We start from the raw sequence: 111,222 nt of genomic DNA, 5'->3' as shown, positions 1-111,222 counted from the left end.
TGGCGGCGCCCGACAGCTCCATCGTGATCCCGGGCGCGAGGAACGCGCCGAAGCTCTGTCCCGCCTCGCCGTCGAACCGGCAGGAGACCGTGTCGTCCGGGAGCCCCTCGCCGCCGTGCTCGGAGACGACGCGGTTCGAGAGCGTCGCGCCGACCGCGCGGTCGACGTTTCTGATGTCGCGGGTGAGCGCGACCGGCGCGCCGTCCTCGATGGCGGGCGCGGCCTCGTCGATGAGGTCCCAGTCGAGCAGGTCGTCGATGCCGTCGTGGGCCTGCTCGCGGACCTTCGTGCGGGCCTCGCCGGCGGGCTCGGCGATGACCGCCGAGAGGTCGAGGTGCTTCGCCTTCTCGTGGTCGGTCTCCCGCTGCGTGAGCAGCTCGGGGCGGCCGATGAACTCCTCGAGCTCGGTGTACCCCTGCTCGGCCATGATCTCCCGCAGCTCCTGGGCGATGAACGTCATGTAGTTGATGACGTGGTCCGGCTGGCCGGGGAACCGCTGCCGGAGGTCCTCGCGCTGGGTGGCGACGCCCACCGGGCAGGTGTTCTCGTGGCACTGCCGGGCCATCACGCAGCCCGACGTGACGAGCGACGCGGTCCCGAAGACGTACTCCTCGGCGCCGAGCGCGGCCGCGACCGCCACGTCGCGACCGGTCCGCAGGCCGCCGTCCGCGGAGACGCGAATCCGGTCGCGCAGGCCGGTGGCGCGGAGCATCTGGTTCGCCTCCGCGAGCCCCAGCTCCCACGGCAGGCCGGCGTTCTTGATCGAGGTCTTCGGTGACGCGCCGGTGCCGCCGTCGTGGCCGGAGACGTGGACGACGTCGGCGTTCGCCTTCGCGACCCCGGCCGCGATGGTGCCAATTCCCGCCTCCGAGACCAGCTTCACGTTGACGTCGGCCTCGGGGCTCGCGGCCTTCAGGTCGAAGATGAGCTGCTTGAGGTCTTCGATCGAGTAGATGTCGTGCTGGGGCGGCGGCGAGATGAGCCCGACGCCGGGGGTCGAACACCGCACGTGCGCGATCATCTCGTTGACCTTCTTCCCGGGGAGGTGGCCGCCCTCGCCGGGCTTCGACCCCTGCGCCATCTTGATCTGGAGCTCCTCCGCGCTCGCGAGGTACTCCGAGGTGACGCCGAAGCGCCCCGAGGCGACCTGCTTGACCGTACACTCCTTCTCGGTGTCGAACCGTTCCGGGGGCTCGCCGCCCTCGCCGGTGTTCGACTTCGCGCCGAGCCGGTTCATCGCGACCGCGTTGTTCTCGTGGGCCTCCGGCGAGATGCTCCCGAGGCTCATCGCGGCCGTCGAGAAGCGCTCGACGATCGACTCGACGGGCTCGACCTCCTCGACCGGGACCGGGTCGCGGTCGGAGTCGAACTCCAGGAGGCCGCGCAGCGACTGCAGCTCCTCGGTCTGGTCGTTCACCAGCTCGGCGAACTCGCGGTACTGCTCGTAGTCGCCGCCGCGGACCGCCTGCTGGAGCGTGCCGACCGTCTGGGGGTTCCAGCCGTGCTTCACGCCCGAGGAACGGTGCTCGTACTCGCCGATCGTCTCCAGTTCGGGGTCCGCGCCGAACGCCATCGCGTGGCGCGTGCGGAGGTCGTCTTCGATCTGTTCGACCCCGATTCCCTCGGTGCGGATCTCGGTCCCCTCGAAGTACTCGGCGACGAACTCGGAGTCGAGCCCGACCGCCTCGAAGATCTGGGCGCCCTGGTACGACTCCATCGTCGAGATGCCCATCTTCGCCATCGTCTTGAGGAGGCCGTCCTCCAGCGCGTGCCGGTACGCCGCGAGCGCCTCCTCCTCGTCGGCGCCGTCCGGGCCGGCGACCACGTCGGCGATGGACGCGTACGCGAGGTACGGATCGATCGCGTCCGCGCCGTAGCCGACGAGCGTCGCGATGTGGTGAACCTCGTGCGGCTCACCGGACTCGACGACGACGCCCGCGCGGTTGCGGAGCCCCTTGCGGACGAGGTGGTGGTGGACCGCGCCGGTCGCGAGCAGGCTCGGCACCGCGAGCCGGTCCGGACCGACCCCGCGGTCAGAGAGGACGACGGCGTCGGCGCCGTCCTCGATGGCCGCCGCGGCGTCCTCGCGGACCCGGGTGACGGCGTCGACGAGCGAGCCGTCGCGGTCGTAGGTGACGTCGACGGTCACGGAGGTGAACGAGGGGCCGTCGGCGGTTCCGTCGTCGCTTTCGCGGCGATCGCCCGGACTCCGCTCGCCCGGCCCGGGGAGGTCGCGGAGCGCCGCCGTCTCGGCGTCGGTCAGGACCGGCGTGTCGGCGACGATCTGCTCGGCGTGTTCGGGCGTCTCGTCGAGGAGGTTGCGCTGGTTGCCGATGCGCGTCTCCAGCGAGGTGACGAGCTCCTCGCGGATGTAGTCGATCGGCGGGTTCGACACCTGCGCGAACAGCTGCTTGAAGTAGGTGAAGAGGGGGCGGTCGACGTCGGCCAGCACGGACAGCGGCGTGTCGTCGCCCATCGAGCCGACCGGGTCCTTCCCGTCCTTCGCCATCGGTTCCACGAGGTGGTTCAGCGAGTCGGTCGTGTAGCCGAACGCGGCCTGGTGGGCGCGGACGGTGGGTTCCGCCTCGTCCGTCTCGCCGTCCGCCTCGTCCGTCTCGCCGTCCGCCTCGTCCGTCTCGCCGTCCGCCTCGTCCGTCTCGCCGTCCGCCTCGGCGACCTCGTCGGCGTCGACCCCGGCCGCGACGCCGTCCTCGTCGGTGAGCGCGTCGAGTTCGACCTGGCCGTCCTCGACCCACTCGCCGTACTTCTCGTCGGTGAGCTCCTCGAACACCTCGTCGTCGGGGACGATGCGGCCCGCCTCGGGGTCGGCGACGAAGATCTCGCCGGGCTGGAGCCGACCGCGGCGCCGCACGTCGGCGGGCTCGGTGGGGAGCGCGCCCACCTCGCTGCCGACGACGAGGCGGTCGTCCGTCGTCACCTCGTAGCGGCACGGGCGGAGCCCGTTGCGGTCCAAGACGCCGGCGACGCGCTCGCCGTCGAAGCCGATGACGAGGGCCGGACCGTCCCACGGCTCGACGAGCGAGGCGTGGTAGTCGTAGAAGTCGGCGCGGTCGTCGTCCATCAGGTCGTCGCCGCGGAACGCCTCCGGGATCAGCATCCGGAGCGCGTGCGGGAGGTCGCGGTCGGTCTGGAGCAGGAGTTCGAGCGCGTTGTCGACGCTCGCGGTGTCCGACTGGTTCGGGTCGTCGATCACCGGCTTGATCGTGTCGAGCTCGGCCCCGAACGCCGGGTGTTCGAGGTCGTTCTCGCGGGCCCGCATCCAGTTGACGTTCCCGCGGATCGTGTTGAACTCGCCGTTGTGGACGATGTTGCGGTACGGGTGCGCGAGGTGCCACGCGCCGAGCGTGTTCGTCGAGAACCGCGCGTGGACCAAGGCGACGTGGCTCGCGAACCGCTCGTCCGTCAGGTCCGGGTAGTAGCCGTCGAGCTGCGAGCCCTTCAGCAGGCCCTTGTAGACGACGCGCTGGCGGTCGAGCGAACAGACGTAGAAGCGGCCGGCGCCGTCGACGTCGGACACGGCGTTCTCGATCTCGCGACGGGCGGCGTACAGCGCGCGGTCGAACCCGAGCAGGTCGGGGTCGACGTCGTCGGACCGGTCCGCCTCGCTGGTGAACCGCTGGGCGAGCCCCGCGCCGTCCACGGGCGCGACGAACACCTGCGACACCTCGGGCTCCGAGTCGAGCGCCGTGGCGCCGAGGTCGCTGTTATCGGTGGGAACGGAGCGCCACGCGAGCACTTCCAGCCCGTAGACCGCGCACACCTCGGCGATGACGTCGTGTATCTCGGCCTGAACGCCCGGTTCGGGCGGCATGAACACGGAGCCGACCGCGTACTCCTCGGGGAGGTCGGCGTCGACGACCTCGCGGAAGAACTCGTCGGGGCGCGCGACCATGATCCCCGCGCCGTCGCCGGTGTTCTCCTCCGCGCCCGTCGTCCCGCGGTGTTCGAGATTCTCGAGCAGTTCGACCGCGTCCGTGACTGCCTCGTGCGACGGCGCGCCGTCGAGGTCGACGACTCCCCCGATGCCGCAGTTCGATCGGTCGTCCGTCGGCGCCGCGAGCCCCCCCTCCTGACCCGAGGACTCCGAGTCGCGTACGCCCCGGGTGGTACTACGTGACTTGGTCATACACTCGCGTACGAGTGAACAGTTAAAGGTATGACCCTGATAGGGGTAGGATCCATCGTACACACATTAGGGAATATAAGGTAATTATTCATCACGGGTGGTGACAAGATCACACACCACGGGATCGATCAGGAGTTCCCCGCTTCGGAGCCACAGATTGACGTGTTATCCCAGGATCTACCGTGTGCGTCTCACAGATCTCGATCTGAGTGGTAGAACGTCCAGTCGAGAGCTACCCTTCGAGGGGGACGAACGAGCCGTTGATGTCCCACTCGTGGATACAGTAGACGTTGCCGGGCTCGTCCGCGATCCGCCACCCGTCGGCCTCGTCGTCCCACCGCTCCTCGCGCCCGCACAGCTCGCACGTGCGCTCCTTCGGCGGTGTGATGGTCACGCTCATACCCGAGCGAACGGCACCGGCGAGCAAAAGGATACCGGCGATCGGTGGCGAGTGACCGCACGCGGTGACACCCGATCGGGCGGCGACTTCCGGATCGACCGCGCCATCGCGATCACGACCCGCGTCCACGACGCCGAGCGAGCAGCGACGCGCCCATCACCGCCGCGAGCGACGCGACGGCGTCGAAGCCGGGGAGGTCGTACGCGGTCGATCGGATCGGCGCCTCGTCGTACCCGAGGTCGCTCGCGTCGGCCTCGTCCGCGGACCGATCGCTCGCCGCGGACGGATCTCCCGGTTCGGCAGAGTCGGGAGACGCGGTTGACGTCCCGCCGTCGCCCTCACTCCCGGCGTCGTCGCCGGGCCGCCCGTCGGTCGGACGGGACCCGTCCGCCGCGGCACCGTTCGATCCGCGTTCCGGCCCGCCGGTACCGACGAGCTCCGGTGGCCCCGCAGACGGCGGGATCGCCGTGTCCCCCGGAGCGATCGTGATACCCATCCCCGGACGAGGCCCCGATCGGTCGGCGTCCGACGCGGGCGGCCCTTCGGGCAAACCCGAACCGCCCGCGTCGGTGACGTTACCGGTGCCGGCCGAGCCGGCGGGACCGACGGCCCCTCCGGATCCGCTCGGACCGCCGGTCGAACCGCCACCGGTCGAATCGCCGCTGGCGGCCGAACCGCCGCCGGCGATCGAACCGGAACCGTCCACCGCCCCGGGTGAGCCCGACACCTTCGAATCGGTGGACGAGCCCGCTTCGGTCGAGTCGTCGTCGGTCGCCGCGTCCGTACCCCCGTTCGTCGGATCGGCGGCGCCGTAGGTCAGATCAGTCGTCGCGCGGTGCCGGTCGTCGGCCGCGGTCCGACGCAGTCGGTCGTCGTCGACCCGGAACCCGGCCTCGAACGTCGCGCCGGGTTCGGGGAGCGTCTCGGTACCGAACGCGCGCTCGCCGTCGGCGACGAGGTACAGCCCCTCTCGGTCGAGGTGGACCGCGGATCCGTTCGGTGTTCGACCGAGCGCGTCGCCGTCGGTGGACTCGTTGCCGTCGTCCGTCTCCGTCGGCGCCACTCCGAACGAGAGGCCGTCGAGGCGGTCGAGGTCCGCACCTCGCTCCAGCGACGCGTTCGCGGCCGCCGGCAGGCCCGTCAGCCCGGTCGCGTTCACGGCGTACACGACGGTGTCGTTCGCGGTCGCGGTCGTCGCGGGCGTGAGCGTTCCGTCGGCGATCGCCCCTCTGACCGCGGTCGCGTTCCCGAAACCGCCGGGAGCGACCGCCCGAGTGGTGTACGCGGTCAAGTTGCCCGTCGAGCGAGGTTCAACGGTGACCGTCGCGGTGTCGTTGGCGACCTCGGTGCCGTGCTCCGACCGCAGCGTGAGGTCGTACGTCCCGGGCGAGAGCGGAGCGGTATCTCCAGTGACCGATTCGACGCCGATTCCGGACCCGGTCGTGACGAACTCCGATGGGGATTCGGGCGAGACGTACGTGTTGACCGTGACTGGTGTCGGACCCGTTTCGGTGGTTGTCAGTTCGAGTGTTGTAGTGGTATTATTTGATGATATCAAAGATATCGAAGAAGTGTCATATGTTGAATTAAGAACTAGATTAAGATGGTTGCCACTATACAATTTATTATGGATAATAGCACGTATAGTGGAAGCTTTATCTTCTAAAACTTCTATATACCGTGTTTTAGTGCTATTTGTATTCAGATCATGTACTTCTACCGAATATGTCTCGGGTTGAGAAACAGGAATATATTTACTGACATTGGAAGCGTTATTCAGCATGATTTCTTTCCGATATACTATATCTGAATTTGCCTTCGAGACATTAAGAACAGCAGTCCGATTGGTTCCATTCGCTCCGATATGAACCGGTATCTGAGATCCGTTTACCGTGTCAGCTGTTTCAAAATAAACGGATGAGTCAATCAACTGGAAGGTGATATTCACTGTTCCAGAATTAGAATTTAATGAGTAATAGCCGGGACTAAGACCTTCAGTGCTTACCGCATGAATAGTGTTTGAACCAGTAGAATCTATTCGTCTAACTGGACTTCCGTTAAGCTTTGAAATATTATACTCATCCTGCTGTTTCAACCGGATACCAATTTTTGAACCTTGATTAATTACATAATTACCTTCGTCAGAGACTATATTATCTACACGTACAGGAGAACTGAATCGGCTTTTGAACGAAATACTACTTGAGGTGGAGACAATACCACCAACTTCAATATTGTCAATGACTGGCTGAATATTTTGAGTAGAATAATTGGATGCGAGCATTGGATAAACATACAAAAATTCACCATCTATATCAAACGCCTCAGGGTAGTTTTTAAGAGACATATTTTTTGTATTATTGTTAGATAATTCAGTAGTTAGATATCCCTGCGAACTGGATATATTCGTGTTAAATTCGAACAAGAGAGTACCATTAGACCCCTTATCTACATCCGATCTGCCGTAATAAAATGGTCCGCCTACGAGTTGAGCAGGCACAGAGACATCAATTGTTGTTGAATCTAAAGCGTAGATCGCATTGAAACCGTGTTTGTCTGGTGAAGAGTGAAGACCGATTATTATCTTTGTTTCACCTTCAAGATCGGTACCTTTGAGTGATATATTTTCGCTAGATGTCTCTACAGTTTTGATTTTGTCTCCTAGAGTACCATCTTGTCTCGCCTCCCAAATTGTTACAGCAGTGTTTAGATTTTGATTGTTGTTAGTGGAGTAATCGTAGAAAACGGATTGTGTAGATTGATTATACGTGTCAGATTTAAAACTTATAGACTCAAATGAAGATATATTAAAATCAACTGATGCTTTCTTTCCTCCCTGTTCAGCAGTATATGAGATGACAGATTTTATTTTTGATCCTTCTTTATTATATTTACTAACATTTGTTGTGTCTATATTGTTAATATATAGATCAAATCGTCCAGAACTAGAAATTGCTGAAGCAGATACGACAACGGTCGCATTTGAAGTGTTCGGGTTTTCTATATACACCTCAGAGCTATTCGTTTTCTCATCAATGTCTACTCGATAGGATGTCGCATTACTATCTAACTCTGCTCCAGAGTCAACGATATCTCCAATATGAATCTCAACAGGCTCGTTAGAATCAAGAACTTCGATATTGGTGATTACTTGCTGTTGTTCGGATCCAATTTCAAGATCGCTCGCACTATCTACATCCCATAGTTGTCCGGAGGCTGCGAACGTTCCAGAAATAATTAGTAAAACAACAGCACCCACCACGACACAGATCACGATACCGGCCCACAGCCATCGAAGCGATCGCGTCTGGATCATAGCGAACGAGCCACGGATGCCAGAGCGATCGCTCTCGGGGCAGCGCGACGTCGGTAGTCGGCCCGGCCCCGCGAAGCGGCTCTTGTCACACCGCGGGATCTCTCACTCGGGTCGATCGCTTATAAATGGCTTACGGACGTGAAAGCTTCCGTTCGGAGAAATAATCGCAAGACTGCGGCACCGCATGAAGGTGTGATACAAGCTGGTTCACCGGAGTGAATCCGGAAAAGGACCGAGCGGAAGGGCGGGAACTGAGTGGTCGCCGAAGCCGGTCAGTGTTCGACTGCTTCCATCATCGCGAGCAGCTGTTCGGACTGATCGACCTGGACCGGATGGAGCCCCACCAGCGCGATCACGTCCTCGCTGTCCGCGTCGGCCGCTTGGTGTTGGACGGTCGCGAGATAGAGGAAGACGGGGATGTCCTCGACGGACCCGCTCTGCCCGTTCGAGCCTTCGACGTCGGCGCTGACCGTCGTCTCAAACTTCGAGACGGTCGTCTCCTTGCCGAGGATCGTCCGGGTCTGCTCGCCGCGCGACTCGATATCGTCCGTCTGGATGTCGGCGTTGCCGCCGCCGACGCCCTGCTGAGTGACCTGGTTGAGGAGCTGGCGGATGAGGTCCGCGCCCTCCACTCGGACGAGGGGATTGACCGACTGGCCGGCGACCGAGGCGTTCGGCGTGCTCGCCACGAACAGCGCCGACTGGGTCGTCGGGTTGACGTACCGGGCGATCCACGTCGTCGCCGTTACCCTCGCGTTCACGCCCGTGACGTTGAACTCGCGGTCGATGCTGAACGACTCCGGCTCCTGTCCGTTGTACTCGGAGTCGGCGTACGCGCTCTCAGGGACGCGCGCCGGTTCCGCGTCGAACTCGTAGCTCCCGTCCTGGCCGGCGCAGCCGGCGACCGCGACGGACGCCGAGGCGGCCACGGCTGCGAGCAGTCCACGTCGTTTCATGTGTTCTGGTAGGTCTACACAGTTCTTTAAGCCTATCGACGCGTCTATTAGTCGCGAGAACCCCGCAGCCGAAGGCACAAAGTTCACGTCGGGCCGCGCGCGACGTGAGGCAAATGGAACGTCGAGGACAAACCGGGCTGGTGGAAGCGCTCTTCTTAGACGTGGTTCGCCTCCACGAGACGTGGATGGAGGTGGTCTTCCCGCGGCAGCTCGACCCGAGCGCCGTCCTCGGGAAGTGGAAGCCCGAGACGACCGTCCAGTCGGTCGGCTACTACCTCTGGGCGGTGCTGGGCGCGCCGCTCGTCGCGGTCGCGTACCCGCTCCTGCTCGTCGGGTTCGCCACGCGCTACTACGCGGCGAAGCTCGACTCCGCGGTCACCCGCATCGGCGTCGCCGGCGCCGTGCTCGTCGCCGCCGTCGTCTGGGGGACGCTGACGGTGATCACGCACCTCCAACTCCCGTTCGACGCGGTGATCGCGGTCGGCGCCGCCAGCACGGTGGCGGTCGTCTCGGCCGCGCTCGCCGCCGGCTTCTCGAAGGTCGGCGGGCGGTTCGTCAGCGTCCTGCTCGCGTACCCGTTCGCGATGACGGCGCTGTTCTTACCGCCGGTCGTCGCCGCGCTCGTCACGCCGACGCTGGAGGAACTAATCTTACCGCCGAGCTACGAGCTGGCGCGGTGGATCCTCGACACGTTCCTCTCGGTGGGCGGGATCAACGAGGCGCTCCGCGGCGCGTTCGACCTGGAGACGTTCGGCGAGCAGTGGGGGCTCCCCGGGCTCGGCTACGTGCTGATGTGGATCGGCATCTCGGTGCCGCTCGGGTGGTTCCTCGGCCTGCTCGTCGCGCTGGCGAACCTGATCCGGCCGACCGACGACGCCTGATTCGGTCGGTTCACTCCTCGGAATCGTACTACTCTTCGGAATCGTACTACTCTTCGGAATCGTACTTCTCGCTGGCCGATTCGAACGCCGACGCCGAGCGCTCCGTCTCCCGCCGGCGCTCGCGTTCTGCGATCGCCTCGGGGGCCGGACTCGCGTCGTCGTCGATCCGAGCGATCGACTTGTGGACCTTCGCGTGACACCAGCGACAGAGGCCGACCGTGATCTCGTGAGCGTCGTCGCCGCCGTACGAGAGGTGATGCTCCTCCACGAGCGGCCGCGAGTCGTCGTGGGCCAGTCGCACGTCGTCCAGTCCGCACCGGGAGCAGGCCTTCGCGTCCGTCGTGGACCGATAGTGCGGGCACGCGTGCCACTCGCGGTCGGGGCCGACGTGACAGTCGTATCCGTCAACGCGTCGGGCGGCCGCGAACTCGGGGTCGTGTCCCGCGCGCGTGAGCGCGAAGCGGCACCGGCCGTCGTCGGTGAGGTGGTCGCAGACGCCGGCGACCGCGTACGGGTCGTCGACGCCGACGGGAGTCCCGTCGGGAGTGCGCTCCATACCGGCCGGTGGGGGCGGACTCACTTCAATTCGGTCGGCCGGAGCGGGGAGACGCGAGAGGTGCGGGTGGGGGGAGATGCGGGAGGCGCGGCCGGTTAGACGAGGCTGGCGCCGTCGAAGTCAGTGCGGCCGTAGTCGACGTCAAGCAGGCGGAGGAGGGTGGGCGCGACGTCGAGGAGGTCGGCGTCCTCGACCGTCGCGTCCGGGTGGTCGACGAACAGCGCGGCGTCGTCGAAGGCGTGCATCCCGGTCCGCGGGCCGTCGGGGTCGAACACCTCGTCGTGCGGGCGGAACCCGGACTTGAGGTCGAACCCGTCGTTCGGGAGGACGACGAGGTCGGGCGCGATGGCGGCGTGGTCGCCCCGGAACACCGTCTCGCGGTCGACGACGCGGTCGGCGACGGGGTTCCCGTCGGGGCCGGTCCACGACTCCAGCGCCTCGCGCAGCTCCGCGCGCCTCTCCTCGTACTCGGATTCGGGGACGACCCCGTCCGGCTCGCGCCCCTCGACGTTGAGGTAGAAGCGGCCCGGGACGAGCGAGTACGCGCGGGCGTCGTCGATGTCGGCGAGCGCGTCGTGGCCGTCGTCCTCGTAGGAGAGCCACCCCTCACGTTCGAGCCACTCGTTGCAGTAGACGTCGTGGCGCAGGCGCCGGAACCCGTGCGTCGATCCGACGACGAGCGTGACGTCGTCGGGGAGCGCCTCGCGGACCGTCCCGATGTGGTCGTCTAAGGCGGTGTGGAAGGAGAGCAGCTCCTCGCGGTACGTCCCGCCGTCCTCGTAGTCGCCCCATAGGAAGTGGTTGACGCGGTCGGGAGCGGTGAAGACGCCGACAAAGAGGTCCCAGTCGTCGCGCTCGACGTACCGCTCGAAGGCCGCGGCGCGGGCGTCGAGGGTCTCGCGGGCGTGTTCTAAGAACGCGGTCTTGTCTTCCTTGTGGCCGAGCTTCGCGTTGACCGAGAGGCGGTAGTCGCTGCCGGTGAGGTACTCGCGGAGCTCCTCGGGATGTGCGGCCGCGTCGAGGTCGGGCGAGAGGTAGCCCGAGACCATTCGCTGAACGGTCCGCTGGGGCGGGAACGTGACGGGGACGTTCATCACGGTCGCGTCGAACCCCGCGTCGGTCGCGCGGTCCCAGACCCGCGGGGCCTGGACGTCGCGGCCCATCGGCACGTACGTGTCGTAAGAGCCGACCTCGCGGTCCTGAAAGCCGTACACGCCCGTTTCTCCGGGATTTTTCCCGGTCGTGAGGCTCGGCCAGCACGCGCTCGACTCCGCCGGGACGATGCTGTCGATCCCGCCGCCCTCGCCGTCGTCCGCGATCGCCGACAGCGTCGGGAACGTCTCGGGGTTGTCGGCGACGAGCCGGTACGAGAGGCCGTCGATCCCGATGAACGCCACCCGCGGCGTCTCGCTCCCACGCAGCCGGTCGAAGAGGCCCATACACACCCATCCGCGGTCGAAGGCAAAAGGATTGACATCGGCGCGGCAGAGAGCGCGGGGACCGACCCGCGCTCGAAGACTCCCTCGGGGGGCTTTTTGTCCGTGACCCGCGGAGGGCCCGACATGGAGACCCGACGCGCGCTGCTCGTCGACGCGTTCGCCGCGGAGCCGCTGGCCGGGAACGCCGCCGGCGTCGTCCCGGACGCCGAGGGGCTGAGCGACGACCAGATGGCCGCGGTCGCCGCCGAACTGGGCGCCTCGGAGACGGCGTTCCTAACCGACGGCGACGGCGCGACCGGTGACGGCGATGACTCGGCCGGCGACGGCGCGGCCGACGACCGGCTCCGCTACTTCTCGCCGACCACGGAGGTCGACCTCTGCGGGCACGCCACGATCGCGACCTACGGCGCCCTGTTCGCCGAGGGTGCGATCGACGGCGGCGAGCGCGCTGTCCGCACGAACGTCGGCGACGTCACGGTCGCGGTCGACGACGACGGCACCGTCTGGATGCGACAGCAGGCGCCGAGCGTGGAGGTCGTCGACGTCGACCTCGACCGGGTCGCGGACGCCCTCGGGGTCGACCCCGCCGCGCTGCGCGACGTCGGCGCGGACCTCCCCGTCGCGGTCGCGTCGACCGGCCTTCCGTTCCTCGTCGTCCCCGTGAACTTCTTGGAGCGGCTCGGCGAGGCCGACCCGGACGACGACGCGGTCGAAGCGCTCTCCGACGAGTTCGACGTCGCGGGCGTCTACGCGTTCACCTTCGACGCGCTCGACGCGGACTCGACGCTCCACGGCCGGGCGTTCGTGCCGTCGCTCGGCATCCCCGAGGACCCGGTCACGGGCACCGCGAGCGGGGCGGTCGGCGGGTACCTCCGCCACGTCGACGCCTTCGACGGCGACGAGCCCGAGGAGCTCCGGTTCGAGCAGGGCCACTTCGTCGACCGGCCGGGTCACGTCCGCGTCCGCGTCGAGGCGGAGGGCGTCCGCGTCGGCGGGCGGGCGACGGTCGCGCTCGACGGGGAGATCCGGATCCCCGACGACGAGGACGACGAGATCATCGAGGCGTAAACCGCCTGTCCCGAACCGCCGACCGGGACGGTCCCGTCGCTCACGGCCGGACTCGCGGGCCGCGGACCGAACGTTTAGCATCGTTCGCGACGTACCGTGACTATGGAGTTCGACCTTCCACGCGCGGCAGCGATCCTCGTACTGATCGTCGCGGTCGGCGCCGGCGGCCTCATCGGCGCGGGGATGATGCCCCTCCAGACGACGCTGATGATGGTCGTCCCGTCGATGCTCGTCTTCGGCGCGCTCGCGTTCGCGCTCGGCGTGAAACACGGCGAGTTCCGGGCCGGACACGCCTGAGCCGACGCCGAAGGCGGGAGACGAGCGCCCGATCGCGAAGCGATAGCGGTTGTCGCCGCGACCGACCGGGAATCACGAGCCTTTTGAGACGGCGTGGCGAACCCGGAATCGTGCTGCCCGGGTCGCCACTCGTCGAACTGCTGTTGATCGCCGGCGGCGTCGCCCTCCTGTACGCCGGCGCCGAACTGCTCGTCGCGGGCGCGAGGGACCTCGCGCTCGCCGTCGGGCTGAAGGCGTCGACCGTCGGCGTCACCGTCGTGGCGTTCGCGACGACCGCCCCGGAGCTTTTCGTCTCCCTCCTCGGCGCCGTCACGGTGTCGACCGACATCGGGCTCGGCGCGATCGTCGGCTCGAACATCGCGAACATCGGGCTCGTGCTGGGCGTCTCCGCGCTGATCCGCCCGCTCGACGTCTCCGACACCGTCTTCCGCCGAGACGTGCCGTTCATGGTGCTGGCCGCGCTGCTGCTCGTCGGCCTCGGCTGGGACGGTCGGATCGGGCTCGTCGACGGCGCCGTGCTGCTCGCGGCGCTCGTCGCGTTCACCGCCGCGGTCCTGTGGCGCGTCCAGGAGAACCAGTCGGCGATCACCGACAGCGAGCGTGACGAGATGCCCGACGCGAAGCTCCGCGACGCCGCGATCGTCGTCGCCGGGATCGCCGCGCTCGTCCTCGGGTCGCGGTGGCTGATCGACGGCAGCGAGTCGCTTCTGGCGGCCGCCGGCTTCTCGGACATCTTCATCGGGCTCACCGTGCTGGCGCTCGGCACGTCGCTGCCCGAACTGGCCGCGAGCGTCGTGGCCGCGGTGCGCGGCGAGGCGGAGTTCAGCGTCGGCAACGTCGTCGGCTCGAACATCTACAACGTCCTCGCGGTCATCGGCATCGTCGCCGTGGTGACCCCCATCCGCGTCGCCCCGGGCGTCCGGGGCTTCGAGTTTCCCGCGCTGCTCGCGTTCACCGCCGCCATCGTCGGGGTGATGGCGTACCGCGAGCGGATCACCCGCGTCGACGGCGCGGCCCTCACCGTCGGGTACGGGATCTTCGTCTACCTGTTGCTCCCGTAGCGCGGGAGCCGTCCAGCGGACCGGAGCGGAGGCGTGACGGAACGCGAACCGACGGGTATTCGGTCGCGGACGGCGGAGCCGGTGTCGTGATAGCGATCGTCGTCAGCCGGGCCGACAGCGCCTCCGAACACATCGGCGAGCGGCTGCTGGAGGTCGGCGACTGGGAGACCCGGGAGGACGGCTCGCGGTCCGACGCCGACGGGGGCGGAACGTACTACCGGACCGACGGGGTCGAGCTCCGCGAGTTCGACGACCTCCACATCCACATGTCGGACCCGACCGCCGCGTTCGACTGCGACCCGGCCTTTATCGCGTTCGTCTCCCGGCATTCGGGCGAGACCGGCGAACTGCTCACCGCGCACGTCACCGGGAACTTCGGCGGCGCCGAGTACGGCGGCGAGCCGGAGTCGCTGGCGCGGGCCGCGCCCGGGGCCGAGAAGCGCGTCGTCGAGGCGCTCGCGCGGCACGCGCCGGAGGGGTACGAGGTCGGTATCGAATGCACGCACCACGGGCCGACCGACGTGTCGGTCCCCTCCCTGTTCGTCGAACTCGGCTCGGACGAGCCCCAGTGGGCGGACCCGGCGGCGGCCCGGGCGGTCGCGCGGGCGGTCCTCGACCTGCGGGGGACGGGCGCCGATCTGACCGATGATTCCGGCGGCCGTCCCCGCCACGTCGTCGGCTTCGGCGGCGGCCACTACGCGCCGCGGTTCACCCGGATCGTCCGCGAGACGGAGTGGGCGGTGGGGCACGTCGGCGCCGACTGGGCGCTCGCCGACCTCGGCGCACCCGACGCGAACCGCGACGTGATCGAGGCCGCCTTCGAACGGAGCCGGGCCGACCGCGCCGTGATCGACGGTGACCGTCCCGAACTCGCCGCGGTCGTCGAGGACCTCGGCCACCGGGTCGTGAGCGAGACATGGGTCCGCGAGGTCGGCGGCGCGCCGCTCCCGCTCGTCGAGCACCTGGAGGTCGAGATCGGTCCCGTCGACGAGGGGCTGCGGTTCGGCGCGGTCGAGCCGGAACTGGCCGGCGAGCAGCGCGGCGACGCCGACGCGATCGGCGACGCGGTCCGCGTCCGCGACCTCCCGGCGGACCTGCTCGCCCGGGCGCAGGGCCTCGACGCCGACGCGGCGCGGGAGGCGGTCGAGCGCGTCGCGATCGCGTTCGACACGGAGCAGGGCGGAACCCGCGCGACCGGGCGCGTCGCGTTCGCGACGGCCTCGGAGACGCCGGGGTACGCGGACCTCGTCGAGGGACTGGCGGAAGTGTTGGAAACGGGCTACGACGCGGTCGAGGTGGCGCCCGACCGGAACGCGGTCGTCGCCAGCGAGACGGCGTTCGACCCGGCGCTGGCGGCCGAGCGGGGCGTCCCGGAGGGACCGGCGTTCGGGCGGCTGGCCGACGGGGAGACCGTCGAGGTCGACGGGGAGACGGTCGGGCCGGAGGACGTGTCGCGGACGCGCACGGACCGGTTCCCGATCGACGCCGGCTCGCGCGACTGATTTATAAATAACGCCGCGATCGGCGGGCACGGTCGCGGCGCCCGTACTCACGGCGGTCGGCGGCGGACGCCGGTGATTTCGGCGTCCGACTCGCGTCAGACGAACGGGCAAAAATAAATACGTCCGGGTCGCAACCACACCATATAATGGACTCCATCGTTGAGGACGCCATCGACGAAGCCGAAGAGGCCCCCGCAGAGGACGCCGGGGGAGCCGGCGAGAGCGCCGCCGGAGGGAGCGCCGGCGCGCCGCCGCAGAGCGGGACGATGACCGACGACGAGCTACAGGACGTCCTCCAGGACCTCCAGACGAACATCACGGTCGTCGGCTGCGGGGGCGCCGGCGGCAACACGGTCAACCGGATGACCGAGGAGGGGATCCACGGCGCGAAGCTGGTCGCCGCCAACACCGACGTCCAGCACCTCGTCAACATCGAGGCCGACACGAAGATCCTCATGGGCCAGCAGAAGACGCAGGGGCGCGGCGCCGGCTCCCTCCCGCAGGTCGGCGAGGAGGCCGCCATCGAGTCCCAAGAGGAGATCCAAGACGCCATCGACGGCTCCGACATGGTGTTCGTCACCGCCGGGCTCGGCGGGGGCACGGGGACGGGCTCGGCGCCGGTCGTCGCGAAGGCCGCCCGCGAGTCGGGCGCGCTCACCATCGCCATCGTCACGACGCCGTTCACGGCCGAGGGCGAGGTCCGGCGGACGAACGCCGAGGCCGGCCTCGAACGGCTCCGCGACGTGAGCGACACGGTCATCGTCGTCCCCAACGACCGCCTGCTCGACGCGGTCGGGAAGCTCCCGGTCCGGCAGGCGTTCAAGGTGTCCGACGAGGTCCTGATGCGCTCGGTGAAGGGGATCACCGAGCTGATCACGATGCCGGGGCTCGTCAACCTCGACTTCGCCGACGTCCGCACGGTCATGGAGAAGGGCGGCGTCGCGATGATCGGCCTCGGCGAGTCCGACTCCGACTCGAAGGCGCAGGACTCGGTGAAGTCGGCGCTGCGCTCGCCGCTGCTCGACGTGGACATCTCGGGCGCGAACTCCGCGCTCGTGAACGTCACCGGCGGCACCGACATGTCCATCGAGGAGGCCGAGGGCGTCGTCGAGGAGATCTACGACCGGATCGACCCCGACGCGCGGATCATCTGGGGGACCTCCGTCGACGACGAGCTGGAGGGCGAGATGCGGACGATGATCGTCGTCACCGGCGTCGAGTCGCCGCAGATCTACGGCAGCAACGGCGAACCGCCGGAGGGCGGCGCGCCGAGCGACGTCGAAGACATCGACTACGTAGAGTAACGGGCGTCAGGCGACGGAGTCGATCGCCTCGGGCCACCGGGCGACCGCGACCGCCTGACCGTTCGGCTTAGGGGCGCGCATCAAAAGGTAAAAACCGTCTCGTCTCAAATCCTCGGCTAACATGGACGTTCCGTACGACCTCAACAGCTACATTCGGGTGCTGAAGCTGGCGAGCACGCCGAGCACCGACGAGTTCCTCCAGGTGTCGAAGATCGCCGGCGCCGGGATTCTGCTCATCGGGTTCATCGGGTTCCTGATCTTCGCGATCATGAGCTTGATCCCGGGGGTCGGCGCGTAATGCCGATCTACTCGGTCAAGACGACTGCGAGCCAGGAGCGCACCGTCGCCGACATGATCGCCGAGAAGGAGGCGCCGGAGATCCAGGCCGTCATCGCCCCCGACCAGCTCACGAGCTACGTGATGGTCGAGGCGACCGACGGGACCGCCTTCGGCCGGATCCTCGACGAGATCCCGCACGCCCGCGGCGTCATCCAGGGCGGCGACGGGCCCGCCGAGAGCCCCTTCTCCGAGGTCGAGCACTTCCTCTCGCCGACCCCGGACGTGGAGGGGATCGGCGAGGGCGACATCGTCGAGCTGATCGCCGGCCCGTTCAAGGGCGAGAAGGCGCGCGTCCAGCGGATCGACGAGGGGAAAGACCAGGTAACCGTCGAGCTGTACGAGGCGACCGTGCCGATTCCGGTGACGGTCCGCGGCGACCAGATCCGCGTGCTCGACAGCGAGGAGCGGTAGCGCCTTGTACTGAGCGAGCGGCGCGACGGGCAGCGGAGCCGCGGCGGACCGGTCCAGTGGTCTGACGCGGGGCCCGCACGCAACGACAAGGGCTTTATTCGACGACGACCGACCAGACGGATATGTTCGGCCACGGCGCGCCGGCGGTGTTGAGCGTGATCCCCGACACGTTCACGTTCGCGTGGATCGTCGCGATCCTCTTCGCGACGGCGTGGCTGCTCGACAGCCGCGGGCTGTCCGCGGGGCGGACGCTCGCGGCCGCGACGTGGGCGCTGTTCGGGCTGTTCTGGCTGTCGACGGTGCCGTACTTCGCGTTCGAACACCAGAGCTACGTCGAGTCGATCCTCGCGCTCGCCGGCTTCCCCGCCAGCGTGTACGCGGGGTACCTCCTGTACGACGGGCGGGCGTCGCTTTTCACCCTGACTCGGGCCATCGCGATTATGCTGTTCATCTACCTCCCGTTCGAGACGATCCCGGCGTTCACGTTCGCCGGGATCGCGGTGCCGGAGCCCCGTCGGGTCCTCATCGAGATCGTCGCGGCGCAGACCGGGGCCCTCATCGATCTCCTCGGGTACGCGCCGGAGGCGGTGACGAGCAGCGAGGGGTACGACGCGGCGTACTCGTGGACGCTCGACGACGGCCACACCGTCGTCATCCACATCGTGCTGGCGTGTACGGGGCTCGGAAGCATGGCCATCTTCGGCGGCCTCGTGGCCGCCGTCGAGGCGCCGCTCTCGCGGAAGCTCCGCGCGCTCGCGGTGTCGCTCCCGCTCATCTACGTCCTGAACCTCCTCCGGACGACGTTCATTTCGGTAGTGGCGGGCAACCAGTACATGCACTGGTACCCGGACCTGGTGTTGACGATGTTCGGCGCGACCGACCCGTACCGCGTCTCCTTCCTCATCTCGGACCGGATCATGAGCCAGCTGTTGGCGGTCGTGGCGCTCATCGCGATCACGTTCCTCGCGGTGCGCCAGCTGCCCGAGCTCGCGGTGATCTTGGAGGACGTCCTCTACCTCATCACCGGCGAGGAACACGACCTGACGGAGTCGCTCGACCTCCCGCGCGAGCCGACGAACCGGTAGCCCGGAATCCGGTCGCCGACACCGGCGGGCGACCGAGGCGGTCGTGTTCCCGAAAATATATAGCGCTATATAGCAAGCTATAGACGTTGGCGACGGGTACGAGCGACCATGACTGCGAGGACGCGAGACGGACCGCCGGGCTCCGGCCGCGGAGCCCGGCCGCGACGGGGTGGTCGCCGGTGCTGAGCGCGGTCGACCCGTTCGTCTACCTGGAGACGAACGTCGCCAAGCTGGTCCTCGCGACCGCGCTCGGCATGTTCCTCGGGCTGGAGCGCGAGTGGTCCCAGAAGTCGGCGGGGATCCGGACGTTCGCGCTCGTCAGCCTCGCGGCGGCCGTGTTCTCGCTGCTCGACGAGCCCGGGCTGCTCGTCGTCGGCGGGGTGTTGGTGGTCGCCAGCGCGGTCTTGCTCGCGGTCCGGAGCTTCGTCGAGCCCGACGTGGACGGGCTCTCGTTGACGACGTCGGCGTCGATGCTCGTCGCGTACGGGGTCGGCGTCCTCGTCGCGGAAGGACTCTTCATCGAGTCGGTGACGGTGGCGGTGCTGTCGTCGCTGCTGCTCGTGTTGAAGCGGGAGCTCCACGAGTTCGCGTGGGGGCTCTCCCGCGAGGAGGTGCGCAGCGCCGTGGAGTTCACCATCCTCGCGTTCGTCGTCTTCCCGCTCCTCCCCGCCGAGACGATCGACCCGTGGGGCGCGGTCCAGCCGCGGCTCGTCTGGTCGCTGGTGGTCGCGGTCAGCGCCATCGGCTTCGTCAACTACGTCCTCGTCAAGCGGTACCAGGGGCGCGGCTACGCGGTGACGGGCTTCTTCGGCGGGCTCGTCAACTCGACCGCGGTCGTCGCGGAGATGGCGAAGCGCGCGAAGGGGCGGGCGGACCTCCGCGAGATCGCGGTGGGGTCGATCCTCCTCGCGAACGCGGCGATGGCGTTCCGGAACGCCGCGGTGGTGGCCGTCTTCGTCCCGGAGGCGGCGCTCGTCGTCGGAGTGCCCCTCGGCGCGATCACGCTCGCGGGGATCGGCGTCGCGGTGTGGCGAAGCGACTGGCGGACGGCGATGGAGGCCGAGCTCACCTCTCCGTTCAGCCTCGGGAACGCGCTCACCTTCGGCGCGCTCTTCCTGCTCGTGCTGCTCGTCTCGGCGGTCGCCGAGGAGACGTTCGGCGCGGGCGGGTTCGTCGCCACCTCCTTCCTCGCCGGGCTGGTGTCGTCGGGGACCTCGACGACTACGGCCGTCTCGCTGCTCGGGACCGGTCAGATCGGCGTCGAGGCCGCGGTCGCGGGCGTGGTGGCCGGCACCGCCGCCAGCATCCTGATCAAGACCGCCTTCGCCGCGAGCATCGCGCGCGAACTGGTACGGCCGGTGTTCCTCTGGAACCTCCTGTTGATCGCCGTGGGCGTGATCGCCGGGCTACCGCTGTTAGTACTCTGATCGCTTTCGCCGCGGAGTCGGGCGGAGTCGACGGTCAAGCCGCTTTCAGGAGAGGTGTTCGGCGATGTCCGTCGACGACACCATCCCCACGTAGTCGTCGTCGACGACTGGGAGGTGTTTCACGCCGTACATCGTCATCATGGCGGCGACCTCCTGCATCATCAGGTCGGGCGTCACCGTCTCGACGTCCTCGGTCATCACGTCGCGGACCGCCGTCGCCTCTGGGTCGCGCCCGTCGGCGACCGCCCCGACGACGTCGCTCTGCGTGACGATACAGCCGCCGCCGGTCGTCACGACCAGCGCGCTGATCCCCTCGTCGCGCATCCGACGGGCGGCGTCCCGAACCGGCGCGTTCGCGCCGATCGTCTCCAGCGGGGTCGACATCACGTCCGCGACGCGTGTTCTGTCGTCGAGATCCATACCTCGCTGTGTGGTACCGTATCACATTACTCTTCCGGAACGCACAACGCGGGGCGGGCGCCGCGGTTCCGGTCGGTCACCGCGCCCTCGAAAGGTACGCTGTGAGGTCCGTCGTCGACACCATCCCGATCGGCCTGCCGTCGGCGTCGGTCACCGGGAGGTGGGTGTAGCCGTGCGCGGTCGGCTCCGCCAGTTCGGCGACGGTGTCGTCGCGGCCCACGGTGACGATGTCGGTCGTCATGAACGCCTCGACCGGTGTCCGGTCCTTCGGGTCGTTGTCGCGGACGAGCGCGACGAAGTCCGTCGCGGTGATCAGGCCCGCCAGCGTCCCGTCGGGCTCGACGACGAGGATCGAGCCGACGCCTGTCTCCCGCATTCGCTTCGCCGCGTCGGCCGCGGCGGCCCCGCGTTCGATCGTCGTGAGGTCGGTCGACATCAGCCGGTCGACGGGCACGTCGTTCATGCCGCCTGCCAACGCGCGGCACGATAATCAAACGTCCGGTCGGTCCGTGACCGCCGCGCGGGTCCGACCGCGAGGACTCACTCCTCGACGAGCGACTGGGGGGCGCCGGCGAGGCCGACGAGGGCGTCCGCCTCGACGTGGTGGAGGTCGCCGGGGATCACGAGCAGGTGGAGCGGGTCGCCGAACTCGCGGTCGGCGAGCGCGCTCAGTCGGTCGACCGCCACGACGGCGTCGGGGGAGCCGGCACGCGCGACGACGACCGCGAGCTCGTCGGCCCAGTTGTCGGCGAGCAGGCCCGCGGCGACGGCCGCGGTCATGTACTCCTCGTGGTCGGGATCGGGGCCGGTCGGTCCCGTTCCCACCTTGATGTCGAGGTAGACGACGGTGTGGAGCCCGCGCTCGCGGTTCGCCTCGATCGTCTCGACCACGCTCGCGGGCACGTCGTCGCCGCCGTGCGCGTACGGGAACGGCAGCGTCGTCGCCTTGCCGAACCGGTAGTTCTGGAGGCCGGTGAGGCTCGACGCCGCCGACTGGGCGGTGACCCCGTGGACCACCCGCGTGTCGATGCCGCGCTCCTCGGCGCGGAGGCGGAGGTCGGTGTGAGTGGTCGAGATCATCGTGTCGCCGGCGGTGAGGAACGCCGCGTCGCCGGACGCGGCCACGTCGAGGATCGGCTCCGGGTCCCGCTCGACGCCGTCGCGGTCGCGGACCTCGACGTCGACGCCGTGGTGCGCCTCCAGGTCGGCGACGTCGGCGCCGACGAGCCGACTGGTGTAGAACTCCGCGAAGACGCGGTCGGCCTCGCGCAGCGCCTCCCGCCCCTCGACGGTAACGGAGCGCTCGTCGTAGAGGCCGAGCCCGATGAACGTGAGCATGTCCGCGCTCGGCGCGCGGCGCAGTAAAAGGACGCGGAACCCCGGTCGGCGGTGTGGGATAGAGTGGCATCCTAATAGACCTTCATGATTGTCCCTTGGGATTCCATAGCAAGCCCTAAGAGGGAACCAACACAACTTCGGACCACGAGGCCCACTCGGGCTCACACACCACTATGACTGACGACGAACTCATCTGGCGGATATCGGGGGGATCCGGTGACGGGATCGCTTCGACCAGCCAGAACTTCGCGAAGGCCTTGATGCGATCGGGGCTCAACGTCTTCACGCATCGGCACTACCCGTCGCGGATCCGCGGCGGTCACACCTACACCGAGGTCCGCGCGTCGGCGGACCCCGTCGAATCCCGGGGCGACGGCTACAACTTCCTGCTCGCGCTGGGCGACTCGTTCGCCCGCAACCCGCAGGAGGAGGCCGTCTACGGCAACGAAGAGATCAAGCCGCTCTCGGAGAACTTAGACGAGCTCCGCGAGGGCGGGGTTATCGTCTACGACGAGGGACTCCTCGACGCCTCCGAGATCCCGAACTTCGACGAGCGCGTCGAGGAGAACGACTGGCACGTGTTCCCCCTCGACCTCCGCGGGCTCGCCCGCGACCAGGGGCGCGAGGTCATGCGGAACACCGCCGGCGTCGGCGCGACCTGCGCGCTGACCGGGATGGATCTCGACCACGTACAGGACCTCATGCGCGACGCGATGCCGGAGAAGATCCTCGAACCGAACCTCGAGATCCTCCAGATCGCGTACGACCAGGTCCGCGAGGAGTACGACGTGGACGCCCCGGACGTCTCGGTGCCGACGGGCGAACACGACGAGACCCAGCTGCTCATGTCCGGCTCGGACGCCATCTCCTACGGCGCCATCGACGAGGGCTGCCGGTTCATCGCCGGCTACCCGATGACGCCGTGGACCGAGGTGTTCACCATCATGACGCAGAACCTGCCGAAGCTCGGCGGGATCTCCGAGCAGGTGGAAGACGAGATCGCCGCGGCCGCGCTCGCGGTCGGCGCCTCGCACGCCGGCGTCAAGGCGATGTCCGGCTCCTCGGGCGGCGGGTTCGCGCTGATGTCCGAGCCGCTCGGGCTCGCGGAGATGACGGAGACGCCCGTCGTCCTCGTCGAGGCCATGCGCGCCGGCCCCTCGACCGGGATGCCGACGAAGCCGGAGCAGTCCGACCTCGAACACGTCCTCTACACCTCGCAGGGCGACTCCCAGCGCGTCGTGTTGGCGCCCGGGACCGTCGAGGAGGCGTACGAGCAGTCGCGGCTCGCCTTCCGGCTGGCCTACGAGTACCAGATCCCGTCGATCCTCCTGTACGACCAGAAGCTCGGCGGCGAGATGAAGAACGTCCCGAAGAGCCACTTCGACCGCGAGCCGAACCCGACGCTCGGGAAGACGCTCTCGGAGGACGCGCTGGCCGACGAGCCGCACTCGGCCGACGGGAAGTTCCACCGCTTCCAGCACGACGTGGAAGACGGCGTCTCCCCGCGGTCGATCCCCGGCCAGAAGGGCGGTCGCTTCCTCGCGACCGGCAACGAACACGACCCGACCGGGCACATCGCGGAGTCGCCCGACAACCGCGTCGCGCAGATCGACCGGCGGACCCAGAAGCTGGAGGCCATCCGCGACGACCTCGACGAGGAGGACACCGGTTCGTACGCCGGTCCCGAGGACGCCGAGTACGGCATCCTCACGTTCGGTAGCCAGCAGGGGACCGTCGAGGAGGCGGTCGGTCGCCTCAACGACGCCGGGATCTCGGTGAAGTCGTACGGCGTCTCCGACATGCTCCCGTTCCCGACCGAGCAGGTCGAGGCGTTCGTCGCGAGCGTCGACGAGGTCCTCGTCGTCGAGATGACGGCGTCCGGACAGTTCCGCGGGCTCGTCCAGAAGAACCTCGGCCGCTACGGCGAGAAGCTGTCGAGCCTGCTGAAGTACAACGGGAACCCGTTCGAGCCGGCGGAGATCGTCGACGGGTTCGAGGCCGCGGTCGTCGAGGGCGACGGCGACGCGTCCGGCCATCAGACCACCTTCGTCCCAGCCGCAGGTGACTAACCAATGAGCACGTTTTCAGCGATCGGAGAGGAGCGAGAGATCGACCGCGACGAGTACACCCCCGGCGTGGAGCCGCAGCCGACCTGGTGTCCGGGCTGCGGTGACTTCAGCGTCCTGAAGGCGCTCAAGCAGGCGTTGCCGGAGGTCGGGCGCACGCCCGAGGAGACGCTGCTCTGTACGGGGATCGGCTGTTCGGGCAAGCTGAACAGCTACCTCGACACGTACGGGTTCCACACGATCCACGGGCGCTCGCTGCCCGTGGCCCGCGCCGCGAAGCTCGCGAACCCCGACCTCGAAGTGATCGCCGCCGGCGGCGACGGCGACGGCTACGGGATCGGCGGGAACCACTTCGTCCACACGGCCCGGGAGAACCACGACATGACGTACATCGTGTTCAACAACGAGATCTTCGGGCTCACGAAGGGACAGACCTCCCCGACCAGCCCGAAGGGCCACAAGTCGAAGACGCAGCCCTCGGGCAGCGCCAAGGAGCCGATCAAGCCGCTCTCGATGTCGCTGAACGCCGGCGCGTCCTACGTCGCCCGGACGGCCGCGGTGAACCCGAACCAGGCGAAGGAGATCATCACCGAGGCGATCGAACACGACGGGTTCGCGCACGTCGACTTCCTCACCCAGTGTCCGACGTGGAACAAGGACGCGCGCCAGTACGTCCCGTACATCGACGTCAACGAGTCCGACGACTACGAGTTCGACAAGACGGACCGCGTCGAGGCCGCCGAGATGATGCGCGAGACCGAGGAGTCGCTGTACGAGGGCGAGGTCCTCACCGGCCGCTTCTACGTCGACGAGGAGCGCCCCTCCTACGGCGCCGAGAAGCAGGCCATCGGCGAGATGCCCGACGAGCCGCTCGCCGAGCGCTACTGGGACGACGACTACGAGTGGGAGCGCTCCCACGACATGTTCCTCGACAAACACGCCTGAGCGGGGCCGGCGGCCGTTCACGGCGCGGTGAGTTCGTTTTTTGATTCGCAAGGTATTTTTTCATTGGTGACAAACGTAGTGGTATGAGTACGGTATCGACGGAAGAACGGATCCTCTCCGTGTTAGAGGAGGACGCGCAGGCGTCCTGCGGGGAGATCGCCGAGCGGGCCGATGTCTCGAAGCCGACGGTGCGGAAGTACATCGACCGCCTCGAAGAGCGGGGCGTTATCGTCGGCTACTCCGCGGAGGTCGACCCGAAGAAGCTCTCGTCGCAGTCGATCGCGATGGTCGGCATGGACGTCGACTCGGGCCAGTACGTTGCGGCCACCCGCGAACTGAAGTCGCTCGACGAGGTACAGGCGCTGTACACCTCCTCCGGCGACCACATGCTGATGGCCGAGGTCCGCGCCGGCGACGGCGACGAGCTCGGCGACGTCATCTCCGAGAAGCTGCTCGGCGTCGACGGCGTCACCGCGGCGCACCCCTCCTTCCTCCAAGAGCGGCTGAAGTGACGCGGAGGGCGGTCCGGCCCCGTTCGTCGCCGCGTCCGCGTCAGGCGAGCGCCCGCGGGTCCGCGACGACGACCGACTCGTCGCCCGCCGGGCTCCGGCGGGTCCCGCGCCGCGCGAACCCGTGCGCGCTGAAGAACTCCTCAGCGCTGGGGCGGTCCGGCGGGACCGTCGCGCGGAGCGTCTCGATATCCCGGTCGGCGAGCGCGTTCCCCACGCGGGCGAGCAGCTCGTCCGCGACCCCCTCTCCCGCGCGGTTCGGGTGGACCCAAAGCGCCAGCAGCTCCGCCTCGGTGTCGTCCGGGTCCGGGTGCGCGATCGCGAGGCCCACGGGACCCTCCTCGTCGTGTTCCATCAGGAACGACCACTCCGCCTCGGCGGCGGCCTCGCGGACGCCGGCGGCGGACACGTCGAGCAGGGGCGCGCCGATGTCGTCGAACACCGTCTCCTCGCGGGCTCGCGACACCGCGGTCCGCAACGCCTCCGCGTCGTCGGGGCGAGCCGCCCGGACATACATGGTCGACCGTGAGTAAAGAACGCACCTATAGGTTTCGGCGTCGGCGCGACCCGCGGCCGGCGGCGGGGCGCGCGATCCGCTTCGTCGGCCGACCGAAGACCGGCGCGTCCCCCGACCGAGCCCCTACGCGACCGGCTCGACGCCGATCGTGACGGTCGTCTCCTCGACGTCCCACTCCTCGACGAGGCCGCCCTCGGCGTCGGCGGCGTCGCTCGGGTCGTCGAGCCACGCGTCGGCGCGCACCTCGCCGGCGATGAGGTCGGCGTGGTCGTCGACGAAGCCGGCGACGCGCCCGTCGTCGACCGCGACGCCGACGCGGATCCGCGCCTCGACGTCCAAGTCGAGCTCCTTGCGCATCTCCTGGATCCGGCGGATCACGTCGCGGGCGTACCCCTCGGACTCGATGTCGGGGGTCAGCGAGGTGTCGACGTAGACGGTGCCGCCCTCGAAGTCGGCGCCGGAGACGTTTGCCGGCGGCTCCGCGACGTACTCGACCATCTCGTCGTCGAGGTCGACGGGCTCGCCGTCAACGGTCACTTCGCCGCCCTCGACCGCAGCGCGGCTCGCGCCCTGGACCGCCTCCATCACCTTCTGCGCGTCGCCGCCGAAGGCGGGGCCGATGGCGGCCATCTGCGGCTCCGCGGTCTCGACGAGCTCGTCGAAGGCCTCGGTGACGACCACCTCGCGGGCGTTGACGCGGTCGGCGATCAGCTCCTCCAGCCGGTCGACCGCGGCCGCGACCGTCTCGTCGTCCGTCTCGACGACGACCCGCGGCACGGGCCAGCGGAGCTTCCGGCCGGCCTGCTGGCGCGCGTTCGCGGCCGCCTCCTCGACGTCGCGGAAGACCGCCACGTCGCGTTCGAGGTCGGGGTCGCGCAGGTCGGCGTCCGGCTCGGGGTACGACAGCGCGTGGACCGTCGTCGCCGCGCCGTCGAGCCGCTGGTACATCCGCTCGGAGAGGTACGGGGCGATCGGCGCGAGCAGCCGGATCACCTCGTCGAGGACGGTCGCGAGCGTCGCGTACGCGCCGCGCTTGGAGGCGGAGTCGGCCTCCTCCCACATGCGGTCGCGGACGGCCTTCACGTAGAACCGCGAGACGTCCTGCGTGACGAACTCGATGACGGCGTTGACCGCGTCGCTCACGCGGTAGTCGTCCCAGGCGTCGACGACCTCGGCCTCGACCGACTGGAGCCGGGAGAGCACCCACTCGTCGACGAGTTCCAGCTCGCCGTCGGAGAGGTCGGCGTCGGCGGGATCGTAGCCGTCGAGCTCCATGTACTCCAAGGGGAAGCGGAACACGTTCCAGAGGATGTTGAGCTTACCCTGTAGCTCGCCGAGCCCGTCCCACTCGAACGCGAGGTCGACCCCCTGCTGGTCGTGCGAGAGGAGGTAGGTGCGGAGCGGGTCGCGGCCGGCGCGCTCGATCGCCTCCTCCGGCGTGACGATGTTGCCGACCGACTTCGACATCTTCCGACCGTCCTCGTCGTTGGCGAAGCCGTGCATTAACACCTCCTCGTAGGGGATCTGATCGACCGCGGCGGTGCCCATCCCGAGCTGCGACCAGAACCAGCCGCGCGTCTGGTCGTGCGCCTCGATGATCAGGTCGGCGGGCCACAGCTCGTCGTGCGCGGCCTCGTCGCTCGGGTAGCCGAGCGTGCCCCACGTCGCGACGGAGGAGTCGAGCCACACGTCGAACACGTCCTCGACGCGCCGGTAGGTGGTGCCGTCCTCGACGATCGTGAGATCGTCGACGGAGGGGCGGTGGAGGTCGATCGACTCGGGGTCGACGTCCTCCTCGACGCGCTCGGCGAGCTCCTCGCGGGTGCCGATCACGATCATGTCCTCGTCGAGGTTCCCGGCCGCCGCGTCCTCGGGCACCCAGATCGGGATCGGGACGCCCCAGTAGCGCTGGCGGGAGACGTTCCAGTCGGGGGCGTCCTCGATGAAGTCGCGGAACCGGTTGTCCCGCGCCCACTTGGGGTGCCACTCGGAGTCCTCCATGTTGTCGAGGAGGTCCTCCTTCACGTCCGTGATCGAGATGAACCACTGGTCGGTGACCAGCTGGATGATCCCGGTGTCACAGCGCCAGCAGTGGCCGTAGCTGTGCTCGACGGTGCCGTGCGCGAGCATGTGGCCGTCGGCGACGAGGTCGTCGACGATGTCGTCGTTGGCGTCGCGCACGAACTGCCCGGCGTACTCGCCGGCCGCCTCGGTGAACTCGCCGTTCGGCGCGACCGGACAGAAGATGTCTAAGCCGAGTTCGGTGCCGCGCTCGAAGTCCTCCTCCCCGTGGCCCGGCGCGGAGTGGACGAGCCCGGTGCGGTCCGCCTCGACGTAGTCGGCGGCGTACACCTGTCCCGCACCCTCGAAGTCCGGGTACTCGGCGACGCGGTCGGCGAGCGGATGGTCGTACGACCAGCCGACCAGCTCGTCGCCGGTCAGCTCGGCCTCGACCTCGTACGCCTCGTAGCGGCCCTCCTGTAACACGTCCTCGACGCACTCCGCGGCGACGTAGATGAGCTCCTCCTCGCCGTCCTTCTCCGCGCGGACCGCGTTGTAGGTGAGCTCCTCGTCGACGGCGACGAAGGTGTTCGCGGGGATGGTCCACGGCGTCGTCGTCCAGACGACGAGGCTTCCCTCGCGGTTCGCGAGCGGGAACTTCACGTAGATGGAGGGGTCCTCCACGTCCTCGTACTCGACCTCGTTGTTGGCGAGCCCCGTCTCGCAGCGCGGGCACTGCGAGATGGAGCGTTTCCCCTGCTCGACGAGCCCGTTGTCGGCGACCTCGGAGAACGCCCACCAGGCGGCCTCCATGTACTCCGGCGAGATGGTCTCGTAGGGGTCCTCCCAGTCCATCCACACGCCGATGGACTTGAAGTCCTCGTCCATCGCCGCCCGGTTTTCGAGGGCGAACTCCTTGCACGTCTCGATGAACGACTCCATCCCGTACTCCTCGATGTCCCGCTTGTTCTCGAAGCCGAGCTCCTCCTCGACTTTCACCTCGATCGGGAGCCCGTGCATGTCGTAGCCGGGGCGGTCGGTGACGCGGTGGCCGGTCATCCGCTTGTGCCGGATGACGGCGTCCTTCAGCGTCTTGTTCCAGGCCGTCCCGAGGTGCATCTGCCCGGAGGTGTACGGCGGGCCGTCCACGAAGAAGAACGGCGGGTCGTCGGCGTGCGCCTCCTTCGCCGCCTCGTAGGCGTCGTGCTCGTCCCAGTACTCGTCGACCGCGGACTCGACGTCCGCGGGCGCGTACTGGTCGTCGATCTGCTCCATACGCGTTGGTCTGCGCGCGCGTATTTGAATACGGCGGAGTCGTGGGAACGGTTCAGCGGCTGCGGAGTCCCCGGAACGATTCAGCGGCTGCGGAGTCCCCGGAACGGTTCAGCGGCGGCGAAACGGGACAAGACACTTCCACCGGGAACCGAACGATCGGGGCATGGAAACGCCGCGAGTCGTGCGCGAGAATCTGGGGTACGCGCTCCTCGGCGGGCCGGTGCTGGCCGCCGTCTCGTTCGCAGTCGGCGCACAGTTCCTCGGCACCGCCGCGGGGGTCGCCGCCGCGGTCGCGACGTACGCGCTCGGGTGGGCGCTCTCGGCGCGGCGGTCCGCGTCGGCGCCGGAGCGGTCGCCGTCGGAGCGACCGGCGGCGGACGCGGACGACGAGCGCGAGCGCCGCGAGCGAGAGGCCGAGGCGGGGAAGGGGGGCTTCGGCGGGGGCGGCGGCGGGTAGCGGTCGCCGCCGCTTACCGCGGGTCCGCCGGCGTTTCCGGCGCCCCGTCCGCGAAGTAGTCCGCGAGCCGCTCTGCGGCCTCGGTCGCGCGCGGCGTCACCAGCGCGAAGCGGATCCACTCGTCGCGGGCGGTGCCGAACGCCTCGCCGGGCATGCCGGCGACGCCCGCCTCGTCGACCAGCCGCTTGACGTTCGCCATCGTGCCGGGGAACCCCTCGAAGCGCGCGAGGACGTAGAAGGCGCCCTCCGGGCGGCTGTACTCCGCGCCGGCCGCGTCGAGCGCGTCGGTGAACGCGTCGACGCGGTCGGCGAGCAGCTCCCGTGACTCGGCGTAGTACTCCGGCGGCGTCTCGGCGAGCGCGTGGTGTACCGCGTACTGCGAGGGGCGCGCGCCGGTGACGTTCACGAGCATGTGCCGGGTCTTGGCGTCGCCGACGTGCGCCTCGGGGAACACGCCGTAGCCGACGCGGAGCCCCGTTATCGCCATCGACTTCGAGAAGCCGCTGGTGACGATCACGCGGTCCGAATCGAGGGTGAGGGCGGACTCGAACGAGCCGGCGAGGTCGAACCGGTCGTACACCTCGTCGACGAGAACGAGGGCGTCGACCGCCTCGGCGATACCGACGACCTCCCGGACCGCGTCGAGGTCGTAGACGGCGCCGGTCGGGTTGTTCGGCGTGTTTAAGACTATCAGGGCGGTGTCCTCGCTCGCCGCCTCGCGGACCGCGTCGACGTCGAGGCTCCCGTCGCGGTCGGTCGGGACGAGCGTCGGCTCGCCGCCGAGCAGGTGGGTCTTCCCGGGGTAGTACGGGTACACCGGGTCCATCAACAGCGCCTCGTCGCCCGCCCCGCGGTCGAGCGCGCGCGCCATGGCGAGGTAGTTCGCCTCGCCGGTGCCGTTGGTGACGACCACGCGCTCGGGGTCGACGCCGCGGCGCTCGGCGATCGCCTCCCGGAGCTCGCGGAGCCCGTCGCTCGGGGGGTACTGGAAGTCGGCGGGCGGCAGGTCGGCGTACTCGCGGAGCGCCTCCCGGAGCGCGGCGGGCGGCTCCCAGTCGGGGTTGCCGCTCACCATGTCGATGACGTCGCCGTCGGCGGCCGCGGCGTACTGCATCACGTGGAAGAACTTCGGCTCCTCGTACTCCATACGGTCGGGTCGGGCGCGCCCGCCGTGGCTCTTTCGACCCGGGAGCGGCGGAGCGGCGGTGCGGACCGCGGCGGAGCGGCGGTGCGGACCGCGGCGGAGCGGGTCGTTGCGCCGTGGCCGAGGTGGACCGGGGGACGCCCGTCCCGCGATCGTCGCCGCGATCCGGTGGTTTGACCTATCGACGCGCGAAGCGAGCGGTATGAACAAACGCGGCCACGTCCTCAACGGCCTGCTGCTCGCCCTCGGGCTCGGGTTCATCGTGGAGCCCGGCCTCGACATGGCGACGGCGACCACCGTCGCCGAGATCACCGTCCCGGTCGTGCTTGGAGCGCTGTTCCCCGACGTCGACACCGCCTTCGGGCGCCACCGGAAGACGCTCCACAGCCTCCCCGTGCTGGCGGTCTTCCTCGCGTACCCGATCGTCTTCGGGAACCTCCAGTACGTGTGGATCGGCGTGTTGACCCACTACCTCCTCGACGTGGTCGGGAGCCGGCGCGGCATCGCGCTGTTCCACCCGCTCTCGGACAGGGAGTTCGGGCTGCCGAGCGGCGTGACGACGAGCAGCAAGTACGCCGACCTCGTCACCGTGATCATCACCGCGATCGAGCTGGCGGGCTTCTGGGCGATCCACACCTACGTCGTCAACCTCGATCTCGACCTCTCGGCTGCCTCGCAGGCCGCAGCGGGGTTGGGTTTATAAATAAATCGCGGCTGAGGCGGTCGTCCGGCGATCGGCGGCGTCGACGATAGCGTGGAAGGTTCAGTCGGTTGTTTATAAGTAAGCGACACCGGATCGGCGGCGCACAGTTTCGGATTTTCAGCCGTTCGTTTATAAATGAATGTCCGGGGGTCGACCGCAAGCACTCGCAAATTCCCAGCCGCTCGTTTATAAGTGATAGATAGTAGATCAGCCGCGGACACTGCCAAGGCCCCAGCCGCTTACTTATAAATAGCTGCTAACGGCTCGGCGGCGATCTCCTCCAAAGCCCCAGTCGCGAGGGCGGCGCACGCTCGCTGCGCTCCTCAGTCGGTCGCTCGTTTCACTCGCTCCCTCTCTGCGGTGCTTGCGTCGCCTGCGCCGCCCTCGCGACTGCCCCTTTGAGTCCCACCCCGCACCGCACGGCACGGCACCTCACGCCTCCCCAGCCTCGTCGCTCGCTTGGGGCTCCCTCCGGTCGCCCGCATCGCTCGCGACTCCCTCGCGCGGTGCTGACTCGCGGCCGCCTCCGGCGGCCGCTCGCAGGCACGCGCCACCGCAGTGTTTCCGTCGCCGTCCCGGTGGCTTTTCGTCGTCGCTCGCGTGTCCCGACCCATGACCGAGGAAGACGAGGCCGCGCCGTCGGTCGCGGTCGTCGGCGGCGGCGCGGTCGGCGTCACGGCGGCCGGCGACCTCGCGGCCCGGGGCGCCGACGTGACGCTGTTCGAGCGCGGGGAGCTGGCGGCCGAGAGCTCCGGGCGCGCGGCGGGGGTCCTCTACGACGCCTACGCCGAGGACGTCGACGCCGCGGTCGGCGCCCGCGCGCTGGAGCGGTTCCGCGCGTTCGACCGGTCGCTCCCCGGCTTCTCGTTTTCCGCGTGCCCGTACGTCATCGCGGTCCGGGAGGGCGACCCCGACGCCGACGCCGTCCCGGCGATGGTCGAGCGCATGCGCGGACACGGGTGCGAGGTGTCGGTCGTCGACCCCGACGCGCTCGGCGAGCGCTTCCCCGCGCTCCGGACCGACGACCTCGCCGTCGCGGCGGTCGCCGAGGGCGCGGGGTGGACCGACCCGCCGAGCTACGTCCGCGCGCTCGGCGAGCGGGCCGCTCGGGAGGGCGTCGCGGTCGAGACGGAGACGGCTGTCGCGCTCGGCCCGCGGACCGACGCGGGGCGCGAGATATCTGTCCGCGAGGCCGAAGCCGACGAGAACCGGGGGGCCGAAACGCGCGCGTTCGACGCGGTCGTCGTCGCCGCCGGGGCGCACACCCGGTCGCTGCTGGCGGACGCCGGCCTCTCGGTCCCGGTCGTCCCCTACCGCGTTCAGGCGCTCGTCGCCGGAGGGGCCTACGACGGCCCGATGGTCTACGACGCCACCGCGGACGCGTACTTCCGCCCGCACCCGGACGGACTGCTCGCGGGCGACGGCACGGAGCCCGTCCCGGCCGACCCAGACGACTACCGACGGGAGGCGGACGACTGGTTCCGCGAGGACGTCGTCGCCGTCCTCGGCGAGCGGCTCGTCGGCACCGAGCACGGCGACGGTCGCGCCGAGCGAATCGATCCCGACACGGACGTCTCGCGGGCGTGGGCCGGACTCTGTACCGCGACGCCCGACGGCGACCCGCTCGTGGGGCCGGTGGATGCGAGCGGGGAGGCCGGTCCCACCCTCTTCGTCGCCGCGGGCTGGCAGGGGCACGGGTTCATGCGCGCGCCGGCGATCGGCGAGACGGTCGCCGAGGGCGTGCTCGCGTCGCTCGCGGGCGTCGCGGTCGGGGATTCGGACTCCCCGTGGATCGGCGCGTTCGACCCGGAGCGGTTCGACGGCGACGAGGAGTTCGAGATCGCGGAGGGGATGTCGCTGTCGACCCGGACGGACGATATTTGAAAGGTAGTCGGCGCGGTCAGTCGTCCTCTTCGACCACGTCGACGTCGCTCGGCCCGCCGCGCTTGGGGATCTCGACGTGGAGCGTGCCGTTGCGCGTGAGCGTCGCGTTCGCGCCCTCGGGCGTCACGTCGGCGTCGCGCGGGAGGTCGACGCTGCCGGACAGCGAGACGCCGCGGCCCGGGAACACGAGGTCGTAGCCGTCGTAGAAGTCGCGGAAGCGTTCTAAGTTTACCTCGACGGTGCGGTCGAGGAAGGTCACGTCGACGTCCTCGCCGCGGACGCCGGGCGCGTCGAAGACGACGAGGTAGGCGTCGTCGCTCTCGAGGAGGTCGGACGAGAGCGGGCGGCGCTCCTGGACGCGGCCCCACCCGCGGCCGACGCGTTCGAGGGCGCTCCGGAGCGCGGACCGACCGGTCTCGACGAGTCCGCCCACGGCTCACACCTCGATTTCGACGAGGTCGCTCCCCCCGCAGTACGGACACGAGAGGTCCTCGACCGCGTGGTCGTCGGGCACGTCGTACGTGTAGTGGTTCTCGAACATGTCCAGCTCGCAGTCGTCGCTGACGCACTTGACCTCCATCGTCGATGGCATATACCGATCCGTTGTGCCGGCGAGGGCTTAAACGGCGTGGCGGCGGCGACGAGGTGGCGCGAAGCGCGCGGCGATCGGCGCCCCGCGCGACGGGCCGGTCAGAGCCCCGCGCCGCGCATGCGCTCCGGAACGACGGTCCGCTCCGCGAGCAACACGAGGAGGGTCCCGGACGCGACGCCGGCGGCGAACCCCGGACCGTACGGGAACAGCGCGGGTGCGAACGCGAGGGAAACGCCGAGCCAGACGACCGCGACGAGGATCGCGGCTCCCGCGGCGACGTACGCGAGCGTCTCGTACCGGTCCGACGGGAGCCGGTCCCGCGCGAGCCACGCGAGCGGTCCGACGAGCAGGGCGGTGCCGACCGCCCACGCGGCCGCGGCGCCCCACGGGCGCGGGTCGGCGGCGTAGAACTGGCCCGCGCCGACGGCGCAGACGAGGGCGACCGCGAGGTACTGTCCGAGCCGCTGTCGTCGAGCGGGCGTATTGGAGGACACGAGTCGCGGTTTCGAGCGATCCGGCATAAGCGATCGGGCCGGCGGGTTCCGTCGGTCCGTTCCGCCCCCGGCGGACTCCGCACGCTTTTCCCCTCTCGGCCGACTACGGAGGGTAACATGACCGATTCGCCCGCGTCGGCCCGGGGGTCGCTCCCGGCCGACCCGAACGACCTCGCCGTCACCGTCGTCGACGGGTACGTCGACGAGCCGGCCCACTTCGGCGTCCCGCCGTACCTCTCGACGTACCCCCGGTACACGGCCGGCGCGCTCGTCGACGCGGGCGTCCCGGAGTCGCAGATCACCTACCACACCATCGACGAGCTCCGCGAGGACCGGTCGAAACACGCCGACGTGGCGGACGCCGACCTCATGGTGTACGTCGGCGGGATGACGGTGCCCGGGAAGTACGTCGGCGGCACCCCCGCGGAGCCGGACGAGGTGCGCGAGCTCGGCTGGACCGCCGACGGCGTGACGCTGCTCGGCGGCCCGGTGCGCTTCGGGGTCGGCGAGGAGAACGCGGGCGCACAGGAGACGAAGCGCGACGACCTCGACTACGACTTCGTCGCGATGGGCGACGTCGAGGCCGCGGCCCACGACCTCGTCCGCGAGGGGTTGGAGGGGTACGGCAACCGGATGCGGACCAACGAGGAGGTCGACCGCTGGGCCCGGCAGGGGGCGTTCGTCGTCGAGCAGCACCCCAACCACCCGGACTACCTCATCTGCGAGATGGAGACCTCGCGCGGCTGCGCGTACCGCTGTTCGTTCTGTACGGAGCCGCTGTACGGCGACCCGGCGTTCCGCGCGGCGCGGTCGGTCGTCGACGAGGTCGACGCGCTCTCGGACCGCGGGGTCAGACACTTCCGGCTCGGGCGGCAGGCCGACATCCTCGCGTTCGGCGGCGACGGCGAGGCGCCGAACCCCGACGCGCTCCGGGAGCTGTACGGCGGGATCCGCGAGGTCGCGCCCGACCTCCGGACGCTCCACCTCGACAACATGAACCCGGTGACGATCACGGACTACCCCGAGGCCTCCCGCGAGGCGATCCGCGTCATCGCCGAGCACAACACGCCCGGCGACACGGCCGCGTTCGGTCTCGAATCGGCCGATCCGGTCGTTCAGGAGGAGAACAACCTGCTCGTCACCGCCGAGGAGTGTCTGGAGGCCGTCCGCGTCGTCAACGAGGAGGGCGGCTGGCGCCCGGGCGACGGCCCCGAGACGACGCCCGGCGACACCACCCGCGTCACCGGCCCCTCGACCGGCCCGGACGCCTCGCCGCGGCTCCCGAAGCTCCTCCCCGGGATCAACCTCGTCCACGGGCTCGCCGGCGAGCGCCCCGAGACGTACGAACACAACAAGGAGTTCCTCCAGACGGTGTACGACGAGGGGCTGATGCTCCGCCGGATCAACATCCGCCAGGTGATGGCGTTCGCGGGCACGGAGATGGCGGAGACGGGCGCCGACATCGCACAGGAGCACAAAGACCAGTTCCAGGCGTACAAGCGCGAGGTGCGCGAGACCATCGACAACCCCATGCTCGACCGCGTCGTCCCGCCGGGGACCGTCCTGCCCGACCTCCACCTCGAATACCATCAGGACGGGAAGACGTTCGGTCGCCAGCTGGGCACGTACGCGCTCCTCGTCGCGGTCCCCGGCGAGCGCGAGCTGGGGACCACGATCGACGTGGCGATCACCGACCACGGCTACCGCTCCGTGACCGGCGTCCCGTACCCGCTCGACGTCAACGCGGCCTCGATGGACGAGCTGACGGCGATCCCCGGGATCAACCGGAGCACGGCCGGCGACGTCGTGGTCGGCCGGCCGTACGACTCCGTCGACGCGGTCGACGCTGTCGCTCCGGGGACCGTCGACCTCTCGGCGTACGCCGTCGCCGGCGACACCGACGTGCCGATCCCGGGCCGCGAGCGCCCCGGCTCCGGTCCCGGTCCGGCCGCGCGGTCCTCGCTCGGACGCGGGGACTGATAGATGGTGGGCGACGACCCGACTTCGGCCGACGACGGCGACCCCGCGGTTGCCCGCGTCGAGGTCCCCGTCGACACGCGCGCCCCCGGCGGGACCACGAACGCGTACCTGCTCGACGGGCTCCTCGTCGACCCGGCGGCCCGGACGGACGCGCTCGACGCCGCGCTCGCGGCGCGCGGGTCGCTCCCGTCGGACGACGCTGGCCTCGGCCCCGCCAGCCCCGCCGACGCCCCTCCGATCGAGGCGATCGCGGTCACCCACGCCCACCAGGACCACGTCGGCGCGGTGGCCGACTACGCGGCGCTGACGGGCGCGACCGTCGTCGCCCGCGAGGGCCACGCGGACCGGTTCACCGAGGCGACCGGTGTCGCCCCCGACGAGACGGTCGCACCGGGGGAGACAGTCGCCAACACCGCGGTCCGCGTCGTCGACGCGCCGGGACACGCGCCGGACCACGTCGCGTTCGCGGCCGGCGGGCCGTCGACTGCGGTCCGCACCGTGCTATGCTGCGGCGACCTCGCCGTCGCGGATGGGAGCGTCGCGGTCGCGGCGCCCGAGGGCGACCTGTCCGCGTACCTCGCGAGCCTCGAACGCGTGCGCGACGCCGGCTACGACCGGCTCCTCCCCGGGCACGGGCCCGCGATCGACGACCCGGCGGCGACGTGCGACCGGCTGATCGAACACCGACTGGCCCGCGAGCGCGACGTGATCGCCGCGATAGACGGCGGCGCGGCCGACCTCGACGCGGTCGTCGACGGCGCCTACGAGAGGGACCTCTCCGGCGTGCGGGACCTCGCGCTGGCGACGGTCGCGGCCCACGTCGAGAAGCTGGTCGCGGAGGGTCGGATCGGCGAGGCGTGGCGCGCGCGGCTGGCCGACCGGGGGTTCGACTGACGACGCCGCGGTTCTCGCCGCCAGTCGAACCGCGCTACTGCTCCGCTCCGAGTTCGGCGACGACCTCGGACAGCGGCGTCTCGGTCACGTCGACGAAGCGGCCGCCGGCGGCGACGATCCCGCCGTCGGTCTCCGGGTCGTCGCCGACGTGGACGAGCCCGGTCGTCGACGTCCCGAGCGCCTCCGCCGCGGCCTCGAACGCGGAGGGGTGGGGCTTCCGCCAGCCGCAGCCGACGCTCGTCGTGACCGCGTCGAACTCGCCGCGGAGCCCGGCGCGGATCAGCGTCCGCGGGACGAGTTCGGGCACCGCGCAGTTCGAGAGCAGCCCGACCGGGCCGCGCTCGCCGGCGCCGCGGACCGCGTCGAGCGCGCCGTCGCGTCGGGTCACGTCCGGGTCGAACGCCGCGACCACGGCGTGCCTAGCGACGTTCTGGTCCGCGTCGACGCCGCGGGAGTCGAGCGCGCGAGCGACGTGCGCTGGGAGGGGGACCTCCGCGCCCGCCGGCGCCTCGACGTGCCGTTCCCCGTACGCGACGTGCCAGTCGTCGGGGACAGACACGTCGCGGGACTCCAGTTCGCGCGCGACCGCTTCCGCCGGGTCGGACGGGTACTCGACGTCGACGAGGGTCCCGAAGAGGTCGAAGGTGACTGCCACGATACCCCTGTTACGGGCAAACCCGGATTGAAGCTGTCGGTCGGTGCGACCGGCGTCGACGCCCGCGCGACGCCCCGGTCGCGGCCGCGCGCCGAGGTCAGAGGAACGAGCCGAAGTGGAGGGTGACGAGGCGGTAGAGGCCGGTCACCCACGCGCACAGCCACAGGAGCATGAACCCGGCGACGCCGGCGCGGAGCCGCTTGCGCCAGTGGCCCATGTCCTCGTGGATCTCGTCGATGTCGACGTCGGGGTCCTCGTAGGCGTCGGCGTTCCGCTTCGCCTGGAAGATCCGAACGATCCCGGTGAGCGCGAACGCGAGGAGCGCGTACGCCTGAACGCCGAAGAACGCGTGGAGGATCGCCATCCCGCTCACCTGGTCGAGGACGCGGGGGATCATCCAGGTGACGATGGGGACCGTCGTGAGCACCAGGCCGGCGAGGATGTACCGCAGGTGCCGCATCAGCACGTTCCACGTCACGGTCTCCGTGTCGATCATGATCCAGGCGCCGTACAGGAGGAAGGGGAGACTCGCCGTCACGGACATCCCGGCGAGCGCCGCGATGACCGACTCGTCGACCATACCGACGGTACGGGCTCCGGCGCGTAAAGCCCCGCGATCCGCGCCCGGCGAGGGGGTCCTCCCGGTGCGTCGTCCGGCGTTCCGCCGTGTCGCCGCGCTCTTCCGGCCCGCAGTCCCGCACTCCCGACCTGCCGTCCCGCGCCCCCGGCTCCCGGGCGCGGACGAAAACAGTTAGCGTCAGGAGCACGTAGCGTCGGTCGATGGAGGACACCTCGACGCGGTCGGAGTCGGAGTCGCCGCCGGAGGAGTCGGCCGATCCGGCGCCCGAGGGTCGGGACGAGCGCGGTTCGGCGGCCGGGGACGCCGATCCCGCAGCGGCCGACGCCGACGGGGCCCCGGAAGACGAGACCGACATCGAGGCCCTCCGCGAGCGGGTCGAGTCGGAGTACGACTTCGACGACTTCGGCCCGTCGGACATGGCGCAGATGAACGCGGAGGAGTGGGACGCCGCGTTCGACCCGGACACGTGGATCACCGGCGACCGACTCTTAGACCGCGTCGACGCCGAGCTGAAGTCCCGCATCGCGACCCGCGACGTGTTCGGCGTCTTGGAGCGCGTCCGCGAGGACGGCGAGGAGCGCATCCTCGTCTACTCCGACGAGGGGTACGCGATCATCCGCCCGACGGGCGAGGTGCGCGGCGAGGGAACGGTGCTTCGTGACATCGAGCCGGTCGTCGCGCTCGCGGCGATGGAGTCGTACGAGGTCCCCGAGCCGCCGGAGAACTGGTCGCTCCCGCACCCGGACAGCGTCCCGGAGGGCTCCGGCGAGTTCGGCAACCTCGTGGTGCAGGCCGTCGCCGCGGTCCAGGTGCTCGCCGGCGCGGCGCTCCTCGTCGCGAGCGCCGTGGCCGACCTCGGGACGATCGTCGCGCCGGCGATGGGCATCGTCTTCCTCCTGATCGGCGTCTTCCTGCTCGCGATGGTGGCGAACGCACGGCTCTCCGACCGGTTCCGCTCGGAGGAGTACCGGGACCGACTGCGCGCGCTCCGCGAGGCGAAACAGCGCCCCGAGTTCGTCCCCGTCGAGGACGGCGTCGCGGCCGACGAGGACGCCGACGCAACCGAGCGTGACCGAGAGGAGTAATCCGACGATTTCGACGGTTTCAGACCCCGAGACCTCCTCCACGTCGGCGGTTTCAGTCGGTGGGTTTAAGCGAACCCCGTCCCGAGTGAGCCTGTATGAAAAGGCGGGACTTCGTGCGGACGGCCGGCGGCGCGACCGCCGCCGTCGCGGCCTCCGCCGGGGCGACCGGAACGGTGGCTGCACAGGAGGTACAGCCCGACTGGCCCAGCGGGGCGGCCGACGGAAACGTCGGGTCGTACACCGACGCCCGCGGCCAGGACGAGGTGACCATCTCGGTCGGCGCCGGCAGCAACGGCCTCGCGTTCGACCCGACGCTGGTCTGGGTCGACGAGGGGACGACCATCGTCTGGGAGTGGACCGGTAACGGCGGTTCGCACAACGTCCAGACCGTCGAGGGCGGCGGCCCGGCCAGCCTCGACAGCGGTAACCCCGTCGGCGAGGAGGGGTACACCTACGAGTACGAGACGTCGAGCGAGGACGCCGGCATCACTCACTACCACTGCGTCCCCCACACCGCGGTCGGCATGCACGGCGGCATCGCCGTCGGCGAGGACGTCGCCACCGTCGAGGTCGGCGGGGGCGGCAACACCGGGTGGCCGGAGGACATCGCCAAGGTCGGCGTCCCCCTCCACGCTCACTGGGTCGGGATCTCCGCGATGCTCGGCATCGGGATGACGTTCGTGTTCACGTTCTACATGCTCAAGTACGGCGAGTCGGCCCACACGGGCCACGGAGGTGCCAGATGAGCTCCGGCGGCTCCTCGTACGGCGACATCCACCGGTACGAGCCGGCCCGCGAGAGCACCGCCGCCGCGATCGCGATCGTCCTCCTCACCGTCATCGAGGTCGTGTTCGTCGCCCTGTTCACCTACGGACTGATGTCCGCGTGGGCGTCGACGGAGGCGGGGAACATGTACGTCGGCGCGCTGTTGGCCTTCATCTTTATTGATCTTGCGTTCATTCTGCTCCTGTACCGGAAAGAGTTCCTTCCAGACGTGATGATTGTGAAGAAACGTCGGCGGAAGTGGGAAGACCTGTACGTCCGCGAAGAGGACAAGGAGGGCAAGGGAATCGACACGGGCGGCCTCGCGGAGACGGTGAAGCGCGCGGTGTACCCGTACTACAAGAAGTGATTCGACAATGAGTCTGAAAAAACAAGACGACATGGACCACAACGCGTGGCTCAAGAGTCAGGACCTCACGGCCATCGAGACGGCGTTCCTGACCACGCTCATCTGGCTGGACAAGCGGCTCCGCATCGTCGACTACCTCGAGCTGCTGGAGACGATGTACTACCGCGCGAACCTCCAGATGCCGAAGAGCCACACCGAGCAGTACGACCTCGACAACAAGTTCTGGTACTGGTACCCGCTGTACTCGCTCGGGTCCCTCTCCATCATCGCGTACCTGCTCGCGGCGGTGTCGGGCGCGCTGCTCGGGTTCTACTACGCCCCGTCGACCGCGGGCGCGGCGGCACAGGGCGACCCCACCGCCGCGTACGACTCGATGGTGATGATCATGAAAGACGTCCAGTTCGGCTTCATGCTCCGGTCGATCCACCGCTGGGCGGCGCAGTTCATGGTGGCGGCGGTGTTCCTCCACATGCTGCGGGTCTACTTCACCGGCGCGTACAAGGAGCCGCGCGAGGTCAACTGGATCCTCGGCGTCGTGCTCATCGCCCTGACGCTTTTGTTCGGCTTCTCCGGGTACGTCCTCCCGTGGAAGCAGCTGTCCTTCTGGGCGGCGCAGATCGGCGTCGAGCTGGCCCTCGCGACCCCCATCGTAGGCGAGTGGGCGGCCCAGCTGCTGTTCGGCGGCTTCACCCTCGGACAGGCGACGCTCGTGAGAATGTACATCCTGCACGTGTTCGTGTTGCCGTTCGTGGTCACCGCGCTCATCGCGATCCACGTCGGCATCGTCTGGGTGCAGGGCATCGCGGAGCCGCACTAATCCAATGACCGACGACACCACACCCACGACGGACGGAGGCACCGACGACGAGGCGCGCACCGACGGCGGTCCGCCGGCGACGGTCCCGCCGGACGACGAGACGCCGACCTGGTCCGAGCGGAAGGAGCGCAGCCAGGGGCTCGCACAGCTCACTTACCAGTACTTCGAGCGCTCCCGGCGCGAGGACGAGGACCTACGCGCCGAGTCGACGTACGTTGAGCGCGACGTGCTGGGTTTCCCGACGTGGCCCCACGAGACGATCCGCAACCTCGCGATCACCTCCTTTTTCCTCGGGACCATCCTGCTCGTGGCCTCGATCCTGCCGTCGCACTTCGGGGACCCGGCGAACCCCGGCTCCACGCCGGCGATCATCCTGCCCGACTGGTACCTCTACTGGTCGTTCGGCCTCCTGAAGCTCAGCCCGATCAACCCCGGGCTCGAGGTGTTGGGCGGGAACATCATCATGTCCAACGAGCTGTACGGGCTCGTGGCCCACGGGGCCATCTTCGGCGTCATCACGCTCGTCCCCTTCCTCAACAAGGGGAACGCGCGGCGCCCCGTCGAGGAGCCGGGCTGGGCCGCGCTCGGCGTGACCGGGGTCATCCTGGCGATCACGCTTGCGGTGCTGGCCATCCAGAACTTCTTCCCGGTGCCGACCGAGCTGCTGATGTCGCTCGTGTTCATGGTCCCGATCGCGGGCGGCGTCATCACCTACGCGGTGTTGAAGACGATGCGCGAAGGGTACATGTACGACCTCAACCGCCGGTACTACATGCTGCGGCCGCCGAAGTAGCGACCGACACAGTCCGCTGCGGTCCCGCTGCCAAAGCGCGGCCGGGCTCCCGCCCCCGCCGTTCCGACGCTCCGTATTCCCATGTCATCCTCAACAGACGGCGACGCCTCGCAGGCGTTCGACGAGACCGGCGATCCGATCGCGGCCGACGACGACGCCGACCCGCGTAACGAGCCGACGGGCCCGCGAGAGGGAGCGAGCGGCCGGGAGGTCGTCGTCCCCTTCCGGCTGTACAAGGCCGTGACCGTCTTCTCGACGCTCGCCGCGGTCGTCACCTACCTCGTCGGGTTCACGCTCATCGACGCCGCGACGCTTCAGATAAGCTTCGTCCGGGCGACAATCGTCTACCTGCTCGACAGCGCCGGGATCGTACCGCCGGAAGACGTCCTCGTGGCGGTGCTGGCGATCACCGGCGTCGGCTTCATCGTCCTCGGGACCGCCGTGTACGTGCTCGGGACCCGGTTCCGCGGACGAGGGATGGGAAAGTCTCAAGACGACTCCAGCGAAACGTGAGATAATGGCAGACGAGTTCATGAAGGGCTTCGCCCTGTTCACGATCGGCGGTCTCGGGTGGATCACCTTCGGCGGCTGGTACCGGACACCGTCGTACTACCAGGTGTCACAGCTCGTGAACCCGGCGGAGGGCGTGAACACGGCGTACGGCGAGGTCGGTCTGCTCGCGGGCGACGTGTTGTTCTGGCTGATGATCCTCGGCGCGCTGACGTTCTGGGTACTCATCCCCGCCAGCCGGCAGCTCCGTGACGCCCTCGACGACGGCGACGACGACGCGGCCGCGAACTGAACGTACCCCCCTCGTCTCCCTTTCTCCGTCCGTTCCGCCGTCCGAGAGCGGCGGCGACGGTCCTCGCCGACGAACCGAGAGCTTTTCACCGCCGCTCGCCCCAGCCTCGCGCATGAGTGAGCCGACGCGCCGCCTCGCGGTTCTGGGCGACGGCGACCCGGCGGCGGCGATCCGATCCGCGGTCGACGGCGCGGGCAACCGCCTCGTCGCCCGCGTCGAGGCGGACGCGGTCGTCGCCGTCGGGGACGCCGCCCTTCGGGAGGCGATGCGCGCGGCCGCGACCGAGGACGGTCGTTCGGGTCCGATCCTCCCGGTCGGGGACGGTCGTCACGCGGTCGAGCCGGACTTCGCGGCCGACCGCATCGCGGACGCCGACGACTGGCTCGGCGGGTCGACGACCGCGGTCGACGGGTTCGCCCGCGTCGCCCACCCGGTCTTGGCGGTCGACGGCGCCGGCGACGGCCGCCGCCGGGTCGCGGCCGCGGACGTCGCCTTCGTGACGGCGGAGCCGGCCCGGATCTCCGAGTACGGGATCGCGTTCCCCGGCGGGGAGTCGGTCTCGGTGCGCGCGGACGGCGTCGTGGTCGCGACGCCGCTCGGCAGCGACGGCTACGCGGCGGCGGCCGGCGGGCCCGCGGTGTCGCCCGGCGGCGGGCTCTCGGTCGTCCCCGTCTCGCCGTTCACGACCCGCCCCGACACGTGGGTCGCGAGCGGCGGCGTCCGGGTCACGGTCGAGCGCGAGGCGGAACCGGTCGCACTGGTCGTCGACGGCGACCGCCGCGGGACCGTCGAGCCGCACCGAGCGGTCAGCGTCGAGGTCGCGACGACGGTCGACCTCCTCTCGGCGACGGCGGAGTGAAGGGGGGACTCCCCCACGCCCCGCGGCGTCCGCGACCTCCTTGCGAGCGCGCCGATCGGAAACACTCTAATACGTCCTGAACGGAAATGGTGGATATGGACCCACTGCAGTTCCTCGTTCCCCTCGGCTGGCTGGCGGCCGCCGGGCCGGCGCTGCCGTACGCGATCTTCGTGATGACCGTCGCGAACCTCGCGACCCGGCACCTCGCGCACAGGCGACACGTCGATCAGGGAGAAGAGGCGGACAGCGTGGAGGCGTACACGCCGCACGTGTTCACCAACGTCGGGCTCGTCCTCCTGTCGTTCGTGTACATCCTCGTTGCGCCCGTGCGAGGGACGATCCTGTCGGTGCTCGTGCTGGCGATGTTCATCGCCGACTTCTTCGAGCTGGAGGCCCGCAACGTCGAGGCCCGCAACGACATGGAGATCGAGGCGCCGAAAAGCTCGATCGCCGCCTCGCTCGTCGTGTTGGTGTGGTCGTCGTACTTCGCGCTGTTCTTCCTCGTCGAAGGGATCTGGAACCAGTTCGTCGTCGCCTGAGTTCCGGCCCCGACCGCGGTTTCTTCGGCCGCTCGCCGTCCCTCAGAAGGTCCAGTCTCCGGTGAGCTTCATCCCCGTCGCCTTCCCCTCGGCTTCGAGCGCCGCGGCGATCTCCTCGGTGTCCCGGCGCGGGATCGACGCGTCCGCCGCGGCGAGGTCGACGACGAGTTCGGTGAGGAGGATCGCCTGTTCCCGGAGGTTCCGAGACTCCAGCTTGTCGAGCGTGTCCGCGTGGGTGTGGCCCCACCCCCGGCCGCGCCCCTCGGTCTCGCCGGAGACCATGTACCCCGGGATCCCCCGCTTCACGAACGGCCAGTGGTCGCTGTGGGGGACCAGCTCGCTCCCCGTCGCGACCGGGTGATCGAAGCGGTCGCTCACGCGCTCCGCGGCCGCCGCCAGCGCGTCGAAGTCGTGGTGGTCGAGCCGGAGCGTCCGGCCGTACACGTTGCTGTCGACGTTGACGACCGCGCGGACCGCGTCCCGGTCGGCCGCCTCGGCGGCCACCGACGACCCGACGAGACCGACCTCCTCGGCGCCGAACGCGGCGAACCGCACCTTCACGTCGAGTTCGTCCTCGCGCGCGGCGAGCGCCCGCGCGACCTCGACGATCGTCGCCGTGCCGGCCCCGTTGTCCATCGCGCCCTCCGCGAGGTCGTGGGCGTCGACGTGCGAGGAGACGATCAGGCGCTCGTCGGTGTCGGGGCCGAGCTCCGCGACCGCGTTCCCGCTCGTCGCGGTCGGCGTCTCGCAGTCGACCGCGACGGTCAGGTCGTCGCCCTCGTTCCGCCGCGAGAGCCGGGCGCCGGTCTCCTTCGAGACGCCGACCGCCGGAATCGCCCCGATCGGGTCGTCGGCGGTCCCGACGCTGCCGGTCGGCGGGAGCGTCCCCTCCACGTGGTTGGCGAAGACGAAGGCGGCCGCGCCCGCGTCGACCGCGCGGTAGTACTTCTCGCGGCGGTGGATGAACCGGTCGACCGAGTCGGGGGTGTCCGACGAGGCCATCACGACTTTTCCGTCGAGGTCGGCCTCGAAGTCCTCGGGGACGCCGTGTGCGAGGTCGACGAACTCGCCGGTCGCCTCGCCGCTGGGGCTGCGCGGCAGCGCGATACACTCGTTCGGGCCGACCGCGACGGGCTCGCCGGTCGCGGCGTCCCGGACCGCGCTGTCGCCGCGCTCCCAGCCCTGGATCTCGAACTCCTCGATCGCCGCGCTGCGCGCGCCCGCGTCGGCGAACGCGTCGCGCGTGAGCTCCAAGGCCTCGCGCTCGCCCGGCGAGCCGGCCATCCGGTCGCCGACGTCGACGAGGTCGAGGAGGTGGTTCCAGCCCGCGTCGCTCGTGAACGTCTCGCCGATCCACTCTGTCATGGGTGTGGGTGTCGCGGCCGCCGCTCAAGCGTTTCGGTGGCGGCGGGGGCGGCCGGAAGCGGGGGGCGGAGCCGACGGATTCGTCGAAGCGCTCAGACCGGGACGGCCGGAAGGAGGACCGTCGCGGCCTCGGCGGCCGCGAACGTCGAGTCGTACAGGTGGTTCAAGAGGAGGTAGGTGACGACCCCGAGGACGAGCGAGAGGATCCACGCGCTCGCGGCGATCCGCCCGACGCGTCGGTGCGGCGTCTCCGTCCGCAGCTCCCGCTCCGTGTGCGTGAGCCCGAGGACGATCGCGTAGAGGACGACGGGGACGGAGACCACGGAGAGAATGATGTGGATCGCGAGCATGATCAGGTACGCGGGATACACCGGGTCCCACAGCGGGACCCAGGCGTACGCCGAGTCCAACACGAACTCCTTGGTGCCGCCGCCGGCCACCTTCGGGAGGTACATCCCGAGGAACAGGAGGATGAGGCCGAACGAGGTCGTCATCGCGGCGGCGTGTTTCTTCACCTCGTCGTTGCGGATCCAGTACCAGCCGAGCGAGAGGGTGATCACGGTGACCGTGTTGACGGCGGCGATGGCGTGCGCGAGGAGGTTCACGGTCTCCTGCGTGAGCGTGGGGAACAGCGCCTGGAACTCCGGCACGAGGAACACGCCGCCGACGGCGCCGTAACCCACGAGCGTGAGGAGGACGGTTATCTCTGTGGCCCGCGCTTTGGCCCGCTCGCGAACGCTGGCGGTGGACATATCGGACGGAGGGAACGGAGCGATAAGTCGGCTTCGGGTGCTCCCGTCGGGCGGGACGGTTCGCCCCCGCCCGTCCCGAAAGCGTCGTCGCGACAGCGGCGTCGCGACTACCGCTCGATGACGCCCGTCGCGGTCGCGACCTCTACCGCGGCCTCCTCGTTGATCCCGCCCTGGAGGATGGTGTAGCGGTCGCGGATCTCGTGGGCGCTCGTCAGGGCGGCGATCAGCTCCGCGTCGTCGATCCCCAGCTCGCCCGCGGTCGTGGGGGCGTCGAGCTCGTCGAGGGCGTCGCGGATGGCGCTCCACCGTCCGTTCTCGCCGCTGTGGAGGTACTCCGTCATGATCGAGGCGACGCCGACCTGATGGCCGTGGAGCGCCTTGCCGGGCGCGATCCGGTCGAGCTGGTGGGAGATGAGATGCTCGGCGCCGGAGGCGGGCCGCGAGGAGCCGGCGATCGACATCGCGACGCCGGAGGAGACGAGCGCCTTCACGACGACCCACGCGGACTCCTCTAAGCCCGGGCGGATCATGTCGGCGTTCTCGACGAGCAGCTCCGCTGTCATCTCCGAGAGCGCGCCCGCGTACTCGCTGTACTCGACGTTGCGCAGGCGGCGAGCGAGCCGCCAGTCCTTCACCGCGGTGTAGTTGGAGATGATGTCCGCACAGCCCGCGGTGGTGAGCCGCCACGGCGCCTCCGCGAGCAGCGTCGTGTCCGCGACGACGGCGAGCGGCGGGTCCGCGGCGACCGAGTGACGGGTGTCGCCCTCGGGGATCGAGGAGCGCCCCGAGACGATGCCGTCGTGGGAGGCGACGGTCGGGACGGAGACGAAGCCGACGTCGAGGTGGTCGGCGGCCATCTTCGCGATGTCGATCGGCTTCCCGCCGCCGAGGGCGATCAGGTAGCCGGGGTCGACGGCCTCGGCCGTCGCCTTCAGCTCCTCGACGGCGTCGAAGGAGGCCTCGTCGACGACGGCGGTCGCGGGGTCGTCGAACTGCGCCCGGACGCGGTCGCCGGCGATCTCGTTGGGGGTCGGGCTCGTCACGATCAGCGGCCGCCCGGTGAGGTAGAGCTCGCCGACCGCCTCCCCGAGGTCGTCGATGACGTCGTGTCCCACGAGGACGTTCCGCGGGAGCTTGATCCACGTCGTCTTCTCGAACATGGCTCAGATACGCGACCGGAGGGTCTAGAAGATGCGGATTCTCGGACGGACAGCGGCGCCGCGGAGTCGGAGGTACCGCCGTAAACGGGGTCGGAGTACGACGATTATTTATAAATGAACGGCGGTGGCGTGCGCCGGTGAGCGGCCCGCAGGGCCGCGAACCGACCGCACGAGGGAGTCGGCCGGCCGGAGCGAAGCGGAGGCCGGCCGACGAGGCTGGGGAGGTGTGAGGTGCGGTCGCTGTGGGGGGCGGGACTCAAAGGGGCAGTCACCGGCGGCTCGGCCGCCGGCTGTCACCGGGCGACGCCCGGTTGCCCGAGGGACTGCGTCCCTCGCTGCCCGTGGCGCTACGCGCCACGCTGCCGCGAGGCGGCCGCAGGCGACGTGAGCACCGCGGGGAGTGAGCGAAGCGAACGACCGAGGAGCACAGCGAGCGTGCGCCCGCCTCGCGGCTGGGGCTTTGGAGGTGTTCGCTGCCGATCTGTGATTGGATATTTATAAGCAAGCGGCTGGGGATTCGGCGGTGTTCACAGTCGATCCGCGGTCGATCGGTTATAAGTGAACGGCTGGGGCTTTGGAGGTGTTCGCCGCCGCTCCGGTATCAACCACTTATAAATGAGCCCCCGCGACGCCGGGAGCCTCCGATCGCTTCGTCGCCGCCTCGGTCGCCCCGCGTCCCTCACACGACACCGGCGAGGAACGTTAGGGCGTCGACCGTCGTCGCCGCGTCGTAGAGGAAGTAGACGCCGAAGCCGGCGAGGACGACCGCGGAGCCGACCGCGACGATCGGCGCGAACGTCTCGATCCGGCGCTCGGCGGCGACGAGCCCGGTCGGGAAACCCACGATCCACGCCAACACCCCGAGGAAGAACCCGCCGATGAGCGCGGGCGAGCCGGTGGCGACGACGAACGTCCCCGCCAGCTCCGGCCCGACCACCGGTAGCCGGGAGAGCACGTCGAGCTCCCCCGGTCGCAACAGCCCGACTCCGACGGTCAGCCAGAACAGCACCTGATACGGGTTCGTTAAGGCGAGCACCAGCGCCTTGCGGAACCCCTTCCCCTCCGCGGCGATCGGCTCCTCGCCCGAGGTCGGGCGGAACGACGCGCGGGCGCCGTGGGCGGCGTCGACCGCGAAGTACAACATCAAGACGCCGCCGACCGCGACCATCGCGGCCCGGAGCAGCGGGAGCGACTCCACGACCGCGACGACGCCGACGTACGCGAGGACGAAGAATATCGCGTCGGCGGTCGCCGCGCCGAGCCCGGCTCGGAAGCCGGCGAGGCGCCCGCGGAGGACGGACTCCTCGGCAATCACCGCGTTCATCGGGCCGGGCGGCGCCGCGAGCGCCAGGCCGAAGACGACGCCCGCACCGAGCGTAACGAGGGTACTCACACCGCTCGCAACGCCCGGTTTCGTGAAAAACCTCGCGACGGAGAGGCGGTCGGTAACGGCCGGTTCCGGACGGCACGCCCGAGATCGACGCATCGACGGACGGATCCGAACACTGGGGTCGGAGCCCGACCGGGACCGTGGCTCGCGGCTACGCGTCCTGAAGCTCCGCGTCGCGGAGCGCCTCGTTGAGGTCCTCGCGGACGCGCTCGCCGGTCTCGCGGTCCATCGCGGTGGTGACGATCCGGTTCTCCTGAACGCTGGAACCGTCCCGGAGGAGGAGCCGGACGTTGCCGTTCGTCCCCGCGCGCGTCGCCTTCGCGCGGAGGCCCGTCCGCGACCCCGTCCCGCCGGCGTCGATGGGGCCGGGGACGATCTTCTTGACGTGCGGGTGTTCCGCGACGGTCTGGACGGCCTTACGTCCCTTGCGGTCGCCGATGAGCGTGGAGTGCGATCCCCCGATCTTCTCGCGCGGCGGCGTCTCGACGACCGCCAGCGAACGGTCGCCACGCCGGTCGAGGACCCACCGAACGACCGGGCTCACGTCCGGCTCGCGGCCGTCGTCCGCGGGGGCGTCCCCGGTCGCCGCGCCGCGTTCGCCGCCGCGACCGCTCCCGCCCGCGCCGCCGTCGGGGACGCGGTAGAACTCGTGGTGGAGCTGCGCGCGCGTCTCGCGGAGCGGTTCGCGCTCGCCGGCGGCGTAGACGGTCTCGGGGCGCTTCCGCCGGATCTCGTCCGCGACGCGCCCCGCGAAGTTCCGCAGCTGGACTTCGCTCAGCCGCTCGCCCTCCTCCGGGCGCGTGGTGACCGTCGTCTCGCCGACGACGTCGTCCTCGCGGAGCAATGTCAGGTGCGCGCGGTCGGTCTCGAACTCGGCGACGACCGCGTCGGCGTTGGCGGTGTTGCAGGTCAGACAGTAGTCCCCGGGCTTCTCGATCGGGGTCCCACACCGCCGGCAGTTCATACCGATCGGACGGCCGTGGAAGATAAAAGGGCGTCCGTTCGGCGTGCGACCGGCCCGTCGAGGCGCGGTCGGCGTTCGCCGCACCGAGCCGGAGCGACCCCTTATTACCCTCCCCGACCTCCGTACCGGACATGGACGGAGACCGACGCCGCGACGCCGACGCCGGCTCCGAGGCGGACGTCGGTGACGCGGAACACGACGAGGATCTGGCCGACAGGTTGGAGGCGGTCGAGGACCGACTGACGGAGCTGGTCCGCGACGGCCGGTTCAACGCGATCGTCGCGTGGGCGACGATCGCGGTCCTGGCGGGGATCCTCGTCGAGAGCGCGCTGGAGTACGACCTCCTCTCGGCGGCGATCGTCGTCGGGCTCGGCGCGGTCGTGCTCGCGCCGACCGCGGCGGCGCGCGACTGGCGGGCGATGCTCCCGGCCGAACTGGTCGGCCTCGCGCTGCCGCCGGTCCTCGTGCGCGCGGTCTTCGGCGGCGAACTGGGGACGTTCGCGACGTACGTCGCCATCGCGGCGCTGGCGCTCGTGATCGCCGTCGACCTCCACATGTTCACGTCGCTGCGGCTCACGCACTGGTTCGCGGTCGCGTTCGTCGTGATGGCGACGCTGGCGACGGCGGCGGTGTGGACGGTGCTGCGCTGGAACCTCGACCGGCGCGTCGGCACCGAGTTCCTGACGACGAACGACGCGCTGATGATCGAGTGGATCTACGTCACGCTGGCTGGGCTCGCGGCCGGGCTCCTCTTCGACGGGTACTTCCGGGGGCGCGGACGCCGCCTCCGTCGCGTCATCCGGCGGGTGGTGCGGCGATGAGGCTGCTCCCGCGCCCCTCTATCCGGTCGCAGCGGCGGCTCACGGGCGCGATGCAGGTCCTCCTCGTCGCCATCGTCGCGTACGGGTTCCTCGCGGGCGAGGGGAAGGCGATAAGCAACGGGATCATCGCCTTCCTCGTCACGCTGGTCCCGGCGGCGCTCGAACGGCGGTACGACCTGCCCCTCGACCCGTGGCTCGCCCTGTGGATCACGATGGCGGTGTTCCTCCACACCGTCGGGTCCGCCGGGTTCTACGCCCGCGTCGAGTGGTGGGACCACATGACGCACGCGCTGTCGGCCTCGCTGGTCGCCGCGGTCGGGTACACGACGATCCGGGCCGTCGACCTCCACAGCGACGGGATCCGCATCCCCGCGCGGTTCGCGTTCGTCTTCATCGTCGTCGTCGTGCTCGCGTTCGGCGTGCTCTGGGAGCTGTTCGAGTTCGGGCTCGACATCGTCGCGACCGAGACGGGCATCGACATGCCGCTCGCGCAGCACGGCCTCGACGACACCGTGCTCGACCTGACGTACAACACCGCGGGCGCGGTCCTCGTCGGCCTCTTCGGACAGGCGCACCTCACCGGCGTCGCGGAGCTGGTCCGGGACCGGCTGCTCGGGAGCGCGCCCGAGTAGCGACGACGGGAGTGGGCCGGGCCAAGCCGCCCCGGTCCCTCAGTTCAGACAGGCCGCCACGACCCGCAGCGCGGCCTCGCCGCGCACCTCGTTCGCGAGGAGGGGAACTCGTTTCACGTCGCGCCCGCGGAACAGGTCGGTGGCCTCGCGGAGCGCGTTCTGTTGGACCTCCCAGCGTCGCGCGCAGAACTCGCAGGTGTCGGGGTTCGGCTCGACGACCCAGTCGGGGTCGATCCCGCTGTCCCCGCCGGTCACGTCGCCGACGCCCTCCATCACGCGGTTGACAATCAGCGTGTTCACCGGAATCCCGAACTCGTCGAGTCGGGCGACAAGCCGCTCGGACTCGACGACGCTCATCTCCTCGGGGATCATCACGACGCGGAAGTCGGTCTTCGCGGGGTCGCGCAGGACGGCCCGCAGGCGTTCGATGCGCTCGCGGAGCTCCTCCAGGTCGGCCGAGGGGTTGGGCTCGTCGTCGCCCCCGCCGAACATCCCCTTGATCCCGTCCATCATGCCGGAGAAGCGCTGGCGGAGCTTCATCACGCGGCCGAGCATCGAGTCCATGATCTCCGGCAGCTGGAGCAGCCGGAGGGTGTGGCCGGTCGGCGCGGTGTCGACGACGACGCGGTCGAACCGGGGGTCGTCGAGGTACTCCAGCAGCTGGCGCATCGCCGCGGCCTCGTCCGCGCCCGGCATCGTCCCGCCGAGCAGGCCGCCGAGCCCCTCGCCGCCCTCGCCCGCCGCCCCGGCGTCGGCGCCGCCCGCGCCGCCCATCGGCCCGTCGCCGCCCATCCCGCCCATCGCGTCGCCCATCTCCCCGAGCCCGCCGAGGGGGTCGCCGTCGGCGCCGAACATCCCCTCGTCCATCGCGGCGTCGGGGTCTATCTCGGCGGCGTAGAGGGGCACGTCCTCGCGGATGCGCGCCGGCTCGGCGGGGATGTCGGTTTCATAGGTGTCGGACAGCGAGTGCGCCGGGTCCGTGGAGACGACGAGCGTGCGGACGCCGCCCGCGGCCGAGGCGAGCCCCGTCGCGGCCGCCATCGTCGTCTTCCCGACGCCGCCCTTCCCGCCGTACAGCACGTAGTCGGGCGCGTCGACGCCCGCCGGGAGGTCGGCGAGGTCCTCGTCGACAGCGAGGGATTCGTCGTCTTCCGCCGGCTCGACGGCGGTCTCGTCTTCGGGCTCGTCGACCCGGTCGACGGGTTCGACGTCGATGTCGTCCATGGTAGCGTGTCGTTCCGGCGGGCTTGTGTACCCGTCGGTCCCGATAAGCTATCGACGTCGTTTCCGCGGCGAACTCACTCGAATAACCATTCAATTATTTATAAATAGTTGAGTACGGAGCGACGGCGAGCGCTCCCAGAGGCTCAGTCTCTCACTTATAAATAGTCGATCGCGGATCGGCAGAGAACACTGCCAAATCCCTAGCAACCAATTTATAAATGGTCGAGTACGGATCGACAGCGAACACCTCCAAAGCCCCAGTCGCGAGGGCGGCGCACGCTCGCTGCGCTCCTCGTCACTCGCTTCGCTCGTTCCTGCGGTGCTTACGTCGCCTGCGCCGCCCTCGCGACTGCCCCTTTGAGTCCCGCCCCGCACCGCACAGCAACCGCGCCTCACGCCTCCCCAGCCTCGTCGGTCGCCCTCCGCGTTGCTCCGGGCGACCGACTCCCTCGCGCGTGCTCCTCGCGGCCGCCGGGGGCGGCCGCTCGCAGGCACGCGCCGCCGCACCGCCGTTTATTTATAAAGGATTATTCGATCGCACCGTCGCGCTCGACGTCCATCCCGAGGTCGGCCATCGCGTCGAAGAAGCCGGGGAACGAGACGTCGACGTGTTCGGCGCCGCGGACGGTCGTCGTGCCCTCGACGGCGAGCGCGGCGACGGACAGCGCCATCGCGATCCGGTGGTCGGCGCGGCCGTCGACGGTGGCTCCCTTGAGATCGCTCTCCGAGCCGTGGACCGTGAGGGCGTCGGGTTCTTCCGTGGTCTCCGCGCCCATCTTTCCGAGCTCCTCGGCCATCGCCGAGACGCGGTCGGTCTCCTTGTAGCGGACGTGCTCGCAGTTCTCGATCCGCGTGTCGCCGTCCGCGACCGCGCCGAGCGCGGCGATCGTCGGGAGCAGGTCCGGCGTGTCGCCCACGTCGACGGTCACGCCGGAGAGGTCGGCACGCTCGACCGCTATCTCGCCGGCCTCGCGGTCCCAGTCGACGGGCGCGCCCATCTCTTCGACGATATCGACGATGGCGGCGTCGCCCTGTGCGCTCGGCCGCGCGCCCGCGATCCGGAGCGGCTCGTCGGGCGCGGCCGCGACCGCGCCAGCGGCGAGCAGGTACGAGATGGACGAGAAGTCGCCCGGCACGGCGTAGCTGCCGCCCGCGGGCTCGTAGGTCTGCCCGCCCGGGACCGAGAAACCCGCGGCGCCCGCGGCGCCGTCGAGGGAATCGCCGGCCTCGTCTATCGGCGTCGCCTCGACGCCGAAGTCGGCGAGCAGTTCGAGCGTGATGTCGACGTACGGCGCCGACTTGAGCTCGGTCGTGAGCTCGACCTCGACCCCCTCGTCGGTGACCGCGCCGGCCATCAGCAGCGCGGTGACGTACTGCGAGGAGACGTCGCCAGGGATGGCGACCGCGCCGCCTTCGAGCGGGCCGGTAACGACGAGCGGCGCCTGTCCGTTGCCGCGGGTCGACTCCGCGCGCACGCCGAGGTCGGCGAGCGCGTCGAGGAGCGGGCCCTGCGGCCGCGATCGGAGAGAGCCGTCGCCGGTGAGGACGGTCGTGCCGTCCGCGAGCGCGGCCGCGGCGGTGACGAGCCGCATCGTCGTCCCCGAGTTCGCGCAGTCGATCACGTCGTCGGGCACTTCGGGGCGGCCGTCGAACCCCTCGACCGCGAGCGCGTCGGCGTCGCTCGGGATCTCGGCCGCGCCGTCGCCGCCGCGCTCGCTCCCGGCCGGCGCGACCGACCCGCCGAACGCGGTCACCGCGCGGGCGGTCGCCCGCGTGTCGGCGGAGACCAGCGGCGACTCGACGGTCGCGCCGTCGCTGTAGCCGGCCGCGAGCAGCGCGCGGTGAGTGTAGCTCTTCGACGGCGGCGCGCGGGCGGTGCCTCGGAGCTCCGAGCGCGTGACGTGAACGTCCATACCCCACTCTGCCGGCCGGGGCGACAAGTCGGTACCGACCGCGGCACGATTGCGGCCGGGACGGCTCAGCGGGCGACGCGTCCCGGACCCCCACCGCGGCGCCGCGGCACACCCTTTATACCATCGGGAGCGCTAGCGTCGCGTATGCCCCAGTGTGAGATGTGCGGCGCCGAGGAGGCCTCGCTGACGACGACGAAGGTCGAAGGCGCCGAACTGGAGCTCTGTAGCTCGTGTACGGACTTCGGCACCGAGGTCCGCGACGAGTCGACGAGCTCCGGCGGCGGCAAGTACTCCACCAGCTCCAGCACCGGGAAGTCGTCCTCGTCGTCCGGCTCGTCCGGCTCGTCGAGCGGGTCCGGGAGCTCCGGCGGGTCGACCCGCCCCCGCGACATGTTCGACGACATGGACGAGATCGCCACCGACTACGACGAGCGGATCCGCGAGGCGCGGGAGTCGCGTGGCGTGAGCCAGGAGGAGCTGGCCGACCAGCTCAACGAGAAGGCGAGTCTCATCCGGAAGCTCGAACGCAGCGACACGCTCCCGACCGACGAGGTCCAGCGCAAGCTCGAACGCGCGCTCGACATCTCCTTAGTCGAGGGGCAGTCGTCCGACGACGCCGACTGGGAGACGAACGACGCGGGCACGATGACGCTCGGCGACGTCGTCAAGCGGAAGGATTAGCCACCGGGCCGTCGCCCGCGCTCTCTTTCCGACGTACCGCCGAGTTCCGACGAGCGGATCGGCGGACGTTCGCGGCGGTCACGCCGTCGCGCCGCCCTCGTCCGTCTGCTCCGACCCCCCGTACCGCTCGGTGAGGTAGTCGATGATGTAGTCGACCGTCTCGGGGTCGTAGCTCCAGAACCCGTAGAACTCGCCGGGCGCGCGCTCCTCGGCGAGCAGCGCGCACTTCGCGTCCTCGTAGCCGCCGCCGTCGTACGCGACGAACCACGTCTCGCGGATCTCTGCGGTCTCGCCGACGTGGACCGTGTAGTGTTCGACGTCGGGCGCCTCCCCCTCGTCGGCGGCGTACGCGTGGACGTCGAGCCGCTCCTTCTCGCCGAGCAGGTCGTAGGTGTCCGCCTCGCCGGTGAGCACGTCGAGCGTCTGGAACCCCGCGTGGAGCGCCCCGTCGCCGACCCGCCAGGCGCGGTCCTCGATCTCCCGCGACGCGGCGACCATGTCCTCGCGCGAGTAGGAGGTGAACATCGTCTCGTCGAGGTGGTCCAACACCGGCCGCCCGACGCGGTCCCCGCCTCCGCCCGCGACTCCCGGAGCGTCGCCCCCGCCCCTCGTGTCCTCCGATCCGTCCCCGCCGGGCCGCGACAACAGGTCGTCGACGGTCGCGGCCGTGACGAACTCTCCGTCCCGCGCCAGCACGGCGAACTCCTCTGGCCCGGAGGCGGTCTGGTCGTCGACGATCCGGACGTTGCGGTCGGCGAAGTGCTCCCGGAGTTCGTCCGTCACCGCCGGGTCGGCGTTGAACACGGTTAGCGTGGCCTCGTGCGCCTCCACGCCAGCGATGAGCTCGATGAGGGACATCCCTTGCCCGGACCCACAGCATCGGGGTATAAGGTCGTTTCTGCTCTCGGGACCGAGAAGGACCCTCCGGAACCGGTACCGGGGGACGTGCCGAGCGAGCGCGAAGCACGAACCTATTTGCGCCGCGCCACCCGAGTGGGCGTATGTTCATCCTGGTGAACCTCAAGGCGTACCCGTGCGACCCGATCGAGGTAGCGACCGCGGCCCGCGACGTCGCCGAGGCGTCCGGCGCGCGGATCGCCGTCTCGCCGCAGGCGGCCGACGTCGCCCGCGTCGCAGACACCGGCGTCGAGACGTGGGCCCAGCACGTCTCGCCGAACGCGCACGGCTCGCACACCGGCTCAACCTTGGCCGAGGCCGTCGCCGACAACGGCGCCGAGGGCACGCTGATCAACCACTCGGAGAACCGGCTGAAGCTCGCCGACGTCGACGGCTCCGTGCGCGCCGCCGAGCGCGCGAACCTGGAGACGATCGTCTGCGCGAACAACCCCGCGCAGGTCGGCGCCGCCGCCGCGCTCGGCCCCGACGCGGTCGCCGTCGAGCCTCCCGAACTCATCGGCGGTGACATCTCCGTCGCGACCGCGGACCCGGGGATCGTCGAGGACGCGGTCGCGGCCGCCGAGGCCGTCGACCCCGCGGTCGACGTGTTCTGCGGCGCCGGCGTCTCGACCGGCGAGGACGTGTCGACCGCCGGCGAACTCGGCGCCGCCGGCGTCCTGCTGGCCTCCGGCGTCGCGAAGGCGGACGACCCCGAGGCCGTGCTCGAGGACCTCGTGAGCGGGATCTGAATCTGCTGTCCGGGGCCTCAGCGACACGACTTCGGCGAAGTACGTCCGCGCCCGCACTCCAGAACCCTCCGCGACCGATTCCGAGGGGCGCTGCGTTTGCGGATCTGTATAAAGACACCGATGTGAGCGACTCACACGATCGAGAAATCGCACGACAGCGGCGGGTTCTCTCGTTCCGGCGAATGGCAGCATCTAGTAACCTTTAACCGAAACAAGCCGCTACCTATGAGCAAGATGGCGAGCAACAAGATTCTCGGTATCGACCTCGGTACCACCAACTCCGCGTTCGCGGTGATGGAGGGCGACGAGCCCGAGATCATCGCCAACGCCGAGGGCGACCGAACCACTCCGTCGGTCGTCGCCTTCGCCGACGACGGCGAGCGCCTCGTCGGCAAGCCGGCGAAGAACCAGGCCGTCCAGAACCCCGACCGCACGATCCAGTCGATCAAGCGGCACATGGGCGAGGACGGCTACACCGTCGAGATCGGCGACGAGGAGTACACGCCGGAGCAGGTCTCGGCGATGATCCTCCAGAAGATCAAACGCGACGCCGAGGAGTACCTCGGCGACGACGTCGAGAAGGCGGTGATCACCGTCCCCGCGTACTTCAACGACAAGCAGCGGCAGGCGACCAAAGACGCCGGCGAGATCGCCGGCTTCGAGGTCGAACGCATCGTCAACGAGCCGACCGCGGCCTCCATGGCGTACGGCCTGGACGACGAGTCCGACCAGACGGTCCTTGTGTACGACCTCGGGGGCGGGACGTTCGACGTGTCGGTCCTCGACCTGGGCGGCGGCGTCTACGAGGTCGTCGCCACGAACGGGGACAACGACCTCGGCGGCGACGACTGGGACGAGGCGCTCATCGACCACCTCGCCGACGAGTTCCAGAACGACCATGGGATCGACCTCCGCGACGACCGGCAGGCGCTCCAGCGGCTGAAGGACGCCGCCGAGGAGGCGAAGATCGAGCTGTCGAACAAGAAGGAGACCACGGTCAACCTCCCCTTCGTCACCGCGACCGACAGCGGGCCGGTCCACCTCGAACAGTCAGTCACCCGCGCGACGTTCGAGAACCTCACGTCGGACCTCATCGAGCGCACCGTCGAGCCGACGGAGCAGGCGCTCTCCGACGCCGACTACTCGAAGTCCGACATCGACGAGGTCATCCTCGTCGGCGGCTCCACCCGGATGCCGCAGGTCCAAGAGCAGGTCGAGGAGCTCGTCGGGCAGGAGCCGAAGAAGAACGTCAACCCCGACGAGGCGGTCGCGCTCGGCGCGGCGGTCCAGGGCGGCGTGCTCTCCGGCGACGTCGACGACATCGTGCTGCTGGACGTCACCCCGCTCTCGCTGGGGATCGAGGTGAAGGGCGGCCTCTTCGAGCGGCTCATCGAGAAGAACACCACGATCCCCACAGAGGAGTCGAAGGTGTTCACCACGGCCGCGGACAACCAGACCTCCGTCAACGTCCGCGTCTTCCAGGGCGAACGCGAGATCGCCGAGGAGAACGAGCTGCTCGGCGCGTTCCAGCTCTCCGGCATCCCGCCGGCGCCCGCCGGAACCCCGCAGATCGAGGTCTCGTTCAACATCGACGAGAACGGCATCGTCAACGTCGAGGCCGAAGACCAGGGCTCGGGCAACGCCGAGTCGATCACCATCGAGGGGGGCGTCGGCCTCTCCGACGAGGAGATCGACCAGATGCAGGAGGAAGCCGAGAAACACAAGGAGGAGGACGAGGCCCGCCGCGAGCGGATCGAGGCCCGCAACGAGGCCGAGACGACGATCCAGCGCGCCGAGACCCTGCTCGAGGAGAACGAGGAAGAGCTCGACGACGACGAGCTCGTCGCCGACATCGAGGCGGCCATCGAGGACGTCGAGGACGTGCTCGAAGACGAGGACGCCGACACCGACGAGATCGAGTCCGCCACCGAGGCGCTCACCGAGGAGCTCCAAGAGATCGGCAAGCAGATGTACGAGGGCCAGGCCGCGCAGGCCGGTCCGGGCGGCGCCGGCGGCGCCGGTCCCGGCGGTATGGGCGGCATGGGCGGTGCCGGCGGTCCGGGCGGCGCGGCGGGCCCCGGCGGTGCCGGTCCCGGCGCCGACGCGGACGACGAGGAGTACGTCGACGCCGACTTCGAGGACGTGGACGACGACGACGAGGAGTAACCCTCGCCGACCCGGCCTTCGACGCCTCGACCCCGCCGCTTAAATCGACCCGTCGATCAACACCACTCAACGAACGCAACGCATGAGCGAAGATTTCTACGACGTCCTCGGCGTGTCGCGGGACGCCAGCGAGGAGGAGATACAGAAGGCGTACCGCAAGCAGGCCGCGAAACACCACCCCGACGTCAGCGACGACGAGAACGCCGAGGAGCGGTTCAAGAAGATCCAGAAGGCCAAGGAGGTTCTCACCGACGAGCAGAAGCGCCAGCAGTACGACCAGATGGGCCACGACCGGTTCACCGAGGCCGACAAGCGCGGTGCGACCGGCGGTGGCGGCGGCCCCGGCGGCCCCGGCGGCCCCGGCGGCCCCTTCGGGGGCGCGGGCGGCGCGGGCGGCGCGGGAGGGTTCGAGGACATCTTCAACCAGTTCTTCGGCGGCGGTGGCGGTCGCGGCGGCGGCGGTGGCGGCGGCAACCGGCCGCGCCAGGGCCGCGACCTCAAGACGGGGCTGACGATCGATCTCGAAGCGGCGTTCGAGGGCGCGACCAAGGAGGTCACGCTCACGCGGCCGACCACCTGCGCCACCTGCGACGGCGCGGGGCATCCCCCGGACGCGGACGTGGAGACGTGCCCGCAGTGTAACGGTCGCGGACAGGTCCAGCAGGTCCAGCAGACGCCGCTCGGGCGCGTCCAGCAGACGTCGACGTGCCCTCGCTGCGAGGGCGAGGGAGAGCTGTACAGCGAGGACTGCGCCGACTGCGGCGGCGACGGCGTCGTCCGCGAGGAGGCGACGCTCTCCGTCGAGATCCCGGCCGGCATCCGTTCGGGGCAGAGCCTCCGGATGGAGCGCGAGGGCGCGCCCGGCGAGAACGGCGGCCCGAAGGGCGACCTGCTCATCGAGGTCGACGTCGACACCGGCGACCGGTTCGAGCGCGACGGCGACGACCTCCGCGTCAACGAGGCGGTCTCCTTCCCGCAGGCGGTCTTCGGCGACACCGTCGAGGTGGAGACGGTCGACGGCAGCGTCGAGATGGACGTCCCCGCCGGCACCCAGAGCGGCGAGACGTTCCGGCTTCAGGGGAAGGGGATGCCGCGGCTCCGTCGCCGCGGCCGCGGCGACCTCTACGTCCAGGTCGGGGTCGTCGTTCCCGAGTCGCTCAACGAGGAACAGCGCGAGGCGCTGGAGGCGTTCGCCGAGGCCGGCGGCGAGGACATCGACGTCGGCGGCGGCTTCTTCGAGAAGCTGAAGAGCTCCTTCTGAGCGGGTGCGTTTCCGGTCCGGAACTCGGAGCAGCCTCGACTTCCGCTGCCCGTAGCTTTTCCGTCTTCCGGGTCCATCACCGACGCATGGGCTACGACACGACGGCCTACGACGACGTCGAACCGCGCGCGCCCGGCATGTACTTCCTCCGTGACGCGCTCGACTGCGAGCACCTCGGCGTGACCGTCGTCGAGGCCGACGACGGCTGGGAGGGGATGGAACACGATCACGCCGACGGCGACCACGAGGAGGTGTACGTGCTGCTCGGCGGCGAGGCGACGCTCACCGTCGACGGGGATGCCCTCGACCTCGATCCCGGTGACGCGGTCCGCGTCGACCCCGGATCCACCCGCGACCTCACCTTCTCGGCCGACGGCTCGAAGATGGTCATCGCCGGCGCACCCTGACGCCGGCTCGATGATAGTCATCGCCGGCGCACCCTGACGCCGGTCGCGACTCGGCCCGGTGCGGTCGGGGACGCTTCTCGTCGACGCCGCAGCGTTAAGGCTCACGCGCCCCGAGAACAGCGTATGGAACTCGTCGGGGACCTGCTCGCGCGCGACCGGCGCACCCGCGATACGGCGCTCGTCACGGCGGACGGTCGAGAGCGGACCCACCACGACCTGATCACGAACGGCTACAAGGCGGCGAACGTGCTCCGGTACCTCGGCGTCCGCAGGGGCGCGACGGTCGCCGTCGACCCGACGCCGGGCTTTCACACGACGCTCGCGTTCCTCGGCGCGGCCGCCGTCGGCGCGCCGGTCCGGTTCGACCCGGCGGCGGGAATCGAGGCCGGCGACCGGGTCGTGATCGCGCCGGTCGCGACCGCCGCTGCCCTCGATCCGGCGCCGGGCACGAACCTCGCCGCGTTCGGCGGGCCGCCGGAGCGGCCCGAGACCACGCACTGGGAGCAGGAGCTGTGGAGCGAGAACCCCGGGATGCCGCCGAGCGACGTGGAACCGGACGACGCCGCGATCGTCGGGGCCGGTCGGACGGTCAGCCACCGCGACCTGTGTTCGATCGCCGCGGCCGCCTTCGAGGCCGGCGCGATGGACGAGGAGACGCGGGTCGTCCTCCGCCGCCCCTTCTCCGACTCGCCGGCGCTCGCGGCCGGGCTCGTCGCACCGCTCTCGGTCGGTGCGACGGCAGTGCTCGCGCCGCCGAGCGGCGACGGCGAGTCGGCCGACGACCCACGCGGGGACGTGGCGGCGGCTCCGGCGGGCGTCGACGTCCCCGAACCGCGCCGGGTCGATCCGGCGTCGATCGGGTCGGCGGCCGAGTAAACTCCGGTCCGGATCGCGCCCGGATCAGTCGTCCGCTGGGTTCGGCTCCGCGGGCGTCCGCTCCTCGTGGAGGAGGCAGGCGGACTCGTGGTCGGCCGTGTGGGCCGTGCGTTCGGGCACGGTCTCGGCGCACGGTGTCGTGATCGCGTCCGACAGAATGCTTCCCGCCCGCTCCTCGTCGCCATCGATGAGCAGGTCGAGCGCCTCCGAGAGCGTCCGTTCGAGTTCGGGGTCGTCGACCGTCTCGCCGATGTCGAACTCCCGCCGGATCTCCGTCTGTATCTCGGCGTCCGTCGGCTCGGTCCCGCTGGCGGCGACGTTCTCGCGAACCCCTTCGACGTCGATCTCGCCGGTGTTGACCTTATCGCGGAAGTTCAACAGGCCGCGCCAGTCTTCCTGGTCGATGTCGACGCCGTCCGGCTGGATCACCTTGTGACACCGCGTGTGGAACCGGCAGCCGCTCGGCGGGTTCGTCGGGCTGGGGACGGTCCCCTTCAGTTCGATGCCGCCGACGCTCGCGCGCGGGTCCGGCGTCGGAATCGACGACAGCAGCGCCTCCGTGTACGGGTGTTGCGGGTTGGTGAATATCTCCTCGACCGGCCCGACCTCGACGATCTCGCCGAGGTACATCACGGCCACGCGGTCGCAGATCTGGCGGATGACGGACATGTCGTGACTGATGAACAGCAGCGACAGCCCGAACTCGTCTTGGAGGTCGTTGATCAGCGAGAGGATCTCCGCCTGGATGGAGACGTCGAGGGCGCTCACCGGCTCGTCGGCGATGATGAGGTCCGGGTTCAACACGAGCGCCCGGGCGAGCGCGATCCGCTGTTTCTGCCCGCCGGAGAACTCGTGGGGGTACCGGTCGAAGTCGCTGGCCGAGAGCCCCACGCGTTCGAGCAGGTCCTCGACGATCGCGCGGCGCCGGTGGCGGTCGCTCATCCCGTGGACCTTGAGCAGTTCGCCGACCGCGTTCCCCACCGACACCCGCGGGTCGAAGCTCGAAGACGGGTCCTGGAAGATCATCTGGGCGCCCCGTCGGAACTCCATCATCTCGTCGTCGTCGAACTTCGTCACGTCGTTGGGGTGAGTGCCGTCGGGGTTGCGCGTCGCGCCCTCGCGACCGTTCCCGTTGAAAATGACCTCGCCCGAGGTCGGCTCCTCGAGGTGGATGACGGAGCTCGCCGCGGTGGACTTCCCGCAGCCGGACTCGCCGACGAGTCCCAGCGTCTCGCCCTCCGCGATGTCGAAGCTGATCCCGTCGACGGCGCGCGCGGCGCCGACCTTCCGGTTGAAGATCCCCTTCCGGATCGGGTAGTGCTTCTTCAGGTCGCGGACCGAAAGCAACGGCTCAGTCATCGGCGGGACCCACCTCGCTGTCGCCGTCGGCCGCGCCGGGCTCGTCGCCGGGCCCGAGCCCCTCGCTTCTGACGATCGAGGGGTTGCCGCCCGGCCCGTAGTGGACACAGGAGACGTGTTGGTCGGGTGCGACCTCGATCTCCTCCGGCTGATCGCCGGTGCGACACGCCTCTTCTGCGTACTCGCAACGAGGCGCGAACCGGCAGCCGTCCGGCGGGTTGTGCGGGTCCGGAAGCGTTCCCGGTATCCCGCCCCCGCTCCCGCCGAACTCCGGGAGGCACTCCAACAGCTGTTGGGTGTACGGGTGCGCGGGGTGGTCGAAGATGTCGAGGACGCCGCCTCGCTCCATCACCTTGCCGGCGTACATCACGACGATCCGGTCGGCGATCTCCGCGACGACGCCGAGGTCGTGCGTGACGAACAGGATTCCCATCTCGAACTCCTCTTGGAGGTCGTTGAGGAGCTTCAGGATCTGCGCTTGAACCGTCACGTCGAGCGCCGTCGTGGGCTCGTCGGCGATGAGCAGGTCGGGGTCGCCGACGAGCGCCATCGCGATCATCACGCGCTGCTTCTGGCCGCCGGAGAACTCGTGCGGGTAGTCGTCGAACCGCGAACTCGCGTTCGCGATCCCGACGCGGTCCATGAGGTCGACCGCCTTCGCGCGGGCCTCCTCGTCGGAGACGTCCTGGTGAATCTGGAGCGCCTCGGTGATCTGCCACCCGACGGTGTAGCAGTGGTTCATCGCCTCCTGCGGGTTCTGGAAGATGTGCGCGATCTCGTTGCCGCGGATCTCCCGGAGCTCCGACTCGGGGAGCGACAGCAGGTCGCGCCCCTTGTACCGGACCGTCCCCTCGATCTCACCCGGCGGCGTGTTGATGATCCCGGTGATCGACTCCGTCGCGACCGTCTTCCCGGAGCCCGACTCGCCGACGATACAGACGGTCTCGCCGGTGTCGACATTGAAGTCGATCCCGTCGACCGCGGTGAGCGTTCCGTTGTCGGTACTGAACGTCGTCGTGAGGTCTTCGACCTCGAGTAGTCGTTGGTTTCCGGACATTATGCGTTCTCCGCCTCAGCTTCGGGGTTCAACGCGTCCAACAGCGCGTCACCGAGGAAGTTGAACGCGAGGATAGTTAGGAACAGCACGATACCGGGCGCTAACACGATCCACGGTGCGAACGAGAGGTCGCTCCGGCCGGCGGCGATGAGCTGTCCCCAGGAGGGAACCGTCGAGTCACCGACCCCGAGGAACGCGAGCTGCGCCTCCGCGAGCAGGAAACCGGGGATGAGCAGCGTGAGATTGGTGATGATGCTGCTCGCCGCGTTGGGCACGACGTGTCCCCGGATCACCTGATACGTGCTCGCGCCGCTGATGCGGCTCGCCTTGATGAACTCCTCTTCGGAGATGGACAGCGACTTGCTCCGGATGTACCGGGCGGTGCCGCCCCAGGCGAACAGCGAGAACACCACGATGAACATGCCCAGTCCCGCGCCGTAGATGTACAGGATGAGCAGGAACATCAGGAACGTCGGGAACGAGAGGATGATGTCGACGAACCGCATCATGATCTCGTCCACCCACCCGCCGGCGTACGCGCTCAGCGTGCCGAACGAGATGCCGATGGTGGCGACGATGGTCGTCGTGATGAACCCGATCTGCATGCTGATCGTCATCCCGTAGACGATCATCGTGAACACGTCTTTTCCGCCCCCCGTGGTTCCGAGCGGGTGTTGCCAGGTGCCGAAACACCGGCCGTTCATCGTCTCTCCGACGCAGGTCGCCGGCGTCGTGTCCACGACGGACGTGAACACCGGCGGCTGGTAGGCGATGAGCAGGTCCTGTTGTGGCGCGTTCAGGATCAGCGGCCCGACGAGCCCGCCGACGAACACGATCCCGAGCCAGCCGAGGCTCACGATCGCCGGCCGGTTGCGCTTGAACTCCTTCCAGTAGTACCGCGTCATCCGCGGGTTCTGGTACAGCGGTAAGACGAGGTACCAGAACGCCAGGAACAGCGTGAAGATGAAGAAGAAGTCGATCGTCTCAAGGGTCCTGTCGAGACCGATAAACTCGAACGTCGGGGTCCGCTGACCGAGGAACCGCCAGTCGTACACGCCGAGCAGCGCGAGCGGGATCGTCGTCAGCAGCATCCCGAGCGAGTTGACGGACAGGTCGAACCGCCCCGACCGCGAGAGCTCGTTCCAGTCGACTTGATCGAATCGTTCGGATTTCTCAGTTGCCATTGTTCTCCGTTGTGTTACCTGTCATCGTAGCTGATCCGCGGGTCGAGCACGGTGAACACGAGGTCTTCGATGAGGTTCCCGATGACGGCGACGAACGTGAAGAACAGCGTCGTCCCCAACACGAGGTTCGTGTCCTGCTGGATCAGCGCGTTGTACGTCAACCGTCCGAGCCCGGGGATACCGAACACGACCTCGACGAGCAGCGACGCGCCGAGGAACAGCGCGAGGAGCTGTCCGACGAGCGTCGTCGAGAGCGGGACCAGCGTCGGCCGCATGACGTGGTAGGCGTACGCACGGAACGGTGAGACTCCCTTCGCCTTCGCCGTCTTCATGAAGTCGGCGTTCTGGAACTCCGCGGACTCGTTCCGGGAGACACGCATGACGGCGCCGATCGATCCGGTGACCAACACGAACACCGGCAACGCCAACTGTATCGCGTTCTGGACGCTGAACACCGGAACCTCAGTCTTGTAGATGATCGGTATCCACTCCAGCCACACCCCGAAGATCAGTAGCAGGATGATCCCGAAGAAGAAGTTCGGGATGGCGTAGCCGAAGAAGGCGAACCCGGTCGCCGCGTGGTCCTTCCAGCTGTACATGTTCGCGGCGGAGTAGACGCCGACGAGCGGCCCCAAGATGACCGTGAGGATCGTCCAGGGGATCGAGTACTGCGCGGTGTAGTACAGCGCGTTCGTGACCGCCTCGGTCACGGGCATACTGGTGCTCACCGACCAGCCCCAGTCGAGCGTGTAGACGCTCCGGATGTAATCGAAGTACCGGACGTGAAGCGGCTCGTTGAGTCCGCGCAGCTCGCGGACCCGCTCGGCGGCCTCGGCCGGGTCGCCGCCTTGGAGCGCCGCCTGCGTCGCTGCCCGCCGGACGGCCGGGTTCGGGGCGGCCGAGAGCAGCAGAAACGTGACCGTGACGATAATGAGCGATACCACTGCCGCCCAGAGGACCCGAGCGCTAACGTATCTTCCAAATCCCATGTGATTTCTAAACTGGTGAGGTGAAAACGGGGCGGTTCGGGCTTACTCGTCCGTCGACGGGTAGAACTGGGACCAGCGCGGCTGCCACGTGAAGTGCGTCGAGGCGAGCCCGCGGTAGACGCCTTGGATGAGGTCCTGCTTGCTGATCGCCGCCGCCAACGCCTGACGGAACGGGACCAGCTGGAAGAGGTTGCCCGGACCGGCGTTCCAGCCGTTCGCGCGCTGGTTCACGGAGAGGATCGTGTTGTACGGCGTCGGGACCTGGAGGACGTCGACGCTCTCGTTCTCTTGGTACGACTCGTACTGCTCCGGCGGGATCGCCGCCGAGTCGGCCTCGCCGGTCTCGAGCGCACCGAGGCGGGACGCCTGCTCTCGAACGACGCTGATCGAGGCGGACTCGAAGTACGGTCCCTCCGAGAACAGGTCGGGCCCCTCGTCGATGTCGCGGAGGTAGTACTCGTCGTTACGGGTGTACTCCGTTCCGGAGCCGCGGTTCCACGACGTGAGCTCGAACGCGCCGAGGTTCCCGGCGAACTGGAGTTCGAGCAGCTCCTCGTCCTGCTCGAGACCCTGGACGTCCTCCTCCTCGACGTACGGCTGGAGGAGGTCCTTCGGGATCGGGTACAGGAGCGGGTCGTACGTCTTGGGCCACAGGATGTTCGGGGACTCGAGCGTCGCCTCGAACTGGAACTCGCCCGTCTGCTCGACGGTGACGCCGTCCCAGCTGCTCGACGCCGCGGTGGGCGCCCAGTCGGCCTGGTGGAGCTCTTGGACGAGGTAGACGAAGTCCTCGGCGGTGACCTGTCCGTACGGCTCGCTGAACTGGAGATTCTCCCGCACGTCGAACGTCCACACCTCGCCGTCCTCGGTGGACATGTCGTACAGCAGCGGGAAGACCTCTTGGTTCTCGTCGAAGGTGTACCCCTGATCGAGCGCGCGGCCGATCGCGATGCCGGCGCCGTTCTCGGTGTTGAACAGCGGGTTCAGGGTGGTGAACCGCGACGCGCTGACCGTGTCGTAGGAACCGCTGACCTCCGGCTCGCCCTCGTACCACGCGGGCAGGTTCCAGCCGTTCGAGAAGTTCTCGATCGGCCCTTCGAGGTCGGGGTTGTAGCCGACGAGGTCGTCGCCGAACAGCAGGGTGATGTACGGCTGCTCGTAGGCGATGTTCTCGAAGATCTCGACGAACGCCTGCTGGAGCTCTTCCACGCTCGACGCCTGCTGCGCCTGGTCGAACAGCTCCTTTGCGTCGAACTGCGGGTAGTAGCCGACCGGGTTGTAGAACGCGGTGGCACCGTCGAAGAACGCCGAGTTCGTGAGCGGGTTGAGCGGGTAGGTGTTCAGCCCGAAGACGACGGACATGTCCCACGGCTCGTTGCTCGTGACGGACTGCGGGCCGGGGTTCGTCGGCGTCGGGTTCTCCCACGTGACCTCCTCGCCGTTGACCGTGTCGGTCCCGCCCTGGGGCTCGGCGGTCCAGTACTCGTTGTTGAACCGCGTGCCGTCGATGGCCTCGACGACGACGTTAATTCCGAGGTTCTCGCCGAGTTCCTGGGCGATGAAGTTCGCCGTCAGCTGCGAGGTCTCCGCCCCCGCGCTGTGGTATATGTTGATTTCGACCTGGTCTCCGTCGGGGTTGACCATCGTGTCCCCGTCGAAGCTGTAGTCGTACTCGGACTGCTCGAAGGCGCGCTCCGCAAGCGTTCGGGCGACTTCCGACCCGTAGAGGTCGTCGACACCGAACCGGGGGAAGTCGGGGACCTCGAGGCTCTCGCCGTCGCCGCCGTCCATGCCGTCGCCGCCGTCGGAGCCGTCGGAGCCGTCGCCGCCGTCCGAACCGTCGCCGCCGTTTCCGGAACAGCCAGCGAGCGTTACTGCGCCGGCGAGACCGAGCGCGGAGAGCCATTGTCGCCGATCGATATGCCGGGAATCATCACGATTCTCAATGTTTCGCCGTGGCATACCATGTAGTACGAGTGCGTGTATAAAAAACTTCAGACTTTGGGACAGTTGTCGGGGACGATCATCTTACATCCGTTTTGATAATTGGCGCATCCAACGGGGAAAATCGGACCACAGTCGCATATTTCATCGCGTATCGGAGAGTTCGACGCCGTCGGAGTCGCAAAATTTGACTCGATTAGGCAATCTCGCGTCGTACGCGAGTAGCCGACGCTTACCGGGATGATTTCCGAAGTTGGCGGTGCGGTGCCGTCCGTCCCTCGCCCGTCGCGGGAGTGTCCCTCAGTCGCCGCGGCCGTCTCGGCCGGTGCCGTCGTCGGGCTCGGAGCCGGGAGTCCGCGTCGTGCGACTCGCCTCGGCGTTCCCGTCGGTCGCGACCGCCGGACCGTCGCCGTCAGCGACCGACGACCCCTCGACCGTGTCGCCGTCGATCGCGCGCTCGTACCGCGCGATCTGTTCGCGATGGAGCGAGTGGATCATGTCGGCGAGCACGCCGAACACGAGCAGCTGGATCCCGAGGATCGTCGCGCCGACCGCGCCGACGGCGATGATCTGGTGGCTGATGCCGAACGCCAAGTACCGGTAGAGCACGAATCCTCCCATCCCGAGCCCCGCCGCGGTCGCGGCCGCGCCGGCGCTCCCGAAGTAGAACAGCGGGTTGTTCGTCTTCGCCTTCCGGTACAGCTCCAGGAAGATCACGCCGCCGTCCCGGATCGGGTGGAGGTTCGTCGCGGAGCCGCCGGGTCGCTCCCGGTACGTGATCGGGACCACGGCGACCGAGACGCGGTTCTTCACGCACTCGACGGCCATCTCCGTCTCGATCCCGAACCCGTCCGCGGTGAGGTGGAGCCGCAGGAACGACTCGCGGGTGAACGCGCGGTACCCCGAGAGGATGTCGCGGTAGCCCTCGCGGTGGATCGCCCGGAACGCGAGGTTGATCAGGCGGTTCCCGATCCGGTTCAGCCGCGTCATCGCGCCCGGGCGCATGTCCGCGAACCGGTTCCCGATGACGTGGTCGGCCTCGCCGTCCAAGAGCGGGTCGAGCATCGCCGCGGCGTCGTCGGCGTCGTACGTGGCGTCGGCGTCCGCCATCAGCACGTACGGGGCCTCGACGTGGTCCCGGACGGCCTCCCTGACCGCCTGCCCCTTCCCGCGGCCCGACTGCTCGACGACGCGCGCGCCGGCCTCGCGGGCGATCGACCGCGTCTCGTCGGTCGAGCCGCCGTCGATCACCAAGACCTCCTCGAACCCGGCGTCGCGGAAGTCCGTGACGACGCGTGCGACCGTCTCGGCCTCGTTCATCGTCGGCAACAGGACGCAGACGTCGTCGTGGTCGCTCATCAGGCGAGCGATCACGGGGGAGTCGGTAAACTCTGTCCCTCCCGGTCGCCGGCCGACGCTGCGGCCACCCACACGCTCATGTATGTGAGCATTGATCGTGGTCGTATGTCCCAACCACCGGACGAGCGCGCCGACGAACTACTGAGCGCGGCCCGCACGGCGACGGGCGACGAGCTGCGGAGCCTCACGTACTTCACGGAGGAGGACGTCGAGCAGCTGTACCTCCGCAGCGATCTGAGCCGGACCGCCGACCTGGTCGGTTTCGCCGAGAACGAGCGACAGGGGTTCCACGCGCAGTCGATGTACGCCAACACGCAGCTCGGCGACTACCAGTTTACGGTCCGCGTGTTCGAGAACGGCTACCTCACGCGGGTGATCGCTAACGACCACGGCGTCTGGGTGACGACCGACTCGATGGAGATGGACCGCTTCGAGGAGCTGGCGAGCGCGCTCGCGTCCATCCTCCGGTTGTTCGATCCCGCCTGACCACTGGGAGTTATTTAAAAGGGCTCTTCACCCGAGATGGCTCTCGAACTCGCCGACCAGCTCGTCGGCGTCGACGGGCTTGGTCACGTACCCGTCGGCGCCCGCCTTCACCGCCTCCATCATCTTCTCCTGCTGGTCGACGCTCGTACACATCACGATCACCGCGTCGGGCCAGCGCTCCTTGATCGCCGCGGTCGCCTCGATCCCGGTCATCTCCGGCATCACGACGTCCATCGACACCGCGTCCGGCTCGTACGCTTCGAAGAGCTCGACCGCCTCTGCGCCGTGTTCCGCCTCGTCGACGACCTCGAACCGGCCTTCCAGCGCGTCCCGGACGACGGTCCGCTGGAACGAGGAGTCGTCGACGACGAGCACCCGCTCGGTCATACGCGTTCTCCCCGCCAGACCGACATAAGCGCGCGGATCGCTCGGCACGATACGGGCTGGGACACGCGGGCCGGCGCGGGGGACGAACTCGGCGGCGGTATGTGACGCCCTCGCAACCGCTATCCCTTGTATATTCGATGAAGCATATAATGAACATGGGAACAACGTTAAGGTGTATCCCGCGATACGGTCGCGTATGGAAACGCGGAAGGTCCAGCGGTTGGGGCCGTCGACGCTGGCGATGACCCTCCCGGCCGAGTGGGCACAGGAACACGGCGTGAACAAAGGCGACGAGGTGTCGCTGCGGATGGGCGGCAAGGGGACGCTCACGGTGCTCCCCGAGTCGGTGAGCACCGAGGAGTCGGAGGCGGTGATCAACGCGGACGGGCTCGACGCGCGCTCGCTCGAACGCGCGATCGTCGCGCAGTACGTGCTGGGGCGGCGCGTGATCCACGTCCGCAGCGAGGGGACGCTCGACAGCGAGCACATCAACGCGGTGTACAAAGCCGAGACCCAGCTGATGGGGCTCGGCGTCATCGAGGAGACCCCGGAGGACATCTCGATCCGCTGTTCGGTCGACCCGGAGGACTTCACCCTCGACAACCTGCTCGAACGGCTGGAGAACACGGGCTCGACGATGCGCGGCGAGGGCGTGAAGGCGCTCGCGCACGGCAACCCCGACCTCGCGCAGCGCGCGCTCAACCGCGAGCGGCAGGCGAACAAGATCTTCGTCCTCCTGCTCCGGCTCATCTTCACGGCGTATCAGAACCCGAACCTCGCTCGCGCAGTGGGTCTCGAGGAGGGGTTCCCCCTGATCGGCTACCGCTCCGTCGCGAAGAACCTCGAACTCACCGCGGACAACGCGGAGGACATCGCCGAGATCGTGATGGAGGCCGACGGACACACCCTCGACGTCGACAGCGCGACGATGCGGCAGATCCGCGAGTTCACCGACCAGGTGGACGAGCTGACCGCGCTCGCGGTGCGGGCCGTCGTCGAGCGCGACTACGACCTCACCGTCGAGTGCCGCGACCTGTTCTCCCGCTTGGAGGACCGCGAACAGGAGATCCTCGCCGAGCTGCCGGACGACCTGGACAACGAGACGCTGCTGATGACCCGCGAGGTGCTGGTCAGCCTCCAGCACACCGCGGAGTACGCCATGCGGAACGCGGAGATCGCGGCGAACCTCGCGCTCAACGAGGCGTCCGACCACGTCGAGATAATCTGACCGCGGCGCGTCGCCCGCGACACGGGCCGTCGCGCGGGTTCCTCCCCGGCCCGTGTCGCGCGGTTCGCATGAACTAAGTGGCCCCCCGCGAAGCGGTTCGTATGAGCGAGGGTTCCATCGAATCGGACAAGGAGGTCGGCGTCGCGCTCGCGCTCGGCGCCATCGCGGTCGTCGGCGCCGTGGTGATGCTAGCGTACCCGGGACAGCTCGGGAAGGCGTGGGGATTCGCGGGCGCGTTCGTCTTCGCGACGCTCGCCGTCGGCGCGGCCCAACTGTTCGACTGAGCGACCGATCCACGGCGCGGACCGGTCGCCCGGTCCGAACAACGAGAAACCGTTAAGAACGTCAGACGCGTATAGCTGATAATGAGCGAGTACACCGAGGAGGAACAGCGGATCCTCGCGTACCTCACGGACAGCGTTACCCGTGGCGAGCGGTACGTTCGCTCGAAGACGATCGCCGACGCGATCGGACTCACCGCGAAGCAGGTGGGCTCGCGGCTCCCCAGACTCGCCGAGAAGTCGGACGACGTCGACATCGAGAAGTGGGGCCGCGCCAAGTCGACCACCTGGCGCGTGACGCCGGACGGCTGAGAGGGGAGGGTCGCGGTCGCGTCCCGACGCGCTCGCCGGCTCCGTCGACGCGTTCCCCGAATCCGACTCCGTCGACGCGCATTTTTAACCCCCGTCGCCCCAAACGGGATCGTATGACCGTTCGAGTCTCCCGGACGTTCGAGTTCGACGCGCCGCCGGCCGACGTGTGGGCGTTCATCTCGGACGCGGAGCAGCGCGCGGGCGCCATCAGCGTGGTGGACTCCTTCGAGGTTCACGACGACCGGAACGCGACCTGGCACGTCGCGCTCCCGATACCGATGATCCGCTCGACGATCGACGTCGAGACGGAGGAGGTCGAGCGCGACCCCCCGAACCGAGTGAAGTTCGTCGGGAAGTCGCGGGCGTTCCGCGTCACCGGCGAACACGAGATCACGGAGACCGACGACGGCGGCTGCCGGCTCGCCAACGAGTTCGTCGTCGACGGGAGCCTCCCCGGCGTCGAGTCCTTCTTCAAGCGCAACTTCGACGCCGAGCTGGACAACTTAGAGGACGCGCTCCGCGCCTCGCTCGCCTCGCCGGCATGAAACTCGCCGGCGTCCAGCTGGCGGTCGAGGGCGGCGACGTCGAGGGGAACGTCGAGCGGGCGCTCGACCGCATCCGGGCGGCCGCCGACGAGGGCGCCGACCTCGTCGTCCTGCCCGAGCTGTTCGACGTCGGCTACTTCGCGTTCGACGCGTACGGCCGCGCCGCGGAGAGTATCGCCGGCGACCGGCTCGCCCGGTTCGCGGCGGCGGCCGACGAGGAGGACGTGGCGGTGCTGGCCGGCACGGTCGTCGAGGACCTGTCGGCGTCGGCCGCGGACGGCCTCGACGTGCCGGCGGAGTCCGGGCTCGCCAACGCCGCGGTGCTGTTCGACGCCGACGGCGAGCGCCGGCTCGTCTACCGGAAGCGCCACCTGTTCGGGTACGGCTCCGAGGAGACGGACCGGATGGTGCCCGGCGAGCGGACGCCGGTGGTCGACCTCGGGGGCGTCACCGTCGGGGTAACGACCTGCTACGACCTCCGATTTCCGGAGCAGTTCCGCGCGATGGTCGACGCGGGCGTCGAGTGCGTGCTGGTGCCGAGCGCGTGGCCGTACCCGCGGATCGAACACTGGCGGACCCTCGGCCGCGCGCGCGCCATCGAGAACCTGACGTACGTCGCCGCCGTCAACGGGAGCGGCCGGTTCGGCGACGACGCGCTCTGCGGCCGGAGCGCGGTGTACGACCCGTGGGGCACCGCGCTCGCGTCTGTCGGCGACGAACCGGGCGTCGTCACCGCGACCGTCGATCCCGAGCGGGTCGCGACGGTCCGCGAGGAGTTCCCCGCGCTCCGCGACCGCCGGTGAGCGCGGCCGCGGGCGCCCGCCGATCGAGGTCAAGCCGCGGGCGCCCGCGGTTCGAGGTCGGGCCTCGGGCGGCTGGGTCTCGCGCGGCCGGATCTTACACATTTATACGCGTGAGGACCATACCGTCTCTTGCCGAAGACCGACGCTTTTCTCGTTGGGATTCGGCGTTAATCGATCCGCGCGCCCGTCCCGACCACTGGGCGGCGTCGCCGACGACAGCCCGGGGGTCCGCTGTCCGGCCGCCGCCCGTCCGCCTCCCACCGCTTCGCCTTTCGCCCGCCTCCCCTTCCCACTTCCACCCTTTCCCACTTCCACCGACGCCCAGCTTCGTCCTCGTTTCGTCCGGTTGCGTTCCCTTCACACCCCGAGTATCTCTCCTGATAACTCGGCCGGTAGGTTCTTACGTCGCTCGCAGGAGGAGGTAAACGCCGCGGACGAATCCGGTCGGCCCCATCCCGTTCCGGGCGGGCCGGTCGGCCACTCGCTTCCACCGTCCGTCGTCCGTCGGCTTGGGTTCGGGTCCACCCGCTCCCACACCGAGCCCGAACCCCTTTCGGTACGTGCCTCGCTTCATTCGGTACGTGCCTCGCTTCATTCGGTACGTGCCTCGCTTCACCGGACAGCGGCGGCTATCGGAGCACACGGCTGAAGCGCAAGGCCGAAACCCTCGGCCGACGAACCGGCGGTCGAATGTTCCCCCGCGAGTACCGCGGCGTCGCCTTCGTCGTCGGGCTGTTCCTCGTCGTCCAGGTGGGCGCGCTGGCGCTTGTCCCCGAGTTCGCCGAGAGCGGCTATCAGGCGGTCGAGAACCCCGAGAATCCGGTGAACAGCGTGGTGTACGTCGCCGCCATCGTCGCGATGACCGGGCTGATGCTGGCGGCGTTCCGGTACGACTTCGACTGGGCGATCCGCCTGCTGATCGTCGGCACCTCCGCGTGGCTCTCGTGGTACGTGTTCTCCGCGCTCGTCTCGCCGCTCGCGGCCGCCATTCCCGCGATCGCGGTCGCCGTCGGCCTGCTCGTCCACCCCGAGTGGTACGTGATCGACACCGCCGGGGTGTTGATGGGCGCGGGCGCGGCCGGGCTGTTCGGCATCTCCTTCGGGCTGCTGCCCGCGCTGATACTGCTCGCCGTCCTCGCCGTCTACGACGCGGTCTCCGTCTACGGCACCGAGCACATGCTGTCGCTCGCGGAGGGCGTGATGGACCTGAACATCCCCGTCGTGTTAGTGATCCCGCTGTCGGTGTCGTACTCGCTGCTCGACGGCGAGTCGGCTAGCGACGAGGCCGCGGGGGTCGGTGAGAAGGCGGAAGCGGCGGCGGAGACGGACGCCGAGCGCGCTTCCGCCGACGAGGGCGACGAGGACGCGGCCGACACGGAGTCCACCGACGGAGACAACGGGCCCGTCGAATCCACGGAGGGCGGCGACCGCGACGCCTTCTTCATCGGCCTCGGCGACGCCGTCATCCCGACGGTGCTGATAGCGAGCGCGGCGACGTTCTCGCCGGCGGCCGACCTCGCGGTCCCGCTCCTCGGCGTCAACCTCCCCGCGCTGCTCGCGATGGTCGGGACGCTCGCGGGGCTGCTCGTCCTCATGCGATGGGTGATACAGGGCCGCCCGCACGCGGGGCTGCCACTTTTAAATGGCGGCGCGATCGGCGGCTACCTGATCGGCTCGCTCGTCGCCGGCGTCCCGCTGATCGAGGCGCTGGGGCTCGCGGGCTTCTTTTAAATATATTCGGGCGTCCGATGATTTCTTTATAAACTGCTGACTGACGCAAACACCCCCGAAGCCCCAGCCGCTCGGCTGTACGACGATATTATTTATAAACCTCCGATCGCCACGAACACCACCGGAGCCCCAGCCGCTCGTTTATAAATGGCTGACTGTGGATCGACGGTGAACACCACCGAAGCCCCAGCCGCGAGGCAGGCGCACGCTCGCTGCGCGCTTCAGTCGCTCGCGTTGCTCGCTCCCTCCAGTGCTTACGTCGCCTGCGCCTGCCTCGCAACTGCCCCTTCGATTCCCACCCGACCGCACAGCACCGCAGCCTCACGCCTCCCCAGCCTCGTCAGTCGCCTCCGCTTCGCTCCGGCGACTGACTCCCTCGCGCGAGCGGTTCGCGCCGCGTTGCGGCGCTCACCGGCACGCGCCACCGCAGAGAAATCACCGCAGAGAAAAATTCGTTATTCGTTGTCTGCGGGGTTCCCGTCGCGCGTCTTCACGGCGACGCCGGAGCCGAGCTGCTCGGCCTCCGCGCCGGAGAGCTCGGCGCGGCCGACCCCGAATATCGCTCCGCCCTCGTCGACGACGAGGACCTCGTCGCCCGGGCGGATCCCCTCGTCGGCCGCGGTGACGAACTTCGCGAACGCGTTGCGCCCCTCGCGCACGAACGGCTCGCTCTCCTCGCCGACGACCATCCGGTGTCGCGGTTCGGGGAACGCCTCGGCGATCCGCTTCCCCCCCGCGAGCCCGAGCGTGAACCGGCCGTCGGTGCCGTACGAGACGAGCCGGTCCCCCTCGCTGCTGCCCGGCGTGTCGTCGACGTCGCCGTCGATCACCTGCCGCGGGCGGCCGCCGCTCGACCGGCGCACGGTGAGGGCGTCGTCCGGCGGGAACAGGGCGTCGCCCGCGCCGGCCCCGAACTGGTAGTCGGCGGCGGTCCGCAGGTCCGCGAGCGTGTCGGCGTCGGTCATGGCCGCGGTTCTCCGCGCGCGCTGAAAGCGATTGCGACACCGTCGGGCCGCGTGCGACACCGACCGGCCGCGGTGCGGTCGCTCGCGCCCGTCCGGCCTCGATATTCCCCCCTGCTCCCGCGCCCCCCGTTCGCGTCGCGGCCGTTCCCCTCAGCCGAGCGCGGGGTACGCCGCGGCGACGCCGTCGCCGTCGACGCGCCAGCGGTCGGCGATCTCCCGGTACGCGGCCGGGTCCGCGGCCGAGTCGTCCGGGACCGGTCCGGGCGACGACTCCCGCAGGGCCTCGGTCAGCACCTCCCGGTCGATCGAATCCGACCCGGCGGCCGTCCCCGCGAGCAGGTCGGCGAGCCGGTCGGCAGCCGAAACGACGGCCCGCGCGCCCTCGATCCGGTGAGCCAGATCGAGGGCCGCGGTCAGCCGGTCGGCCGCCGCGGCGGCGTCGCCGCGCTCGGCCTCCGCGGCGCCCAGCGCCGCCAACGCCTGCGCTTCGACCTGCGTGAACCCGCCCTCCCTCGCGGCGTCGACCGCGTCCGTCAGCGCCGCCGCAGCGGCGTCCCCGTCGCCGCGAGCGAGCGCCAGCCGCCCCCGGACGCGGTCCAGTTCGGCGAGGCGCTTCCGCCCCGCGTGGTCGTCGAGCAGCGACGCGGTCCGCTCGGTCCGCCGCTCCGCCTCCGGCGGGTCGCCGCGGTCGAGCGCCACCTCGGCGAGGATCGCGGTCACCATCGCGCACCGCGTGTCGGCGCCGAGGCGGTCGAGGCGGTCGAGCGCGGCCGTCAGGAACCGCTCCGCCCGGTCGAGGTCGCCGGCGAGGTGCGCCGCGCTGCCGAGGTGGCTCAGCGCGAACGCCTCGTACATGTCCGAGCCGATCCGCTCGGCGATGTCCCGCGCCTCGGACGCGCGGGCGACCGCCTCGCCGACGGCGCCGCGCTGCTCTGCGACCGCCGCGAGGTTCAAAAGCGAGATGGCCTCGCGGTGTTCGTCGCCGACCGTCCGGTAGCCGTCGAGCGCGCGTCTCGCCGTCCGCTCGGCCGCGTCGAGGTCGCCGCGCCGCCGCAGCGCGACCGCGAGGTTCGCCCGGACGTTCGCCTCCCCGTGCGTGTCGTCGTAAGCGCGGAACAGATCGCCGGCCACTCGGTAGTGGTCGAGGACGGCGTCGGTCCCGTCGAGCCCGTCGAGCGCGTTCCCGACGTCCATCAGCGCCTTCGCCCGCGCGATGGGGTCGCCGGTCCGCGCGGCGATGGCGTACGCTCGCGAACCCGCCTCGTAGGCCTCCTCGTAGTCGCCGTCGAAGTGCGCCGCCTGTGCCCGGCCCCGGACCGCCGCCGCGAGCCCGCCGCGGTCGCCCGCGGCCGCGAACAGCTCCTCGGCCCGCTCGTACCGCTCGCGCGCCGCGTCGTACTCGCCGCGCCGCCGCGCCACGTCGCCGTACCCGCGCTGCCGCTCGGCGGCGCCCGCCTCGTCGACCGGCCGCCACGCGTCCAGCGCCGCCGTCGCGCCGTCGAGGTCGCCGGCCTCGACGTACATCCGCGCCACCCACTCCGGCGGCCGGTCGCGCAGGTCGTCCGGGCACGCGTCCGGGAGGTCGATCCACGCGTACCGGACGCGCCCGTACAGCGGCGCGAGACGGGGGTAACGGCGCCCGACGCCGTACACCGCACGGACCGTCTCGGCCGCCCACGCGCCCGGGGCGCGCTCGATTCGGGCCACCGTCGGCGCGTCCCCGCCGACGGCGCGGCGGATCCGCGAGCGGCGCGCGGGGTCGTCCGCGAGCGCGAGCACCCGCGAGACGGCCCGCCCCACGCGTCTGGCGACGACCGGCGCCGGCTCCCGCTCGACGAGCCGCTCCAAGAACAGCACCGACCACTCGTCGTGGACCGCGCGGTACTCCCCGTCGCCCGAGCGAACGAGGGCCGTCCCGACGAGGCGGTCGAGCGCACGGCGAACGCCGTCGACGGTCGGCGACGGGTCGCGGTCCGCCCCCTCGGCGTCGGTCCCCGCTCCCCCGGTCTCCGATCCGGCGACCCCGTCCGGGCCGTCGACGAGCGCGTACGCCAGCGTGCGGACGTCGCCCACGCCGGCGACGTTGAGGAGGTTCACCAGCACCGCGACGTCCGCGGTCGGCGGCGGGCGGTTCCGGACCTCCCGGACCGCCTCCGCGACCGCCGCCTCCAGTCCGGACTCGGGGCCCGCGTCGTCGCGGCCGGCCGGGGCGTCGCTCGCGTCGGCCTCCGTCCCCGACGCGCCGCCGGCGCTCTCGCCCGCTTCGGCGACGACGCTCGCGCCGTCGCCGGTCGCGCGGACGAGGCGATGGACGAGCGCGAGCAGTTCGCCGACGCGCTCGTCGTCGGCGCGCCGCACGTCGTCGAGCAGCGCCGCCGGATCGGCCGCCGGCGCGGACCCCGTACAGTCGGCGACGTGGTCGACGAACCGCTCCACCTCGCGCCCGTCGAGCCGCGGCATCCGCGCGGTCGCTATCTCCCGGCGGTAGCGGAGGTCGGCGGGCGAGAGCGGCAGTCCGTCGGGGTCGTCGTACGGCTCCTCGCGGGCGTCGAACAGGAAGGACACGTCGTCGCGGTCGGCCAGTTCGCGGGCGACGCCGAACGCCTCCGCGACCCCCGGATCGACGGCGTCCTCCACGACGACGAGGTGGTGGCCGTCGCCCTCGGTGACGCGCTCGCGGAGCCGCTCCGTCGCCGAAAACGGGTCGCCGCCGTCGCCCGGTCGGTACGTCACCGGGCCGCGTCCCGACCGGTACCACTCGACCGCGACGCTCCGGCAGACGGTGCTCTTCCCGCTCCCCGGCGGGCCGACCAGCGCGTGGTCCGTCCCCTCGGCGAGTCCGTCGACGAGCAGCCCGGCGATCGAGCGTCGGTCGCCGTCGCGCACCGTCGTCCTGTCGAGGACGTACCCCGCGTCGACCTCCGGGAACGACGCCGTGGCGCGGAGCGGTCCGTACGGGTCCGGGTCGCCGGAGAGTCGCTCCTCGTCGACCGCGTGGAACCCCTGCGCCGAGAGCGCGCTCCGACCGCCGCCGCCGCCCGAACCGATCCGCCCGAAGAGCTCGCCCGCGGCGCTCGATCCCCTCCCGGCCGCCTCGCCGTCGCGACCCGCTCGGTCGGACGCGTCCGCGTCGCCCTCCGTGCGCTTCGTCTCGGAGCGGTCCATCGCCGCGAGCGCCTCGTCCGCGTCGCGCCCGCGCTCGACCAGCTCGCGCACCTCCGTCTCCGCCCACGCGACCGCCTCCGGTTCGGTCGACGCCGCCGCGCCGCGGAGCGTCCCGTCGTCGTCGAAGGTGAGGAGCAGCGCGGTCCCGTCGGCCGCGACGACCCCCGCGTCGACGGCGTCGACGGCGGCGACCCGGCAGCCGTCCCGGCGTGCGACTGCGCCGAGGTCGTCCGCGAAGCGCTCGGCCGCGTGCCGGTACGCGCGGTCCGCCAGCGCCAGGTCGACGGTCCCTCCCCCGGCGGCCGCGTGCCGGAGCCGCTCCGCGACCCGGGGGTAGGGGAACGCGGGCAGCGCGGCGGCGACCGCGTCCGCGTCGGCGAGCGCCTCGTCGAGGACCTCCAGCGGTCGGTAGGGGTCGGGGGCCGCGGCCCGGTACGTCTCCGCCTCGCGGAGGATCGCCGGGTCGACGTCGGCGTCCGGGCCGAGCGGGTCGAGCACGTCGCCGGCGGCCGCGAGGTCGTCGGCGATCGTCAGGAACTCGCGGTACTCGCCCGCGAGGAGCCGCCCCGAGAGCGTCGTCCGGTAGCCGTCGGTCTCGCCGGTGACGAGCCCCGCGGCCTCCAGCTCGTCTATCGCGCGGTTCACCGTCGACCGGGAGTGGCCGAGCGCGTCGACGAGCTCGTGTTTGCGAAGCGGTCCCGCGGTGAGCCGTTCGAGGAAGTCGAGGCGACGCTCGACGACGCCCACGAGTTCCGACGGCTCCGTCATACGTCCGTCCGCACCGCCCCGACCGACATAACTATTTCCTCAGTGACGACTCTCGCGCGCGGTGACACAGTGTTCCACGGGGTGAGAATAAACCGGATACCGACGCAGTTGGATCCATGGACGGGGACCGAGCGGGCGACGGCGACGGGCCGGGCACGGCGGCCGGGCTCGGCGAGGGCGAATCGACCGGACGAAACGGAGCGGCTGCGGCCGAGGGCGACGAAGCGACGCCGGAGGCGGAGGTGGACGCGACCGCCGACCGAGCCGATACCGACCCCGCGGCGGAGGGGAACTCGCGCGAACCGGCCGCCGGCCGGTCCGCGACGAGCGCCGCGGACCAGCCGAGCCGCGCGTCGCGGGCCGTCGCGACCGCGCGGACGGCGGCGGACGAACTGGCGGCGTGGGACCCCGACGACGTCGACGCCCTCGTCCGGTCGGTCGGCGAGCGGCTGGCCGACAGGGAGACGGTCAGCCGCCTCGCGCGGTCGGCGGCCAACGAGACCGGGCGGGGGCACCCGGGAACGAAGGCCGAGAAGGCGGCGACCGCGCTCGACGCCGCCCGGCGGACGCTGCGGGACGCGCCGACCGCCGGCGTGGTCGACCGCGACGGGGCGGCGGGCACGGTGACTGTCGCCGGGCCGACGGGCGTCGTCGGCGCGGCGGTCCCCGCGACGCACGCGGTGGTGATGCCCGCAGTCCTCTCGCTGTACGGGCTCGCCGCCCGGAACGCGGTCGTCTTTGCGCCCTCGCCGTCGACCGTGGAGACGTGTGACGTCGTCGTCGAGACCGTCCGCCGCGCGCTCGCCGACGCGGGCGCGCCGACCGGCGCGGTGTCGATGCTGCCCGCGCCGGCGGCGAAGCCCGAGACCGACGCGCTGTTCGAGCGGGCCGACCTCGTCGTCGCGGCCGGCTCCGAGGCGACGGTCGCCGCGGGGCAGCGCTGCGGGACGCCGAACGTCGCCACCAGCGCCGACGGCGTCGTCTCCGTCGCGGACGGCTCGGTCCCGGCCGAGGCCGTGGCGACGCGGGTGGCGGTCGGGGCGACCTACGACTTCGGCGCCCACCCCGCGGGCGACGCCGCGGTCGTCACGGTGTCCCCGGCGGTCGACCGGCTGCGTTCCGCGCTCGAATCGGAGGGCGGGTACGTCCTCGACGCGGCCGAGCGCGACCGGCTCCGCGCGCTCCTCGACGAGGACGAAACGGACGAAAACGCCGAGGCGGACCCCCGCGGGAACTCGCCGCGCTGGCTGGCGGCCGCGCTCGACCTCCCGAGCGCGGCCCGCGAGGCGGCGTTCCTCGTCGCCGAGCCCGACGGCGCCGACGACCGGCTCGCCGCGCTGCCGGGGATCCCCGCGGTCGCGGTCCACGGGCGGAGCGGGTTCGACGCCGCGACCGCGCTCGCGGCCGAGATCGGCTCGCCCCACGCCGCGGCGGTCCACACCACCCAACAGCGCCGCGCCCGCAGGGTCGCGGAGCGCCTCGCTCCCGGCCGGTTGGTCGTCAATCAGCCGGGGATCGCGGCGACGGGCGCGCGTTCGAACGGGTTCGAGGCGGCGCCGGTGCTGGGCGGCGGGACCGCCGAGGGGAGCCAGCTCTGTGGGGGGCTCACGCCGGGCCGCCTCGCGCAGACGACGACCGTCGCCGCGACGAGCGTCGTCGACGAGGAGCCCCACCGGAACGGCGCGGGCGACACGCTTCGGGGTCCCTGAATCTGGACGTTCGGGCCCGAACCCGAGCGATCAGAGTTCGATCCGGTCGACGATCGAGCCGTTCCCGTCGTTCCCGTCGCTGTGGGTGTTGATCGCGACGGTGCGGATCCGGTCTTCGAGCAGCGACCCCTCGATCTTCGCCTTCAGCAGCGAGTCGACCTGGTAGACGCCGGCGGCGTTGTTCATCCGGATCACGACCTGAACCGGCGTCTCGTCGCCCTCGCGGAGCGAGACGCGCTCTATCGCCTGCGAGGAGACGGTGTTGATCCCGCGGCCGCCCTCCTCGTAGGGGACGCGCGAGCGCCCGCGTTCCATGTCGAGGCCGTCCGCGATCCGGACGACGCCGGCCTCCAGCGTGAGCGGCTGCTCCTCCGTGTGATGGCATAAGATCGCGTGGAGCACCTCGGCCTTGATCCGGACCTGATCGGCCACGCCGTAGAAGGAGGGCAGCAGGTCGTCCAGGAGGTCCGCCGCCAGGGGGATCGAGTAGTACGGGTGGTCGTGGCGGTGGACGACGTGGCCGATGTCGTGGAGCGTCGCGGCCAGCGCGACGATCACCGGCTCGTCGGCCTCCTCTAACCCCTGCTGGCGGGCGCCGTTGAACTCGACGCCGCCGGACTTGAGCAGGTCGTACAGCCGGAGCGCGCGGTCGCGGACGATCTCGACGTGCTTGGACCCGTGGTCGTTGTACCCCTTCCGCGCGACCGGGTTGACGTTCTGCGCCTCCAGGTAGGCGACGACCTCCTCGTCGGATTCGAGCCGCGCGAGGACTTCGTTGAGCCGCTCGTCGGGAAACGCGTGGTCGGCGTCCGGGTCGTACTCGTGGCGGCCGGCGTCGGTGTCGGCACCGAGGTCGACGTCCGCGTCCTCGACCGCTCCCGCGGTCGGGTCGGGCGCGTCTTCCGCGGTCGGGTCGGGGACTTCATCGTCGTCCGTCGGATCGGGCGCGTCGTCGGCAGGGTCGCTCATGCGTCCTCCAGAGTCGCCCGCCCGGGATAAATGTGCGAGCCGCGCGGTTCCGGTGTCCGGACCGCCGCGGTCTCGTCGGCCGAACCGCGACGGAGCCTGCCGGCGCCCCGACCGCTTATCCGGCCGCCCGCTGTGGCATCGCGCATGGCGTTCGATCCCGACCGCGTCTCGACGGTGACGTTCGACTCGTACAGCACGCTCGTGGACGTGGAGGCCGCCGAGGCGGCGCTCGCGGACCGAGTCGCGGACCCCGAGCCGGTGTCGCGGCTCTGGCGGTCGCGGTCGCTGGCGTACACGTTCGTGGCGAACGCGGTCGACGCGTACCAGCCGTTCTACGAGATGAACCGCGACGCGCTGACGTACGCGCTCGACGCGCACGGCGTCGAACTCCCGGACGCGGAGCGCGACGAGATCCTCGCGGTGTACCACGAGCTGGAGGTGTTCGACGACGTGCGCGACGCGATCGGTCGGCTCCGCGACGCCGGGTACGACTGTTACGTCCTCTCGAACGGCGACCCCGAGATGCTCGCCTCGCTCGTCGACCACGCCGACATCGCGGACCTCGTCGAGGACGCGATCAGCGCCGACGAGGTGGAGACGTTCAAGCCGGCCGCCGAGCTCTACCGCCACGGCGCGGCCCGGACCGGGACGCCGGTCGACGAGGTGGTCCACGCGACCGCCGGCTGGTTCGACGTGTTGGGCGCGCGCCACGCCGGGATGCAGGCCGCGTGGGTCGACCGGAAGGGGACGCCGTGGGAGCCGTTCGGCGGCGACCCGGACCTCACGGTCGAGACGCTCCACGAGCTCGCGGACCGGCTCGGGGCGTGACTGCGCCGCACACGCGAGGACCCCGCGTGGCGGCCCGGCGACCGATCGCCGCGGCAGTTTCGACCCGAGGCACAACGTATAAGCGCGCGTCGGTTCCATATGCCGGTGTGATTCGCTCCGCGTCCGCACGCGGCCAGCAGTCGACGCCAGCGACGCGGCTCTTCTCGAAAAAACGCGCGTGAACCGTCCGCCGGCGGGAGTGGCGACCCCGTCCCGGACGACCCTCGACTCGCGCGCATCGGCCCGTTCACCGACCCGAACCCACCGCAGCACCCATGACGGACACCACCACCACGACCCCATACACGACGGAACAGCCAGACGGCGACGCGACCGACGCCCCCTTCGAGGGCGTCTACCCGGCGATGACGACCCCGTTCACCGACGACGGCGCGGTCGACCACGACCAGCTCGCCGACAACGCCCGCTACCTCGAACGCGCCGGCGTCGACGGCGTCGTCCCCGTCGGCTCGACGGGCGAGTCGGCCACGATGAGCCACGACGAACACGTCGCGGTGATCGAGACGGTCCGCGACGCCTTGGACGACATCCCCGTCATCGCGGGCACCGGCTCGAACAACACCGCGGAGGCGCTGTCGCTGTCGCGGCGCGCGGCCGACGCCGGCGCCGACGGCCTGCTGCTCATCTCGCCGTACTACAACAAGCCCGAGCCCGCCGGCTTCCTCGAACACTATCGGACCATCGCCGACGAGGTCGACCTCCCGCAGATCGTCTACAACGTGCCGAGCCGCACGGGGCAGTCGATCCCGGTCGACGTCACCGTCGAGCTCGCCGAACACCCGAACATCCGAGGGTACAAGGCGGCCTCCGGCGACCTGAACCTGATAAGCGAGGTGATCGAGCGCACCCGAGAGGAGTCGTTCGCGGTGCTGTCGGGCGACGACGGCCTCACGCTGCCGGTCCTCTCGATCGGCGGGACGGGGACGATCAGCGTGGTCGCCAACGTCGAGCCCGAGCGGACCTGCGCGATGGTCGGCGCCGCGCTCTCGGGCGACTACGGTCGCGCGCGGACGCTCCACCACGAGCTGTCGCCGCTCGTCCGCGAGCTGTTCGCCGAGACGAACCCGATCCCGGTGAAGGAGGCGATGCACATCCGCGGGCGCGGCGGGCCCCGCGTCCGGTCGCCGCTCTCGCGGCTCTCCGAGGAGCGACGCGACGCGCTCCGCGAGCTGCTGGCCGCGTACGACGAGCGCGCGGCGGGGGCGCTCGACCCGACGGATCTCGGCTCGGCGGCGACGGAGGGCGCCGAATGAGCGACGCGAGCGACTCGGCCGACGCCGACCTCCGGATCGCCGTCACCGGCGCGGGCGGCCGCATGGGCCGCGAAGTGATCGAGGCCGCGGCCGACCGCGAGGGCGTCGCCGTCGCGGTCGCGGTCAACCGCACCGCGACCGACCCCGTGGCGGGCGTCCCGGTCGCCGACGCCGACGACCTCGACGACCTGCTCGCGAGCGAGGACCCGGACGTCCTCGTCGACTTCACCGGCCCCGAGTCGGCGGTCGCGTACGCCGAGGCGTGCGCCGACGCGGGCGTCGCGCTCGTCACCGGGACGACCGGCTTCGCGGAGTCGCAGATCGACAGTCTCCGGGCCGCGAGCGAGGCGGTGCCCGTGCTCAAGGCGTCGAACTTCGCGCGCGGCGTGGCCGCGCTGCGCCGGGCGGTCCGCGAGGCCGCCGCGGCGCTCCCCGGCTACGACGTGGAGCTGACGGAGACGCACCACAACGCGAAGCGCGACGCCCCCTCGGGCACCGCAAAGTCGATCCTCGACGACGTGGAGGACGCCCGCGACGACCTCGACGAGCGCGTCCACGGCCGCGAGGGCGACGCCCCCCGGAGCCCGGGCGAGGTCGGCGTCCACGCCCGCCGCGCGGGCGACGTGACCGGCGAGCACGAGGTCCTGCTGGCCGGAAACCGCGAGACGCTCGAACTCACGCACCGCGCCGGCGACCGCGGGGTGTTCGCCGAGGGCGCGCTCGACGCCGCCGCGTGGCTCGCCGGCCGCGATCCGGGCTGGTACGGGTTCGGCGACGTGTTGGACGGCGACGAGGCCCGGGACGGCGATGAATAACTGCGGGGAATCAGTATATCGACGAGTAAATACCGACACTCATCCATACACTACCCAATGAGCCTCGAAGCCGACGTAGCCGACCTCTGGAACCGCTATCAGGACGGACTGACCGCCGCGGACGCGACCGACGCCGACGCGGCCGTCGTCGACGAGTTCCTCGCCGCCTTAGAGGCCGGCGAAGTCCGCGCCGCCGAGAAGACCGGCGACGACGTCACCTCGTGGGAGGCCAACGAGTGGGTCAAGCGGGGCATCCTGCTCAACTTCGGCCTGCGCGAGACCGAGGCGCGCGAGTACGGCGGCGTCACCTACCACGACGTGCTCCCGCTGCGCGACACCGACGACCTCGCGGAGCGCGGCACCCGGAACACGCCGGACGGGACCGCGATCCGCCGCGGCGCGTACCTCGGCAGCGACTGTATCATGATGAGTCCCTCGTTCGTCAACATGGGCGCGTACGTTGGCGACGGCACCCTCGTCGACTCCTGTGACACCGTCGGCTCCTGCGCGCAGCTCGGCGAGAACGTCAAGCTCGGCGCCAACACGCTGATCGGCGGCGTCCTCGAACCCGTCGAGGACGCGCCCGTGATCGTCGAGGACGGCGTCTCGCTCGGCGCCGGCTGCCGGGTCACGTCGGGCTTCCGCGTCGGCGAGAACTCGATCGTCGGCGAGAACACGCTCCTGACGCCGCGGATTCCGGTCTACGACCTCGTCGAGGAGGAAGTGATCTACGGCCACCTCCCGGCCGAGCGCCGCGCGTTCACCCGGATGGTCGAGTCGTCCGTCGGCGACCACGAACTCTTCGAGGGCGGCGCGTACAAGCCCGCCGTCGTGGCGACGCACGTCGAGGAGGACACCCTCGAAGCGACGCGGCGGGAGGACGCGCTCCGCGAATGAGCGACCGCGACGCGGGCGCAGCGGCCGCGCTGGAAAATCCACCGGCCCGCCGCGTGAGCGACTGGGACGCCGAGCGCCTCCGCGGGCTCGCGGACGCCCACGAGACCCCCCTGTACGTCCAGGACCTCGACCGCGTCCGCGAGAACTGCGAACGGTTGCTCGCGGCGTTCCCCGACGCGGACGTGCGGTACGCCGTAAAGGCGCACACCGGGCGACGCGTCCTCGAATCGGTCCGCGACGCCGGCCTCGACGCCGAGTGCGCCTCGGCGGGCGAGGTAGACCGCGCGCTCGCGGCCGGCTTCGACGGTTCGCGGCTCCACTACACCGCGGTCAACCCGCCCGCCCGCGACCTCGACTACGTCGTCGGCGTCGCCGAGGCGGAACCGGAGCTCACGGTCACCGTCGGCGCGGTCGACACCCTCGACCGCCTCGCGGAGCGCGGCTACGACGGCCGGGTCTGCGTCCGCGTGAACCCCGGCGTCGGCGCGGGCCACCACGAGAAGGTCACCACCGGGGGCGCCGCGAAGTTCGGGATCCCGTACGACCGCGCCGCCGAGGCGGCCCGAGCGGCGGCCGAGCGGTTCGACGTGGTCGGGATCCACGCCCACGCCGGCTCCGGCATCGACCCGGACCAGCTGGACAGCCACCGCGAGCTCGTCGCGCGAATGGGGGAGCTGGCCCGCGACCTCGCGGACCCGGACGGCGAGGACTCCGACGCGGCCGCGGACGTCGCCCCCGTCGACCTCGAATACGTCGACGTCGGCGGCGGGTTCGGCGTCCCCTACGAGGAGGACGCCCCGGCGCTCGACCTGTCGGCCGTCGCCGACGCGACGCGCGAGGCGGTCGCGCCGCTGCCAGCGGGCGTCGACCTCGCGATCGAACCCGGACGCTACGTCGTCGCCGACGCGGGCGTCCTCCTGACGCGGGTGAACACCGTGAAGGAGACGCCGGACGAGACGGTCGTCGGCGTCGACGCGGGGATGACGGACCTCCTCCGCCCGGCGATGTACGACGCCTACCACCCGGTCCGCAACCTCGGCGGCGGGCGGGAGCGCGACGGGAGCGACGCCCCGGCCCCCGACGACCGGCCGGCAACCCCTGTCACCGTCGCCGGACCTATCTGTGAGACCGGCGATACCCTCTGTAGAGACCGAGCGCTCGCCGACCCGAACCGCGGGGACCTCCTCGCGGTCGGCGTCGCGGGCGCGTACGGATACGAGATGGCGAGCCAATACAACTCACGACCGCGGCCCGCGGAGGTCGCGCTCGACGACGGAACCGCGGCGGTCGCCCGACGCAGAGAGACGATCGGCGACCTGACGACGGTCGAGCGGGAGGCGGGTCGCGGCCGAACCGACCGACCGGAGGGCGACCGATGAGTACCCACGCCGTCCCGGTCGAGAAGTACCACGGCACGGGCAACGACTTCCTCGTCGTCGACGCGGCCGCCGAGAACGTCGGCGACCGCGCGGCGTTCGCGCGGGCGCACTGCGACCGGGAGACGGGCGTCGACGGGCGTGACTTCGGCGTCGACGCCGCCGCGGACCGCGCCGCGCCCGCCGACGCCGCGGACCGTGCCGCGCCCGCCGCCGCCGCGGACCGCGCCGCGCCCGCCGACTCCCGGGACGCGGGCGGGCGACGCGGTGCCGACGGCGTCCTCTTTGTAAGCGTCGAGGAGCGGTTCGACCCGACCCGCGTCGTGATGACGCTGGTCCAGCCGGACGGCTCCACCGCGACGATGTGCGGCAACGGCGCCCGCGTCGTCGCGCGGTGGGCCCACGACCGGACCGGCGACCGCGAGTTCATGATCGACACGCAGGCCGGCACCCGCCGGGCGACCGTGAGCGCGGACGGGAGCGCCGCCACCATCGAGATGGGCGAGCCGACGTTCGACCCCCGGCGCGTCCCGGTCGCCCGCGAGGGCGCGCTCGCGGACGAACCGCTGGTCGACGAACCCGTGGAAGGGCTGACCGTCACCGCGGTCAACACCGGCGTCCCGCACGCGGTGGCGTTCGTCGACGGCGGCCGCGAAGATCCCGACGGCATCGACGCGGTCGACCTCGACGCGGTCGCGCCGCCGGTCCGCCACGCCGACGTCTTCCCCGAGGGCGCGAACGTGAACCTCGCGGCGGTCGTCGACGACGGCTCCGGGGACGGGCCCGCGGTCCTCGACCAGCGAACCTTCGAGCGCGGCGTCGAGGGCGAGACGCGCTCCTGTGGCACCGGCGCGGTCGCGGTCGTCGCGGCGGCCCGCCGGCTGGAACTGATCGACGGCGACGAGGCGGTGAGCCGCCCGCCCGGCGGGGAACTGGCGATCACCGTTCCCGACCGCGGCCACGCCACGCTGACCGGCCCCGTCGCCCACGAGTTCCCGGGGACGCTCCCCGCAGACCCGCGATGACCGGGGAGAGCGAACCCGACCCGGGGCGCGGCTCCGACTTCGACCCCGTCTCCTTCCTCGACGACGCGGTCCGGATCCCCTCCCACGAGTCGGTCGACGAGATGCGCGAGTTCGTCGTCGAGACCCTCGCCGACCGCGGCGCCGACCCCGGGGTCGTCGCCGACGGCTGCGTCCTCGCGGAGAAGCGCTCGCCGGCGCCCGAGGCGGGGCCGCACCTCGTGTTGAACACCCACCTCGACACGGTGACGCCGCACGTCCCGTTCGAGCGGGGCGCGGCGACCGAGGACGAGCGGGGAACCTCGGCGTCGACCGTCGACGGCCCGGAGGAAGTGATCCGCGGACGCGGCGCCTGCGACGCGAAGGGGCCGCTCGCGGCGCTGCTGTCGGGATTCCTCACCGCCGACCCCGACCGCGGGCGGCTCACGCTCGTGCTCACCCCCGACGAGGAGGAGCTCTCGCTCGGCGCGGCGGCGCTGACGGGGCGGCTCCCGGGGACGGAGGACCGGCTCGACGGCGACCTGTACCTGGTCGGAGAGCCGACCGGCCTCGACGCGTGTACCGCGGCGAAGGGGCGGTTTCAGGCGACGGTGGAGCTGTCGGGGACCGCCGCGCACGCCGCGGAGTTCGCCGGCGCGAACGCGGTCGCGGCCGCCGAGGACGCGCTCGGGGCGATCCGGACGTTCGACGACGGGGGCGACGCCCACCCGCAGCTGGGCCCGCCGAAGCTCACGCCCACCGTCATCGAGGGCGGCGCGGCGACGAACCAGGTGCCGGCGGACTGCGCGATCACCGTCGACCGGCGGAGCGTCCCGCCGGAGACGGCCGAGGGGTTCCGGTCGTCGCTCGCGGACGCGGTGCGGGCGTCGCTCTCCGGCGGCACGGACGACGTCGGCGACGTCGGCGAGGGTCGCGACGGCGTCGACGGCGCTGTCTCGCTCACCGACCGCGAGTCGCCGTTCCTGGAGGCGTTCGCGACGGACCCTGACCACGAACTCGTCCGGACCGTGGCGGCCGCGGCGCGCGAGGCGGGTGACGCGGTCGGCCTTCCGGGCGGACGCGGCGGCGACGCCCGCCCGTTCGGCGCCGCGACGGAGGCCTCCTACTTCGCACCGGCGCCGACGGTCGTCTTCGGACCCGGCGACCTCGCCGACGAGGCGGGCGCGGTCGCGCACGCCGAGCGGGAGTACGTGCGGGTGCGCGAGGTCGAGGCGGCCGCGACGGCGGTCGAGCGAACCGTCGCTTCGCTGCTCGGCGACGAGTAGCGGGACGCCGCAGACGCGCGACCGACTACAGCAGGAAGGTGTCCTCCTCCTCGGCGAGGTCGACGAAGTCGTCGGCGGCCTCGATCAGCTCGTCGGCGGCCGAGTTGCCGAACCCCATCGCCTCCACGCGGACCCCCTCGTGGCGGAGGTGCGAGCAGAGCCGGGCGAAGTCGCCGTCGCCGGTGCAGAGGACGACGGTGTCGACGTGGCTCGCCAAGGAGACGGCGTCGAGGCTCATCCCGAGGTCCCAGTCGGCCTTCTTCGAGCCGTCGGCGAACGTCTTGATCTCCTTGATCTTCGTCTCGAAGCCGATGTCGCGGAGCGCCTCGAAGAAGCTCTCCTCCTCGGGCGAGTCGGCGCGGATCACGTACGCGATGGCGCGGACGAGCGACCGGTCCGCGACGGCCTCGTCGAGCAGGCCGGAGTAGTCGATGTTCCGCGAGTAGACGCTCTGCGCGGAGTGGTACAGGTTCTGCGAGTCCGCCAGCACGGCGACGCGCTGGTCCGGGTGAATCTCGCTCATGCGTCCCCCTTCACCCCCCGCCGTTAGGGGCTTTGGGATCCGCGCGACCGCGATTACGGTGTTTGCCGCGGCCGTGGTAGCCGCGACGACCACCATGGTTTATGTCAGGCGCTGGTGACCGTGGCCCATGGACGAAAAGCGGTTCGTCGTCGCCCTCTTCGGCCTCGCGGTCGCGGTCGTCGCCGGCTACGTGGCCTATCGGTTCGTCGCCCCGCTCACCGTCGCGGTCTTCCTCTACTACTCGACGCGGCGGTTCTACCACCGGCTCGAACGCTTCCGGCTGCCGGCCCGGATCCGCGCGGTCGTGTCGCTGTCGGTCATCGGCGTCCCGCTCATCGGCCTCGTGAGCTACACGCTGGTGCTGCTGATCTTGGAGGCGCGGCGGTTCATCGAGACGTACCCGGTGGCCGACACCATCGGCGCGGAGAACTCGGTGATCGGCGACCTCGCGGAGCTGTCGAACCCGACGATGGACGAGCTGCTCGCGGCGTACCGCTCCGGCCAGTTCGACCCCCTCATCGAGCTCGTCTCCGAGCAGGCGTCGCTGCTGGCGAGCACGCTGTCGGGGCTCGCCCTGAACCTGCTCATCACCGTCGTCGTCACGTACTACCTGCTGATCGACGGCTCCAAGTTCCACGACTGGCTGCTCACCTTCGACGACGACGCGGTCGTCCGCGAGTACCTCGAGACCGCGGACGACGAGCTGGAGGCGGTGCTGTACGGTAACCTGCTCAACGTCATCGCCATCTCGATCATCGCCGTCGTCACTTACCTCGCGTACAACGCGATCGCTCCCGCCGCGGTCGAGATCCCGTATCCGACGCTCGCGGGCGCGCTCACCGGCGTCGCCAGCCTGATCCCCGTGATCGGGATGAAGATCGTCTACATCCCGATCGCGGCGGCGATGTCGATACCGATCGCGCTCGACGGTGACCTCTCGCTGCTCGCCTACGTCGCCGGGTTCCTCGCCGTCGCGGCCGTGGTCGTCGACACCATCCCGGACATCGTCCTCCGGCCGTACTTCAGCGGCAAGACGACCCACGTCGGCCTGCTCATGCTGGCGTACATCTTCGGTCCGGTCGTGTTCGGCTTCCACGGGCTGTTCCTCGCGCCGATCATCCTCGTGCTGGCGCTGACGTTCGCGGACACCGCGCTGTTGCGCCTGCTCGGCGTCGAGCCGGATCCGGGGCCGGAGATCCCCGCAGATCAGCGCCGGATCGACGAGTTCTGAGCCGTCGCGGGCACCCGGTTCCGTTCGCAGGCGGAGCGCCCGACGGCTCGGCCGCAATTCGCGCCGAGCCGAAGTCATATATCCCCGGTCGACGACCGCCCCACGTATGCGACTACACGTTATCGGCCTCGGCGGGGCCGGGGGGAGGATCGCCGACCGCCTCGCCGCCGACCACGGCGACGACCCGTTCCTCGCGGGCGTCCACGCCTTCGACACCGATATGGACGCGCTCGGGGAACTGGACGCGCTCGGCGAGGAGCGTCGGTACCGGTTCGGCGACGCCGCGGGCGGGGACGGGCTCGAAGGCGACCTCCACGCTGGCCGCCGCCTCGGCGACGCGCACGCGAGCGAGCTCGGCCGGGCCATGGACGACCAGGCGCCGTCGATCGCCGAGGCGTTCCTTCTCGTCGTCGGCCTCGGCGGCGCGGCCGGCGCGGGCGCGGCCCCGGCGCTCGCCGCGGAGCTCTCGCGGCTCTACGACGCCCCCGTCTACGCCTTCGGGTTTCTCCCCACCCGCGACGAGGCGGAGGAACCGGACGACGACGGGCCGCGAAGCGCGTCCTCCGGGGGGGCGGGCGGCGCGGGGTCGGGCGCAGGAGCCGGCGACGAACCGGCGCCGCCGACGCCCCACCGCCCGCTGGCCGAGCGGAATGCCGCGCGGACCCTCGACGCGCTCTCGGACGAGTGCGCGGCGGTCTTCCCGTTCGACAACGGGGCGTGGCTCCGCCCGAGCGAGACGCTCGTCGGGGCCCGCGACCGGCTCAACGAGGTCGCCGTCGAGCGGGTCGCGGCGCTGTTCGGCGCCGGCGAAACGCCCGAGGGGACGGCGACGCCCCAGCAGGTGCTCGACGCGAGCGACGTCGCCCGCGCGGCGGGGGGCGACGGCGAGATCGCGGCGATCGGGCACGCGACGCAGGCGGTGGACCCCCCCGATTCGGGCTCGAAGTTCGGACTCGGGCTGTTCGGGTCCTCGGAGCCGGCCGAGATCGACACGAGCGCGGCCGTGTCGGCGATAGAGACGGTCATCCGGAAGGCGGCCCGCGGGAAGAACACGGTCGCAGTCCCCGAGGGGCGCGCCGATCGGACCCTGCTCGTGGTCGGCGGTCCGCCCGCGTGGCTCAACCGCGAAGCGATCGCCGACGGGCGGCGCTGGCTCGCCGAGGAGACCGGCTCGGACGCGATTTTAAGCGGCGACGCGCCGGTTCCCGACGGCGAGGCGGTGTTCGCGGTCGTGGTCCGCTCAGGGATCGACGAGCCGGAGCGGATCCGCGAGATCCGCGAGACGATCGGGTGACTGGCGCGTTGCCGCTGCGAGCCGGCGGTCGATCCCCGCTCGCCGACCCGAACCGGTTAACCGGATGGCGCGCCCACTGAGACCGTGACGACGCAGGAAGCCCTCGGGATCGACGTCGACGTGCGCGACGCCGCGGCGGTCGCGGAGCAGCGCGACGAGCTCGTCGCCGCCGTGCGCGACCACGCGGGGCGGATCGCCTACCAGCTCGCGCGGCTCCAGGGCGGCGACTACGGCCGCGAGACGCTGTCGACGCCCGGCGGGGAGTGGACGGTGAAACACGAGGCGGGCGAGCTGGAGTTCCTGCTGTTCTCGCCGAAATCGGGCTCCGACACGTACGTCATCTCGACGAAGCAGCCGCCGGAGCCGGCGGCGCTCGCGACCGCGCTCGACGACTACGCGGCGTTCGTGGCGGCGTGGAACGACCACGTCGACTCGCTGTCCGGCGTCCTCGACGGCGTGAGCGCCGAGTTCCCCGACCCGGCGACCACGGAGGGGGTGGTGGCCGAGCGCGACCGCGTCCTCGATGGGATCCGCGACACCTGCGCGGTCATCGCCGGCGAGATCCACCGGTACGAGGGGGACGACTACGGGACGTTCACCGCGCGCGTCGAGGGCGACCGCTGGGAGCTGAAGTACGACGAGGGGGCGGTGTCGTACCTCCGTGTCGGCGGCTCCGGCGGCCTCTACCTCCTCTCGCAGTACGGCGCCCCCTCCGCGGCCGACGTCCGGGAGTACGCCGACCGGTTCCGCGGGTTCGTGGAGGCGTACAACGAGTTCGTCGAGGAGTTGGAGAGCGACCTCGAACGGATATCGGTCTGACTCGCCGGCGCGCGCTCGGCAGATCGATCCGTGTCCGTGCGTATTCGCCGGCTCGTTTGGCAATACTTATTCACTCCTGTCCAGTACCGACGCGTACATGTCGATCACCCTTCCGGGACCGACGCTCGGCGTCGTCGGCGGCGGGCAGCTGGGTCGGATGCTGTGCGAGGCGGCCGCGCCGCTCGGCGTCGACCTCGTCGTGTTGGACCCGACGCCCGACTGTCCGGCGGCGCCCGTCGCGGCCGACCAGATCGTCGCGGAGTTCGACGACGCCGACGCGATCGACGAGCTCGCGGCCCGCGTCGACGCCCTGACCTTCGAGATCGAACTCGCGGACCCCGAGATCCTCGCGGCCGCGAGCGCGGAGCACGGCGTGCCGGTCCACCCCGACCCGGCCACGCTGGAGACGATTCAGGACAAGCTGGTCCAGAAGGAGGCGCTCGCGGACGCCGGGATCCCCGTCCCCGAGTTCGTCGCGGTCGCGACCGCCGAGGGGCTCGAACGCGTCGTCGAGGAGTTCGGCGGCGTCATGCTGAAGGCCCGCGAGGGCGGCTACGACGGCCGCGGGAACGTCCCCATCGAGGCGCCGAACGAGGCCGCCGACGCGCTCGACGCGGTCGGCGGCGCGGCGATGGCCGAGGAGTTCCTCGACTTCGAGCGCGAGGTCGCCGTGATGGGACTCAAGGGTGCGGACGGCGAGACGCGGACCTACCCCGTCACGGAAACGGTCCACCGCGAGGAGATCCTCCGCGAGAGCGTCAGCCCTGCCCGCGCCGGCGACGCGATCGTCGCCGAGGCGGAATCGGTCGCGCGCGACGTGCTCGACGTCCTCGACGGCCGCGGCGTCTACGGGATCGAGCTGTTCGAGACGAAGGAGGGCGAGGTGCTGGTCAACGAGATCGCGCCCCGGCCTCACAACTCGGGTCACTGGACGATCGAGGGCGCGCGCACGTCGCAGTTCGAGAACCATATTCGGGCCGTCCTCGGCTGGCCGCTCGGTCCGACCGATCTCGTCGCGCCCGCGGTCACGGCGAACCTCCTCGGCGATGTCGACGAGACGCAGTCCGCGACGCTCCGTAACGTCGAGTCGGTCCTCAACGCGCCCGACGCCGACCTCCACTGGTACGGCAAAGACGACGTGTACCCGCTCCGGAAGATGGGGCACCTGACGGTGACGGAATGGGACGCGGACTCGCCGGGCGATGGCGAAACCGACCGCGACGCGCTGCTTTCGCGGGCCCGAGAGCTCCGCGACGGGCTGACGTTCCGGGATACGTAGTCGCGTCCCGGTCGGCGCTCACGAATTGCGGTCGATCCACGCGCAGAAGGCGTCGAAATCGTGCGCTCCCGCGTCGTCCGCGATGCCCCTGAGCGTTCCCTCCCGGAGTTCGTCGTGGAGCGGAACCGTGACGTGCCGTTTGTCCGTCTCGTTTGTCGGGTGTTCGTGGTAGAGCTGCGCGTGGTCGCCGGTAGTTCGTCGCCACTCGAATCCGCCGCGGTTGACGAGAACCTTCACGACCTCTCGTCCGGAGAACGTGCGCCTCGCCACGTTATTCGAGGACGTCGGGCGGATTCTCGTTCTCGGTCGCGTTCTCCTCGGGATCGATTCCGAGTTCTCGAAGCTCTTCGTCGGTCGGCTCGCGGCCGATCTCTCCCCGATGGAGCGCGACGGCCTCGTCGAGGTTCTCCAGCGCGTCGGACCGCGACTCCCCCTGCGTCGTGACGCCCGTCCCCACGTCTCGGACGATCCACCACCCTTCCTCTCGCCAGAGGCGGATCTCGCCGTCGTGGTCCGCTCCGTCGTCCGTCGAACTCGCCATTACCGTACAGTTCGGGCGATTCGGTTGATAAGGGTTGGGCAGAGAACGAACGCGACGGCCGAGCCGATACCGGTCGCCGCATCCGGGAGTTCCTTGTAGCCCTCCGCCGAACCATCGCCCATGACCACGGTGGACGACCTGATCGAGCGGCTCGAAGCGGAAGCGGCGGCCGACGCGGACCCGGCGACCACCCCGGACGTCGGGATCATCATGGGCTCGGACTCGGACCTCCCCGTCATGGAGGACGCCTACGACGCGCTCGACGAGCTCGGCTTCGCGGAGCAGACCGACTTCGGCGAGGCGCCGGACGCGCGGTTCACCTACGAGAGCTACGTCGTCTCCGCGCACCGTACGCCGGAGCTCATGTACGCGTACGGGGAGACGGCGACGAACCGCGGGCTGGACGTGATAATTGCCGGCGCGGGCGGGAAATCCGCCGACCTGCCGAACATGACCGCGTCGATCGCCTACCCGGTGCCCGTCATCGGCGTGCCGGTTCAGGAGAAGTCGGTCGACTCCGTCATTGGGATGCCAACGGGCGCGCCGATCGTCGCCGTCGACGCCGGGAAGTCGTACAACGCGGCGCTGTCGGCGGCACAGGTGCTCGCGCGCGAACACGACGAGCTCGAGGAGCGGCTGGTCGAACTCCACGACGAGCAGAAGGCGGGCGTCGCGGACGTCTCCGCCGATCTTCACGATCTGGGTCTCGACGGGTTCCGGAATCGGTGAGGAGCGACCGGCGTGGTGGCCGCGTCCGAATACGCGACCGTTCGTTTATAAATAGTGCCGTACTGGGATGCGGTAGACTCTTAAAAACTCTCAGTCGCTCAGCGTTACGCCGGTGACGGTAGATCGGTCAAGAACATCTCCAAGGCCCCAGTCGCTCGTTTATAAATGGTAAACCGAAGATCAACGGCGAACACCGCCAAAGCCTCAGCCGTTTGCTTATAAATGGTAAACCGAAGATCAACGGCGAACACCGCCAAAGCCTCAGCCGCTCATTTATAAATAGCTGACAGTAGATCGACGGTGAACGCCTCCAAAGCCCCAGCCGCGAGGACTCGCGCGGCTTGCTGTCGTTCGAAAGGCGCAGAGCGCCTTTCGTGATGACGAGAGAGCAAAGCTCTCTCGAACCACGCTCCTTACTCAGTCGCTTCGCTCCTTCGCTGCGGTGCTTACTGCGCCGTGCTTCGTCCTCGCGACTGCCCCTTTGAGTCCCGCCCCACCCAGCACCGCAACCTCACACCTCCCCAGCCTCGTCGGTGGTCCTCCGCTTCGCTCCGGACCACCGACTCCCTCGCGCGTGCTGACTCGCGGCCGCCGGTGGCGGCCGCTCGCAGGCACGCGCCACCGCGTAATTACTTATAAACGGAGACCGGCTCGTTCCCCGTCGAGTCGCTGCGCCTCCATCGACTCGCACGCGGTTTCGGATCGAGTGTTCTCACTCTCTTCGCCGGCGCTTCGACCGCGAACGGGAGATACCGGCCCGCACGCCCGCGGACGCACAAGACTCAACGCTTATGAGGGGGCGGTCCAAACCCCAGCACGTTACGGAGACCTATATGAGCGATTGGATAGCGATTGGCGCCTTGGCGGTCGTCGGCCTGCTCATCCCGATAGCGATGATGACAGTGTCGGCGTTGCTCCGTCCGAGCGTGCCTGAGACCGGTAAAAGTACCACCTACGAGTCCGGCGAGACCCCGACGGGCGGGACGCGGATCCGGTTCAACATCCAGTACTACATGGTCGCGCTGTTGTTCGTCGTGTTCGACATCGAGACCGTGTTGCTGTTCCCGTGGGCGGTCATCTACCGCCCGGCCGTCCAGGCCGGCGTGCCGATGGCCGACCTGCTGTGGCCGATGTTGGCCTTCGTCGGGATCCTCGCGGTTGGACTCGTCTGGGCGTGGCGGTCGGGGGCGATCAGCTGGGCCCGCAGCCCCCGCGCGACCAGCAGAAAGACGACGGAGGACATCAACTAATGAGCAGCGATCAACCGTTTATCACCGACGATTCGCAAGTCGTAACCGAGACCAGAGACGCCCGGATGACCGGGCAGGGAGACCGGTTCAACTCCCGGCTCCGGGAGGCGTTCGGCTCCTCGCCGTTCATCCTCACCAAGTTCGACAAGTTCCTGAACTGGTGTCGGGGCTCCTCGATGTTCATGCTGCAGTTCGGCATCGCCTGCTGCAGCATCGAGATGATGCACACCTACGCGGTGAAACACGACCTCGACCGCTTCGGGTCGGGCGTCCCCCGCGCCTCGCCGCGACAGGCCGACGTGATGATCGTCCCCGGGACGATCGTCTCGAAGTTCGCCCCGCGGATGAAGCGTGTCTACGACCAGATGCCCGAGCCGAAGTTCGTCGTGGGCATGGGCTCGTGCACCATCTCCGGCGGCCCGTTCCAGGAGGGGTACAACGTCATCAAGGGCGCCGAGGAGGTCATCCCGATCGACATCCACGTCCCCGGCTGCCCGCCCCGCCCCGAGGCGCTCGTCTACGGCGTCGTGAAGCTGCAGGAGCGCGTCGCCAACGGCGAGGCCTCGCCCGTGACGGTGAAGCCGTACGAGCTGGAGGAGTTCTCGGACCTCGAACGCGACGAACTCGTCGACAAGCTGGCCGACCAGATCGACGACGACGAGCTCGTCATGCGGTACAACTTCGCTGATTCGCCATGAGCCTCGAACGACCGGACACCGTCGACGACGGCGCCGTCGAGCAGACGCCGGACGAGCTGGAGGCGCTCCTCGGCGACCTCGTCGTCGACCGCGACGACCACCTGAACGCGCCCGGCTTCGTCATCCGGCCGGACACCGTTCAGGAGACGCTTCGGACCCTGAAAGAGCAGGCGGGGTACGACCACCTCTCCGTCGTCTCCGCACAGGAGTACGAGAACCGCTACGAGTCGATCTACCACCTGAAGAAGTACGACGACCCGACCCAGGAGGTCAGTATCGTCGTCCCCGCAGACAAGGACGACCCCGTCTCCGAGTCCGCCGAGCCCGTCTTCCGCACCGCCGACTGGCACGAGCGGGAGGCGTACGATCTGATCGGGATCGAGTACGACGACCACCCCGACCTGCGCCGGATACTGCTGCCGGAGACCTGGCAGGGCCACCCCCTGTCGATGGACTACGACAAGGACCGGCCGCAGATCGCCACGCTGCCGGAGCACGCGAACCCGCTGGAGGATCACCACAAGGACGCGGAGTCCGACACGATGTTCCTCAACATCGGGCCGCACCACCCGGCGACCCACGGCGTCTTACACCTGAAGACGGTCCTCGACGGCGAGCAGGTCGTCGACGTCGAGCCCGACATCGGCTACCTCCACCGCAGCGAGGAGCAGATGGCCCAGTCCGGCACGTACCGCCACCAGATCATGCCGTACCCGGACCGCTGGGACTACATCTCGGCGGGGCTGCTCAACGAGTGGGCGTACGCCCGCGCGGCCGAGGACCTCGCGGACATCGAGGTGCCGGAGTACGCACAGGTCATCCGCACGATGGGCGCGGAGATGTGCCGGATCGCCGCGCACATGCTCGCCTTGGCGACGTTCGCGCTCGACATCAACGGCGACTTCACGGCGACGTTCATGTACGCCATCAACGACCGCGAGCGCGTCCAGAACCTCCTCGAGGATCTGACGGGCCAGCGGCTGATGTTCAACTACTTCCGGCTCGGCGGCGTCGTCTGGGACCTGCCCGAGCCCCGCGAGGAGTTCTTCTCGGACACCCGCGACTTCCTCGACCAGCTCCCCGAGTCGATCGAGGAGTACCACAACCTGATCACCTCGAACGAGGTGTTCCAGATGCGGACGATCGACACCGGAATCCTCCCGCCGGACGTCGCGAAGAACTACGGCGCGACCGGGCCCGTCGCCCGCGGCTCGGGCGTCGACTACGACCTCCGCCGCGACGACCCGTACGGCTACTACGACGAGCTCGACTGGGACGTCGTCACCGAGGACGGCTGCGACAACTTCAGCCGCCTCCTCGTCCGGATGCGCGAGGTCGAGGAGTCCGCGAAGATCATCGAGCAGTGCGTCGACCTGCTCGAGGACTGGCCGGAAGACGAGCGGAACATCCAGGCGAACGTGCCGCGCACGCTCCGCCCGGACGACGACACGGAGATCTATCGCGCCGTCGAGGGCGCCAAGGGCGAGCTCGGTATTTACATCCGCGCGGACGGGACGGACAAGCCGGCCCGGTTCAAGATCCGGTCGCCGTGCTTCTCGAACCTCCAGACGCTGCCGGAGATGGCGAACGGGGAGTACATCCCCGACGTCATCGCCGCGCTCGGTAGCCTCGACGTCGTTCTCGGGGAGGTGGACCGCTGATGGGCACGGCGCCCGCGCAGCTGTTCCCCGAGTTCATCGTCGACACGCTCGGGCTCGACAGCGTCATCGGCGAGGTCGCGGCCTCGCTCGTCGCCGCGTTCGTCGTCGGCAACATCATCCTCGCGTTCACGGGCGTCGCGGGCCCGTGGGCGAAGCGGAAGATCACGGCCGCGTTCACCGACCGGATCGCGGTCGACCGGATCGGCCCCTACGGGCTCCTCATCATCCCGGCGGCCGCGGTCCAGCTCCTCGCGAAGGAGCTCATCATCCCGGAGGGCGTCGACCGCCCCTCGTGGGATATCGCGCCGATCCTCCTGCCGGCGTCGGCGCTGCTCGGCTTCTCCGTCATCCCGATGGGACAGCTCGGCCCGATCAACCTCCAGCTCGCGGACCCGGAGGTCGGGTTCGCGTTAGTGTTCGCGTTCGCGTCGATCGCGTCGATCTCGCTGGTGATGGCCGGCTACGCGTCGAACAACAAGTACTCGCTGCTCGGCGGGCTCCGCGCGGTCGCGCAGAACCTCGCGTACGAGATCCCGCTCATCGTCACGGCGATGTCGGTCGTGATCTTCGCCGGGACGCTCCAGATGAGCGGTATCGTCGGCGCGCAGACGGAGACGCTGGTGACGATCGCCGGGGTCTCGATCCCGTCGTGGTACGCGTTCGTCAACCCGTTCGCGTTCGTGCTGTTCCTCACGGCGAATATGGCCGAGATCGGACGGAACCCGTTCGACATCCCCGAGGCGCCGACGGAGATCGTCGCGGGGTACCAGACGGAGTACTCCTCGGCGTACTTCGTCCTCTTCTACCTCGGGGAGTTCGTCCACATCTTCCTCGGCGGAGCGATCCTCGCCGTGACGTTCCTCGGCGGGGCGTCCGGTCCGGGCCCGGAGAGCATCGGCTTCATCTGGTTCGTGGTGAAGATCTGGGGCTTCTTCCTGTTCACGCAGTGGGCCCGGGCGGCGCTGCCGCGCGTCCGTATCGACCAGCTGATCGAGATCGGCTGGAAGGGAATGCTGGTGCTGTCGTTCGCGAACCTGGTGCTCACGGCCGTAATCGTGGGGGTGATCGCCTGATATGATCGGACTCATGAAATCGATGGCGACGACGATGAAACACGCGCTGGACGGGTCGACGTTCACGGTGGAATACCCGGAGGACGCGCCCGAGGTGAGCCCGCGGTTCCGCGGGGTCCACAAGTTCAGCCAAGAGCGGTGTATCTGGTGTCGGCAGTGCGAGAACGTCTGTCCGAACGACACGATCCAGATCGTTCAGGACGACCAGCGCAACGGGGAGCAGTACAACCTCCACATCGGGCAGTGCATCTACTGCCGGCTCTGCGAGGAGGTCTGCCCCGTCGACGCCATCCTGCTGACGCAGAACTTCGAGTTCACCGCCGACACGAAGGACGACTTCGTGTTCAACAAAGAACAGCTCAAGAACGTCCCGTGGTACAAGGGAATCGACCCGCTGGAGTCCCGCAACCCCGATCGCGGCGCGTGGATCGGGGAGGGCGACGGCGAGGTCGACTACCAGTAGCGGGCACGTCTCGAAATCTTCAAAGGGGTTCTCATAGGAGACAAACACAATGGTTTATGCTACCATCGCGTTCGGGCTGTTCGCCGCGGTCACGCTGGCGTTCGCCCTCGGGGTCGTCCTTGCGCGCGACGTGTTCCACGCCGCGCTGCTTCTGGGCGGAGCCCTCACGAGCGTCGCGGTGCACTACGTGATGCTGCGGGCGGAGTTTATCGCCGCCATGCAGATCCTCGTCTACGTCGGCGGGGTCCTCATCCTGGTCACGTTCGCCGTGATGCTCACGCGATCGGACACGGAAACGGAGGTGAGTAGCGCGTGAGCAACGACGAGAGCCGCGGCTCGCGGATCGCACCCGCGATCGCCGTCGGCGGGCTTTTCGCGGTGTTGGCCGCGACGGTGAGCGGGGCGACGTTCGGCTTCGAGTCGGTCGGCTTCCCGGCCGACGCCTCGATCGTCCACAACATCGGGTACGCCCTCTTCAACCTCGCCGAGTACGAGCTCGGCTCGGTGCCGTCCGAGGGGTTCCTCGCGGCCTTCCTGATCGCCGCGGTCGCGCTCGACGTCGCGGTCGACGGCGCCGTCTACCTGGCGAAGCGCGAGGAGGACGACTCCATCGTCTCCGCGCTCGGCCAGGCGTTCACCGACGGGGGTGACCGCCGGTGACCGCCGTCGCCGCCTCGATCCCGCCGTCGTGGTACCTGCTGTTGGCGTCGGCCGTGTTCTGTATCGGGCTGTTCGGCGTCCTGACGCGGCGGAGCGCACTCTACTTCCTCATGAGCGTCGAGCTCATGATGAACGCGGCCAACATCAACTTCGTCGCGTTCGCGCTGTACTACGGCGACCTCACGGGGCAGGTGTTCGCGCTGTTCGTCATCGCGCTCGCCGCCGCGGAGGTCGCCATCGGCATCGGCATCATACTCGTGTTATACCGCAACTTCGGCACGACAGACGTGACTGTTCCCGCGGAGATGAGGTGGTAAGATGGTGAACGCATTCGCATACGTTCCGGCGATCGTACTCTTACCGTTCTTCTCGTTCCTGGTCGCGCTCGGCGCGGGCAGGTACCTCCCGAAGGGCGGCGCCTTCGGCGGCATCGCGGCGACGGCCGGCTCGTTCCTGCTGTCGATCTGGGTCGCCGCGACCGTCGCGGGCGGGCGGGCGTACAACGAGACGCTGTACCACTGGGCGAGCGAGGGCGGCGCCGGGATCGGTCCGACGGACGTCGAGCTCACGTTCGGCGTCCTGATCGACCCGCTGTCGGCGCTCATGCTGGTCATCGTGACGCTCGTGGCGCTGTTGGTCCACGTGTTCTCGCTCGGCTACATGAACGACGAGGGCGAGACGGGCCTGCCGCGCTACTACGCCGGGCTCGGCCTCTTCACGGCGTCGATGCTCGGCTTCGTCGTCGCCGACAACCTGCTGATGGCGTTCATGTTCTTCGAGCTGGTCGGGCTCTGCTCGTACCTGCTCATCGGCTTCCACTTCCGGGAGCCGGGACCGCCGTCGGCCGCGAAGAAGGCGTTCCTCGTCACCCGCTTCGGGGACTACTTCTTCCTCGTCGGCGTCGTCGCGGTGTTCGCCACCTTCGGCACGGCGCAGTTCGCGGGCCCCGAGTCGTTCCCGGCGCTGGCCGACGCGGCGCTCAACGGCTCCGGCGAGGTCGCGTGGACGCCCGGCGGCCTCGACCTCGGGACGTGGCTGACGGTCGTCGGCCTGCTCGTGTTGGGCGGCGTCGTCGGCAAGTCCGCGCAGTTCCCGCTTCACACGTGGCTCCCCGACGCGATGGAGGGCCCGACGCCCGTCTCCGCGCTCATCCACGCCGCGACGATGGTCGCGGCCGGCGTCTACCTCGTCGCGCGGATGTACGGCTTCTACGTGCTGACGCCGACGACGATGGCGGTCATCGCCTTCGTCGGCGGCTTCACCGCGCTGTTCGCGGCGACGATGGGCGTGGTGAAAGACGAGCTGAAGCAGGTGCTCGCGTACTCCACCATCTCGCAGTACGGCTACATGATGCTCGCGCTCGGCGCGGGCGGGTACGTGGCCGCCGTCTTCCACCTCACCACCCACGCGTTCTTCAAGGCGCTGCTGTTCCTCGGCGCCGGATCGGTCATCATCGCGATGCACCACAACGAGGACATGTGGGACATGGGCGGGCTCAAGTCGCGGCTGCCCGTCACCTACTACACGTTCCTCGCCGGCTCGCTCGCGCTCGCGGGCATCTTCCCGTTCGCCGGCTTCTGGTCGAAAGACGAGATCCTCTACGAGGCGCTCGTCCACGGCCTCAACGACCCGCTGCTGCTCGGCGGCTATCTGATGGGGCTGCTCGCGGTGCCCGTCACCGCGTTCTACACCTTCCGGATGGTGTTCTTAACGTTCCACGGCGAGCCCCGGAGCGACACCGCCCGCGACCCCGAGCCCGTCGGCTGGAACGTGAAGGGGCCGCTGACGGTCCTCGGCTCGCTCGCGGTCGTCACCGGCCTCATCAACATGGTGCCGGTCCAGAAGGTGCTCGGACTCGAGGGGATCGACCTGCTCCACCGCTGGCTCGACAACGAGTGGGGCGGCATCGAGGGGCTCTCCTCGCACCACTACGCCGACATCGGCCCGTACAGCAGCGCGTACCTCGTCGGCGGTGAGGTCGGCACCGTCCTCGTCGGCGCGGCCGTCTCGCTCGGCCTCGCGCTGCTCGGACTCGGACTCGCCTGGCGGCTCTACAACGTGGCGTCGCCGACGGAACACACCGCCAAACTCGGCGGGGTCAAAGACGTGCTGTACAACAACTACTACCTCGACGAACTGCAGGTCTGGCTCGCGTATCGGACGGAAGACGTCGCGGGCGGCGCGAACACCTTCGACCAGGGGATCATCGACGGCGTCGTGAACGGCGTCTCGTCGGTGAGCCTGACCGGCGGCGGCCGGATCCGGAAGCTCCAGTCGGGGGTCGTCTCGCAGTACGCCGCACTGCTCACCTTCGGACTGGTCGCGCTGTTGCTCGTGCTCGGCGCGACCGGGGGGTGGTTCCTGTGATACTCGAAGCGCTCATGGCGGCCGCGTTCGTCGGCGCGCTGACGGTGTTCCTCGCGCCCGACGAGTGGGCCGGTCGGCTGGCGTTCGCCATCAGCCTGATCCCGTTCGTCGGCAGCCTCTACCTCTGGTCCGGCTTCGAGGCCGGCGGCAACGCGCTGCTCGGCGGGGAGATCGCGTACGCGACGCGGATCGAGTGGCTCGAAGTGGGCGGTCGCAGCGTCTCGTGGTTCGTCGGGCTCGACGGGATCAGCCTCCCGCTGTTCGTGCTCACGACGTTCCTCGTGCCGCTGGCGATTCTCAGCGCGTGGACGCCCGTCGACACGCGGCAGAGCCAGTTCTACGGCCTCATGCTGTTCATGGAGGCGAACCTGCTCGGCGTGTTCGCCGCGCTCGACTTCTTCCTCTGGTTCGTCTTCTGGGAGGCCGTGCTGGTCCCGATGTACTTCCTCATCGGGATCTGGGGCGGTCCGCGCCGCAAGTACGCCGCGATCAAGTTCTTCGTCTACACGAACGCGGCGTCGCTTTTGATGTTCATCGGCTTCATGAGCCTCGTGTTCGCGCTGGGCGACTCCGTGTCGTCGTTCGCCCTGCCGGAGATCGCGCAGGCGATCGCAGCGGGCGACCTGGGAACGTGGTTCGGCATCCCGCCGGACCGGATCGCGATGGTCGCGTTCCTCGCGATGTTCCTCGGGTTCGCGGTGAAGGTCCCGATCGTCCCGTTCCACACGTGGCTGCCGGACGCCCACGTTCAGGCGCCGACGCCCGCGTCGGTGCTTTTGGCCGGCGTCCTCCTGAAGATGGGGACGTACGCGCTGCTCCGGTTCAACTTCACGATGCTCCCGGAGCAGGCGTCGATGCTCGCGGTCCCGATCGCCGCCATCGCCGTGGTTAGCGTCATCTACGGCGCGATGTTGGCGCTGGCACAGAAGGACCTCAAGCGGATCGTCGCCTACTCCTCCGTCTCCTCGATGGGCTACGTCATCCTCGGACTGGTCGTCTTCACCGAGTACGGGGTCGGCGGCGCGACGTTCCAGATGGTCGCGCACGGCCTCATCTCGGGGCTGATGTTCATGGCGGTCGGCGTCATCTACAACGCCACCCACACTCGGATGGTCGGCGACATGGCCGGGATGGCCGACCGGATGCCGGTCACCGTCGGCATCCTCGTCGCCGGCGCCTTCGGCTACATGGGACTGCCGCTGATGGCCGGCTTCGCCGGCGAGTTCTTCATCTTCGTCGGCTCGCTGTCCGCGCCGGCGCTCCCGTACGCGCCGCTGTTCACCGCGGCCGCGATGTTCGGTATCGTCATCGTCGCCGGCTACCTGCTGTCGGCGATGCAGAGCACGCTGTTCGGCCCGTTCGAACTGGAGACCGACTACGACGTCGGGCCCGCGGCGTTCCACGACGTCGCCCCGCTCGCGGTGCTGCTCGTGGCGATCATCGTGCTGGGCGTCGCGCCCGACATCTTCTTCGAGATGATCCGTGACGCTGCCCTGCCGGTCGTCGAGGGGGTGACCGTCGATGGTTAACGGACTGCCAGCCGTGACGGCGCTGCTGCCGGCGCTGCTCCTGGCGTTCACCGGACTCGCGCTGCTGTTGGTCGACACGATTCGGCCGGACGCGCGGTCGAACACGTCGATGGCGGTCGTCGGCACGTTCGGCTCGCTCGCCGCGCTGGCGGCCACCGTCTGGCTCACCGCGAGCGGCGGCGTGAGCCCGGACGGCGGCGCGGTGCTCCTGTTCGCCGACGCGATCAAGGTGGACACGATGGCGCTGTTCTTCACCGCCATCTTCGCGTCGGTGACCGCGCTGGTCCTCGTCGCCGCGCACGACTACTTCCACGACCACGCCAACCCGGCGGCGTTCTACTCGCTCGTGACGTTCGCCGCGACCGGGATGGCGCTGCTCGCGGCCGCGAACTCGCTCGCGGTCGTGTTCGTCGCCTTAGAGATGGTGTCGCTGCCGTCGTACGTGCTCGTCGCGTACCTCAAGCAGAACCGCGGGAGCGTCGAGGCGGGGCTGAAGTACTTCCTCGTCGGCGCGCTCTCCTCCGCCATCTTCCTGTTCGGCATCTCGCTCGTGTACGCCGCGACGGGCTCGCTGATCCTCGCCGACATCGCGTCGGCGTCGATCGACGGGCTGGCCGGCGTCCTCGGCGTCGGCGTCGTGATGATGATCGGCGGCGTGGCGTTCAAGACCGCCTCCGTCCCGTTCCACTTCTGGGCGCCGGAGGCGTACGAGGGCGCGCCCGCGCCGGTGAGCGCGTTCCTCTCGTCGGCCTCGAAGGCCGCCGGGTTCGTCGTCGCGTTCCGCGTGTTCACCGAGGCGTTCCCGCTGGAGCTGGCGGTGTCGGCGAACGTCGACTGGATGCTCGCCTTCGCGATTCTCGCGGCAGTCACGATGACGCTCGGTAACTTCGCGGCCGCGGTCCAAGAGGAGGTCAAGCGCATGCTCGCGTACTCCTCCATCGGGCACGCCGGGTACGCGCTCATCGGTGTCGCCGCGCTCACGGTCGACGGCCCCGCGAACGGCACCGTCATGGGCGCCGCGATGGCGCACCTGCTCGTCTACGGGTTCATGAACACCGGCGCGTTCCTCTTCGTCGCGATGGCGGAGCGGTGGGGCGTCGGTCGCACCTTCGCGGACTACGCGGGGCTCTGGCGGCGCGCGCCGGTCGCCTCCGTCGCGATGGCCGTGTTCATGTTCTCGCTCGCGGGGCTCCCGCCGTTCGCCGGGTTCTTCTCGAAGTACTTCCTGTTCCAGGCGGCCATCGACAACGGCTTCCTGTGGCTCGCCGGCCTCGGCGCGATAAACAGCGTCGTGTCGCTGTACTACTACAGCCGGGTCGTGAAGGCGCTGTTCCTGGACGACCCCGAGTCGCCGAGCGCGCTCGACGCGATCGACGTGCGGCCGACGGCGCTGTACGCCGCGGTCGTCTTCGCGGCGGTCGCGACGGTGCTGCTCTTACCCGGCTTCGGCCCCGTCATCGAGACGGCCGAGGCGGCGGCGTCCGCGCTGTTCTGAGCGGCCGGTTCCCTTCTCTTTCGACGCGTTCGACGCCCGCAGCGACCGCTCCGTATACGGATGGTTTCGACCGGCGGGCCGGCTCTCGCTCGACGGACCGGCTTTCGCTCCCCGAGCCGCCCGCCGGCGCCCACAGATACTCCCCCGTTCGGCCCCTCGACCCGTCCGTGTCTCGGACTCGCACCTACCGGTGTCTGAACTGCCTCGACGAGGTCGTCACGCGCTCGTTCGACACGTCGCACCTCTCGCGGACCTGCCCGAACTGCGGCTCGTTCGAGCGTTTCGCCAACGAGGCCGTCGTCGAGCGGTTCGAGTCGCTGGAGGCGTCGCCGCCGGGGGATCTCGACTGGGATCGACTGGAGCGGCGCGAGAAGCTGCTGGTCGCCGAGCGGCTCGCTCGCACGGACAAGGAGATCGGGGACTTCGACGTGACCGGCGGCGACGCGACGGAGGCGTAGCCGTCGGGCGCCGCGGCGCTACCGCGCGTACAGCTTCCCGCCGACGAGGTCGGCGAGCCCGACGCCGTCGCCGGGCGTGACGGCCACGTAGGGGTGATCGACCGGGCCGAACACGTCGACGACGCGCCCGACCGTCGAGAGCGACTCGTCGACGACGCTCGCGCCGATCCGCGGGGGGTCCGCTCCGGCGTCGCCGCGGGCGATCGCGAGCCCACCGGCGGTCCGGACGACGGTACCGACGCGCCGCACGGTTACTCCCGGAGCACGCCGAGGTACGCGGCGATCGCCTGAACGAGGTCGTTTTTCGCGGTGTCCTCAGTCCCCTTGACCACGACGGAGCCGCGGGGTTCGAACTCCCGGGAGTAGGTCGCGTCGCGCTCGACGACGGCGTCGTAGCCGACCTGCTGGACGGCCTTCGCGATCTCGTCGACGGTCGGCGCTTCGACCGCCAGGTCCGTCGGGACGCGGCGGCCCTCCGAGCGGGACAGCTCGGCGTCGAAGTAGGCGGGGTAGACGACGTTCTCGACCATACCGGATACCCTCGCGCGCGGCGTAAGGTCGTTTCGGACCGCCGCGGGGTCGCCCTTGCGGTGACGGCCGCTCAGCCCGTGCGGAACTCGAACCGGGCCCCGCCGTCCTCGCCGTCGAGCGCGCGGGCGGTCCAGCCGTGCGCCTCGGCGATGCGCTCGCTGATGGCGAGCCCGAGCCCCGTGCCCGACTCCTCAGTCGTGAAGCCGCTCTCGAACACCCGGTCGGCGTCCTCCGGGAGCCCGATCCCGTCGTCTTCGACGTAGAACCCCAGGATTTCCTCCCCGTCGCCGTCCCGAAGCGTCCCCGCCCCGACGCGGACCGAGAGCGGGTCGTCGGGGGAGTCGCGGCCGTGTTCCACACTATTCCGGAAGACGTTCTCCAACAGCTCGCGCAGCCGCGTCCGGTTCGCCGCCAGCGTCCCGTCGGCCTCGATCGTTAGGCTCGCGTCGCCCGTGTCGACGCTGCCCCACGCCTCGCGCGCGACGTCGGCCAGCGAGACGGACTCCGTCTCGCCGACCGAGCGCCCCTCTCTGGCCAGCGACAGGAGGTCGGCGACGAGCTCGTCCATCCGGTCGATCGCGTCCGCGGCCTTTTCGAGGTGGTCGACGTCGCCCGTCTCGCGAGCGAGGTCGACGTACCCCTCCGCGACCGACAGCGGGTTCCGGAGGTCGTGGGAGACGATGGAGGCGAACTCGTCGAGCCGCTCGTTCTGCCGCCGGAGGGTCTCCTCTCGCTCGCGCCGGTCGGTGACGTCGGTGTAGATGGCGTAGCCCGCCGCGTTGGCGGCGTCGAGGTGGATCGGAATGACGTGGAGGATGAAGTGGCGCGGCCCGTCGGTAGTGGTCCGCGTCACCTCCCGGCGGACGTTCTCGCCGCGCTGTAACCGCTCGTTGAGGTCGTCGGCCTCCGACTCGGCGTCCGGAGGGACGATGTAGTCGTCGATGGACTCGCCGATGACCGTCTCCGGCTCGTACCCGAACGTCGCCTCGAACGCCTCGTTCACCTGGCGGACGATCGGGTCGCCGTCGGCGTAATCGTACGCGATGGCGGGGTCGGGAACGTTCGTGAACAGCGCGAGCAGCCGGTCCCGCTCGGCCCTGAGCGTCTCGGTGACGTCGATCCGATCGAGGGTCTCCTCGAGGTGGGAGGCGAGCAGCTCCGCCGACCGGCGGTCGGCGTCGTCGAACTCGCCGCCGCTGCCGGTATCGTCGCTCGCGAGCTGGAAGACGACGTCGTCGCCCACGGGGACGGTGAGCACCGTGTCGAACCGGCTCTCGGGGTTCGGGTTCGGGGCGATCGAGGCGTCGCCGGTCCGGACGGCCCTGCCGGCCACGCCGGTCCCGACGCGGACCCGGTTGCAGTCCTCGACGGGCGTCCCGCTGGAGGCGACCACGGGTTCGACCCACTCCCCGTCGCGGACCGCGACCACGCTCTGGTATTCGGGGAACACCTGCTCGGCGACCGCGACGGTCGCCCGGTACGCCTCGTCGACCGACCTGACGGCGGCGAGCTCGGCCATCCCGGCGTTGAGCTGCTCGATCCGCGAGGGGGTCCGCGTCGGCGCCGACCGGACGACGGACCGTCGGTTCCGACCGATCAGCCACGAGACCGTCTCCGAGAGCGCATCGGGAGAGCCCGCGACCGCGTCCACGAGCGGGTCGGTCGCGACGCGGCCCGTCGGGTCGTCGACGTACGCGACCACGACGCCGACGCGATCGACCGCCCGGACCCGGTCGAGCCCCGCCTCGTCGACGACGACGACCGTCACGTCGGCCCCGGCGAGGCGGGAGTCGTCGACGCCGTCCGGGGCGGCGGCGTGCGTCTCGACCGCACCGCCGTCGTCGGATTCGCGGCGCTCGGCGCCGAGGAGGGACCCCAGGACGCCGGGTGGGCCGGGGGGCGCGGGGGGCCCCAGGAAGCAGGGGTGGGGGCCCCACCGGGAGAGGTGACAGAATATGGATAAGGGACCCCCAGC

At 69.9% G+C, this 111,222-nt stretch carries 108 protein-coding genes (1 of these 108 only partly in view); 67 read left to right on the top strand and 41 right to left on the bottom strand.

Features of this window, described 5'->3' with window-relative positions; all coding sequences use genetic code 11:
* The 4 genes from gltB to AC4NMM_RS01280 all read right to left on the bottom strand — a co-directional run.
* A protein-coding gene (gene gltB, locus AC4NMM_RS01295; RefSeq protein ID WP_491923328.1) for a glutamate synthase large subunit crosses the window boundary here: on the bottom strand, nt 1–4,147 show its 5' portion. The gene continues 626 nt to the left of window position 1, outside the view; 4,147 of the gene's 4,773 nt are visible here — the first part of the coding sequence; it begins with the start codon at nt 4,145–4,147; its stop codon lies off the left edge, out of view.
* 232 nt (nt 4,148–4,379) lie between these two features.
* Nucleotides 4,380–4,547, bottom strand: a complete 168-nt coding sequence (locus AC4NMM_RS01290) for an HEWD family protein (protein WP_172863927.1) — start codon at nt 4,545–4,547, stop codon at nt 4,380–4,382.
* A 112-nt stretch (nt 4,548–4,659) separates the two neighbouring features.
* A complete protein-coding gene (locus AC4NMM_RS01285; RefSeq protein WP_491923348.1) occupies nt 4,660–6,069 on the bottom strand; it encodes a hypothetical protein in 1,410 nt (469 codons plus the stop codon).
* Between the two features lie 2,066 nt (nt 6,070–8,135).
* Complete coding sequence (locus AC4NMM_RS01280) at nt 8,136–8,819, bottom strand: DUF6517 family protein (RefSeq protein ID WP_096393530.1); 684 nt, start codon at nt 8,817–8,819, stop codon at nt 8,136–8,138.
* A gap of 140 nt (nt 8,820–8,959) precedes the next feature.
* On the opposite strand from AC4NMM_RS01280, the gene AC4NMM_RS01275 reads away from it, so the two are divergent.
* Nucleotides 8,960–9,700 (top strand): hypothetical protein, encoded by a 741-nt coding sequence (locus AC4NMM_RS01275; protein ID WP_096393531.1) that lies wholly within the window; start codon nt 8,960–8,962, stop codon nt 9,698–9,700.
* 46 nt (nt 9,701–9,746) lie between these two features.
* Here the strand turns inward: AC4NMM_RS01275 and AC4NMM_RS01270 are convergent, their stop codons facing one another.
* Both AC4NMM_RS01270 and AC4NMM_RS01265 read right to left on the bottom strand, forming a co-directional pair.
* Nucleotides 9,747–10,256 (bottom strand): DUF7097 family protein, encoded by a 510-nt coding sequence (locus AC4NMM_RS01270; protein WP_491923327.1) that lies wholly within the window; start codon nt 10,254–10,256, stop codon nt 9,747–9,749.
* A 95-nt stretch (nt 10,257–10,351) separates the two neighbouring features.
* Nucleotides 10,352–11,695, bottom strand: a complete 1,344-nt coding sequence (locus AC4NMM_RS01265) for an alkaline phosphatase family protein (protein ID WP_491923326.1) — start codon at nt 11,693–11,695, stop codon at nt 10,352–10,354.
* A 123-nt stretch (nt 11,696–11,818) separates the two neighbouring features.
* On the opposite strand from AC4NMM_RS01265, the gene AC4NMM_RS01260 reads away from it, so the two are divergent.
* The 9 genes from AC4NMM_RS01260 to AC4NMM_RS01220 all read left to right on the top strand — a co-directional run bounded on the left by AC4NMM_RS01260 (nt 11,819) and on the right by AC4NMM_RS01220 (nt 20,189).
* Complete coding sequence (locus AC4NMM_RS01260) at nt 11,819–12,763, top strand: PhzF family phenazine biosynthesis protein (RefSeq protein WP_491923325.1); 945 nt, start codon at nt 11,819–11,821, stop codon at nt 12,761–12,763.
* A gap of 102 nt (nt 12,764–12,865) precedes the next feature.
* On the top strand, nt 12,866–13,060 hold the full coding sequence (locus AC4NMM_RS01255) for a DUF7333 family protein (protein ID WP_096393535.1): 195 nt from the start codon (nt 12,866–12,868) through the stop codon (nt 13,058–13,060).
* Nucleotides 13,061–13,170: 110 nt separating this feature from the next.
* Nucleotides 13,171–14,121 (top strand): calcium/sodium antiporter, encoded by a 951-nt coding sequence (locus AC4NMM_RS01250; RefSeq protein WP_096393536.1) that lies wholly within the window; start codon nt 13,171–13,173, stop codon nt 14,119–14,121.
* A gap of 86 nt (nt 14,122–14,207) precedes the next feature.
* Nucleotides 14,208–15,623 carry a D-aminoacyl-tRNA deacylase gene (locus AC4NMM_RS01245; RefSeq protein ID WP_096393537.1) on the top strand — a complete coding sequence of 472 codons (1,416 nt, stop codon included), beginning with the start codon at nt 14,208–14,210 and terminating at the stop codon, nt 15,621–15,623.
* A 146-nt stretch (nt 15,624–15,769) separates the two neighbouring features.
* Nucleotides 15,770–16,927 (top strand): cell division protein FtsZ, encoded by a 1,158-nt coding sequence (gene ftsZ / locus AC4NMM_RS01240; protein ID WP_096393538.1) that lies wholly within the window; start codon nt 15,770–15,772, stop codon nt 16,925–16,927.
* Nucleotides 16,928–17,048: 121 nt separating this feature from the next.
* Entirely contained in the window at nt 17,049–17,225 is a 177-nt protein-coding gene (locus tag AC4NMM_RS01235; protein WP_004598344.1) for a protein translocase SEC61 complex subunit gamma, read from the top strand.
* The gene (locus AC4NMM_RS01230; RefSeq protein ID WP_004598345.1) at nt 17,225–17,677 is read left to right on the top strand and encodes a transcription elongation factor Spt5; all 453 of its coding nucleotides are present in this window, start codon (nt 17,225–17,227) and stop codon (nt 17,675–17,677) included. The genes AC4NMM_RS01235 and AC4NMM_RS01230 overlap by 1 nt, the downstream gene beginning before the upstream one ends.
* Nucleotides 17,678–17,799: 122 nt before the next feature.
* Nucleotides 17,800–18,762, top strand: a complete 963-nt coding sequence (gene artA / locus AC4NMM_RS01225; protein ID WP_096393539.1) for an archaeosortase A — start codon at nt 17,800–17,802, stop codon at nt 18,760–18,762.
* 179 nt (nt 18,763–18,941) lie between these two features.
* Nucleotides 18,942–20,189 carry an MgtC/SapB family protein gene (locus AC4NMM_RS01220; protein WP_096396124.1) on the top strand — a complete coding sequence of 416 codons (1,248 nt, stop codon included), beginning with the start codon at nt 18,942–18,944 and terminating at the stop codon, nt 20,187–20,189.
* Between the two features lie 45 nt (nt 20,190–20,234).
* Here the strand turns inward: AC4NMM_RS01220 and AC4NMM_RS01215 are convergent, their stop codons facing one another.
* The 3 genes from AC4NMM_RS01215 to dph5 all read right to left on the bottom strand — a co-directional run bounded on the left by AC4NMM_RS01215 (nt 20,235) and on the right by dph5 (nt 21,947).
* The gene (locus AC4NMM_RS01215; RefSeq protein ID WP_096393540.1) at nt 20,235–20,609 is read right to left on the bottom strand and encodes a CBS domain-containing protein; all 375 of its coding nucleotides are present in this window, start codon (nt 20,607–20,609) and stop codon (nt 20,235–20,237) included.
* Between the two features lie 76 nt (nt 20,610–20,685).
* Nucleotides 20,686–21,072, bottom strand: coding sequence for a CBS domain-containing protein (locus AC4NMM_RS01210; protein ID WP_096393541.1), 387 nt, complete (start codon nt 21,070–21,072; stop codon nt 20,686–20,688).
* A gap of 77 nt (nt 21,073–21,149) precedes the next feature.
* A complete protein-coding gene (gene dph5 / locus AC4NMM_RS01205) occupies nt 21,150–21,947 on the bottom strand; it encodes a diphthine synthase (protein WP_491923324.1) in 798 nt (265 codons plus the stop codon).
* A 173-nt stretch (nt 21,948–22,120) separates the two neighbouring features.
* Between dph5 and AC4NMM_RS01200 the strand changes: the two genes are divergently transcribed.
* The 3 genes from AC4NMM_RS01200 (at nt 22,121) to lrpA1 (ending at nt 25,470) form a co-directional block, all read left to right on the top strand.
* Nucleotides 22,121–24,016, top strand: a complete 1,896-nt coding sequence (locus AC4NMM_RS01200) for a 2-oxoacid:acceptor oxidoreductase subunit alpha (protein ID WP_096393543.1) — start codon at nt 22,121–22,123, stop codon at nt 24,014–24,016.
* A gap of 3 nt (nt 24,017–24,019) precedes the next feature.
* The gene (locus tag AC4NMM_RS01195; RefSeq protein WP_096393544.1) at nt 24,020–24,958 is read left to right on the top strand and encodes a thiamine pyrophosphate-dependent enzyme; all 939 of its coding nucleotides are present in this window, start codon (nt 24,020–24,022) and stop codon (nt 24,956–24,958) included.
* 83 nt (nt 24,959–25,041) lie between these two features.
* A complete protein-coding gene (gene lrpA1 / locus AC4NMM_RS01190; protein WP_096393545.1) occupies nt 25,042–25,470 on the top strand; it encodes an HTH-type transcriptional regulator LrpA1 in 429 nt (142 codons plus the stop codon).
* A gap of 40 nt (nt 25,471–25,510) precedes the next feature.
* Here lrpA1 and AC4NMM_RS01185 read toward each other — a convergent pair whose 3' ends face one another.
* Both AC4NMM_RS01185 and ileS read right to left on the bottom strand, forming a co-directional pair.
* Entirely contained in the window at nt 25,511–25,984 is a 474-nt protein-coding gene (locus AC4NMM_RS01185) for a GNAT family N-acetyltransferase (RefSeq protein WP_096393546.1), read from the bottom strand.
* 123 nt (nt 25,985–26,107) lie between these two features.
* Entirely contained in the window at nt 26,108–29,260 is a 3,153-nt protein-coding gene (gene ileS, locus AC4NMM_RS01180; RefSeq protein WP_491923323.1) for an isoleucine--tRNA ligase, read from the bottom strand.
* Between the two features lie 163 nt (nt 29,261–29,423).
* On the opposite strand from ileS, the gene AC4NMM_RS01175 reads away from it, so the two are divergent.
* Nucleotides 29,424–29,717 carry a hypothetical protein gene (locus tag AC4NMM_RS01175; RefSeq protein ID WP_096393548.1) on the top strand — a complete coding sequence of 98 codons (294 nt, stop codon included), beginning with the start codon at nt 29,424–29,426 and terminating at the stop codon, nt 29,715–29,717.
* A gap of 13 nt (nt 29,718–29,730) precedes the next feature.
* On the opposite strand, the gene AC4NMM_RS01170 is transcribed toward AC4NMM_RS01175, so the two are convergent.
* Nucleotides 29,731–30,864 carry a pyridoxal phosphate-dependent aminotransferase gene (locus AC4NMM_RS01170; RefSeq protein ID WP_491923322.1) on the bottom strand — a complete coding sequence of 378 codons (1,134 nt, stop codon included), beginning with the start codon at nt 30,862–30,864 and terminating at the stop codon, nt 29,731–29,733.
* 199 nt (nt 30,865–31,063) lie between these two features.
* Here AC4NMM_RS01170 and AC4NMM_RS01165 point away from each other — a divergent pair, with 199 nt between their 5' ends.
* Both AC4NMM_RS01165 and AC4NMM_RS01160 read left to right on the top strand, forming a co-directional pair.
* A complete protein-coding gene (locus AC4NMM_RS01165; RefSeq protein ID WP_096393550.1) occupies nt 31,064–31,564 on the top strand; it encodes a metal-dependent hydrolase in 501 nt (166 codons plus the stop codon).
* Nucleotides 31,565–32,176: 612 nt separating this feature from the next.
* A complete protein-coding gene (locus tag AC4NMM_RS01160; RefSeq protein ID WP_096393551.1) occupies nt 32,177–33,448 on the top strand; it encodes an NAD(P)/FAD-dependent oxidoreductase in 1,272 nt (423 codons plus the stop codon).
* A 16-nt stretch (nt 33,449–33,464) separates the two neighbouring features.
* On the opposite strand, the gene AC4NMM_RS01155 is transcribed toward AC4NMM_RS01160, so the two are convergent.
* From AC4NMM_RS01155 to AC4NMM_RS01145, 3 genes are all read right to left on the bottom strand, one after another.
* Nucleotides 33,465–33,881 (bottom strand): Hsp20/alpha crystallin family protein, encoded by a 417-nt coding sequence (locus AC4NMM_RS01155; RefSeq protein ID WP_491923321.1) that lies wholly within the window; start codon nt 33,879–33,881, stop codon nt 33,465–33,467.
* Between the two features lie 3 nt (nt 33,882–33,884).
* Nucleotides 33,885–34,040 (bottom strand): DUF7559 family protein, encoded by a 156-nt coding sequence (locus tag AC4NMM_RS01150; protein WP_017342671.1) that lies wholly within the window; start codon nt 34,038–34,040, stop codon nt 33,885–33,887.
* 98 nt (nt 34,041–34,138) lie between these two features.
* Complete coding sequence (locus AC4NMM_RS01145; protein ID WP_096393553.1) at nt 34,139–34,534, bottom strand: hypothetical protein; 396 nt, start codon at nt 34,532–34,534, stop codon at nt 34,139–34,141.
* Nucleotides 34,535–34,651: 117 nt separating this feature from the next.
* On the opposite strand from AC4NMM_RS01145, the gene AC4NMM_RS01140 reads away from it, so the two are divergent.
* Nucleotides 34,652–36,514 carry a radical SAM protein gene (locus AC4NMM_RS01140; protein WP_096393554.1) on the top strand — a complete coding sequence of 621 codons (1,863 nt, stop codon included), beginning with the start codon at nt 34,652–34,654 and terminating at the stop codon, nt 36,512–36,514.
* Between the two features lie 3 nt (nt 36,515–36,517).
* Entirely contained in the window at nt 36,518–37,408 is an 891-nt protein-coding gene (locus tag AC4NMM_RS01135) for an MBL fold metallo-hydrolase (protein WP_096393555.1), read from the top strand.
* A gap of 34 nt (nt 37,409–37,442) precedes the next feature.
* Here AC4NMM_RS01135 and AC4NMM_RS01130 read toward each other — a convergent pair whose 3' ends face one another.
* A complete protein-coding gene (locus AC4NMM_RS01130) occupies nt 37,443–38,063 on the bottom strand; it encodes an HAD family hydrolase (RefSeq protein WP_491923320.1) in 621 nt (206 codons plus the stop codon).
* Between the two features lie 97 nt (nt 38,064–38,160).
* Entirely contained in the window at nt 38,161–38,643 is a 483-nt protein-coding gene (locus tag AC4NMM_RS01125; protein WP_096393557.1) for a DUF7321 family protein, read from the bottom strand.
* 200 nt (nt 38,644–38,843) lie between these two features.
* Here AC4NMM_RS01125 and AC4NMM_RS01120 point away from each other — a divergent pair, with 200 nt between their 5' ends.
* From AC4NMM_RS01120 to AC4NMM_RS01080, 9 genes are all read left to right on the top strand, one after another.
* Entirely contained in the window at nt 38,844–39,728 is an 885-nt protein-coding gene (locus AC4NMM_RS01120) for a DUF7319 domain-containing protein (protein ID WP_096393558.1), read from the top strand.
* Nucleotides 39,729–39,823: 95 nt separating this feature from the next.
* Nucleotides 39,824–40,474, top strand: coding sequence for a halocyanin domain-containing protein (locus AC4NMM_RS01115; protein WP_491923319.1), 651 nt, complete (start codon nt 39,824–39,826; stop codon nt 40,472–40,474).
* Nucleotides 40,471–40,860 carry a DUF7318 family protein gene (locus AC4NMM_RS01110; protein WP_096393560.1) on the top strand — a complete coding sequence of 130 codons (390 nt, stop codon included), beginning with the start codon at nt 40,471–40,473 and terminating at the stop codon, nt 40,858–40,860. The genes AC4NMM_RS01115 and AC4NMM_RS01110 overlap by 4 nt, the downstream gene beginning before the upstream one ends.
* 7 nt (nt 40,861–40,867) lie before the next feature.
* On the top strand, nt 40,868–41,677 hold the full coding sequence (locus tag AC4NMM_RS01105) for a cytochrome b (protein WP_026046182.1): 810 nt from the start codon (nt 40,868–40,870) through the stop codon (nt 41,675–41,677).
* Nucleotides 41,678–41,681: 4 nt separating this feature from the next.
* Complete coding sequence (locus AC4NMM_RS01100; protein ID WP_096393561.1) at nt 41,682–42,470, top strand: cytochrome b family protein; 789 nt, start codon at nt 41,682–41,684, stop codon at nt 42,468–42,470.
* An 81-nt stretch (nt 42,471–42,551) separates the two neighbouring features.
* Nucleotides 42,552–42,983 (top strand): DUF7315 family membrane protein, encoded by a 432-nt coding sequence (locus AC4NMM_RS01095; protein ID WP_096393562.1) that lies wholly within the window; start codon nt 42,552–42,554, stop codon nt 42,981–42,983.
* Between the two features lie 4 nt (nt 42,984–42,987).
* Nucleotides 42,988–43,272 (top strand): DUF7314 family protein, encoded by a 285-nt coding sequence (locus tag AC4NMM_RS01090; protein ID WP_017342659.1) that lies wholly within the window; start codon nt 42,988–42,990, stop codon nt 43,270–43,272.
* 112 nt (nt 43,273–43,384) lie between these two features.
* Nucleotides 43,385–44,131 carry an NAD(+)/NADH kinase gene (locus tag AC4NMM_RS01085; protein WP_491923318.1) on the top strand — a complete coding sequence of 249 codons (747 nt, stop codon included), beginning with the start codon at nt 43,385–43,387 and terminating at the stop codon, nt 44,129–44,131.
* 95 nt (nt 44,132–44,226) lie between these two features.
* Entirely contained in the window at nt 44,227–44,670 is a 444-nt protein-coding gene (locus AC4NMM_RS01080; RefSeq protein ID WP_491923317.1) for a DUF7313 family protein, read from the top strand.
* Between the two features lie 42 nt (nt 44,671–44,712).
* Here AC4NMM_RS01080 and AC4NMM_RS01075 read toward each other — a convergent pair whose 3' ends face one another.
* The 5 genes from AC4NMM_RS01075 to AC4NMM_RS01055 all read right to left on the bottom strand — a co-directional run bounded on the left by AC4NMM_RS01075 (nt 44,713) and on the right by AC4NMM_RS01055 (nt 50,301).
* Nucleotides 44,713–46,035: a M28 family peptidase gene (locus AC4NMM_RS01075; protein WP_491923316.1), complete on the bottom strand. Its 1,323-nt coding sequence runs from the start codon at nt 46,033–46,035 to the stop codon at nt 44,713–44,715.
* A gap of 92 nt (nt 46,036–46,127) precedes the next feature.
* Entirely contained in the window at nt 46,128–46,787 is a 660-nt protein-coding gene (locus tag AC4NMM_RS01070) for a DUF420 domain-containing protein (protein WP_096393567.1), read from the bottom strand.
* Nucleotides 46,788–46,894: 107 nt separating this feature from the next.
* Nucleotides 46,895–47,947, bottom strand: a complete 1,053-nt coding sequence (locus AC4NMM_RS01065) for an NAD(P)-dependent glycerol-1-phosphate dehydrogenase (protein WP_096393568.1) — start codon at nt 47,945–47,947, stop codon at nt 46,895–46,897.
* A gap of 679 nt (nt 47,948–48,626) precedes the next feature.
* Nucleotides 48,627–49,340 carry a LysE family translocator gene (locus AC4NMM_RS01060; RefSeq protein WP_096393569.1) on the bottom strand — a complete coding sequence of 238 codons (714 nt, stop codon included), beginning with the start codon at nt 49,338–49,340 and terminating at the stop codon, nt 48,627–48,629.
* 148 nt (nt 49,341–49,488) lie between these two features.
* Complete coding sequence (locus tag AC4NMM_RS01055) at nt 49,489–50,301, bottom strand: DUF2103 domain-containing protein (RefSeq protein ID WP_096393570.1); 813 nt, start codon at nt 50,299–50,301, stop codon at nt 49,489–49,491.
* Between the two features lie 131 nt (nt 50,302–50,432).
* Here AC4NMM_RS01055 and AC4NMM_RS01050 point away from each other — a divergent pair, with 131 nt between their 5' ends.
* The gene (locus AC4NMM_RS01050) at nt 50,433–51,122 is read left to right on the top strand and encodes a hypothetical protein (protein ID WP_491923315.1); all 690 of its coding nucleotides are present in this window, start codon (nt 50,433–50,435) and stop codon (nt 51,120–51,122) included.
* Entirely contained in the window at nt 51,119–51,754 is a 636-nt protein-coding gene (locus AC4NMM_RS01045; RefSeq protein ID WP_491923314.1) for a DUF2238 domain-containing protein, read from the top strand. The genes AC4NMM_RS01050 and AC4NMM_RS01045 overlap by 4 nt, the downstream gene beginning before the upstream one ends.
* A gap of 39 nt (nt 51,755–51,793) precedes the next feature.
* On the opposite strand, the gene AC4NMM_RS01040 is transcribed toward AC4NMM_RS01045, so the two are convergent.
* Nucleotides 51,794–52,978 (bottom strand): ArsA family ATPase, encoded by a 1,185-nt coding sequence (locus tag AC4NMM_RS01040; protein WP_491923313.1) that lies wholly within the window; start codon nt 52,976–52,978, stop codon nt 51,794–51,796.
* A gap of 527 nt (nt 52,979–53,505) precedes the next feature.
* Nucleotides 53,506–54,891, bottom strand: a complete 1,386-nt coding sequence (gene aroA, locus AC4NMM_RS01035; protein ID WP_491923312.1) for a 3-phosphoshikimate 1-carboxyvinyltransferase — start codon at nt 54,889–54,891, stop codon at nt 53,506–53,508.
* A 144-nt stretch (nt 54,892–55,035) separates the two neighbouring features.
* On the opposite strand from aroA, the gene AC4NMM_RS01030 reads away from it, so the two are divergent.
* Entirely contained in the window at nt 55,036–55,572 is a 537-nt protein-coding gene (locus AC4NMM_RS01030; protein ID WP_096393575.1) for a multiprotein bridging factor aMBF1, read from the top strand.
* A gap of 78 nt (nt 55,573–55,650) precedes the next feature.
* On the opposite strand, the gene AC4NMM_RS01025 is transcribed toward AC4NMM_RS01030, so the two are convergent.
* On the bottom strand, nt 55,651–56,430 hold the full coding sequence (locus AC4NMM_RS01025; protein WP_096393576.1) for a DICT sensory domain-containing protein: 780 nt from the start codon (nt 56,428–56,430) through the stop codon (nt 55,651–55,653).
* 143 nt (nt 56,431–56,573) lie between these two features.
* Between AC4NMM_RS01025 and tpiA the strand changes: the two genes are divergently transcribed.
* From tpiA to AC4NMM_RS01000, 5 genes are all read left to right on the top strand, one after another.
* Entirely contained in the window at nt 56,574–57,218 is a 645-nt protein-coding gene (gene tpiA / locus AC4NMM_RS01020; RefSeq protein WP_096393577.1) for a triose-phosphate isomerase, read from the top strand.
* A gap of 234 nt (nt 57,219–57,452) precedes the next feature.
* Nucleotides 57,453–59,384: a molecular chaperone DnaK gene (gene dnaK / locus AC4NMM_RS01015; protein ID WP_172863928.1), complete on the top strand. Its 1,932-nt coding sequence runs from the start codon at nt 57,453–57,455 to the stop codon at nt 59,382–59,384.
* 82 nt (nt 59,385–59,466) lie between these two features.
* Entirely contained in the window at nt 59,467–60,645 is a 1,179-nt protein-coding gene (dnaJ, locus tag AC4NMM_RS01010) for a molecular chaperone DnaJ (RefSeq protein ID WP_491923311.1), read from the top strand.
* An 86-nt stretch (nt 60,646–60,731) separates the two neighbouring features.
* Nucleotides 60,732–61,052, top strand: a complete 321-nt coding sequence (locus AC4NMM_RS01005; protein WP_096393580.1) for a cupin domain-containing protein — start codon at nt 60,732–60,734, stop codon at nt 61,050–61,052.
* Nucleotides 61,053–61,175: 123 nt separating this feature from the next.
* Nucleotides 61,176–61,928, top strand: a complete 753-nt coding sequence (locus AC4NMM_RS01000) for a hypothetical protein (protein WP_491923310.1) — start codon at nt 61,176–61,178, stop codon at nt 61,926–61,928.
* A 24-nt stretch (nt 61,929–61,952) separates the two neighbouring features.
* Here AC4NMM_RS01000 and AC4NMM_RS00995 read toward each other — a convergent pair whose 3' ends face one another.
* From AC4NMM_RS00995 to aglJ, 6 genes are all read right to left on the bottom strand, one after another.
* Nucleotides 61,953–63,287, bottom strand: coding sequence for an ABC transporter ATP-binding protein (locus AC4NMM_RS00995; RefSeq protein ID WP_096393582.1), 1,335 nt, complete (start codon nt 63,285–63,287; stop codon nt 61,953–61,955).
* Nucleotides 63,280–64,344, bottom strand: a complete 1,065-nt coding sequence (locus AC4NMM_RS00990; RefSeq protein ID WP_096393583.1) for an ABC transporter ATP-binding protein — start codon at nt 64,342–64,344, stop codon at nt 63,280–63,282. Before AC4NMM_RS00990 ends, AC4NMM_RS00995 begins: the two co-directional genes overlap by 8 nt.
* A complete protein-coding gene (locus AC4NMM_RS00985) occupies nt 64,344–65,528 on the bottom strand; it encodes an ABC transporter permease (RefSeq protein ID WP_096393584.1) in 1,185 nt (394 codons plus the stop codon). Before AC4NMM_RS00985 ends, AC4NMM_RS00990 begins: the two co-directional genes overlap by 1 nt.
* 14 nt (nt 65,529–65,542) lie before the next feature.
* Nucleotides 65,543–66,517, bottom strand: a complete 975-nt coding sequence (locus AC4NMM_RS00980) for an ABC transporter permease (RefSeq protein ID WP_096393585.1) — start codon at nt 66,515–66,517, stop codon at nt 65,543–65,545.
* A 42-nt stretch (nt 66,518–66,559) separates the two neighbouring features.
* Nucleotides 66,560–68,479 carry an ABC transporter substrate-binding protein gene (locus AC4NMM_RS00975; RefSeq protein ID WP_491923309.1) on the bottom strand — a complete coding sequence of 640 codons (1,920 nt, stop codon included), beginning with the start codon at nt 68,477–68,479 and terminating at the stop codon, nt 66,560–66,562.
* Between the two features lie 282 nt (nt 68,480–68,761).
* On the bottom strand, nt 68,762–69,820 hold the full coding sequence (gene aglJ / locus AC4NMM_RS00970) for an S-layer glycoprotein N-glycosyltransferase AglJ (protein WP_096393587.1): 1,059 nt from the start codon (nt 69,818–69,820) through the stop codon (nt 68,762–68,764).
* Between the two features lie 105 nt (nt 69,821–69,925).
* On the opposite strand from aglJ, the gene AC4NMM_RS00965 reads away from it, so the two are divergent.
* On the top strand, nt 69,926–70,306 hold the full coding sequence (locus AC4NMM_RS00965; RefSeq protein ID WP_096393588.1) for a DUF7522 family protein: 381 nt from the start codon (nt 69,926–69,928) through the stop codon (nt 70,304–70,306).
* A 27-nt stretch (nt 70,307–70,333) separates the two neighbouring features.
* Here AC4NMM_RS00965 and AC4NMM_RS00960 read toward each other — a convergent pair whose 3' ends face one another.
* On the bottom strand, nt 70,334–70,693 hold the full coding sequence (locus tag AC4NMM_RS00960; protein ID WP_096393589.1) for a response regulator: 360 nt from the start codon (nt 70,691–70,693) through the stop codon (nt 70,334–70,336).
* A 196-nt stretch (nt 70,694–70,889) separates the two neighbouring features.
* Between AC4NMM_RS00960 and AC4NMM_RS00955 the strand changes: the two genes are divergently transcribed.
* From AC4NMM_RS00955 to AC4NMM_RS00930, 6 genes are all read left to right on the top strand, one after another.
* Entirely contained in the window at nt 70,890–71,921 is a 1,032-nt protein-coding gene (locus AC4NMM_RS00955) for a phosphate signaling complex PhoU family protein (protein WP_017342631.1), read from the top strand.
* Nucleotides 71,922–72,022: 101 nt separating this feature from the next.
* Nucleotides 72,023–72,205 carry a DUF7525 family protein gene (locus tag AC4NMM_RS00950; RefSeq protein ID WP_096393590.1) on the top strand — a complete coding sequence of 61 codons (183 nt, stop codon included), beginning with the start codon at nt 72,023–72,025 and terminating at the stop codon, nt 72,203–72,205.
* Nucleotides 72,206–72,286: 81 nt separating this feature from the next.
* Nucleotides 72,287–72,514, top strand: coding sequence for a DUF7123 family protein (locus AC4NMM_RS00945; protein WP_004598402.1), 228 nt, complete (start codon nt 72,287–72,289; stop codon nt 72,512–72,514).
* Nucleotides 72,515–72,627: 113 nt separating this feature from the next.
* Entirely contained in the window at nt 72,628–73,059 is a 432-nt protein-coding gene (locus AC4NMM_RS00940; protein ID WP_096393591.1) for an SRPBCC family protein, read from the top strand.
* The gene (locus tag AC4NMM_RS00935; protein WP_491923308.1) at nt 73,056–73,862 is read left to right on the top strand and encodes a carbon-nitrogen family hydrolase; all 807 of its coding nucleotides are present in this window, start codon (nt 73,056–73,058) and stop codon (nt 73,860–73,862) included. Before AC4NMM_RS00940 ends, AC4NMM_RS00935 begins: the two co-directional genes overlap by 4 nt.
* A gap of 690 nt (nt 73,863–74,552) precedes the next feature.
* Nucleotides 74,553–75,593: a presenilin family intramembrane aspartyl protease PSH gene (locus AC4NMM_RS00930; RefSeq protein ID WP_096393593.1), complete on the top strand. Its 1,041-nt coding sequence runs from the start codon at nt 74,553–74,555 to the stop codon at nt 75,591–75,593.
* A 455-nt stretch (nt 75,594–76,048) separates the two neighbouring features.
* On the opposite strand, the gene AC4NMM_RS00925 is transcribed toward AC4NMM_RS00930, so the two are convergent.
* Together AC4NMM_RS00925 and AC4NMM_RS00920 are read right to left on the bottom strand one after the other, a co-directional pair.
* Complete coding sequence (locus tag AC4NMM_RS00925; protein WP_491923307.1) at nt 76,049–76,558, bottom strand: PUA domain-containing protein; 510 nt, start codon at nt 76,556–76,558, stop codon at nt 76,049–76,051.
* A 150-nt stretch (nt 76,559–76,708) separates the two neighbouring features.
* Nucleotides 76,709–80,491, bottom strand: a complete 3,783-nt coding sequence (locus tag AC4NMM_RS00920; protein ID WP_491923306.1) for a tetratricopeptide repeat protein — start codon at nt 80,489–80,491, stop codon at nt 76,709–76,711.
* A gap of 116 nt (nt 80,492–80,607) precedes the next feature.
* Between AC4NMM_RS00920 and AC4NMM_RS00915 the strand changes: the two genes are divergently transcribed.
* Complete coding sequence (locus AC4NMM_RS00915) at nt 80,608–82,200, top strand: aldehyde dehydrogenase family protein (RefSeq protein WP_491923305.1); 1,593 nt, start codon at nt 80,608–80,610, stop codon at nt 82,198–82,200.
* Nucleotides 82,201–82,230: 30 nt separating this feature from the next.
* Here the strand turns inward: AC4NMM_RS00915 and AC4NMM_RS00910 are convergent, their stop codons facing one another.
* The gene (locus AC4NMM_RS00910) at nt 82,231–83,169 is read right to left on the bottom strand and encodes an HD domain-containing protein (RefSeq protein ID WP_491923304.1); all 939 of its coding nucleotides are present in this window, start codon (nt 83,167–83,169) and stop codon (nt 82,231–82,233) included.
* Nucleotides 83,170–83,313: 144 nt separating this feature from the next.
* On the opposite strand from AC4NMM_RS00910, the gene AC4NMM_RS00905 reads away from it, so the two are divergent.
* From AC4NMM_RS00905 to AC4NMM_RS00875, 7 genes are all read left to right on the top strand, one after another.
* Nucleotides 83,314–83,997, top strand: coding sequence for a haloacid dehalogenase type II (locus AC4NMM_RS00905; protein WP_491923303.1), 684 nt, complete (start codon nt 83,314–83,316; stop codon nt 83,995–83,997).
* 275 nt (nt 83,998–84,272) lie between these two features.
* Entirely contained in the window at nt 84,273–85,271 is a 999-nt protein-coding gene (gene dapA / locus AC4NMM_RS00900; protein ID WP_096393599.1) for a 4-hydroxy-tetrahydrodipicolinate synthase, read from the top strand.
* The gene (dapB, locus tag AC4NMM_RS00895; RefSeq protein ID WP_491923302.1) at nt 85,268–86,086 is read left to right on the top strand and encodes a 4-hydroxy-tetrahydrodipicolinate reductase; all 819 of its coding nucleotides are present in this window, start codon (nt 85,268–85,270) and stop codon (nt 86,084–86,086) included. Before dapA ends, dapB begins: the two co-directional genes overlap by 4 nt.
* A gap of 57 nt (nt 86,087–86,143) precedes the next feature.
* Nucleotides 86,144–86,983 (top strand): 2,3,4,5-tetrahydropyridine-2,6-dicarboxylate N-succinyltransferase, encoded by an 840-nt coding sequence (locus tag AC4NMM_RS00890; RefSeq protein ID WP_491923301.1) that lies wholly within the window; start codon nt 86,144–86,146, stop codon nt 86,981–86,983.
* Nucleotides 86,980–88,362, top strand: a complete 1,383-nt coding sequence (gene lysA, locus AC4NMM_RS00885) for a diaminopimelate decarboxylase (protein ID WP_491923300.1) — start codon at nt 86,980–86,982, stop codon at nt 88,360–88,362. Before AC4NMM_RS00890 ends, lysA begins: the two co-directional genes overlap by 4 nt.
* Nucleotides 88,359–89,384, top strand: coding sequence for a diaminopimelate epimerase (dapF, locus tag AC4NMM_RS00880; RefSeq protein ID WP_491923299.1), 1,026 nt, complete (start codon nt 88,359–88,361; stop codon nt 89,382–89,384). Before lysA ends, dapF begins: the two co-directional genes overlap by 4 nt.
* On the top strand, nt 89,381–90,646 hold the full coding sequence (locus AC4NMM_RS00875) for a M20/M25/M40 family metallo-hydrolase (RefSeq protein ID WP_491923298.1): 1,266 nt from the start codon (nt 89,381–89,383) through the stop codon (nt 90,644–90,646). The genes dapF and AC4NMM_RS00875 overlap by 4 nt, the downstream gene beginning before the upstream one ends.
* A 25-nt stretch (nt 90,647–90,671) precedes the next feature.
* Here AC4NMM_RS00875 and AC4NMM_RS00870 read toward each other — a convergent pair whose 3' ends face one another.
* Entirely contained in the window at nt 90,672–91,169 is a 498-nt protein-coding gene (locus AC4NMM_RS00870) for a LabA-like NYN domain-containing protein (protein ID WP_096393605.1), read from the bottom strand.
* Between the two features lie 127 nt (nt 91,170–91,296).
* Between AC4NMM_RS00870 and AC4NMM_RS00865 the strand changes: the two genes are divergently transcribed.
* From AC4NMM_RS00865 to purK, 4 genes are all read left to right on the top strand, one after another.
* Nucleotides 91,297–92,400 (top strand): AI-2E family transporter, encoded by a 1,104-nt coding sequence (locus AC4NMM_RS00865; protein WP_096393606.1) that lies wholly within the window; start codon nt 91,297–91,299, stop codon nt 92,398–92,400.
* Nucleotides 92,401–92,506: 106 nt separating this feature from the next.
* Nucleotides 92,507–93,694, top strand: a complete 1,188-nt coding sequence (locus AC4NMM_RS00860) for an FtsZ/tubulin family protein (RefSeq protein WP_491923297.1) — start codon at nt 92,507–92,509, stop codon at nt 93,692–93,694.
* Nucleotides 93,695–93,778: 84 nt separating this feature from the next.
* Nucleotides 93,779–94,513, top strand: coding sequence for a profilin-fold protein (locus AC4NMM_RS00855; protein WP_491923296.1), 735 nt, complete (start codon nt 93,779–93,781; stop codon nt 94,511–94,513).
* Between the two features lie 97 nt (nt 94,514–94,610).
* Nucleotides 94,611–95,792: a 5-(carboxyamino)imidazole ribonucleotide synthase gene (gene purK / locus AC4NMM_RS00850; RefSeq protein WP_096393609.1), complete on the top strand. Its 1,182-nt coding sequence runs from the start codon at nt 94,611–94,613 to the stop codon at nt 95,790–95,792.
* 18 nt (nt 95,793–95,810) lie between these two features.
* On the opposite strand, the gene AC4NMM_RS00845 is transcribed toward purK, so the two are convergent.
* Together AC4NMM_RS00845 and AC4NMM_RS00840 are read right to left on the bottom strand one after the other, a co-directional pair.
* The gene (locus AC4NMM_RS00845; protein WP_096393610.1) at nt 95,811–96,062 is read right to left on the bottom strand and encodes a type II toxin-antitoxin system HicA family toxin; all 252 of its coding nucleotides are present in this window, start codon (nt 96,060–96,062) and stop codon (nt 95,811–95,813) included.
* Between the two features lies 1 nt (nt 96,063).
* Nucleotides 96,064–96,333 (bottom strand): type II toxin-antitoxin system HicB family antitoxin, encoded by a 270-nt coding sequence (locus AC4NMM_RS00840; protein ID WP_096393611.1) that lies wholly within the window; start codon nt 96,331–96,333, stop codon nt 96,064–96,066.
* A gap of 120 nt (nt 96,334–96,453) precedes the next feature.
* On the opposite strand from AC4NMM_RS00840, the gene purE reads away from it, so the two are divergent.
* The 13 genes from purE to AC4NMM_RS00775 all read left to right on the top strand — a co-directional run bounded on the left by purE (nt 96,454) and on the right by AC4NMM_RS00775 (nt 108,716).
* Entirely contained in the window at nt 96,454–97,062 is a 609-nt protein-coding gene (purE, locus tag AC4NMM_RS00835; protein WP_491923295.1) for a 5-(carboxyamino)imidazole ribonucleotide mutase, read from the top strand.
* Nucleotides 97,063–97,895: 833 nt separating this feature from the next.
* On the top strand, nt 97,896–98,312 hold the full coding sequence (locus AC4NMM_RS00830) for an NADH-quinone oxidoreductase subunit A (RefSeq protein WP_004596397.1): 417 nt from the start codon (nt 97,896–97,898) through the stop codon (nt 98,310–98,312).
* Nucleotides 98,312–99,010 (top strand): NADH-quinone oxidoreductase subunit B, encoded by a 699-nt coding sequence (locus AC4NMM_RS00825; RefSeq protein WP_096393614.1) that lies wholly within the window; start codon nt 98,312–98,314, stop codon nt 99,008–99,010. Before AC4NMM_RS00830 ends, AC4NMM_RS00825 begins: the two co-directional genes overlap by 1 nt.
* Nucleotides 99,007–100,671, top strand: coding sequence for an NADH-quinone oxidoreductase subunit D (locus tag AC4NMM_RS00820; protein WP_096393615.1), 1,665 nt, complete (start codon nt 99,007–99,009; stop codon nt 100,669–100,671). The genes AC4NMM_RS00825 and AC4NMM_RS00820 overlap by 4 nt, the downstream gene beginning before the upstream one ends.
* Nucleotides 100,671–101,744, top strand: coding sequence for a complex I subunit 1/NuoH family protein (locus tag AC4NMM_RS00815; protein ID WP_096393616.1), 1,074 nt, complete (start codon nt 100,671–100,673; stop codon nt 101,742–101,744). Before AC4NMM_RS00820 ends, AC4NMM_RS00815 begins: the two co-directional genes overlap by 1 nt.
* Before the next feature lies 1 nt (nt 101,745).
* Complete coding sequence (locus AC4NMM_RS00810; RefSeq protein ID WP_004596401.1) at nt 101,746–102,207, top strand: NuoI/complex I 23 kDa subunit family protein; 462 nt, start codon at nt 101,746–101,748, stop codon at nt 102,205–102,207.
* A 49-nt stretch (nt 102,208–102,256) separates the two neighbouring features.
* A complete protein-coding gene (locus AC4NMM_RS00805) occupies nt 102,257–102,523 on the top strand; it encodes an NADH-quinone oxidoreductase subunit J (RefSeq protein ID WP_008440357.1) in 267 nt (88 codons plus the stop codon).
* The gene (locus tag AC4NMM_RS00800) at nt 102,520–102,867 is read left to right on the top strand and encodes a hypothetical protein (protein WP_096393617.1); all 348 of its coding nucleotides are present in this window, start codon (nt 102,520–102,522) and stop codon (nt 102,865–102,867) included. Before AC4NMM_RS00805 ends, AC4NMM_RS00800 begins: the two co-directional genes overlap by 4 nt.
* Nucleotides 102,864–103,184, top strand: a complete 321-nt coding sequence (gene nuoK, locus AC4NMM_RS00795) for an NADH-quinone oxidoreductase subunit NuoK (RefSeq protein WP_004596404.1) — start codon at nt 102,864–102,866, stop codon at nt 103,182–103,184. The genes AC4NMM_RS00800 and nuoK overlap by 4 nt, the downstream gene beginning before the upstream one ends.
* Before the next feature lies 1 nt (nt 103,185).
* On the top strand, nt 103,186–105,234 hold the full coding sequence (gene nuoL, locus AC4NMM_RS00790) for an NADH-quinone oxidoreductase subunit L (protein WP_491923294.1): 2,049 nt from the start codon (nt 103,186–103,188) through the stop codon (nt 105,232–105,234).
* 14 nt (nt 105,235–105,248) lie between these two features.
* Nucleotides 105,249–106,763, top strand: coding sequence for a complex I subunit 4 family protein (locus AC4NMM_RS00785; protein WP_491923347.1), 1,515 nt, complete (start codon nt 105,249–105,251; stop codon nt 106,761–106,763).
* Nucleotides 106,756–108,258: an NADH-quinone oxidoreductase subunit N gene (locus tag AC4NMM_RS00780; RefSeq protein ID WP_096393619.1), complete on the top strand. Its 1,503-nt coding sequence runs from the start codon at nt 106,756–106,758 to the stop codon at nt 108,256–108,258. Before AC4NMM_RS00785 ends, AC4NMM_RS00780 begins: the two co-directional genes overlap by 8 nt.
* A gap of 167 nt (nt 108,259–108,425) precedes the next feature.
* Entirely contained in the window at nt 108,426–108,716 is a 291-nt protein-coding gene (locus AC4NMM_RS00775; protein WP_096393620.1) for a hypothetical protein, read from the top strand.
* Between the two features lie 18 nt (nt 108,717–108,734).
* Here the strand turns inward: AC4NMM_RS00775 and AC4NMM_RS00770 are convergent, their stop codons facing one another.
* The 3 genes from AC4NMM_RS00770 to AC4NMM_RS00760 all read right to left on the bottom strand — a co-directional run bounded on the left by AC4NMM_RS00770 (nt 108,735) and on the right by AC4NMM_RS00760 (nt 111,162).
* Complete coding sequence (locus AC4NMM_RS00770) at nt 108,735–108,965, bottom strand: H/ACA ribonucleoprotein complex subunit GAR1 (protein ID WP_096393621.1); 231 nt, start codon at nt 108,963–108,965, stop codon at nt 108,735–108,737.
* A 2-nt stretch (nt 108,966–108,967) separates the two neighbouring features.
* Nucleotides 108,968–109,246, bottom strand: a complete 279-nt coding sequence (srp19, locus tag AC4NMM_RS00765; protein WP_004596410.1) for a signal recognition particle subunit SRP19 — start codon at nt 109,244–109,246, stop codon at nt 108,968–108,970.
* A 71-nt stretch (nt 109,247–109,317) separates the two neighbouring features.
* Nucleotides 109,318–111,162, bottom strand: coding sequence for an ATP-binding protein (locus AC4NMM_RS00760; protein WP_491923346.1), 1,845 nt, complete (start codon nt 111,160–111,162; stop codon nt 109,318–109,320).
* Nucleotides 111,163–111,222 lie beyond the last annotated feature (60 nt).

It is taken from the genome of Halorubrum sp. SD41 (genome assembly GCF_058630335.1).
This window is presented reverse-complemented; position numbering and strand designations above follow the sequence as displayed.

Excerpts from the sequence above, each read along its gene's own strand:
- AC4NMM_RS01100 (WP_096393561.1), top strand. The coding sequence starts at position 41,682 with ATGACCGACGACACCACACCCACGACGGACGGAGGCACCGACGACGAG.
- dapF (WP_491923299.1), top strand. The coding sequence starts at position 88,359 with ATGAGTACCCACGCCGTCCCGGTCGAGAAGTACCACGGCACGGGCAAC.
- AC4NMM_RS00820 (WP_096393615.1), top strand. The coding sequence starts at position 99,007 with ATGAGCCTCGAACGACCGGACACCGTCGACGACGGCGCCGTCGAGCAG.
- AC4NMM_RS01280 (WP_096393530.1), bottom strand. The coding sequence starts at position 8,819 with ATGAAACGACGTGGACTGCTCGCAGCCGTGGCCGCCTCGGCGTCCGTC.
- AC4NMM_RS01080 (WP_491923317.1), top strand. The coding sequence starts at position 44,227 with ATGGACCCACTGCAGTTCCTCGTTCCCCTCGGCTGGCTGGCGGCCGCC.
- AC4NMM_RS00910 (WP_491923304.1), bottom strand. The coding sequence starts at position 83,169 with ATGAGCGACCCTGCCGACGACGCGCCCGATCCGACGGACGACGATGAA.
- AC4NMM_RS01170 (WP_491923322.1), bottom strand. The coding sequence starts at position 30,864 with ATGGAGTACGAGGAGCCGAAGTTCTTCCACGTGATGCAGTACGCCGCG.
- AC4NMM_RS01175 (WP_096393548.1), top strand. The coding sequence starts at position 29,424 with ATGGAAACGCCGCGAGTCGTGCGCGAGAATCTGGGGTACGCGCTCCTC.
- dnaJ (WP_491923311.1), top strand. The coding sequence starts at position 59,467 with ATGAGCGAAGATTTCTACGACGTCCTCGGCGTGTCGCGGGACGCCAGC.
- AC4NMM_RS01140 (WP_096393554.1), top strand. The coding sequence starts at position 34,652 with ATGACCGATTCGCCCGCGTCGGCCCGGGGGTCGCTCCCGGCCGACCCG.
- dapA (WP_096393599.1), top strand. The coding sequence starts at position 84,273 with ATGACGGACACCACCACCACGACCCCATACACGACGGAACAGCCAGAC.
- AC4NMM_RS00990 (WP_096393583.1), bottom strand. The coding sequence starts at position 64,344 with ATGTCCGGAAACCAACGACTACTCGAGGTCGAAGACCTCACGACGACG.
- srp19 (WP_004596410.1), bottom strand. The coding sequence starts at position 109,246 with ATGGTCGAGAACGTCGTCTACCCCGCCTACTTCGACGCCGAGCTGTCC.
- AC4NMM_RS01110 (WP_096393560.1), top strand. The coding sequence starts at position 40,471 with ATGAGCTCCGGCGGCTCCTCGTACGGCGACATCCACCGGTACGAGCCG.
- AC4NMM_RS01025 (WP_096393576.1), bottom strand. The coding sequence starts at position 56,430 with ATGTCCCTCATCGAGCTCATCGCTGGCGTGGAGGCGCACGAGGCCACG.
- AC4NMM_RS01095 (WP_096393562.1), top strand. The coding sequence starts at position 42,552 with ATGTCATCCTCAACAGACGGCGACGCCTCGCAGGCGTTCGACGAGACC.
- AC4NMM_RS00905 (WP_491923303.1), top strand. The coding sequence starts at position 83,314 with ATGGCGTTCGATCCCGACCGCGTCTCGACGGTGACGTTCGACTCGTAC.
- AC4NMM_RS00985 (WP_096393584.1), bottom strand. The coding sequence starts at position 65,528 with ATGGCAACTGAGAAATCCGAACGATTCGATCAAGTCGACTGGAACGAG.
- AC4NMM_RS00920 (WP_491923306.1), bottom strand. The coding sequence starts at position 80,491 with ATGACGGAGCCGTCGGAACTCGTGGGCGTCGTCGAGCGTCGCCTCGAC.
- dnaK (WP_172863928.1), top strand. The coding sequence starts at position 57,453 with ATGGCGAGCAACAAGATTCTCGGTATCGACCTCGGTACCACCAACTCC.
- AC4NMM_RS00955 (WP_017342631.1), top strand. The coding sequence starts at position 70,890 with ATGGAAACGCGGAAGGTCCAGCGGTTGGGGCCGTCGACGCTGGCGATG.
- AC4NMM_RS01255 (WP_096393535.1), top strand. The coding sequence starts at position 12,866 with ATGGAGTTCGACCTTCCACGCGCGGCAGCGATCCTCGTACTGATCGTC.
- aroA (WP_491923312.1), bottom strand. The coding sequence starts at position 54,891 with ATGGACGTTCACGTCACGCGCTCGGAGCTCCGAGGCACCGCCCGCGCG.
- AC4NMM_RS00840 (WP_096393611.1), bottom strand. The coding sequence starts at position 96,333 with ATGGCGAGTTCGACGGACGACGGAGCGGACCACGACGGCGAGATCCGC.
- AC4NMM_RS01075 (WP_491923316.1), bottom strand. The coding sequence starts at position 46,035 with ATGACAGAGTGGATCGGCGAGACGTTCACGAGCGACGCGGGCTGGAAC.
- AC4NMM_RS00960 (WP_096393589.1), bottom strand. The coding sequence starts at position 70,693 with ATGACCGAGCGGGTGCTCGTCGTCGACGACTCCTCGTTCCAGCGGACC.
- AC4NMM_RS01270 (WP_491923327.1), bottom strand. The coding sequence starts at position 10,256 with ATGGAGCGCACTCCCGACGGGACTCCCGTCGGCGTCGACGACCCGTAC.
- AC4NMM_RS01185 (WP_096393546.1), bottom strand. The coding sequence starts at position 25,984 with ATGTATGTCCGGGCGGCTCGCCCCGACGACGCGGAGGCGTTGCGGACC.
- purE (WP_491923295.1), top strand. The coding sequence starts at position 96,454 with ATGACCACGGTGGACGACCTGATCGAGCGGCTCGAAGCGGAAGCGGCG.
- AC4NMM_RS00980 (WP_096393585.1), bottom strand. The coding sequence starts at position 66,517 with ATGGGATTTGGAAGATACGTTAGCGCTCGGGTCCTCTGGGCGGCAGTG.
- AC4NMM_RS00935 (WP_491923308.1), top strand. The coding sequence starts at position 73,056 with ATGAAACTCGCCGGCGTCCAGCTGGCGGTCGAGGGCGGCGACGTCGAG.
- AC4NMM_RS00830 (WP_004596397.1), top strand. The coding sequence starts at position 97,896 with ATGAGCGATTGGATAGCGATTGGCGCCTTGGCGGTCGTCGGCCTGCTC.
- AC4NMM_RS01210 (WP_096393541.1), bottom strand. The coding sequence starts at position 21,072 with ATGAACGACGTGCCCGTCGACCGGCTGATGTCGACCGACCTCACGACG.
- AC4NMM_RS01160 (WP_096393551.1), top strand. The coding sequence starts at position 32,177 with ATGACCGAGGAAGACGAGGCCGCGCCGTCGGTCGCGGTCGTCGGCGGC.
- AC4NMM_RS01265 (WP_491923326.1), bottom strand. The coding sequence starts at position 11,695 with ATGGGCCTCTTCGACCGGCTGCGTGGGAGCGAGACGCCGCGGGTGGCG.
- AC4NMM_RS01050 (WP_491923315.1), top strand. The coding sequence starts at position 50,433 with ATGGACGGAGACCGACGCCGCGACGCCGACGCCGGCTCCGAGGCGGAC.
- AC4NMM_RS01195 (WP_096393544.1), top strand. The coding sequence starts at position 24,020 with ATGAGCACGTTTTCAGCGATCGGAGAGGAGCGAGAGATCGACCGCGAC.
- AC4NMM_RS01065 (WP_096393568.1), bottom strand. The coding sequence starts at position 47,947 with ATGTTCGAGAAGACGACGTGGATCAAGCTCCCGCGGAACGTCCTCGTG.
- AC4NMM_RS00915 (WP_491923305.1), top strand. The coding sequence starts at position 80,608 with ATGGACGGGGACCGAGCGGGCGACGGCGACGGGCCGGGCACGGCGGCC.
- AC4NMM_RS01290 (WP_172863927.1), bottom strand. The coding sequence starts at position 4,547 with ATGAGCGTGACCATCACACCGCCGAAGGAGCGCACGTGCGAGCTGTGC.
- AC4NMM_RS01105 (WP_026046182.1), top strand. The coding sequence starts at position 40,868 with ATGAGTCTGAAAAAACAAGACGACATGGACCACAACGCGTGGCTCAAG.
- AC4NMM_RS00865 (WP_096393606.1), top strand. The coding sequence starts at position 91,297 with ATGGACGAAAAGCGGTTCGTCGTCGCCCTCTTCGGCCTCGCGGTCGCG.
- AC4NMM_RS00945 (WP_004598402.1), top strand. The coding sequence starts at position 72,287 with ATGAGCGAGTACACCGAGGAGGAACAGCGGATCCTCGCGTACCTCACG.
- AC4NMM_RS01260 (WP_491923325.1), top strand. The coding sequence starts at position 11,819 with ATGGAGACCCGACGCGCGCTGCTCGTCGACGCGTTCGCCGCGGAGCCG.
- lysA (WP_491923300.1), top strand. The coding sequence starts at position 86,980 with ATGAGCGACCGCGACGCGGGCGCAGCGGCCGCGCTGGAAAATCCACCG.
- AC4NMM_RS00810 (WP_004596401.1), top strand. The coding sequence starts at position 101,746 with ATGATCGGACTCATGAAATCGATGGCGACGACGATGAAACACGCGCTG.
- AC4NMM_RS01030 (WP_096393575.1), top strand. The coding sequence starts at position 55,036 with ATGCCCCAGTGTGAGATGTGCGGCGCCGAGGAGGCCTCGCTGACGACG.
- AC4NMM_RS01235 (WP_004598344.1), top strand. The coding sequence starts at position 17,049 with ATGGACGTTCCGTACGACCTCAACAGCTACATTCGGGTGCTGAAGCTG.
- AC4NMM_RS01040 (WP_491923313.1), bottom strand. The coding sequence starts at position 52,978 with ATGGACGACATCGACGTCGAACCCGTCGACCGGGTCGACGAGCCCGAA.
- dapB (WP_491923302.1), top strand. The coding sequence starts at position 85,268 with ATGAGCGACGCGAGCGACTCGGCCGACGCCGACCTCCGGATCGCCGTC.
- lrpA1 (WP_096393545.1), top strand. The coding sequence starts at position 25,042 with ATGAGTACGGTATCGACGGAAGAACGGATCCTCTCCGTGTTAGAGGAG.
- AC4NMM_RS00995 (WP_096393582.1), bottom strand. The coding sequence starts at position 63,287 with ATGACTGAGCCGTTGCTTTCGGTCCGCGACCTGAAGAAGCACTACCCG.
- AC4NMM_RS01200 (WP_096393543.1), top strand. The coding sequence starts at position 22,121 with ATGACTGACGACGAACTCATCTGGCGGATATCGGGGGGATCCGGTGAC.
- AC4NMM_RS00785 (WP_491923347.1), top strand. The coding sequence starts at position 105,249 with ATGGCGGCCGCGTTCGTCGGCGCGCTGACGGTGTTCCTCGCGCCCGAC.
- AC4NMM_RS00805 (WP_008440357.1), top strand. The coding sequence starts at position 102,257 with ATGGTTTATGCTACCATCGCGTTCGGGCTGTTCGCCGCGGTCACGCTG.
- AC4NMM_RS00965 (WP_096393588.1), top strand. The coding sequence starts at position 69,926 with ATGTCCCAACCACCGGACGAGCGCGCCGACGAACTACTGAGCGCGGCC.
- AC4NMM_RS00875 (WP_491923298.1), top strand. The coding sequence starts at position 89,381 with ATGACCGGGGAGAGCGAACCCGACCCGGGGCGCGGCTCCGACTTCGAC.
- AC4NMM_RS00975 (WP_491923309.1), bottom strand. The coding sequence starts at position 68,479 with ATGCCACGGCGAAACATTGAGAATCGTGATGATTCCCGGCATATCGAT.
- AC4NMM_RS01085 (WP_491923318.1), top strand. The coding sequence starts at position 43,385 with ATGAGTGAGCCGACGCGCCGCCTCGCGGTTCTGGGCGACGGCGACCCG.
- ftsZ (WP_096393538.1), top strand. The coding sequence starts at position 15,770 with ATGGACTCCATCGTTGAGGACGCCATCGACGAAGCCGAAGAGGCCCCC.
- purK (WP_096393609.1), top strand. The coding sequence starts at position 94,611 with ATGTCGATCACCCTTCCGGGACCGACGCTCGGCGTCGTCGGCGGCGGG.
- dph5 (WP_491923324.1), bottom strand. The coding sequence starts at position 21,947 with ATGCTCACGTTCATCGGGCTCGGCCTCTACGACGAGCGCTCCGTTACC.
- AC4NMM_RS00940 (WP_096393591.1), top strand. The coding sequence starts at position 72,628 with ATGACCGTTCGAGTCTCCCGGACGTTCGAGTTCGACGCGCCGCCGGCC.
- ileS (WP_491923323.1), bottom strand. The coding sequence starts at position 29,260 with ATGGAGCAGATCGACGACCAGTACGCGCCCGCGGACGTCGAGTCCGCG.
- AC4NMM_RS00825 (WP_096393614.1), top strand. The coding sequence starts at position 98,312 with ATGAGCAGCGATCAACCGTTTATCACCGACGATTCGCAAGTCGTAACC.
- AC4NMM_RS00870 (WP_096393605.1), bottom strand. The coding sequence starts at position 91,169 with ATGAGCGAGATTCACCCGGACCAGCGCGTCGCCGTGCTGGCGGACTCG.
- AC4NMM_RS01215 (WP_096393540.1), bottom strand. The coding sequence starts at position 20,609 with ATGGATCTCGACGACAGAACACGCGTCGCGGACGTGATGTCGACCCCG.
- AC4NMM_RS01125 (WP_096393557.1), bottom strand. The coding sequence starts at position 38,643 with ATGGTCGACGAGTCGGTCATCGCGGCGCTCGCCGGGATGTCCGTGACG.
- AC4NMM_RS00950 (WP_096393590.1), top strand. The coding sequence starts at position 72,023 with ATGAGCGAGGGTTCCATCGAATCGGACAAGGAGGTCGGCGTCGCGCTC.
- AC4NMM_RS01230 (WP_004598345.1), top strand. The coding sequence starts at position 17,225 with ATGCCGATCTACTCGGTCAAGACGACTGCGAGCCAGGAGCGCACCGTC.
- AC4NMM_RS00780 (WP_096393619.1), top strand. The coding sequence starts at position 106,756 with ATGGTTAACGGACTGCCAGCCGTGACGGCGCTGCTGCCGGCGCTGCTC.
- AC4NMM_RS00860 (WP_491923297.1), top strand. The coding sequence starts at position 92,507 with ATGCGACTACACGTTATCGGCCTCGGCGGGGCCGGGGGGAGGATCGCC.
- AC4NMM_RS01045 (WP_491923314.1), top strand. The coding sequence starts at position 51,119 with ATGAGGCTGCTCCCGCGCCCCTCTATCCGGTCGCAGCGGCGGCTCACG.
- AC4NMM_RS00890 (WP_491923301.1), top strand. The coding sequence starts at position 86,144 with ATGAGCCTCGAAGCCGACGTAGCCGACCTCTGGAACCGCTATCAGGAC.
- AC4NMM_RS01115 (WP_491923319.1), top strand. The coding sequence starts at position 39,824 with ATGAAAAGGCGGGACTTCGTGCGGACGGCCGGCGGCGCGACCGCCGCC.
- artA (WP_096393539.1), top strand. The coding sequence starts at position 17,800 with ATGTTCGGCCACGGCGCGCCGGCGGTGTTGAGCGTGATCCCCGACACG.
- AC4NMM_RS01000 (WP_491923310.1), top strand. The coding sequence starts at position 61,176 with ATGGAACTCGTCGGGGACCTGCTCGCGCGCGACCGGCGCACCCGCGAT.
- tpiA (WP_096393577.1), top strand. The coding sequence starts at position 56,574 with ATGTTCATCCTGGTGAACCTCAAGGCGTACCCGTGCGACCCGATCGAG.
- AC4NMM_RS01005 (WP_096393580.1), top strand. The coding sequence starts at position 60,732 with ATGGGCTACGACACGACGGCCTACGACGACGTCGAACCGCGCGCGCCC.
- AC4NMM_RS01090 (WP_017342659.1), top strand. The coding sequence starts at position 42,988 with ATGGCAGACGAGTTCATGAAGGGCTTCGCCCTGTTCACGATCGGCGGT.
- AC4NMM_RS01070 (WP_096393567.1), bottom strand. The coding sequence starts at position 46,787 with ATGTCCACCGCCAGCGTTCGCGAGCGGGCCAAAGCGCGGGCCACAGAG.
- AC4NMM_RS01150 (WP_017342671.1), bottom strand. The coding sequence starts at position 34,040 with ATGCCATCGACGATGGAGGTCAAGTGCGTCAGCGACGACTGCGAGCTG.
- aglJ (WP_096393587.1), bottom strand. The coding sequence starts at position 69,820 with ATGAGCGACCACGACGACGTCTGCGTCCTGTTGCCGACGATGAACGAG.
- AC4NMM_RS01165 (WP_096393550.1), top strand. The coding sequence starts at position 31,064 with ATGAACAAACGCGGCCACGTCCTCAACGGCCTGCTGCTCGCCCTCGGG.
- AC4NMM_RS01135 (WP_096393555.1), top strand. The coding sequence starts at position 36,518 with ATGGTGGGCGACGACCCGACTTCGGCCGACGACGGCGACCCCGCGGTT.
- AC4NMM_RS01120 (WP_096393558.1), top strand. The coding sequence starts at position 38,844 with ATGGAGGACACCTCGACGCGGTCGGAGTCGGAGTCGCCGCCGGAGGAG.
- AC4NMM_RS00815 (WP_096393616.1), top strand. The coding sequence starts at position 100,671 with ATGGGCACGGCGCCCGCGCAGCTGTTCCCCGAGTTCATCGTCGACACG.
- nuoL (WP_491923294.1), top strand. The coding sequence starts at position 103,186 with ATGGTGAACGCATTCGCATACGTTCCGGCGATCGTACTCTTACCGTTC.
- AC4NMM_RS01055 (WP_096393570.1), bottom strand. The coding sequence starts at position 50,301 with ATGAACTGCCGGCGGTGTGGGACCCCGATCGAGAAGCCCGGGGACTAC.
- AC4NMM_RS00930 (WP_096393593.1), top strand. The coding sequence starts at position 74,553 with ATGTTCCCCCGCGAGTACCGCGGCGTCGCCTTCGTCGTCGGGCTGTTC.
- AC4NMM_RS00925 (WP_491923307.1), bottom strand. The coding sequence starts at position 76,558 with ATGACCGACGCCGACACGCTCGCGGACCTGCGGACCGCCGCCGACTAC.